Origin of the sequence: Lysinibacillus sp. NPDC059133 (assembly GCF_042755925.1) — a bacterium.
Classification (GTDB): Bacteria; Bacillota; Bacilli; order Bacillales_A; family Planococcaceae; genus Lysinibacillus.
Window position 1 is genome coordinate 48,969 of sequence record NZ_JBHZDH010000001.1, and the last position, 81,582, is coordinate 130,550.

Consider the following 81,582-nt stretch of genomic DNA (forward strand, 5'->3'; position numbering starts at 1 on the left):
GATCCATCTTTGGATACAGCGGTGGTTCAACAAATTGTTGATCAAGTATTAAAACAAATCACATTACAAAATAAATAATTTGGAGGAATGACAAATGAGTACAGCATTAGGAATGGTAGAAACAAAAGGATTAGTAGGAGCAATTGAAGCAGCAGATGCAATGGTGAAGGCTGCTAGCGTTAACTTAGTAGGAAAAGTACATGTTGGTGGCGGTATTGTCACTGTATTAGTTCGTGGTGATGTAGGAGCCGTAAAAGCAGCTACTGATGCAGGTGCAGCAGCGGCCCAACGTGTTGGAGAACTTTTATCTGTTCATGTAATCCCACGCCCACACCATGAATTAGAATTAATTTTACCAAAAGCAGAGGCTTAATTTTATCTCCAGCAAATAAAGGCGACGGATAGAAAAGTCAAAGTGACGGAAAGAAATGCCGAAGCGACGGAAAGAGCCATCGAAGCGACGGAAAGAATCGCCGAAGCGACGGATAGAGTACGAAGCGACGGATAGAGTACGAAGCGACGAAAAGAATAGTCGAAGTGACAGATAGAGAAGTCGAATCGGCGGATAGAAGAGCTGAAGTACGGATGGAAGTCAAAGCGACGGAAAGAGGTCCGAAACGACGGAAAGAGGTCCGAAACGACGGAAAGAAGAGCCGAAACGACGGAAAGAATCCCCGGAGTGACGGATGGAAGTCAAAGCGACGGAAAGAGGGTCCGAGGCGACGGAAGGAATCACTGGAGCGACGGAAGGAATCTCCGAAGTGACGGATAGAAGTCAAAGCGACGGAAAGAGGGTCCGAGGTGACGGAAAGAAGAGCCGAAGTGACGGAAAGAATCCCTGGAGCGACGGAAGGAATCTCCGAAGTGACGGATAGAAGTCAACGCGACGGAAAGAGGGTCCGAACCGACGGAAAGAAGAGCCGAAGTGACGGAAAGAATCCCTGGAGCGACGGAAGGAATCTCCGAAGTGACGGATAGTAGTCAAAGCGACGGAAAGAGGGTCCGAACCGACGGAAAGAAGAGCCGAAGTGACGGAAAGAATCACTGGAGCGACAGAAGGAATCTCCGAAGTGACGGATGGAAGTCAAAGCGACTAGCTAAAAGATATAGAGGTGGCTAACTTGAATACAGCGACAAAAACATTTCCTGTGGCCATTTCAGCTCGTCATATACATGTCAGTGAAGAGGATTTACAGGCACTTTTTGGTCCGAATGCAGCACTAACGAAGGATTTTGATCTTTCGCAGCCAGGACAGTTTGCAGCCAAGGAGCGTGTCTCTATTGAGGGACCAAAAGGTGTTCTTCACAATGTACGTGTATTAGGTCCTGTAAGAGCGGCAACACAGGTGGAAATTAGTCGAACAGATGCAATGAAATTAGGATTAACCCCTCCTTTGAGACAATCGGGTGATATCGAAAGTTCAGCTGGCATCAAATTAAATAATCAAGAAAAAGAAATAATCATTAAGCAGGGAGTCATTATTGCACAGGCACATATTCATATGACGGAAGAAGATGCGATGGCATTGGACGTTCAAAATAATGAATTAGTATCTGTTGAAGTAGATAGTGAACGACCTGTGACATTTCGTGGGGTAGTAGTTCGTGTATCGAATGATTTTAGTTTAGAGATGCATATCGATACTGATGAAGCGAATGCAGGCTTTATTGAACAGCAAGCTCAAGGGAAAATGATCAGATCATTGACATAAGGAGGAGGTTAGATGCAGGAAAATTTAGTTCAAAAAATCGTCGAAGAAGTATTGCAACAAGTTTTAAAAAATCAGCCTACCTCTCAACATGACGGTAAAATCCCTGTTGGTGTATCAGCACGACATGTCCATCTGGCTCAAGCGGAAGTAGAGCAGCTTTTTGGTGAGAACTATCAATTAACACCTAAGTTTGAGCTTTCACAGCCAGGACAGTTTGCTGCTGAGGAAACTGTTGTTATTGCTGGTCCAAAGGGTTCCATTGAGCGGGTACGCATTTTAGGCCCAGCACGTTCATTATCCCAAGTGGAAATTAGCTGGACAGACGCGATGAAATTAGGGGTTAAACCACCACTAAGAATTTCAGGAGATATAAAAGGCTCTAGCCCCGTTACACTTATTGGTCCAAAGGGCAGTGTGGTGCTAAATGAGGGACTCATTATTGCACAAGCACATATTCATATGTCACCAGCTGACAGTGCTCGGTTCCAAGTAGTGGACGGACAATCGGTACAAATTAAAGTAGAAGGTTTAAGACCGATTATTTTATCAAATGTAACGATTCGCGTTTCAGAGCGTTATCGATTGGAGATGCATATCGATACAGATGAGGCAAATGCCGGTTTAATCCAGCAAGGTGCATTTGCGGAAATTGTCAATGCTCAAGCTAAGGGACAAATGAATGTTCAAGAACTTTCGCCAGTCGTAAGTCAGGCTGAAAAATCATTAAGCTATCAATTTGATAAGAAACTACTTTCGCAAGTAGAAGTGCTTGAAATAGAGGCGCAGGAAATTGTTGTTCCTAAAAAAACAATCGTGACAGCATTGGCTTATGACAAAATACGAGAGTTGAATAAGACGTTAACAATTCGCTCTGAGTAATTATAGTCCATATGGGATAAAGAGGGTGAAGTTCATGCAGATGGGAAGAGTGATAGGTAGTGTATGGGCAACACGTAAAGAAGAAGGGTTGAATGGCTTAAAATTATTAATTATTCAACCAATTGATTCCAATCAACAGCCGATTCGTACAGAAATTGTAGCAGCTGACCGTATCGGGGCAGGAATTGGAGATGATGTGCTCATTACAAGTGGTGGATCATCCCGCTATATTATGAAAGAAAATCCGTTGCCTATCGATGCGGTCATTATTGGTATTATTGATTCTACGGAAGTGATGCGAGGTGAGGATAATGAGTAGTGCAATTGGAATGATTGAGACGAAAGGATTAGTTGGTTCTTATGAGGCAGCAGACGCGATGATAAAGGCGGCAGATGTGACCATCGTAAAACAAGAATTTGTTGATGGTGGCATCGTTACTGTAGTAGTTAAAGGCGATGTTGGTTCAGTTCAAGCAGCTGTAGATGCTGGAAAAGAGGCGGCTAAGCGCGTTGGAGAACTATTAGGCGCTCACGTAATTCCGCGGCCTGATGAAGATGTTTTTCAAATGATTAAAGGACCAGAAGCACCGAAGAAAAAGCCAACAGCAACATCAACGCGTGCTAAAAAAACGACGGAAACAGCAGCTACAGAAAATCGAGGTGAGGCATAATGGCATTTCGAAAAAGTAAAATTGCTGTAATCGGTGCTGGTCATACTGGCGCAACTTTAAGCTTATTTTTGGCACAAAAAGAGCTTGGAGATGTTGTGCTGTTAGATATTCCAGAAGCGGAGAATCCAACAAAAGGAAAGGCGCTGGATTTATTACAAACAGGACCAATCGAAAGGTTTAATGTTTCTATAAAAGGAACGAGTAATTATGAGGATATAGCAGGAGCAAATATTGTCATTATCACAGCAGGTATTCCTCGTAAACCGGGCATGAGTCGGGATGACTTAGTGGCGACGAACGCAAAAATTATTCAACAAGTATCTAGACAAATAAAACATTATGCGCCAAACAGCATAGTCCTAGTACTAAGCAATCCAGTTGATGCCATGACTTATGTTTGCTATAAGGAAACAGGATTTCCGAAAAATCGAATCATTGGTCAATCTGGTGTGTTAGATACAGCACGTTTTAATACATTTGTAGCACAAGAGCTTCAAATTGCAACGGAGGATGTGTCAGGATTTGTCTTAGGTGGGCATGGCGACGAAATGGTCCCTTTAATTCGATATTCCTATGCTGGAGGGATCCCATTAGAGAAACTGATTCCTCAAGACAGACTGCAGCAAATTGTAGAACGTACACGTAAAGGTGGCGGAGAAATTGTTGGTTTGTTAGGTAATGGGAGTGCTTATTATGCGCCAGCTGCTGCATGTGCACAGATGGTCGAAATCATCATGAAAGATCAACGCAAAATAATTCCTTCTATTGCCCTATTAGAAGGAGAGTACGGTTACCACGAATTATTTTTAGGGGTGCCGACAATATTAGGCGGCAATGGAATTGAATCAGTTATCGAATTGCACCTTACAAATGAAGAAAAAACGGCACTTGATCAATCGGCAGAAGCCGTTAAACAAGTATTAACAATTTGTCAAAACATTGGGTAATCAGACTCTATACAACAATAAGATATGTAGGATCCCCAACTATATATCTGTTGTTATAACCTTTAGCTCTTAAAAATGTTTGATTGGAAACCGAACATTGCACTTGAAAGCTAGTCAAAATTCCCCCGAATTTAGAATACGAAGCTCTCTTGATCGTGAAAACGATGAGGAGAGCTTCTTTAGCAGGTGTGTGATTAACAATTTTTATCCATAACAATTTATTTGTAGGCTCTGATTTCCACTACGGGCTACTCGCTTTGTAGCTGCCGCTTTGCTTTCGCTACAGAAAACATTTGTCGCTGACGCTTCGCTTTCGCGCAGAGCAAGGCTTCCTGCGGGCGAGCGTCGAGCCGCTTCCTCCGCTGCGCTTCGTGCAGGGTCTCGTCTGTCTCGCTTTCCCGCGGGAGTCGAGTAGCCCTACGCTATAATCAGTTAAAATGGGTATTCATTAGCAAAATATCAAGAAAAAATCCTTTTATCAGCTAATGATAATACCTATATTTTCCCAATCAACACGACTGTTTCTTTAGTTTCTTATTCAAAATGCAATGGCCCCTATTTAAGATGGATTGGGGTATTCAGACAAGAAGCTACGCATTTTATCCATAGAAAAAGAAGAGACGGATAGAACATCATAAAGGGAGTAGCAGTCGCCGAAAAACGTTTGAGGGAGAAGCGCCCCAAACCAACTTTTGAAGTATCTAAATAGAAACATTAAAATTCCTTCCTTTTATATAAATATGGGAATAATGATAGTAACCCTAGGGTAGCTAAACAAACGCCAATCCACAGAGGTGATATATAGCCATAGCCTTTACTAATACCTAGACCGCCTAGTGATGAACCAATAACAATACCAAGCGTAATAAAAGAACTATGAATGGTATTGATCATCGTACCATTATTAGCTGTTTTCATCACCCTCGCCACCATAGCTGGATTCAGTGCTACACCAGTAAAGCCTATAAAAATAGTAGTAATAACTGCAATATATTTATTTTCAGCTCCTACAGCAAATAAAGACAATGCTACGATTAAAATAATCAATCCACTCAACAGTGTTTCCATTGTATATTTATCAGCAAACTTGCCAATCACTATATTCCCAATGACTGTTGCACTACCATAGAGAGCAAGTAAATATGGAATACTTGCGCTTGAAAAGCCTGTGATATTTGTAAAGATAGGCGTGAAATAACTAAATGCTGCAAACGTACCACCTATAATAAACATACTTGTTATGTACGCTGCCCAAAGATGAATATTTTTAAAGCGCATGAGCTCGTCTTTCCAGTTTAATAGTTCTTTGTTTGGCGATGATGGTAGTAACAATTGAATCATAATCCCGGAAACTAGTACGAGAATAGAAACAAACCAAAAACTAATACGCCAGCCAAAGTTTTGCGAGATAATCGTTGTGATAGGTAAGCCTATGACTGTTGCGATCATTAAACCTGCAAGAACAATAGATGCAGCTTTTCCCCTTGAATTAGGGGGAACCAATGTTGCAGAAAAGGATATGGCAACACCAAATGCTGAAGATGAAGCAATACCAGTAATAATGCGTGAAACCATCATACTATCATAGTTCCAAGCGATAGCTCCGAGCGACTGGCCGATTAAAAATACAAACATTAAAAATAATAATGCTTGTTTACTACGTATTCTTAAGAGAATTGCAGTTAAAATGGGACCTCCTATCACCATTGCTCCAGCATAAGCTGTAATTAAATACCCGATTGAAGATACAGAAACCTGAAATGCAAGAGCAAGCTCGTTCATCATACCTGCAACCATAAATTCAGATGTAGTCATACAAAAAATCGCTAAAGCTAGTAAATAAATAATCGATGGCATAAAAACACTCCTTAAACTTATTATTGTAACGTTCGGTACAAAAATGGTGCTAAAAAAGAGCGCACTAAGCGCCAAAAATAGTTTCTAATGTTCCGTTCATAATCTGTTCAGACAACATCCGATTTTGCATCGAAACATTAAGAACACGAAACCCGTAATAACTGCTTAAAAATAAACTAGCTAATTCCTCGGCTGTTTGATTTTTTGAAATTTCGCCAGTTTGCAATCCTTCCTCCATTACTTTTTCAATTGCTTGTTTAAGAAGCTCGACATGCCGTGAGAAAATTTCTTGAACCATTACGTCATTCTTAGCTCTTTCCACACTGGCATTAATTAACAAACAACCCTTTTGATCAATATTCTCAAAATCTTCCTTTAATGCCCATTCGAAAAAATTACTTAACCGTTCTTTCAATGCAATTGGAGTATTTAACAATTCCTGCTGTTCCTTAATTCCAAACTCATGATAGCGTTCTAATACTTGTTGATATAGTTCATGTTTACTACCAAAAGTATTGTATAAGCTGCCTTTCCCAAGTCCAGTATCATTGCATAAATCCTGTGTAGAACACCCCTCATACCCTCTTATCCAAAAAGTTTTCATGGCGACATCTACAATTGAGGAATAATCAAACTCTCGGGGTCTGCCTCGTTTATTCAAATTGATCCTCCTCTCATTTACATTACTAGAATATCTTTTTTTTGTACTAAACGGTCAATAAAATTTTTCAGTCAAGGAAAGTAAAAGATAAAGAGATAAAAATATAAGTCTTGATTGACTTTGTCCTTAGGGAAAGGTGTATAAATGAATTGTAGCAAGTAACAAATAAATGAGTGAGGTGGTTTTGTGCTATCAATAGGAGAATTCTCAAAAATATGTGGTGTCTCTACAAAAACACTTCGATATTACGATGAAATCGGATTAATTAACCCCGATGAGATTAATGCTGAAAGCGGTTATAGGTATTATTCCATCGAACAACTAAAAAGGATGCTCTATATCAATCGGTTAAAATCGTATCATTTTTCTCTTGAAGAAATTAAAATGATGCTGGAATTAGAAGAGGATCAATCCGAAGACAAGCTTTGTTCAGCTCTTAATCATAAGAGAAAGGAGATTCAAGAAAAACTTAAGGCATTTGAATTCCTTGTAAAACAACTAAGTCATGATATTTCAAACCTAGAAAAAGGGGTACCAATCATGTCGTACCTTGACGATATCGAAGTACAACTGGTTGAGACAAAGCCAAAGAATATCCTTTATAAGCGATTGATATTGAGCAGTGATGATTATGCATCGGGATATGGTCATTATTTTAGCAAGCTGTATGAAAAGATTGCGAAGGAGCAGCTCACTTTACTTGGTAAGCCTATGACGATTTACCATAGCCCTGAATTTAATCCTGCTGGCAATGATACCGAGTTTGCTATTCAGATAGCTGAGTCTGTCAAAAGAACGAGAGATTTGCCAGGTAGCCTCTGTGCTAAATCTGTTTTAAAGGGGGCTTATCCCGAATTGACATCTGTCTATGTTAATTTGATGAAGTGGATTGAAAACGAGGGTTATGAACTGATATCGCCACCATATGAAATATATGTAACAGATCCAAATCAAGCAAATGCCCCTGAGGAGTATGTTACTGAGGTATATTTTCCTGTAAAGAAAAGATGACAAAAATCAATTATGCCTCGGCATAATTGCGTCCGGAATCGGCTTTGTGTTTGCACAAAGAGCTCCTTTCCGATTCCGTGACATCCGCCGGAGGCTTTAACTTCTTTCAGCGGATGCTTGGACACCTGCTGGAAAGTGACTTAAAACTGCATCCATCTCACTACTAGAGGTGGGAGACTTCTGTACCTGTCGCTACGCTTTCGGTACATAAAACATTTGCTGAAAGAAGTTAAAATTAGGAGGTTCTTATGCAAACAACAATAAATTGGCAATCGGTAAAGCCTGAAAACATATATATGAATAATGAAAAGCTTTCCAAGCTAGAGCAGGTGATAAAAAGTGATTATAACAATATAAATGGCATTGTTATCATTAGAAATGGTCATTTAGCTTATGAAAAATATTTTAATGGCAAAGGTCGTGATGATTGTCACCATGTAGCATCTGTAACAAAAAGTGTACTATCTGCACTTATAGGCATAGCTATTGATAAAGGATATATTAAAAGTGTTGAACAGAAGGTATTAGATTTTTTTCCTGAATATATGTCTGATGCTGATCAGCAAAAACAACAGATTACGATACGACATCTTCTCACGATGACAGTACCTTATCCATTTGAGGATTGGCATGAGCCACTAGATATGCTATGTCAACAGAAGGATTGGATAAAGTATACACTTGAATTAATGGGTGAAAATGGGAATGTAGGTACTTTTAAATATTCTACAGCTGGAGCACATGTGTTGTCAGCTATTCTTACGCAAAGTACAGGCAAGAGTGCACGAGCGTTCGCCAATGAACATTTGTTTACACCGCTAGGTATGAAAGAAATTCCGAACTATCAAATGAATGCCTATGGGTTTGATGATTTATTCGGGAAAAACGTCAAGGGGTGGGTTCATGATCCGAAAGGTCATTCGACAGGTGGATGGGGACTAACATTAACTACCCGTGATATGGCCCGATTTGGCTACCTCTATTTAAACAATGGCATTTGGGATCATAATAGGATTCTCTCAGAGACCTGGATTCGTGAATCAACAGAAATAAACCAAAACAATTACGGTTATTTATGGTGGCTACGACAAGAAGATGGACTTTCTACATATTTAGCCATAGGGGATGGAGGTAATATGATTTGTTGTATACCGAAAATGAATATGGTTGTGGCAATTAGTTCAGAATTCATCATGAATCCACGAGATAGATGGCCATTAATTAAAGAATATATAATCTCAGCGGTAATAAATAATCAATAATTTTATATATAAAGAGAGGGGTATAAAATATAAGGCTAATTTCCTTTCCAACTGGGTTGGTGCACGCTTGCTTCAAGTTTCATCTGTAACTATCCCCAACGTATCGCTCCTAATCAACTTATGACATACGTTTTAAACCCCAAACTTTGTTGATGAACCAAAAGTAATATTAAATACTTATACCAATCATATTAATCCCATTGCTCAAGATAAAATTTTGATCCCATCAGATTAGACAATAGGCTATAATAAATAGTCTATTGTATTTTTTTGATGAAGTTTTCTCTAGGAAGAAACGTATTGAAAGGCCCCTTCCTGAAGGTCGCTCTCACTACATCTTCAGTTTGAGGTTAAATTATACTTTTAAAATAAAGTGAGGGAAAGAAATGGTTAGCTACTTGGTCGTCTTAATTGTCATTGTACTTATAATGTTAAGGGAGAAACAAGTTAGACCAGCTCGATTGTGGGTCATACCGGTTTTGTTAATTGGTGTAGTGTTTTCTACTATTTCAAGTATTAAATTAACGCCTTTAAGTATTATGATATATATCAGTTGTTTAATGTTTGGATTGGGTATAGGAGTATGGAAAGGAAAACTAGAAAAAATTCGTATGAATCATACTAGAGGAATCGTAACTACACAAAGCTCTATTGCTGGTATTATTTTATTTTTCGGGATTCTTCTTGTGAGGATACTGGTAGGTCATTGGAGTAGAGAGCATGCATTGATTTCATTAACAAATGCTCTTATGTTCATACCACTTGGTAGTATTTGTTCTCGTCGCTATATTATCTTTTTGAGATACAAACAACTTATGGGTGAATGAAGAATTATATATATAGAAGTTTTTTAAATAAGTCATAGTGATTTTTATTCTGTATTTAGCTTTTCTAACGTCATCTAGCATATGTAGTGGTAACAAAACAATTTTTTATAAGAATAGTGCTTGTAGTTGAACAGAATAATTTAATTCTGTTTTGGATAGATGCAGCCTTCGATTGTCCATACTTGGCCAATGTAGGCAAAGCTGTAATTCTCTTTGTCTACTTCTCAATAAGTATTTCCTATTTAGTTTGTCCGCCAGATACATAACCACTTAATGATGTAACTTCACCACTCATGTAGTATGCAGCAGTATAGCATAATAATCCTCGTTTTGATTAAATGATCTCCTGAACTCGTTATAGAAAATCCAATATTAGGATCGAAATCCCTATACATTCTTTTCGACATAGCTTTAAATTTTTGTAGAATCCATATTTAGCTGTAGGAGTAGAAGAAGGAAAATACTAAAAGTCCATAATATACAAAATTTTCGAAAATATGATAAACTAGTAGCGTGAAAAGGAGGATGAAGTATGACTGTTCAACAATTTACTGATTATGTGAAAAAGATGCAGCACTACGGAGAAGCATTAGGTGTGATTTATTGGGATATGCGTACCGGTGCACCTAAGAAAGGGTTAGCTCAGCGTTCAGAGGTAGTTGGAACATTATCTGCCTCCTTATTTGACATGCAAACTAGCGAAGAATTAGGGGAATTACTAACGGATCTAGAGGGGCAAAAGGCAGATCTCGATTATGTTACGCTGCGTTTAGTAGAGAAAGTACGTAAAGAGTACGATCAAAACAAAAAAATTCCAGCTGATGAATATAAGAAATTCGTCATTCTACAATCTAAAGCAGAAACAGTATGGGAAGAAGCAAAGGCAACGAATAATTTTGCATTATTCCTCCCTTATTTAGAAGAAATTATAAGCTTGCAGAAGAAATTCATTCAATATTGGGGTATTAAAAACGGTTCTCCGTACAATACATTACTAGATTTATATGAACCGGATATGACGACTGATGTTTTAGATCAAGTTTTTGGTGAATTACGTGAAACAATCGTTTCTCTTGTACAAAAAATTGCAGATTCACCAAATAAACCAGATACAAGCATATTATTTAAGCATTTCCCGCGTGAATCTCAACGTGCATTATCATTAGAAATGTTAGCACAACTTGGCTATGATTTTGATGCAGGTCGCTTAGACGATAGTGTGCATCCATTTATGATTGGCTTAAACCATGGAGATAATCGTATTACAACAAAATATGATGAGAATGATTTCCGCTCAGCGATTTTTGGAACAATCCATGAGTGTGGGCATGCCATGTATGAACAAAATATCGATGCGAAGCTTGATGGTTTACCGTTAGCATCGGGTACGTCGATGGGAATACATGAATCTCAATCTTTATTTTATGAAAATTTTGTTGGCAGAAACGAAAAGTTCTGGGAGCAGAACTACGAACGATTGCAAAAATATTCACCTGCACAATTTGGTGATGTAGCATTAGCTGATTTCCTACGAGCGATTAATATGGTGGAACCTTCGTTTATTCGCATTGAAGCAGATGAGTTAACATATCCACTACATATTATGATTCGCTATGAAATTGAACGTGACCTATTCAATGGCGATCTTCAAGCGAAGGATCTTCCACAAGTATGGAATGATAAATACGAAGAATATTTAGGCATTCGTCCTGAGACAGATGCAAAAGGGGTACTACAAGATATGCACTGGTCAGGGGGCATGTTTGGCTATTTCCCATCCTATGCTTTAGGAATGATTTATGCTGCACAATGGAAGCATGCAATGGATAAAGATATTCCAAACTTTGATGAGCTATTAGAAAAGGGAGAGCTTCTTCCAATTCGAGAGTGGTTAACAGACAAAGTCCATCAATACGGTGCACTGAAGAAGCCGTTCGAATTGCTCCATGAGGCGACAGGGGAAGGCTTAAACGCTAAATATTTAGCAAATTATTTACAAGAAAAATATACGAAGCTGTATCAGCTCTAAAGCTCAAAGCGATTTCTCGTAACAGAGAAATCGCTTTTTAAAAAGCAAAATGGTCAAGAAAATTACTATGAATGTTGTGTCGCTTTCAATGAATGTGATTTTTGTTCCAGGCTACTCGCTTTCGCTCAGGCAAAACCCTGTTCCTGCAAAATTTTAGCTATTAAGTGTGGGTCTTATGCAAGTGAATTGTTTACACTTGGGACGTGGACAGAGGCACTTTAGCGTTTTGTTCTTCTTTAGTAGCGTTGCATAAATGTCGATATCATAAGTTGTAGTAGTTATCTGGGAATTATCACGTCTGGGCAATGGCTTAAACGGAAGGATCACCACGTAGGCAGTTTGTGTCCATTTAGTATTTCCATCTATATCAAGTTCGGCGTTCCGGTAATCGAATAAGTAAACGAGGGCGCATTTAATGATATTCCAGTCCTTAATTATAGGAAGAATAGGGGTAATTCAATTTAATTTATAGTATAATGATTATTTCAATAATGCGATGGAAAAGAGGGAACGGATGCCTACTATACTGGTTGCTGACGACGACGCGAACATTCGCGAACTCGTCTGTTTATTTCTACGCAACGACGGATTCGCAACAGTCGAAGCCGCGGACGGCAAGGAAGCACTGGCCATCTACACATCAACGCAAGTCGATCTTGTCGTGCTCGACATTATGATGCCGATTATGGATGGTTGGACGTTATGCAAGGAGCTCCGAAGGGCCAATCCTGATCTTCCGTTACTTATGCTGACTGCAAGGGGCGAAACATGGGAAAAAGTGAAAGGATTTGAACTTGGAGCGGATGATTATTTGACTAAACCATTCGACCCGTTGGAGTTGTCGGTTCGTGTTAAGGCACTATTGAAACGATTCCGAATTGGCTCCACGCAAAAAATCCAGTTCGGCAACGTCATCCTTGATCGACAGACTTATAAGGTGATGAGGGGGACGGAGTCGCTCACGTTACCGCTCAAGGAGTTCGAATTACTTTATAAGCTCGCCGGAACACCCGGGCAAGTCTATACGCGAGTGCAGTTGATCGATCAAATTTGGGGGATTGATTACGCTGGAGATGATCGAACGATAGACGTACATATTAAACGTTTGCGCGAACGATTCGCGACTACAGCCGATTTTCGTATCGAAACGGTACGTGGGCTTGGTTACCGCCTTGAGGTGGACTAATGATCAAATCTTTATATACACGCGTAGTCCTGATATTTCTAGTCTCCGTAATCGGGGGCACGATCATTGCTTTTTTTGTAGCAACTTGGGTATTTGAAGATAAATTGAACGAGAACCTGCAAATCCCCTTACTTAATTTTGGTCAGGACATCGCCCGTATTTATGAGACATTACCGTTAAGTGAAGCGAACACATTCGTAAGTGGAATGAATCAGCTCAAATCCTATCATATTCGAATTTATGAAGAAACGGGTCAGTTCCAGTCTTATGGAGCGCTTAGCGGAGACAAACCTGCCACTGTGACGATGAAACAGGTGACAAAAGTACTGGGTGGGGAAATTGTTCAAGTCAATCCGAGTGGTGTTTCTACTGTTCTCTTAGGGATGCCGTTGACAACTGAAATGGGAACGAAAGCGATGTTTGTAGAACCGATTTCCCTCCCTTCCACCTCTTTTGTAATAAAGTGGATTTTGAACTTTTCAACCTATTCGTTGATAGCAGGAAGCCTATTGATTCTGGTTGCTGCCATGTTCCTAGTCAAACCAATCAAAAAGCTGACAAAAGCGACTAGACATATAGCAGGTGGAGATTTTAACGTTAAGCTGAATATTAAGCAAAAGGGTGAGCTAGGTACTTTAGCTCGCAGCTTCGAAGAAATGATGCACGATCTACAGCAACTTGAGCAGATGCGTAGGGATTTCGTATCGAATGTGTCGCATGAAGTTCAGTCGCCGCTTACCTCGATATCCGGTTATGCTTTAGCGCTCAAGCAAGTAAACCTCGCAGATAACGAGCGGAGCCGTTATCTCGATATTATAATTGCTGAAGCAGATCGGATGTCCAAGATGAGCGATAGCCTGCTAAAGCTGAGTTTGCTTGAATCGCAGTCACAGCAACTGCGGCTGGTCACGTTCAGCCTTGATGAACAGATCAGACGAGTCATCGTCGCTATCCAGCCGCAATGGTCGGCTCGCAACATCCGTTTCGAGCTCAATTTGAACGCTGTTCGCCTAATGGCTGATCATGATCAATTAAACCAGGTATGGACGAACATAATCGGCAATAGTATCAAATTTTCCAAAGATGGCGGAGTTATTAACATTAGCATCAAACAAGATATCAAAAATGTGACAGTCCGAGTATCCGACACGGGCATTGGTATTTCCTTAGAGGATCAGAAGCGTATATTCGAGCGGTTTTTTAAGGCTGATCGTTCCCATAGTCGTAAGTATGATGGCAGTGGTATGGGACTCGCCATCGTTAAACAGATCGTATCGCTTCATCAAGGCGACATTCGAGTGGAAAGCGAGCCTGGCCGAGGAACGACTGTCATTGTCACTTTGCCAATCACAACACCAACAGAGTAATTAGATTCATGTTGTACATTCGAATTATTTAAACGTCCTCGTATTTCCCAAGTTACGGCGTCATATGCAAACTTTCTTGCATGTGACGCCGTAACTTTTTTTGTTTGTTCATATTCCGTTCATATTGTTGTCATAGGGAGTACATCTTCGTCCTATAAGCTATCCTTAATGGCCCATATAAGATGTCTAGTAAATAGATAAAAAAAGGAGAAGATGAGAGTGAAACTAAAAGAAGAGGTAATGAAAATGAGGATGGGTAAACCACTTATCTTTATACTTAAAGCAATAGGAGTTATAGCTATTGCAATAGTACTTTTTCTGGTCATTATTTTTATTGTTAATATTGTCTGTAACAAATCGGAGCAAGAAAAAATAGAAACTTATGGTCAGTCTGTAACAGTAGACGGAAAAAATATGAATGTGTTAATTCAAGGAGAAGGCGAAGAAACCATCGTGCTCCTACCTGGCTATGGAACAGCGGCACCAGCACTTGATTTTAAGCTGCTCATCGATGAATTATCTCCATTTTACAAAGTTGTCGCGATTGAGCCTTTCGGATATGGATTAAGTGATGAAACCGATAAAAAACGAAGCACTGAGAATATTGTCAGTGAAATGCATGAAGCTTTACAGCAGCTTAATATTGACCATTTTACGCTAATGGGCCACTCCATTGCAGGTATCTACGGCCTTGATTATGTCAACAAATATCCAAACGAAGTGAGTGCATTTGTAGGCATTGATACTAGTGTTTCTACACAAGGCGGTATGGATGTCAAATTTCCATTAAAAACATTCGCGTTTCTCGAAAAATCAGGTCTTTTGAGATTAATCAAGAAAGTAGGTACAGACCCCTATGCTGAACTAGTATTTGATGATCAAGCCAAAGAGCAAATGAAAATGATTTCAAATAAAAACTCATATAAAGCCACTACCTTGAATGAGATGGAACATATTTCTTCTAATTTTAAAAAGGCTCAAAATTTAACATTCCCTAAAGATCTTCCGCTTCTTTTATTTGTACAAGCAAATAATACGGACAGGGAAAATTGGGTATCACTGCATGAAGAGCAAGCTAAAGAGTCAATGCTTGGAAAAGTAATAACATTGGATGGATCACATTATTTACACCATAGCAAATTCAAAGAAATCGCTGAAAACTTTAGAGAATTTATGAAAGAATTAAAGTGAATGTGAGAAAGGTCCCTGATATTATCCCGCATTAACGGTCAGTAAGACGCCTGCCTCAAGTGGAAAGATGTGAACGAGTCAATTAGGTGGGCGATCAACTGAGCGTAAAAGCCCGATTGGTTCAACTAACAATCAATGGAGGATGAAGAAAACCCCCACTGATAGGAGTTTCACTTTTATTTATTAAAGCGAACCCGTTCGAGATTCATATTGCATACCGTAGCATTTTTTTACTTGTTCATACTCCGTTCATATTGTTGTCATAGGGGGTATATCTTCGTTGTATAAGCTGTTCTTAACGGTTTGTGAAGGTAGCCGGAATACACTGATGTGGATAGAAGATACGAATAGAGAATGAAAGGGAGGGGAGGCACGAGTACAGGTAGAAAACGAGCTACAATTGCCGTTCTACACCACTCGTGCAAAAATAATGAAAAAAGCGTTTAACATTATAGTTAAATTATTAGGAGTTTTAGCTATAGCAATAGTACTTTTTCTAGCTATTGTTTTTATAGTGAATAAGGTTAGTAACAAATCGGAGCAAAGAAAAATAGAATCTTATGGTCAGTCTGTAACAGTAGACGGAAAAAATATGAATGTGTTAATTCAAGGAGAAGGCGAAGAAACCGTCGTGCTCCTACCTGGTTATGGAACAGCGGCTCCAGCACTTGATTTTGAGCCGTTAGTGAAAGAGTTGTCTCCTTATTACAAGGTCATCGTGATCGAGCCTTTTGGTTATGGACTTAGTGATGTAACGGAAAAGGAACGAATCCTGGAGAATATGGTAAATGAAATTCATGAAGCATTGCAGAGTCTAAACATTGACCGATATATTCTAATGGGCCACTCCATTTCAGGCATTTACGGTCTGGATTATGTGAACAAATATGAAAACGAAGTAAGTGCATTTGTTGGGATCGATAGCAGTGTTCCAACGCAGGGTGATACAGATGATCCATTCCCATCAGGAACATATAAACTGCTCAAAAACTCAGGTTTCTTCCGATTGTTAATGAAACTGAGCCCTGACCAATTGGTTGCACCAACCGTAGATGATGAAACAAGAGAACAAATCAGAATCCTCACGCTCAAAAACATGTTTAATCCGAACATCCTAAGTGAAGGCGAACATTTTAGCCCTAATTTTAAAGCTGCTGAAAACTTGACCTTCCCCAAGAATCTTCCTGTTATTTTCTATTTACAAGCGAATGATACCGAAACGGAAGGATGGATACCATTGCATGAAGAGCAAGTCAAAGATTCTGTACATGGAAAAGTGATAACATTTGAAGGAGGACATTATTTACACCATACCAGATCAAAGGGAATCGTTGAAAACTTCAGAGAATTTATGAAAGAAGTAAAGTGAATGTACTGAGTAAGGTCTCTCCATGATTTTATCCCGCATTAACGGTCAGTAAAACGCCCACCTCAAGTGGAAAGATGAGAACGAGTCAACGAGGTCTAAGAAGCCCACGCCCCCAGGAAAGCGCCCAGCCGGAACGGAAATCAACCCCTCGTTTTGCCGAAAAGCTATACTTTATTATGACACCTTAATTGCATTTTTTTTCAGCAAAGTAAAAAGCGATTTCTCAGCTAGAGAAATCGCTTTTTTATGAAGATGCAAAACAGTGTTACCAAAGCTTATAGCCTTTAGAGCCAGGAGGAGAATTAGAAATAATATCGATAATTGGAATAGTATAAGCAAATAAAATTAATGCTACTAAAATAACTAGCCATACTTTAAAGTTTTCTAAGATAGCTGGTGTCGTACCACTATTTTCATGTGCTTCACCAACTGGGAATTCCTCTTCGCCTTTTGGTGCAAACCATGCTAATTTCACCACAATATAAAGAATGAGTAAGATAGCGATGAACAGAATTGTGCCACCGACTGCTTGAGCGATTTGATAAGGAATCCAATCATAAGCTTGTTGAGCACCGCCATACTCAGAATAATCAGATCGACGAGGTGCACCGAGCAGACCAGCGATATGCATTGCGGAAGACATAATCGTCATCCCAGCAGCCCATAAAATAGCGGCAAAATTACCAAGATTATTTAAAGACTTTGTCAGTGTACGACCTGTTAAATATGGAATTAACCAAAATGCAGCACCAAAATAAGTTAATACGGCTGTTGTTGCAATCGTTAAATGGAAGTGCCCTGTAACCCAAATAGTATTATGGATTAATTGGTTCATTTGGTAAGAAGCATTGATGATACCGCCTGCACCACCAGGAATAAATGCTAACATACCGATAAATGGCACGAAGAAACGAGCATCTTTCCATGGTAATTTTTTAAGCCAGCCGAAAAGCCCTTTCCCACCTAATTCACGACCGCGTAATTCAAACATTGCAAACATCGAGAAGGCCGTCATTAAGGATGGTACGATTACCGCAAATGTTAAAACAACTTGTATGAATTTCCATGTACTATCAATACCTGGCTCTGTTAATTGGTGATGGATCCCAACGGGTACAGAAAAAATTAAGAACAGCATAAATGACAGTCTTGCTAAAGAATCAGAGAAAATTTTTCCTCCAATAACCTTAGGAATAATGACATACCAAACCATGTATGCTGGTAATAACCAGAAGTACACAAGAGCATGACCGAAATACCAGAACAATGTGCGGGATAGTGCTACATCAACACGTTCGATAAAGCCTAAGGACCATGGAAGTAACTGGAATAGAACAGAAACAGCTACACCTAGAGTTGCTACGAACCACATTAAATTATTGACAACAACCATAAATGACAATAATGGGCTTCGTTGTCCGCTACCTTTGTTTTCTTTACGCCACTGTGCATATCGTAAAATTTGACCTGCGCCGCCAACCCAAGAACCAACAACGACTAATGTAAGGCCTAAATAGAATATCCAGTGAGCTTTCAGTGGAGCATAGAACGTATATAAAACAGATGCTTCGTTCAGTAGAACCATTACTGCAGCTGCTGCTGTACCAATAGTCATTAACCAGAAGCCAATCCAGCCAAGGCGACGTTGACCATCTGAAAAAGTCCCTGACGTACGACTAACACTGGCAATTTGGAAACCGTAAATAAAGAACGTTGTTAAAATAAGACCGAGTAAAACACCATGTACAGTTAAAACTTGATAGTAACCAATGCCTGCTGGTAATGTAAATTGACCAGAACGAACGAAAACCTGTAATAAACCTGCAAGACCCCCTAATAATAATGCGATGAATGCCACGTAAATATGTGCCATTGCTAGCTTCGCATCACGACGATCCACTTTTGTCAAATTATTATTGAGACTCATTTGGATCCACCACCTTTAGCATAGAGTGCATCATCGTATGTCCTGTACCACAGTATTCGTTACATACGATTAAAAACTCTCCTACTTTATTTACTTCAGTCACATATTCAGAAATGTAACCAGGTTCTAGCATCATATTAATATTTGTACCTGCAACTTCAAAACCGTGCATAACATCCGCACTTGTTGCGATAAATTTCACCTTAGCTCCTAGAGGAACTTCAATTTCTGGCGGATTGTAATTAAATGCTGATGCTAAAACAACCACTTCATAGTCCCAATCCTTACCTTCTACTTTGTGAACACCAGGATTATCGAAGGGAGGAAATTCATTTACTTTCTCATAATCTAGTGTTTTTTTACCATTGTTCGGATGTGAGCCTTGATGAAATGCACCAATGCCGAGAATGATAAGGAATGCTACTAAAGTAGTAACTCCGAATACAAGCCAATACTTCTCATACTTATGTAAGTGCATATGTCTCTGTCCTTTCTTAGTAGAATCAATTATGCCTCGGCATAATTGCGTCCGGAATCGGCTTTGTGCTTAGGCCTGCACGAGGGCCGACACGATGTCGGTCATTTCGGTAATGCCACAGGACGTGGCGTTTTTACCGATGCAGGTCAGTTAGCCGTTATCGCATGGATGCGATGATTTTAGGCTAACATCCTCTAAGAACTCCTTTCCGATTCCTTGTCATCCGCCGGAGGCTTTAATTTCTTTCAGTGGAAACCCGCTGAAAGAAGTTAAAAACGATTGATGAACAAATCGAAGCAGTACGCCCAAAGCAAGATAATAATGATTCCTACTCCAAATACTGCATAGAGTGAACCTTTTAAATTTTCATCTGACTTTTTTTTATTTGCCATTTTTGCTCCTCCTTCGCTTTTATTGTGTCTTTCTTATTGCCATGATATATAAATAAATTTCTTTTTGATGTGAAAAAAATCACACATCTTGGCGGATTATGTGAAAAAAATGTGAAAGATTGAGGAGGTGATAAAAAAAAGCCACCTCAATAGTCATTGAGATGGCCGCGTTTGGGTTGAAAATGAAGTGATTTTTATTGAAATCTATTATTTTTCAAGAAATTTTACTATTTGAAATTTAGACTGAGCCTTATGGGTTATCCTCCGTTTATTAAAGAGAATGAAAAAGCGTGATCATAAATATTTATGTATGGGCATAGGATGTATCAGTTGAATTGTCCAAAATTCTAGAACTCTATTCTTCTTCAATTGTTAAAAGAACTGTCAGTGGACCAACGTCTGGAATTGTGACAGGGAGTATAAAGGCCTTATCAAAGCCATATAATTTTGTGTTACCAACCATCACTGTAGGCGGTGTGATATCAATCTCCAAGCTTTCTTGTCCTACGGTAGTACATAGATTTCCTGCGATCATATTTCCAAATTCCCCTGTAAAGGATTCCAACATTTCTCCTTCGAGAGGCATACCAAACATCGTATTGCCGATGCCACTAAATGTCTCAGGAGAAGAATCAATAATTACTCGGCCCTTTAAATCTCCTATTAAACCAATTAAAACGCCCATTTGCTGTTGTTGAAATGGTTCAGAAATAATACTCGGCGTTTTCACTTCTATATCCATAGGTAGAATAGACTTTAAAGCGTGAATTGTCCCGTTTAAAATAGTTTGAAAGTACTTCGAATTACTCATCTTTACCGCATCCTTTTTCCGACTTTTCTACATCTTACCATGTTAAATGGGTAAGATGAAAGTATGTCTTGACGAATTAATGGGAAATTTATATTATATTAATGAGAATGATTTTCAAAATCAATAAATTAACGATTAAGTCTTTTTGAACATAAATTTTTATATAAAAAGGAGCGGTCAGCGATGACATTTGTATTTATTGGAGCAGCGGTGGTTATCTATCTTGGGGTTGGAAAACACGTCATGAAACAGGCGACTGCACATTTAAAATAAGAGAACAATCAATAACGACAATTTTCATACAAGTAGAGCATGGTCTAAGCAATTTTGAGATCATGCTTTTTTTATACGAAAATATTTGTCTTTCATACTTTCGTGGCAATCAAGAGAAAAAGAATAGTTTGTTTTTTCTGAAATATGTTGAAAATGAGAATTGTTTTTTTGTAGTATGGTTACGAGGCGATCAGTATCTGTCCAGTAAATAACAAATAAAAATGGATGGGCAATCAAGCAGCGTCCTATAGAAATTTAGGTGAAGAAAATGACAAAAATATTATTAACAGGGTTTGTACCATTTCTTGAGTATAAAATAAATCCAACAATGCAAATTGTAGAAAATTTAAATGGGGAAAAGATGGGTGGCTATGAAATTGTAGGACGCATTTTGTCTGTAGATTTTCAGCAATCTGCTCAGCAGCTGAAACAATATATTGCTGAGATAAAGCCACAAATCATTATTTCATTAGGCTTAGCTGGAGGACGTTTTAAAATAACGCCTGAGCGAATTGCGATTAATATTAAGGATGGGGAAGCAGATAATAATGGCTATTCACCAGTAGATGAGCGCATTTATGATGATGGTGTAGATGCCTATATCACGAATTTACCTATTAGAAATATGGTGAATCGATTATGCAAAGAAGGGTATCCAGCGGAAATTTCAAATACGGCGGGTACCTATTTATGCAACAATATTATGTATGAAGGGCTAGTTTACGCGAAGCAACATAAAGAGGTCCGTGCTGGATTTATTCATATTCCTGCGTCATTTGATTTGGCGATTCAGCATGGAAAAATACCGGGATGGAATATCCAAGATTTAATAACTTCCATTAAGCTTTGTATAGAGGAGACAATTCGTGCAACAAATGATTGATTTTCCTATTAGTGAGTCGATTACAATCAGATGCATTGATTCAAACAGAGGAAGAAATGCTTGTACATGTCAAAAGTATTCTAACATCAAATGAAGTGATGTCAGTACAGCAAAAGAAAATTAAAATTTCTGCGCAAACACTATGTATACACGGAGACGGTCAGCATGCACTGGATTATGCAAAAAAAAATTTCTGAGCTTAAATGTCAAAAGGATAATTAGAAATGTAGAATGGATGCCCTAAAATTTTTAAGGCATCCATTATTTTAATTATATGAAGTTTATTCTTTTATAATATATTTTTGTATAGATTCGTATAACAACATATATTTCTCTATCCGATTTCGCCAAGGTGATTAAAGTGTAGTCACTAATTCAACAGCCTCAACAATAATTGGTGTTCCTGCTGATAAAGTGCCTGTAACAGTATGGAATGTTAATTCTGTTGCAGAAACTGAGTAAGAACCACCTTCCTGAAGCACCCCATTTATATATAAATTATAGTACCCGTTTGTTGCGATTAGGAAAGTAGTTGCAGCAGAACCGCTATCATTTAAAAAGGTAGTAGCGGCAACCGTTGTACCATCAGAGATCGTTAAGGGTGCAGCTAAAACATTGAAAAATCTAGTCGAAGTACCTGTAACATTGACATGAATATTAATAATAGAAAGTGCCACTATTTTCACCTCCTTTCAGGTTTGTTACTTACATTGTAGAAAAACCTAATGATTCTATGATGATTGGAGTACCTCTATAAATTGTTGAATTATCTGGACTTAAGGTTAACGAGGTTGGAGCTATGTTGTAAATTCCACCTTCCTGCATTACGGCATTGATATAAAGATTTACGTAGCCATTCGGATTAAAAATCTTAAATTCAGTTGCTGGGTTCCCATCATCATCCCAAAATTGGCTAGCAGGTAGAGTCACCCCATTCGTTAAATTAATATCCGATGTAGCAATATAGAAATATCTATTTATAGTAGGAATAATATTTCCAGTAGGTTCAATTACTGGGGGAGGGTCTACCGAAGGAATGGTACTAGCTTTTATACGAGGCCAAATAAACCGATCTTCACATCCACATTCTTGCTCGATTTTTTGGTGATTCCTAAAGTTCACCATATTTTTATCACTCCATTTAATTATTATTTCCTTCAGTTATCTTTGTATTTTTCACTATTATTAGTATTGCAATCACACATCAAACTTTTTTAAACTTTATTTTCCTTACTTTAAAATATGAAGAAAATTATTATTTACTTAGTTGTACATCCATTTTGAAATAGAATTTAGTAGTTTTTAGAAAAATAATGACCATAATGGAAATCAACTAAGATACATGGCATAGGGTTTAACAAACAACATACCCTGAATGTAATTAGCCTGAATAGTGCTTTATTTTTTTTGATTAAACAGGACGATTTGGATGAATATGGCGTCTGAAACCCCGATATCTATGCTTTTCAAAGTAAATTAGTGTTATACTTTGCGTGTCGAATAAGGTAGAATATTAATTATGACTATCTTCATTCAGAAAAACTACCACCTCTGAAGTGGTAAGATGAATTCGGATATAGTTCCTTTCCAAACAAGACTGAAATAGAGGAACTCAGTCTAAAAACGCCACGTCCTGTGGCAACGACTGAGTGACCAACATCGTGTTGCTGTCGCTACGTTAGCACTGCGCTTTCGCACAAAAAACATCTGTTGACCTAAAGTCTCCGGCGGATGTCACGGATTTTTAAAGGAGTGAATTGTGCTCGCACAATTCAAAATCCGGACGCATTGTTTATCTGTGCGAAAGCGGCAGCAACAAATACGCCAAGGCAAAATTGATTAATATGAATAAAGGGGTTACTGGTTTTATGAAGGATTTTGAACAACAGTTGGAGGCGCTATTAAAGCAAGCCTCATTACAATACATAATTTATCAGCATAATGGTGATACAGAGCGTATGGATAAGACATCACTTTTTGCACGTAAAATACAGCAAAAAGAATATGTTATTGGCTTTGCGGGCCATTTCTCTGCTGGTAAATCGAGTATGATTAACGCTCTATCTGGTGAAGATTTACTTGCAGCAAGCCCTATTCCAACGAGTGCTAATATCGTGAAAGTCCATAAATCAGAAGAAGACTTTGCGGTAGTCTACATGCATAATGAAAAGCCTGTGAAATTTGAAGCAGGCTATGATTTTAAAACAGTGAAAGAGCTTAGTAAAAATGGGGACCTAGTGTCACAAATTGAAATTGGTCATAGTACATCGACATTACCACTAGGTGTCACTGTTATGGATACGCCAGGTGTCGACTCGACAGATGATGCACACCGGATGTCAACAGAGTCAGCTCTTCATATTGCTGATATGGTATTTTATACAATGGACTACAATCACGTGCAATCGGAATTGAATTTTCAATTTACAAAGCAATTAATGAAGTACAATCCAAACGTTTATTTAATCGTTAACATGATTGATAAGCATAATGAAAATGAATTAAGCTTTGAGGAATTTAAAGCAACAGTTCACAATTCCTTTGAGGCTTGGGGTGTAGTACCGAAGGGCGTATTTTTCACTTCGTTAAGAGAGCCTGAGCACCCTTATAACGATTTTGAGGTCGTAAAGAAAATCGTTATGGATAGTATGAATGATTGGCAGGATCAACTTGTACAGACTGCATCAAATACGCTACGTTTATTACAAAGTGAACATGACAATTATTTAACGGAAGAAAGACAAGACCGTTTAGACATCGATGAAGATGTATTAAGTGCCGATGACTGGGCAAACCATAAAGATATTTTAGAGCAGTATAATAAGCTAAATCGTCAAGTTGAATTGTTCTCAGTTGAGGCATGGAATGAAACATTCGAAGAGCAACGTAAAGAGTTACTTGCGAATGCAGCCATTATGCCAGCAGATTTACGCGATAAATTACGTCTGTATTTAGAAAGTCAGCAGGACGGCTTCAAAGTAGGGGGCTTATTTACTGCTAAGAAAAAAACAGAGGAAGAGCGTAACCGCCGCAAAGAGGATCTTTATAGCGCCTATCAAAATGTTGTGCATGCACAGATAACTGGACATTTAAAAGGCCTAATGAAAAAGGTGATAAAGGATGTTGGTGCGTTAAATGAAGAACGTGCTACAGCTATTGATGCCTACGTCTTTGATTTACCATTCTCGCTTATTGAACAGCAAGTACAAGTTGGCGCACTTTTAACGGGAGATGCTGTGCTGAATTTTGCTAACCGTGTGGCAGAAGCGACTAAGCGCTACTATATCCAAGAAACAGATAATTGGAAGGATGCACAGGCAACTACTTTAGAAGCGGTGGCTACAGAAACAGCTGCTCCATCTAAATTAAAAATGGCTGGGATGCAAGCGAAAGTTGATGCCATTCAAGCAGTGCTTGAAATCGAGGGTTATCAGCAATATAGTGCAAGTATAATGCACCAGGCAAGTAATGAAATACGTAAAATAGCAAATCAACAGCTGACTAATTGGGATCATGCCTTTAAGCAAGATTTAGCAGATATTCGATTATTTGATGAATCGATGTTAAAGCCAAAAGAGGAAGCGTTACTACAGGAAGAGGCACAGCAAGTAGTTAGTGCAACAAGTCTTCCTATTGAAGGTGTAGTGAAGCGTGCACTTCACACGGCAACTGCTGTAAAAGATGTACAAGGCTTTGCGGAAGTAGCAACTTACTTAGAAAATAAAGTAGAACGATTACAGAAAAAGGATTTCACAATCGCGCTTTTCGGTGCATTTAGTGCAGGGAAATCCTCGTTCTCTAATGCGTTAATGGGTGCCAAGGTTTTACCTGTATCACCAAACCCTACAACAGCGGCTATTAATAAAATTCGTCCTGTGACACCAGAGCATCCGCATGAAACAGCAGATGTACTGTTAAAAACAGCTGACCAAATGCTAGAGGATATTCAAGCTTCATACGCAGCAGTTGGTTTATCAGTTTCTTCTTTAGAAGAAGCATTTAGTCGTGCAGATGAGGGACTTGCGGTACAGCTATCGGACGAACGCTTAAATGTGCATAAATCATTTATTCGTGCATATAAAGAAGGATTCCCAACATTTAAGTCTGAGCTTGGAAAAGTATTACGAGTTAACCGTGAAGAATTCGAAAAATTTGTTGCGCAGGAAAATAAATCATGCTTTGTCGATAATATTGATTTCTATTATGATAGTCCGTTAACACGCATGGGTGTGACACTTGTTGACACACCGGGAGCAGATTCTATTAATGCGCGTCATACAGGTGTAGCATTCGAATATATTCGTAATGCTGATGCAATCTTGTTTATTACTTATTATAATCATGCTTTTGCTAAAGCGGACCGTGAGTTTTTAATCCAGCTTGGTCGTGTAAAGGATGCCTTTGAACTTGATAAGATGTTCTTTATCGTCAATGCGATTGATTTAGCGACAACAGAAGAAGAACAGGAAGATGTAAAAGGCTATGTACGTTCAGAGCTACAACGCTTTGGCATTCGCTTCCCTCGACTTTACGGTGTGTCAAGCTTATTGGCATTAAAAGAAAAAGTAGAGGGTGCTGATTTAACATCAGGTATGCCACCTTTCGAAGATGCTTTCTACACATTCTTAAATGATGAGCTAAGTGCATTGGCTGTCCAGGCACTTGCAGAGGAAGTCGATAAAACGGAGCAACGTTTAGGTGACTTAATCGCGCAAACAGAAGAGAACTTAAAGCGTAAGGATGAGCGTTTAGAGGAATTAACAACTCTTGAACAGCATGTGAAATCGAAGTTCAATTCGCTGAATACAAGTATGGTAGAAAGTGAAACGAAGCAAGAGCTTGATGAATTACTGTATTATGTTCTTCAGCGTGTGTACTATCGTTACCCAGAGTTCTTTAAGGAAGGCTACAATCCGTCAACATTTGCAGCAATGCCGGTCCAGCAAGCATTAGAGCATGCTTTAAAGGAAGTAATGCAAAGTTTACGATTTGACTTTACACAAGAAATGCGTGTAACAAACTTCCGTTTATCACAGTTTATTAGTAAGAAAATGCAACTGCGCTTTAAAGATGAAGTACGTGAGCTGAAAGAATTAAATCGCAGCTTCTCGTTCTTAGCGTTTGAATCTTCTGAGCCGGATTTACTTAATTTTGAAGGACCATTTACAGATATCACTAAATATTCAGGTGTGAAATCACACTTCCGCAATCAAAAGGCATTCTTTGAGAAGAATGAAAAAGTGAAGCTAAGTGAGGCGTTAGAAGTATTAACAAAACCAGATGCGCAAAATTATTTAGATTCACAGAAAGTATCTATCATGGCATGGGCGATTACTTATATTGCTGAGGAAGCAGAGAAATTACGTCTGCATATTTTCCATCAGGCACTTGAACAAATTGCAACAGAAAGACTTGCACTTCAGGAAGAAAGTCGTTTAGCTTCTTGGAAAGCTATTTACGCTCAATTACAATACGCATGAGGTGATTCATTTGGGAAAAGTATTCAAATCAGTTGAGGAAATTCAGTTTGATGAAGTCCGTTTCGTAGATGCTCGCTTTGATTTACAAAACAAAGAGGCGGGGAATAAACTATTTGAAGAGGGACACGCACCAGGAGCGATTTATATCGATCTAGAGCAGGATCTATCAGATATGGGGTCTAGCGATGGCCGCCATCCTATGCCAAGTAAGGAAAAGCTATCGGCAGTATTTCAAGGATTAGGATTAAATTATGAAGATCAAATTGTCGTTTACGATCAAGGGGCTGCACCATTTGCACCACGAGCTTGGTGGATGCTGACATATGCAGGCTTTCCAAATGTAGTGATTGTGAATGGTGGTGCACCTGCGCTCGAGGAAAAAATATCTTTCACAAAAGACATTATAAAATATCCACCGACTACGATTGAATTTGTTTGGCGAGATGAACTATATGCTCCACGTGAAGCAGTTAAAGCTATTGTAGATGGAGAAGTCAATGCGACGTTGCTAGATGCACGTGCCGCAGCTCGCTACCGTGGTGACGTGGAGCCTCTTGATATGGTAGCTGGGCATATTCCAACAGCAAAAAACTTTGACTGGGAGCAATTAAAGTCAGATGGCCGCTTGCAAGCCAATGCTGCATTACGCAGCAAGGTTGCTCAAGACGAGCATGTTGTTGTGTACTGCGGCAGCGGTGTTACAGCATCACCATTGTATGCAGTGCTAGCAGATGAAGGTTACGAAAATATTCAACTGTATGTAGGCAGCTTTAGTGACTGGATTACACAATATGATGTAGAAAAAGGGACAAATGAATAAGTGATTCAAGAAGAAACGCTCACTTTGGTGGGCGTTTTTTTGCTTTTATTGGAGTGGAAAGGGTAGCGTTGTTGAAGCGACGGAAAGTATGGTCAGAGCGACGGATAGAGCAGACAGAACGACGGATAGAATAGTCGAAGCGATGGAAAGCGGACGAAGTGACGGATAGAGTGGCAGAAGCGACGGAAAGAATGGTCAGAGCGACGGAAAGCGGACGAAGTGACGGATAGAGTGGCAGAAGCGACGGAAAGAATGGTCAGGGCGACGGATAGAGCAGTCGAAGCGGCGGAAAGAATGGTCAGAACGAAGGAAAGCGGACGAAGTGACGGATAGAGTGGCAGAAGCGACGGAAAGAATGGTCAGGGCGACGGATAGAGCTGTCGAAGCGACGGAAAGAATCGTCAGAACGACGGAAAGCGGACGAAGTGACGGATAGAGTGGCAGAAGCGACGGAAAGAATGGTCAGGGCGACGGATAGAGCTGTCAAAGCGACGGAAAGAATAGTCAGAACGACGGAAGGTGGTTGAAGTGACGGATAGAGTGGCAGAAGCGACGGAAAGAATGGTCAGGGCGACGGATAGAGCAGTCAAAGCGACGGAAAGAATAGTCAGAACGACGGAAGGTGGTTGAAGTGACGGATAGAGTGGCAGAAGCGACGGAAAGCATGGTCAGGGCGACGGAAAGAATAGTCGAAGCGACGGAAAGCAGAGCCCAGGTGACGGATAGAGAAGCCAAAGTCGTGGATAGCCCCGCCAAAATCGTGGATAGCCCCGTCAAAATGATGGATAGCCCCGTCAAAATGATGGATAGCCCCGCCAAAGTCGTGGATAGCCCCGCCCAAATCGTGGATAGAACCGTCAAAATGATGGATAGCCCCACCAAAATCCGCCAGAGCGAAGAATTATGAAACAATATATGTGGATTGTGCTCTCTTTTACAACAAGCTGGACTTTTCTAATGAATATAGAATACGATGCAATGGTCTCTCTATTAATAGTAGGAGCTATTTTAATAGCAATCTTCAATTTACATTTATTTTCCATATCATCATTTGACCAAGGATATTATATCAACGATCCGAGTTGTGATGTATCCACAAAATGACTGAATATTCATTTTATGATACACTCTTTTTACAAAGGGGGGAAAGTATGTTTAAACGAGAGAAAAGTATAGAAATTCAACAGAATCGTGATGTGCAATGCGCTCACGGGAAAGTGGCAGTTCAGGGTATTGGCATGAGTGTTTATAGCTTTTTTGTGGATGGGTTATTAATTGATACAGGTTCATACTCACTTTCGCAGGAGTTCCAATCCTTTTTTAACGAATTACCGATTGAACAATTGGCGCTCACTCATTCTCATGAGGATCATTCAGGAAATGCAGCATGGATTCAGCAGCATAAGGGTGTACCTATTTATGTTCATCGTGATTCGGTGAGCCTTTGTGCACAGGATGGAGAGTATCCTTTCTATCGCCAGGCATTATGGGGTGAGCGACCGGCGTTTATTGCTCAACCATTTGGCGATACATTGCAAACGAAATCAGCTACATGGGACATTATCGAAACACCAGGGCATACGACAGATCATGTATCATTTTATAATCGAGAAACAGGTGCTATGTTTACAGGTGATTTGTATATACAGACGAAAACTAAGGTTGTCCTTGATGAAGAAAATATCGTACATACCTTGGCGTCTTTGAAAAAAATAGTAAACTATGATTTCGAGGAAGTGTATTGCTGTCATGCAGGCTTAATTGCAGATGGTCGAGCGAAAATACAAGAAAAAATTGCTTATTTAGAAGAGATGGAGGGGAATATAAGGCAATTATTTGATAAAGGTTATTCAGCAGAAGAAATAACAAAATCAATCTTTTCTCGAGATTACCCGATTACAAAAGTATCAGGGGAACAGTGGTCCTCCAAGCATATTATCACTGCTTTTATAAACCAATTTACACAAGAGTCCTTGAAATAAGGGCTTTTTTTTGTTGATTAACGTAGCACTGCTAAGAAATCAAGGAAAGTAGAGAAAAAAGAATACTTTAGGTAATATAATAAAAAACTTTGTGAAAAAATGTGGAGAAAATGTGACGGATTCAGATGGAGTAATGGATGCGCTTACAATAGTTTGTGAAAAATTTCTCATTTACATAAGAAAAATACTATGTGAAAAGCTGAACAGGTTTAATGCCGGTAATTGTACATTTATTGAAAGACTAATAGATGTAAAAATTATATTTAAAAAATTGATTGTGAAGCTAATAACAAGAAGTAAAAGTGATATATACGATAATAAACGGCGTTATTTCGAAGGAAAAATAAAATTGACAGAAAATTCGTTGACTTTACTTTCACAAAGTATTATGATTCTGGAATATATAATAATTCAAAAGAAAAGGATGGGATTGAATGGATATTATGAAAAAGGCTTTAGACATGCACGAGTATTATAGCGGGAAATTAGAGGTGATTTCTAAAGTACCTGTGCAAGATTCCTATGATTTAAGTCTGGCATATTCGCCAGGGGTAGCTGCGCCTTGTATAGAGATTGAAAGAAATCCATCACTTGTTTACGACTATACAATGAAAGGGAATATGGTAGCGATTGTTTCAGATGGTACGGCGGTATTAGGGTTAGGGGATATTGGTCCGAAGGCAGCATTACCGGTAATGGAGGGGAAGGCTATTTTATTAAAGCGTTTTGCCAATGTTGATGCTTTTCCTATTTGCTTAGATACGAAGAGTACGGATGAAATCGTCAGCATTGTGAAGGCGCTTGCTCCCACTTTTGGTGCTGTAAATTTAGAAGATATTTCAGCGCCAAGATGCTTTGAAATTGAAGATCGTCTGCGCCAAGAATGTGATATTCCTGTATTCCATGATGATCAGCATGGAACGGCGATTGTAGTAGGTGCAGGGATGATTAATGCCAATCGTATTGTGAAGAAAGACGTGGCAACAATGAAGGTCGTAATTAATGGTGCAGGAGCAGCCGGTATTGCTATTTTGCGTATTCTTGTGCAAATGGGCTATAAAAATATTTATATGTGCGATACAAAAGGTCTCATTTATGAAGGTCGCGCAGAAGGTATGAATCCAATTAAAGAAACGGTTGCCCATTTAACAAATCCAGAAAAAATACATGGAACATTGGAGGATGCCATTAAAGGGGCTGACGTCTTTATCGGCGTATCTGTTGCCAATTTACTAACAGAAGCACATATTGCTTCAATGAATGAAGATCCAGTCGTGTTTGCACTAGCAAATCCAAATCCTGAAATTACGTATGAAAATGCCAAAGCATGGGGTGTACGTATTATGGGGACAGGGCGCTCCGATTATCCAAACCAAATTAACAATGTGCTTGCTTTCCCTGGTATTTTCCGTGGGGCATTGGATGTACGAGCAACAGATATTAATGAGGCGATGAAGATAGCCGCAGTGGAAGCGATAGCCGCTCTTGTAAGTGATGAGGAATTAACCGAGGAATATATTGTACCTAAATCATTAGATGAGCGGGTTGTTGAAATTGTTTCGCAAGCTGTAAGTGGTGCAGCTGTTGAGTCAGGTGTGTCGGAGCTATTCCAACAAAATACAGTGCTTTCAGTTTAACATTAATAATCTACTATACCCTAGATTATTCACCAACCAACACAAAATCCCACGGGAAAGCTAACTTGTCGGCTTTTCCATGGGACTCTCTTTTTCACTTAAAAGATGAAAAAAGAATCCATTTCTAATTATATCAAACTATCAAATAAGATGATGAGCAATCGTTAAGATCATCTGTAGCTCTAGTGAAAACTATTCATTCAAATCTAGTGAAGGAGACAAATGTCTCCTTCACTTGGAATATACCGCTGAAGAACCTCCTACATAAGGAAAAGCAACTATTTTCATTTCGCCCGTATCCCCTTTTTATAGTTACGCTGTAGCAGTGAGTCTATGATTGTTCTTCCCAATACTTAACGTTATCCAAATAATCCAAATACTCATCGTTATCTAAATACACCGTGCGTTGAAGGACGCTCCACCATCTAAGCGCGGTCTGAATATGTTTGATTTCAATAGGTTCGACCAGACGATTACTTCTCGCATTATGTGCTTCGAATCGCAGGACAACCTGCTTACTGCCAGAACTACTCGTTTCGATATCGAAAAGATAAGCGAATATATCATAATCATCCTCGACTGTAGGAAATAACGATATATTCTTCCTCCCTTTACATATCCCGATACGAGGAGTGACTTCTCCTTCAGGTATGCGGAATTTATAATATAGATCGCCGTGCCAATAACCTTGTTTATCTGAATCATCAAAGTCATTGTATTCCTCAGTTACCATCGGCAATGCTAGGATGCGTTCGATCTCCTCCACAGTCACCCGTTCACGAAATTGGTCTTGCCAATAGGCTATCGTGTCCGCAGTAAGAAGTTCCCTATACGTGATTTCCTCCAATAATTCGGGCCAATAATGATTTAGAAGTTGCAAGTAGAGGGAAGGTGAAGTAACTTCCAATGTATGCCACTCTTCATCTTCATTGTGCTGGTAAACGATACTCGTCAGCTTGTGCCTCTTAAACCACTTTCTATATTCGTGTACATATATAAATACGGCGTAAGTATCATCTTGCACCATATAGATGCTGCCTCCAACTACTTTCCCATTATCGTCCAGATGTGGACGATTCATCGATATATTAACATCGTCGATATACAATTCGTAAGCGTCGTCCCCCTTGATTAAAGGCGAAGCCAGCATGCGCTCTACATTGCTCACGCTTAATTCATTATCTTCAAATATTTGTGGAGGCGGAGGCGCATCGAGTGCCCTTGCTTTAAGAAGAGGCTGCTTGGCCCGCAACTGTGCGAGCATCCCTTCTCTATCGAGTATCAATTGCCCATCTCCATCAACAAATAAGCAACGTTCTTCTACGATCTCATCATCAGTATCAGCATCGCTCCGCCAATGAAGCTTGCAATCAAGCTGTCCTCTGATATCGACATCATAATCGTCGGTTTCCACGAACAGCGGAACGGTTACATTGCCACATACGGTAAGCCTTCCATGATTATAGTCACCCCAAAACAAATCCTCTAGATCAAGCTTGCCCTGAATATAGATCTCCTGACCACCGACAATCATATTGCCAGCTTGTACATCGCCTAACACAAATAAGCCTGTAGAACCATCTGTATTCTCATTATAGATATATTGATGAACCGTTAGATTCCCTTTAATCAAAATGCAATATATCGTTTGCTGTTCAAGCCATGTCAAGTAGTTCGCTCTTCTATTGCCATCATTCACTCCTAATGGATGATCAAGATCAAGCTGATCAAGCGTTAAATCGTCGTCATATACAAGTACAAGCTCATCTTTAAAGCGCTGTCGTTGTCCGTACATCCAACTATCTACAGGCAACAAGTGCTCAATCTCAGCAAAAGTATGCTTGGTGTAAGCAGGTATGCTTGTATCCACCACTACATCCGTTGGACGAGGAGCATTGAATGTAAGATCATAATCGGACTTTACGATTAGGTTAATCGCGCGTTCAAGCCCGTAATCATCATGCTCGTTATGTGTTTTTGTCCATAAGAAATCTCGCAACTCAATCCGACTATCCATGTCGCCATCCCAATACACATTAAAGCCAAACCCTTCGAAGAAGGATACAATGACCTCCGCGACCTTGATAGAATGCTCTGGATTGTCTCTGAATGTACCAAATGTAATAGGCAGTATATGACTATCAATCGCCCGCTCAATATCCTGCTCGTGATAGAAGCAATAGCCAGCAGGCAACTTGCCCCGCTCTGTGCATTCATCATAACACTCACGCACATCAGACATTCCATCGCTAATTGTCATACCCGCATGATGCATTGCAATGATACCGCCATCGCAGATCATGTCAAACACCTTAACCAAGCGCTCAAAGTCCGTTGGGTGTTCCCACTCCTTGGCAGCCTCCTCATGGCTAGTGTACACGCGAGAAATGGCTGTCCGTAGCTCTTCTTCCTCTATAGATGAATCATCCTCTTCCTCGATTATCATCTCAAGGATGTCCTCCACACTATAGAATCCTGTCTTAACAAGCCGTTCGATTTGTTCCATCATCATTGCCACTCCTTCCAAATGTTGACTCACTTCAACAATTATCTCATATTTACGAACATTCTCCTATATAACCCCAAAACCAAACACCAACCGAGACTTCGATTGGTGTTCGAGTGTGACATCATTTAATTATATTGCTCGAGAAAAAGCTTGATCTTCGCTCTGGTAACCTGAGAGCTCAAGTTCCCTGGATTATAATCGAATCAATGATCGACATCATTGTACCTAAATCATTAGATGAGCGGGTTGTTGAAATTGTATCGCAAGCTGTAAGTGGTGCAGCTGTTGAGTCAGGAGTTTCGGAGTTATTCCAACAAAATACAGTGCTTTCAGTTTAAAATGAAAAATCGACCATACAGTGAATCTAAAAAAATCTCCCGCTCTCATAGAGAGAGGGGAGATTTTTTACATCATAAAAATACCCAAAACGACAAAGAGAACAATAATCAAAATAATGATTAAGATAAAGAAAATAATGCTTGGAATTAAGATTGTAAAGAAGGCCATCCAATTGGATATTTGATGTGCCTCTGCAACAACCCCTATAGTAATGACGATTGACCAGATACCAATCACAAGTGTTACTAAAATGGCTAGCCAAAAAATCCAAGGCATCGATCCAGCAAAGTCAGGGTCCATTAAAGACTCAGGTGATGTAAATAACCAAATTAAATAAAAAGGAATAAGTACTATAAATGGAATAGCAGTTAAACTTAGCCCTTTAAATAAGTGTGAGTACGTACCTGTTCCTTTAAAAAGTTTACCGAACAGCCAAGCGATTAGTGCAACAAAAGCCGTACCGATTATTCCTGAAATCGGTGATAGAATAACACAAATTAGTACGATAAGCCAAGGAGACCAGTCTATAAAAGATATTTTATCAATAAGGTCTGAAAGTGTAACACCAATATAACCAATTGACAAAAGAAGAATCGCAAAGCCTAATGATTTTTCTTCTATCATGTAACGGGTTGTTTGCTTTGGATGCAACCAAATAGACAAAAATGGATTAACCTTTAGCCTTTCTCGTGATGTTTCATTAAAGTTATCCATTAAATTACCTCCAAAATAATAGTATAAATGCGTTAAGCGTATAAATAGTATACGAATGATCAAATGAAAAGTTTCGAAAGAAAGAAAAAATGATCTTACTAACAAAAAAAGAGCCGCAACTAAGCGACTCTTCTTGATTATTTGTATCTAGTCAGACATAGCATATTAATAGAAAGGATTTTTTTATTCAGCTAACATAATTTTTTCAAGCTCTAATGGTTCTATGTATTGTTCGCCTTTGTAAGCGCGCATATTACCACCTGAAATTTCATCTATTAATAAAATTTCATTGGTTTGAGCATCTCGGCCAAATTCTAATTTAATATCGTAAAGGGTTAACCCTTTTTTGGCAAGTTCTACAGCAACAAATTTAGCAATTTCAATTGTACGTTGTTTTAAAATTGCATATTCTTCGTGTGTTAACAGGTCTAACATTGCTAAAGCATCTTCAGAAATAGGAGGATCTAGTCGATCATCATCTTTGATGGTAACTTCTACGAAAGAATCTAAGTCTTGTCCTTCTTTCACGTAAGCACCATAGCGACGTAGGAAAGATCCTACTGCCTTGAAGCGGCAAATGACCTCTAAACCTTTACCGAAAACAGTTGCAGGTTTTACCGTCATTGTTGCATCGTTGAAGTTTGCATCAACATAGTGAGTAGGAACACCTTGTTCGTTTAGTTTTGAGTAGAAATAAGAAGTTAAGCGAAGACCAGCCAAACCAGCACCGTCGATTGTTAATCCAACAGTATTAGCGCCTGGGTCGAATACACCGTTTTCACCAGTTACATCATCTTTAAATTTTAATAAGTAATGACCATCTTCTAACTTGAACACATTTTTCGTTTTACCTGTATACAATAATTCCACAAAAAACCCTCCAATATGTCGTAGTACTTCATTATTATAACACGAATGTTTTAATTGTTTAATAGTAAAATCGTTCGTTTTAATGTAATTTTTATGTGTGTTTTAACTCTTTTTTTATTAAAAAATAAGATGATAACGAATATTCGTTATCATCTTAGGGTGAATTAAAGTTGTTAATATACGCCTTCAGCTAGCATACCATCAGCAACTTTTACGAAGCCAGCGATGTTCGCGCCAACTACAAGGTTCCCAGGGTAACCATATTTTTCAGCAGCCGCTTTACTAGCTGCGTAAATATTTTTCATAATTTCGTGTAATTTAGCATCTACTTTTTCAAATGACCAGAATACGCGACTAGAATCTTGCGCCATTTCAAGAGCAGATACAGCAACACCACCGGCATTAGCCGCTTTAGCAGGACCGAATAATACGCCCGCATTTAAGAATTCGTTAATTGCTTCAAGATCTGATGGCATGTTTGCACCTTCACCAATAGCTTTTACGCCGTTTTCAATTAAAGTACGGGCTGAACCGCCATTAATTTCATTTTGAGTAGCACAAGGAAGCGCGATGTCACAAGGGATAGTCCAAATACCCGTGCAACCTTCTGTAAATGTAGCATTTGGACGATAGTTTAAGTAAGTGGAGATACGATCGCCTTTTACTTCTTTAATTTCTTTAATTGCATCAAGTTCTAAACCTTCTGGGTCGTAAATATAGCCTGAAGAGTCAGAACAAGCAACAACTTTTGCACCATAGGCTTGTGCTTTTTCAATTGCATATGTTGAAACGTTACCAGAACCAGAAACTACAACTGTTTTACCCTCGAATGAATCGTTGGCATCTTTTAGCATTTCATTTACAAAATAAACAGTACCATAACCAGTTGCCTCTTTACGGGCTAAAGAACCACCATAGCCAGGAGTTTTACCAGTTAATACACCAGATTCGTTTGCTTTTGTTAAACGCTTATATTGGCCCCATAAATAGCCTACTTCACGAGCTCCAACACCGATATCACCTGCTGGAACATCGACATCTGGACCAATATGGCGGTATAATTCAGTCATGAATGCTTGACAGAAACGCATGATTTCTGAATCTGATTTACCTTTAGGATCGAAGTTTGAACCACCTTTACCACCACCGATTGGTTGGCCAGTTAAAGCATTTTTAAAGATTTGTTCAAAGCCTAAGAATTTGATAATTGATTCATTCACGGAAGGGTGGAAGCGAAGACCGCCTTTGTATGGTCCCATTACGTTGCTGTATTGAACACGGTAGCCACGGTTTACTTGAACTTGATTGTTATCATCTTGCCAAGCAACACGGAAGGAAATGATTCGATCTGGCTCAACGATACGAGATAAGATATTGGCTTTTATATATTCAGGGTGTTGTGCAAATACAGGCACTAATGAAATGAAAATTTCTTCAGCTGCTTGTAAGAACTCCGCTTGATAACTGTTTTGTTGTTTTAGTTGCTCAAATACGCCATCAACGTATTCTTTTGCTAATTGTTCGTTGCTTACAGTTGTAGTTGTCATAGTAAAAAAACCTCCAGATATTTGATATTTGTATCGTATATCTATTTTTCGCACTATTCAATAAAATACTTTTTTTAACAATCTTAAGTTTGTGAAAAATTGAACAAATGGAGTTGGGAATTTGTTATATCGAAATAATAATGGTGTGATTGATCTATCTAATTATGAGAAAGGAATGATGCTTTATTGTGAAAGTTTTAATTGATGCTGATGCTTGTCCAGTCGTGGATTTAGCACTATCTATATCATCTGAGTTTGAGATTGAAACAATCTTATTTTGCGATACATCCCACCGTATCGAACGTGATAATGTAATAACAATTATGGTTCCGAAAGGTCCAGATTCGGTTGATTTCACGCTAGTGAATGCGCTTTCAAAGCATGATATTGTCATTACACAGGATTACGGGTTAGCAGCTATGGTTTTGGCAAGAGGAGGTTATCCCATCGATCAAAATGGAAGAGAGATGTCCAATGAAAATATCGAACGTTTGCTCGATATGCGCCATGTTGGACAAAAAATTAGACGTGCTGGTGGACGTACGAGAGGACCAAAAAAACGAACACAAGAAAACAATATTTCGTTCGAATTGAAATTTCGACAAATTTGTGAACGAGCGATTTTAGCACAAAAAAATGGAGGAATCTAAAGGTGAAAGGTGAACTAAAACACGAACTATTTAATCGATTTCCGAGATTAGAAGAGCTAGCAAATCATGATACTGTGCTTTGGGAAAATACAAATCGAAAAAAAAGGGGGGAAACCAATCTTTTTTCAATGGAAGAGGTTGAGGAGGCAGAAGAAACACTAAAACGCTTTTCTTCCTATTTGACTTTAGCATTTCCTGAGCTTTTGGAAAGTAAAGGACTTATTGAATCATCTATACAAGATATATCTTTGATAAAGAAAGCTCTTGAAAAGGAATTTGATGTTTTAATACCAGGTCAATTGATCTTAAAATGCGATCATGCCTTGCCAATTTCAGGCTCTATTAAAGCTCGTGGCGGTATTTTTGAAGTACTAAGGCATGCAGAGCGGCTTGCAATCGCTAGTGGCAAACTAACAAAAGAGGACAATTATGCACGGTTGGCAACAGAGGATTTTCAATCATTCTTCCAGCAATACACAATTGCCGTAGGTTCTACAGGTAATTTAGGATTAAGTATCGGCATTATGGGCAAAAAACTCGGCTTTAATGTCGTTGTACATATGTCGAGTGATGCAAAAGAGTGGAAAAAGGCCATGCTGCGTGAAAAAGGTGCGACAGTTATTGAATATGAAGCTGATTATAGCGTTGCTGTAGAACAAGGGCGACGAGAAGCTGAACTAGACCCTATGTGCCATTTCATTGATGACGAGAATTCGAAGGACTTATTTGCTGGCTATGCAGTGGCGGCGAAGCGTTTAAAAGCACAGTTTGAAAAGACGAATATTACTGTGGATGCAGCCCATCCATTGTTCGTGTATTTGCCGTGTGGTGTAGGTGGTGGACCAGGTGGCGTTGCATACGGTATACGTGAAATTTTTGGAGAATATGCCCATATCTTCTTCGCTGAGCCCATAGCATCCCCTTGTATGACAATTGGCTTAATGACAGGTTTACATGACGCCATCAGTGTAGAGGACATTGGTCTTGATAATAAAACGGAAGCAGATGGCCTTGCTGTTGGGCGTGCGTCAAAGTTTGTAGGTAAAGTGATGGAAACATATATTAGTGGCTGTTACACAGTGAAAGATGAGGAATTATTTAAATCGCTTGCAATAGCTATGGAAGTTGAAGAATTATTTTTAGAGCCATCTGCAAATGCTGGGATGTTCGGACCAATTCAGTTAATGAAAAATGGACAAAGTTATTTAGAAAAGCATGATTTAATTGATAAGATGGAGCAAGCTACCCATCTTGTATGGGCAACAGGTGGAAGTATGGTGCCGGTGGAAATGCGTGAGGAATACATGGCAAAGGCAGTGCAAGTAGCAAGAATTAATGATTAAGGTAGTTAGTTAATGAAAAAACGCAAGAATGCTATCGTAATCAACATTCTTGCGTTTTTTACTTTTAAAAATTTGATCGCAAATTTATGCAAAACATCACATCGTGTTTTTATTTCAAATATCTATTCATTAGAAGCTGTATAGTATTTGGCGCTTACAAATGTTGTGAAAAAGGCTTGGGAAAGTAAAACGGCAATTGCCAATCAAGAAACCCAATCTATTCATCAGACAGAAACGCTCCTTTCGTGGATGGTTGTGTGAGAGCTTTCATTTTAACCAAAAGAGTGGATTCTGTCTTTTTATTTTGTTTAATGGTAATTATTAGAAGTGTTTTTGCTCATTTAGCGTTATTTATATAAATAGTCCAACGCTTGATAATCTTGCTGATAGCGTCCGCCGTCCGCTACTTCAGCGTGATATAGAGCTTTTAAAGCGTAATTTTTTTGCAAATCCATTTCGGACATTAACTCTTTTAGGCGATCATGTAATTCACGGTTTTCTTTCACAAGTTGCTGCATTTGTGGTTTAAAATATTTCATACTGTCTAACTCCTCAATTTATAACGTGCTTATTAGTATAACACTTTTAGCTTTTGAAAATGCACTTATATTCATAATTCTGGCTGTAAAAGATTATTCAGTCAATCATGCCGTGAAGTATTGGCCTAAATTGCAATTTTACTTCAGATTTCCTAAGTCCTTGTTTTGGGTATGTCGGCTTGGCAACAATTCAACACCGCCAAAATTTCTTCACGCAAGGAGGAAAGGGTGGAGATTTGTATAAATTCCTCCTGTTAAATAATGATATCTTAAAGAAATGGATGTCCTTCTCGTGCCATTTCCTTCTCCCATTTGGCAACTTCCTCACGTACAAGAGGAGCAACTTTTGTTCCGAGCAATTCTATAGCTTGCATAACTTGATCATGCGGCATTGTACTTAATGGTACGTACAGCATAAAACGTGTAATCCCTACGTGTTTACGAAGATGGATGATTTTTTCAGCAACTGTATCTGGATCACCTACATATAAAGCCCCTTCCAAACTTCGTGAGCATCATAGCTAGAGCGATCATAATATCGCCAACCCCGTTCTTTACCCAATTTATTCATGCCCGCCTTTGTTGATGGGAAAAACGTATTCGCTGCCCACTCAGTATTCGGGCCAACAAAACCTATTGAATGAGATCCCACCTGAAGTTTTGATAAATCATGCCCTGCTTGAGCAGCTGCCTTTTTATAGAGCTGTACTATAGGTGCAAACTGCATTGGGTTGCCACCAATGATTGCTAGCATAAGTGGTAATCCTAAAAGTCCTGCACGGATGGCAGATTGCTGATTTCCTCCACTACCAACCCATATTGGTAAGGAGTTTTGAATAGGTCTTGGATACACACCTAAATTATTGATTGCTGGTCGATGTCTACCTTCCCATACTACTTTTTCTGACTCTCGAATTTTGAGAAGTAAGTCCAAATGTTCCTCAAATAGTTCATCATAATCATTTAAATTGTAGCCAAACAAGGGGAAGGATTCGATAAAGGAACCACGACCTGCCATAATCTCAGCACGCCCATTTGATAGTCCATCTAATGTGGAAAAATCCTGAAAGACACGTACAGGATCAGCTGAAGATAGAACTGTTACTGCACTTGTAAGCCGAATCTTTTTTGTTTGTGGAGCTGCAGCAGATAGTACCATTGCTGGAGAGGATGCAGCATAATCTTCTCGATGGTGCTCGCCAACACCAAACACATCCAGCCCCACTTGATCTGCAAGAATGATTTCTTCAACCACTTCACGCAAACGTTGTGCATGACTAATCACTTCACCGCTATGAACATCTGGTTTTGTTTCTACAAAAGAGGTAATTCCTATTTCCATTTGTTATCTCTCCTAATCAAATCTAATATTTTGTAAACCGTTTAGTCGTAACCCAAAAAATAAGAGCAAGTGCACTGATTAAAGCTCCGAGGAAACAAACCCCTTCCCAACCAAAGTGTGCATACATCTGTGTAGAAGCAATTGAGCCGCCAGCACTGCCGATGGAATAAAACATCATATATCCAGCAGTAAGTCGACTCCGTGCCTCTGTACGTAATGGAAGAATCATCGTCTGATTAGTGACATGTACTGCCTGTACGGCCAAATCAAGCAACACAATACCTACAATTAATGCCAATAACGACAGTTCTAGATAGTTGATAAACAACCATGAAATGAGTAATAGAACTAAAGCAATACCTGTCGTTCTTTGTCCGTAACCTCGATCGGCCAGTTTCCCGGCCTGTGCTGCAGCTAGTGCACCAGCCACTCCAACGAGACCAAATGCGCCAATTACACTATGTGAAAGAGCTAATGGTGGCGCACTAAGTGGCAGAACAAGCGAAGTCCACAAAATACTGAAATCAGCAAAAATTAGCATGGCTAGAACTGAGCGGATGCGTAATGTTCTTTCTTGTATAAACAGAGTGAACACGGATTTAATTAGCTGATGATAGGGGAGTGATTTTACTTCACGCTCCACCTTTGGTAACACCTTCAGAAACATACAAACCATTACAAGCATGAGGGCGGCAGAGACTAGATAGACGGAACGCCATCCTGCAAGGTCTGTTAATAGACCAGCGAAGGTTCGAGCAAGCAGAATGCCGATGACGATCCCGCTTGTAACAATACCAACAACACGTCCACGTTCTGTAGGGGAAGCCATAGTTGCTGCAAACGCCACAAGTGTCTGCGTCACAACTGCAAGTAGACCTACTAAGGCCATACCTGTAAAAAGCACCACGCTAAAAGAAGCAGTACTAACTATAAACAAAGCCGTTGTGGATAATAGCATCTGTCCGATAATCAAGCGTCGTTGGTTTAGTAAATCTCCAAGAGGCACCAGAAGTAATAAGCCCAACCCATAAAAGATCTGCGTGATGGTAATTACAACACCTATTGTCGAGTGATCAATATTAAATTCATTAGACAATTGATCAAGCAACGGCTGTGCGAAATAAATATTGGCGACAGACATTCCACAGGCTGTTGCGAATAATAAAGTTACAGTTCTAGACATAGAAGGTTGTAGATTCATCACAGATGCATCCACTTCTTGCCTCAGATCATTGTCCACACCATATCCTCCATTCGTTATTGGATTTTAATTATAACATACCGTTCGGTACAATATAATTATTGGTAAATATATCTTAGTGTTGTTTATAATGTCAAGGGTTTATTTGAAATTATTTTACTCCGCATTTACCTAATACAATGAAAATTGACAATAAAAGCAGCTGATTATACAATGTTTACATACTGTTTGGTATTTAAAATTTTAAAGTGACGAACTCAATAACTCTTAAACAATGGAGGTGGATTTTTTATGGCAAGAACCCGTGAATTTGATGAGGAAAAAGTTTTAGAGGCTGCCATGCAGTTATTTTGGGAGAAGGGCTATGAAGCTACTTCTTTAAGTGATCTCACTGCTAGAATGGGGATTCAACGTCCGAGTATTTATTCAACCTTTGGTGATAAGAAGGAACTATTCGAAGCAGCACTTCGTAGATATACGACATCTCGTGCAGCTGATATACGAGCTAGACTTCAAGGTCATACCTCTGTAAAACAGGCATTTGCTATTTTTTTTGAAGAAGTGATTGCTACTGAATATACGAAAGAACTTAGTAATGGCTGTTTTTGCATCAATACAATGGTTGAAGTAGCTCCTCATGATGAGAGATTTGAAATCTTAACGAGAGAACATCAACTTTATCTAGCCGTCATTTTTCAGGAGACAATTGAACGAGGAATCCAATCGGGTGAGTTAGAGGAAGAAACGGATGCAAAGTCTTTAGCACAGGCTCTAATTGTGGCGTTAATTGGATTAACGGTCATGATGAAGTCTCAACCACAAAAATCATTTATTGACAATGCAATCGCAACAACTCTCACATTACTCAAATAAATTTTGTAAACTATTAAACGAATAAAATTAAATAGTACATGTAGAGGCTGAGACAAAACAAATTTCTGAAATAGCGATGAATATTCAAAAATATGCGACAAGATGGTAAAGTCTTGTCTGCATCTAATCGACCACACAATTTCACTTTTTTCACTTCTTCTCGAGACTATTTATGTCCCAGTCTCAATATAAAAAGCCATAACGAAAAGTTTATTTCGGACCCCTTGATACTAAAGGGATTAAATTAATGAAATTAACTCAAATAAATAAACCTCCAAATCCATACATAGATTTGGAGGTTTAAATCTTTATCCCACATTAATAGGCAGTAAGAGAGAAAATAAACCAGCTAAATGGGAGATTAACTGCTCGTATAAGCCCAATTGGTGAAGACTAACCGTTGGGGATGCAGAAGACCTCACTGATTAAAGTTTCACTTTATCATGGCATTGTTTTCGCTGAGCGGTTAAAAATACTTCCTGTGCTGCCCGTACGCCTGCACCTGGCTCGAAGTCATATTCAAAGTCTTGAAGTGCTGCTTCCATTAAAGAAACGGCTTGTAAAATATCACTTGGGAAGCAATAGCCCATATGGCCAAATCTGAAAATTTTCCCCTGCAAATGGCCGAGTCCTCCAGCGAAATCTAAATGATATTGTTGCTTTAAATGTGACAAGAAGTCACCGAGTGCAATCCCTTTTGGTGCCATAATCGATGTAATGGTCGGAGAAGCATGCTCATCAGAAGTAAGAAGTTCAATATTAAGGGCATTCATTGCATGACGGACCATGTTTTTCATTAGCTCATGGCGGGCAACAGTCTTTTCTAAGCCTCCTTCTTCCTCTATAAGTTTACAAACCTCGTGGAGTCCATAAATAAGTGTTACAGTAGGCGTGTTTGGCGTCATCCCTTTTTCCGCCCAGTTACGATAGCTTAATAAGTTTAAATAATAGGATGGTGTATTATTTTCTTCAATAACGTGCCAAGCTCTATCACTAACGCTGACAAGAGAAAGACCTGGAGGTAGCATCATCGATTTTTGAGATCCAGTAACAAGAATATCGATTCCCCAGGCATCCATTTCAGCAGGAGCCCCACCTATGCAACTTACACCATCGACAATACATAATGCGTCCGTTTCCTCACGTACAACTTGTGCTAATTCAGCAATTGGGTTTAAGATACCAGTCGAAGTTTCATTGTATGTGACAAAAACAGCTTTAATATCTTTCAACGGCTGCAAGAATTCTCGTAACTCCTTAGCTGTGCAAGCTTGTCCCCATTCTTTTTCAAGCTTATGTACATGAAAGCCGTATTTCTCACAAATCGAAACGAAATAGTCTCCAAATGCTCCAACAGTGATCACAACAACATTTTCACCAGCAGAAACAGTGTTAACCGCCGCAGCCTCTAAAGCGGCTGTACCACCTGATGGAAGGAGTAAAATATCCTGCTTTGTCCCGAAAACAGGTTTTACTAATTCAATTGTTTCACGGTAAAGCTCTACAAATTCATTGCTTCGATGACTAATAATATCGCGATTCATCGCAAGCTGGACCTTTTTCGGAATTGGCGTAGGTCCTGGATGTCTTAAAATATTTTCATACACAATCATCAAACCCCTTTGTAATTAAAAATTAGAAATTCTAAATTTTCTAACTATAATATAGCATATTTTTTCTGCTATCTAACTTCTTTTTCAAAGAGAGTAGAAAATATAACGAATAGTTCCTAATTTTTATATGATAAAATTTTTATATAAAGGGAGGCTGAGCTATGGAATCGAAAGTAAATTATCCATTTATTTATTTTTTGTTGGAATCAAACATGGTTTTTGTCTATAGAATTAAAACACTTAATTATCTAAACGCATCGGATTTGATAGATAGTAATGAATGGGAGGCATATGAATTACAGCATCATACTCTATTTGAAACATTCAACCATGAAGATAGTAAATCAATTGAGGATTTGGGGTTCTGGCTAGAACACGATAAATTAAACGACATAGTAGAAATTATAAATGACTGCATTCAGAAACAGCGTTCTGTAGACCGACGATTAACAACGCAGGCAGTTCATATTGTGAGCTCTGAATCTGCTGCTGGTTCAGTGAGAGTAGCGCTTGCACCACCTAAACATGTGATTGGATTTCCTGATTGTTTCTCAATTGGACCATTATGGAAGTTGGAGATAAAAAGAGGACAAGCCTTCCGCAATGATTGGTTATTTGAAAATATTAACGATGGACAGGAAGATGTTTATCAAAATAAGTTTACAAATACTTTGCGTGAAATAGAAGATATTTCAAATCATGTTCCTATCTATATTTGGTATGGTAATAATGCCGATGAACAATGTGGGCTGCGTTTTTTCCTCTATTTATTGCGAAATAAATCAAATGAGATTTTTCTTATTAAAACAACAGAACATAGTAAGACTAATTGTGCGACAAGTCAGCTAAATTCACAGCAATTAGCGCAGCTATTTGTGGACATAAAAGAAAAAAAGCCAATAACTATCCAAGACCGTCTTATTTACCAAAATGAATGGGAAACTTTATCGCAAACTAACGATGTTCTGCGCCTATGGATTAATAATGAAATAAAAGAGGTATCAGAAAAATATTTTGATTCACTTATTATAGTGACGATAGAAAGGCTACATAATGAACAAGCAACAAAAGATTTTATAAAGACGGGAACAGTGATTGCGGAACTCTTACCTTTAATGGACGAGCTTCCAAGTGTCTTCTTTTTAGAATGTAGAATAAGATTTTTAGTCTATAGTGGGGTGCTTGCATTAAAAGGTATTCCTAAGTCCATGAGACACTATAGTGTGAAATTACGTGAATAAGTAAAAAAACCACTTTACCCTTTAAAAGGTGTAAAGTGGTTTCTATTTTGCATATATAATTATGCAACGAAAGGTTTATTCATCTTCATTAAGCCGTAGATAAAATAGAAAAGTCCGAATGTAATGAACGATAAAATAATATACAGTACTGCTCTCCCAGGCTCACCAGACCAACGATAAAAGAGGCGATATGTGAAATACAAAACATAAATACAAACACCTAATGATGAAAGTATACCGATAAATGGAATAAATGCAACCAGTAAAAATCCAGCATAAATTAGAACATTCTTTTTCGCTTCGGCACGAACTGTTACGTCATCATCACCTTTTGCAGTTAATAGGAAAAGGCTATAAACGTTTATAACAGGAATCCAAGCAACATAGGCAAGATCATCAAAGCCATTTGCTTTAGATGCCTGATAATAAATAAGTGAACTAATAATATAGCCTATAATACCCATTACAAGAAAAATCAACATAATGATGAGAAAAAAACCGGCGAAAAAGGCATCAGTATCACTATAATAATAAGAATCGTACATTGGAAAACCTCCTTTCAAAAAAATACTTCCTAATAATAACAATACTTAAATGTTAAATCTATAGTAGGAAATATTAGGAATTTGATGATAATCGTACATATATACTATTTTAAGGTAAGGTGTATCTTATTTCCGTGATGAATTTTTGATAAAAGATTGATCAAATTGTAAAAATGAATTTGGAATTATTAGAAGCCTAGTGGTGAAGAATCATTTTATGCATATTTTTAAATCCATCGAAGAAAAAGAAAGTCTCTAATAATAGAATAGTTAGAGGTTGATTATTGATTATATCTATAGAAATGTTGAACTTCGGTAAGGAACAGCATAAATGTGTTTTTCTATGAAGGTGAAAAAGTGATTGAAATATAGCTTAATCTTTTTTCAAATAGGGTTTTTATAGTTATTTAATAACAACCCTTTTAACCTTTTGTCTAAAAAAAAGTAAAATTACTTACTTTTTGTAAAAATATAAGACAATCTATTTTTAGTAAAATAAATGAATAGACGAACATAGTCTCTTTTCTCTGATTATTCAAAATATGCAACAAGGGGGATTTAGATGCAAGCGAACATTGCTTTTTTTAATGGGGAAGTAATTACTGTAGATGGACAAGATTCTATCCGAGAGGCTCTAGCGATTTCTGATAACAAAATAGTAGCAGTTGGTTCGAAAGAGGAGATAAAAGAATTAATTGGTGACTCTACACAAGTAATTGACCTGGAAGGAAAGTCAATTCTACCAGGAATTATTGATGCTCACTTACATCTGGTCATGTATGGTACTTTTCAACTCAGTATCAGCTGTAAAGAGCCCGGGTTGGATTCCGTAGATGCAATTTTGACTGCTTTAAAAGATAAAGCTGCTACTACACCAAAGGGTCAGTGGATTCGTGCTTGGGGTTTCAATGAACAAACTGTTAAGGAAAAACGATATCCTACTCTTGAAGAATTGGACAATATTACGATAGACCACCCAATCGCCATTACCCGTACTTGCGGTCACATCGGAATTGTAAATTCAGTTGCTTTACGTCTATCAGAAATTGACGAAACAACACCTGATCCCCAAGGTGGTTTTATTGAAAGAGATGCAAAAGGTCAACTAACTGGACGATTGATTGAAAATGCTTATATGCAATTTAGTAGGTTTGCGACTTTTTCAAATGAAGAAGTTTATCAAGCTATTCAAATCGCGCAGCAACATTTCTTAAAAGTTGGCATTACAAGCGTTCATGAAGCTGGAACGTTTACAAAGGAAGATTACCGAATGTTACAATTAGCCTCCCAAAAAGGAGATTTGAAAATTCGTATCTATGCGATGATTGCTAGTATAAATGACTGTAAACAGTTCACATTAAATATGATGGAATCTGGGGTGTTAACTGGAACTGGAAATGAATTCTTTAAAGTGGGTCCTGCTAAATTGTTCACAGATGGTAGTAGTACAGGTCCGACTATTGCGACCCGTGAAGGTTATACAAGCAATCCCGACGACTATGGAATCTTATATTACTCCGAGGATGAAATATATGAAGTGCTTGGTAAAGCACATGAATTAGGCTATCAAATTACTGTACATGCACAAGGTGACCAAGCAATTGAAACGTATTTGAACGTTGTAGAACGGGCTTTAAAAGAAAATCCTCGTGAAAATCATCGACATCGCATTGAACATGCTGGAATTTCAAGCCCCGATTTACAGCAACGAATGAAAGAGTTAAAGATGATTCCAATACCTAATCCACCATTTCCGTATGAATTTGGTGAAAGTTATTTAACGAATTACGGTGAACGTACGGACTTTATGTACCCTGCGCGAGACTTTATTGACCAAGGAATTATTACTGCTGCTGGGTCAGACTCACCAGTTACAACCTACAATCCGTTTATTGGAATTCACGAAGCGGTCAATCGACTCACTGCCAATGGAATTTCATTTGGCGGAAAACAAAAAATAGATGTTCTTGAAGCCATTCGTCTATATACCTATAACGGTGCATATGCAAGTTTTGACGAGGATATAAAGGGTAGTTTAGAACCCGGTAAATTAGCAGATATGATTGTACTTGATCGAAGTATTTTGAAAGCCCTTCCACAAGAATTAAAAGATATTCAAGTCGAATTAACAATACTAGATGGCGATATTCTTTTCGAACGCTCTAACGAAAACATACTGATGAGGATGGGGGACTCTTATGACAATAAAAATTTCAAGCTGTCAATTTGAATTGCAAAAAGTTGATAATTTCTCTACCTTTAAAGACCGAATTTTACATGCATTCAATGATGTGCCACTTACAAGTGATTATGTGCTCTTACCAGAGTTATTTACGATGTCTTTACTAACAACTTATAACAATTACAATCAATTCACAGAAAAAGATAATGAGAAATTAGGTTCCTTTTTAGATGACTACCTTGAATTTTTTAATAATCTTTCAAAGAAAAGAAAACAGATTATTATTGCAGGTTCAACAATTGAGCCCACCTATGAAGGAAATTATAATACGACCTATATCTTTGATGGAGAGGGCAATGTATTAAAACATAGGAAGACACATATTTTTCCTGCTGAATCTGGTTGGAACACTATTGAGGGAAATGAATTAGAAGTTTTCAAAATTGGACCAGTAACATTTGGTATTGCAATTTGCTATGAAATAGAGATTCCAGAAATTGCACATATATACAGTCGAAAAGGTGCCGATATTATCTTTTGCCCTTCCTATACGTTCTCTGAATATGGTTTCTGGAGAGTTCGTCATTGTGCTCATGCACGAAGTATTGAAAACCAACTCTATGTCGTTCATTGCCCTACGATTGGCGAAATCCAAGGACCCATTCAAAATGGACTTGGGACAACCGCTATTATTGGCCCTGCTGACTTACCTTGGACAAAAAATGGCGTAATTGCAGAAACCACAAGTAAATCAAGTACAGTTGTTACAGCTGAACTATCTCTTGAAGATCTTTACGAAAATCGTAAAAATGGGGCTGCAACAACTTATAAAGATCGTATCCGTAGAAAAGACATTTATACATTATGAATCCGTGTTTTGAATTCCAAATTTCCATGCTTATTCTCGTTAAACTAAGGGTTACACTACTTTTTTGTACGATAAAATAGAAATTCAAAGGAGGCTTATATGAAAAACATTAAACTGTTATTGTTGATACCGTTTATTGGAATGTGCTTATGTTTGCCCTTTGCAAATAAAATAGAGCCTTATATCTTTGGCTTACCGTTTCTCCTGTTCTGGATTATCCTCTGGATGATTTTATCGTCATTAGTGTTAGCGATTGTGTATAAATTGGATCCTGAAAACCAAGGAGGAGATGAATAATGAATATTGCTTTACTGATTATCTTTGCATTTGCATTGATTGCTCTTTTCCTTGGTATTCGAGCAACACATGGGAAAAAAATGAATGTCGATGAATTTGCTGTTGGTAATAAGGGTTTTGGTACATTATTCATTTTCCTACTAATTGCAGGAGAAGTTTATACTACTTTTACATTCCTCGGTGGTAGCGGTTGGGCTTATTCGAATGGAGCCGCTGCTTTTTATGTACCTGCATATATTTGTTTAGCATATGTTTTATCGTATTGGATTGCACCGAAGATTTGGAACTATTCTAAAGATCACCATATTATTTCTCAACCAGAATATTTTGCTTCCCACTATAAAAGTCCGATATTAGGATTAGTTGTATCATTTTTGGGTGCTGTCGCATTGATCCCATATATAGTTATACAATTAAAAGGGTTAGGTATTATTGTTTCGGAGGCTTCCTATGGAGGAATTAGCCCAATTAGGGCTAGTACTATTGGTGCCATAATTATTACAATTTATGTTACCATTTCAGGTATCCACGGCTCTGCTTGGACAGCTGTATTAAAGGATATCATGATATTAGGAGTCATTGTATTTTTAGGAATTTATATTCCATACCATTATTTTGGAGGGGTACAACCTCTATTTGAAGCTGTAGAAAAAATAAAACCAGAAAGTCTAACTCTCGCTAGTTCTGGATTAAGTATTTCTTGGTTTGTCTCAACCATTATATTAAATGCGTTTGGATTCTATTTATTACCAAACTCCTTTTCCGTATTATTATCATCTAAGAGTGCAAAAGCGTTGAAGAAAAATGCCATTACCTTACCTTTATACACTCTATTACTCTTATTTGCATTTTTCATTGGTTTTGCAGCCATTGTAGAGATTCCAGGATTACAAGGGGCTGAAGGAGATTTATCTTTACTTCGATTAACGATTCAAACATTTGATCCTTGGATAGTAGGCGTTGTCGGTGCTGCTGGTTTATTAACTGCTTTAGTACCTGCATCTGTTATGTTAATGTCTGCTTCAATAGGATTAATGACTGGATTTTACAAGCTTGTGAAACCAAAGGCAACAGATCGCCAGCAGTTATTTGCTTCAAAAATGTTTGTGTTTGCTATAATATTGGTTGCATTCATCTTCACGATTACTGGAGGGGATGCACTAGCAATCTTAAACATTATGTCATATAGCTTAATAACACAACTTGTTCCGGCGCTCCTATTTAGTTTCTATAAAAATCGCATTCTTAACAAAATCGGTACAATGGCAGGAATTTTAATTGGTGTAGGAATCGTATTTTATGGTGCCATAACATCACATAAACTAATTGACTTTTTCCCGAACATCCCACACGTAATTAATGACATCAGTACAGGAATGATTGCTGTTATTATTAACTTTGCAGTAGCTATTGTAGTAAGTCTTGCAACCAATCATTTAGTTGCGAAAGAGAAGGTCGATATTGATACACTTGTAGCATAAAAATGACTTGATCATTTAACTTATTATATAAAATTAGACGTTTATTCTAATGTGAATAAACGTCTTTTTTCTAATTTGAGAGTTAATACAAGAATGTAAAAAATATACATGGTAAAATTGGTATAATAATATTGGGAATTATTGTTTTTTATGGAGTAAAAAAATAATGAGATAGGGGAGTTTGTGTTGCTAATTATTTTCTTTGTATTAATAGTTTTAAGCTTTTACCTCATGGAAAAAAATTATCGGAAAAGTGTCTATTATAAACTGACAAAAAATAATTTTTTTGCAGTTAAATTTAATAAAGGAAGAAATGGTGAGTACTTAACATCGAAAATTATTGAGAAGCATGCCTTACAAAGTCACAGGCAATTATTAAATGTGTATGTTCCAAAGAGAAATTCAGATGAATTAACGGAAATTGACCTTCTATTTATTGATCGAACGGGACTATATGTGATTGAGTCAAAAAACTATAGTGGTTGGATCTTTGGCAATGAAACGCAACAGCAATGGACACAAACGATGCCGAATAAGAAAAAATATAAATTTTTCAATCCGATCCGGCAAAATGCTACGCATATCCGTGCAATTCAAGATTTTTTAGACCTTCCGAAAGAAGCAATTCATTCAGTCATTGTCTTTAGCGAACGCTGTACATTGAAAAAAGTGGCAGTAACTTCCCAAAATGTACATGTTATAAAACGAGAGAATTTAAGGCGTTTTATCCAAACACAAAAGCAGACTGCAAGACAGCTTTTCTCTCAAGACGATATTCAAGCAATTTACAATAAGCTTGTGCCTCAAATGCAAGTATCCAATGAAGTCAAAAAACAACATATTCAAACGATTCAGCAGAAATATGGAAAATAATCGTATGATAAAAGGAGTTAGTAGACATGCCAATATACAACAAATTAGTACGTGATTTAATTCCACAAGTAATTGAAGCAGGGGGTAAAACATGTAACGTAAGAATATTAGAACAAAGTGAACATTTAGAAGAAATAAAAGTGAAAATGCAAGAAGAAGCATTAGAATTTCTAGAGGCAGCCTCTCCAAAAGAGGCTATTGAGGAACTTGCGGATATTTTAGAACTAGTACATACAGCTATACAAATGTACGACGTGTCCTACGAACAATTAGAACAAATACGTACTCAGAAGAAGAGGCAACACGGAGGATTTTCGAAAGGTATATATTTAGTTGAGGTGAAGGAGTAGGGGAAGTAGTATGTCGCATGATTTAAAGGTCGGTGAAATACGTGAACAATATGTAACTGAACATCAGATTTGGCAACATCTGAATAATTTTTACTATCGTTCATCAGTCGCAACTTCTTATAAGTATGTGTTTTTTAAAGCATTGCTTGAAAATTTATACAATGTAGACGAGAAGTTAGTACTCAGTTATGATCAAATATTTTATTCTTTCACAAATATATATTGGAATTTAGTAATCCATCACAAGTTAGCACAATCACCGAATAAAAATAAACCCGCTCGTGCCCAATCCATTTTGCAGAAATATGCTAATGACGATGCTATCCCTCCAGAATGGCAATTCGATCAGCTTTTAGATTCTTTGCAACTAAAAATCGTCAATGAGGTGAAGCGTGATTGTAAGCAGAACGTTATCGGCGCATTTTATGGAGATACAGCAGGGGTATTCTATGAATTTGACATCAAACATGCACATTTTCGTTTTAACAATCCTGTCTATCAATTCATGAAAAAATACCAGCGTATTTTAACGAATCTAACAAATTATCATTTAGTCAAATATCTCGAAAAAGTGAATGAAGCCACAAGTATGGCTTTGCTCTCTAAAATAGAAGTAATTTCAAAGCGTAGTTCTTTAGAGACGTTTTATAAAGTTCTTACACAATTTGAAAAAAATAGATGCTTCTATTGTAACTGTGATTTATCAACCAATCGCCGAAAAACACACGTCGACCACTTCATTCCTTGGAGCTTTGTTCAAAGTGATAATTTATGGAATTTGGTGTTGGCGTGTAATGATTGTAACTTACATAAAAGTGACAAAATCACAACTAGATTTTATTTAGAGTCCATGCTCGAAAGAAACCATAATTTAGTGTTAATTGTTAGAGAACCAACTTATTTTTATACATATGAAAATAGCAAACTTGTGGATTTATATGATTACTCAATAATGAACGGATATACGACGTTATGGGAGCCGGGGAAGGTACACATGTTGAAGAATTAATTTGATTTTATTACAGAAGAACATAGAATAACTTTGACGGGTTATACGTTTCTTTAAAAGTGGAATTATTTCATGCGTTGTCACGTTTGATAATCTTATTATTTCAAGATATAGTTTTTGTCAGAGATACATGAAGGAGGAATTCATATGGCAGAAATTAAATACAAAATTATTGAAACGATTGCGGTATTATCGGAGGGCAATAAAGGCTGGAAAAAAGAATTGAATTTAATTAGTTGGAATGATCGTGAACCGAAATACGATATTAGAGATTGGTCGGAGGATCATACAAAGATGGGGAAGGGTGTTACGTTATCAATGCCTGAACTACAGCTTTTGAAAGAGTCGTTAGCTAAATTGTCAGAATAACAAAGGTATTCTTTTTTAGGTAACAACGTCAGTCGGGAGTCATGCTCATGAAGCGGCAAATGTAGAGTATAGCCATTCACCTGAGACAGGTGGAAAAACATAAATCTTCTGAGGATTTTCCGTAGAATAAATTTCTAAAAATTGTTAGACTAGCAGTAGCAACAATTCATAATGCAGGTGGCGGCTGAACTCCCTTTTGAAAGGGGGTGAGGCGGATGACAGTATTTGAAGCATTCAGTTTGATTGTACAATTTAGCCTTTTGCTAATTGCAGTACTTACACTGATGCTAAGCATTATTGTCTCTCAAAATAAAAAGAAATAGCCACCCTGCCGGCTAAGTAAGGTGGCGATTTCTACAACTTTAACTTGGTCAGCCGCTATGGTTGCGGCATGATTGTTGCTTTTGGCTGGATGTTGACGCATCCAGTCCTTTTTATTCTATAGTTAGTGTATCATATTTATTCTAAAAAGAACATTTTGTCTAGTCTTAAATGAATTTTGCAATGTCATTTAGCGTTAAACGAGATGAGCCGTAAGCTGATGCTGCTGCTTTTCCGATAGCGATTAAGACGATTGGTACTAGATTATCTGTTAATTCAAAGCGCTCCGCAAAAGCCTCTTTATTGAAGCCACCCATTGTAACCGTATCATAGCCCATATCTTTTGCTAAAAGCATGATCTGCATAGAAATTAAGCCCGCATCAAATGTAGCAATATTTTTTAGAATTTCTTTAGGAAGGTTTGGATAAAGCTTTAATGAATTTTCAATCATCATATTTTTTGTTGCTTCATCCATATAGCCAAGCTCGAAGTTTTTTGTATAGACTTCCTCTACATTATTGTACATTGCAGTATCGCCTAGTACCGCAATGATGGCAGAAGCAGTTTCTACTTGTTCCTGGTTATTAGCAATCAAACGCAGTTCTTTTTTTACTGCTTCATCTTGTATTACTAAAAAGCGCCAAGGTTGTAAATTGCTTGATGATGGAGCGGTTGTTGCCTCAACGAGCAATTCCTCTAATTCAGATTGTGGAATTTTAAAATTTGCCTCATATTTACGAACAGATTTACGATCGTGCATTACTTTATTTAAATAACTTTTAGTTGTAGTCATCGTTAAAAAAATCTCCTTTGTATTTATGATATTTTACTATACGATATACTTTTTAAAATTCCAAGTAAATCGCTCGAATTAGATTGGTTTGCATTTTTACTTAAATTTAAATGCTTCGAAGTTAATGCTTATATCTTTATTGCGGGATTTCAATTGCTTGGCAAAATGTTTTAGCATTTTTTCAGGGCCACACATAAAAATACTCGTATGCGCTGGCACTGAAAAATTTTTAAATGAAAGCCTGTCCATTTGGGCAGTATCAATAAAGTTCACTCTAAATTGTTGATTAGTTTGTGCATACTCCTGTAAAAATTCTTTATAGATAGCATTGTCTTCACCATGATAAGTGTAAAATAACTCGATAATACGATCGACGGGCTGTGATTGCAAATAAGATAAAAATGGGGTAATACCTATGCCACCTGCTATCCAAACTTGTCGTTGTGACTCATTTTCAAAATTAAAATGACCATAAGGACCATCAAGTGTGACTGGTGTATTCAGTTGAACGGAATCATATACTTTTTTTGTGAAATCACCAAGTACCTTAATAGAGATAAATACTTTTTTTCCATCGCCACCTGAAATAGAAAATGGATGAGGCGCCTTTTCTATGCCATCTTGCAAAATCTTGATAAAAATAAATTGTCCATGTCGATACGGTATTGTTTTATCAAGTGTTAGCTCCAGTTCAATAACATTGGGCCCTAATTTTTTGATCCCCGTTATGTTGCCATTATATTTAAAAAACATATCCTGATACATCGTCAACATATATAATGCTGACATAAATCCAATAGTCGCCGTAATTGCGGTAAAAATGCCTAAAGGTGTAGGCTGTAACAAATCGTATCTGCTTGAAAAATAGGCATGATAAATTCCAAATGCATAAGGGATCAGCAATAACCGATGAAAGATCCGCCAGTGCTCATATTTTAAAAATTTAGCCAAAAGCGCAATTAAAATTAACGCTATGAAACCATATTGACCAAGTGACCCCAGTTCTTTCGCAAATTCGCTGAATGAAGTTCTTTCTACTTTATCCAAGCGGGGGACTAGACCTTGTAATTGCCCATGGATAATCACCAATACTAGTGAAAATATTGCTATATATTTATGATAAAAATAAACATTCTCTAGCCCATGGAACCAACGCTCAAAAGTTTTCATTCTTGTTGCTAACAAAAAGACAAGAAAGAAGCCCGTAATGGCCATGCCTCCAATGATGTGACTAAGCCTGTTAACAGCATGGATAGGCTCTATAGGTGTAGCAAAATACCACAGTAAAGCACCGCTAGTCATTATTAGTATGATAAACAAAATTCCTTTGATAGATTTCATAAATAACCTCCAGTACTCATTTTTATCTCTAATCATCCTATATATACAATAAGAACCTGAAATGTTTCTGATTTTTTATGAGAGTATTTTCTCGATTAGACATAAAAAAGGGATTGTTTGTTCGGAATATATGTTCCTTTTTGGGATGGGGTGTGATAAATTAAGAAAGGTCAAAATATAGAGACATAAGGAGTGGAAGTAAATATGCAAGGGAATACACATATTATTGGGGGCATCACGGCAAGCCTTGCCTTTGCACAAATTTCTAATGATAATCCGCTTGTTTTAGTAGGAGCAGGCGTTATCGGTGCATTACTTCCAGATATTTGCCATGGTGGAAGCAAAATTGGAAGGAAGTTTCCTATCATTTCAAAAATGGTCAATACTTTGTTTGGACATCGTTCCTTTACACATAGTTTGCTTTTTTTATTTCTGGTTTGGATGTTACTACATACGTTTATACCTTACGAATCCATTTCACTAGGTATTTTATTAGGGATGGCAAGTCATGTTTTCCTTGATATGTGTACGAAGAAGGGTGTAAAGCTGTTTTTCCCAGTATCTATTTCAGTACGTATGCCAATTACTACAAAAACGGGTAGTAAAGTTGAAAAGGTAGTGTTTATGTTGTTAACGATGCTTTCAGTCTTTTTTAGCTATGAAATAATTTTTAAACTAATTCAGACAGTATAAAAAAGGAGCCCAGTACGAAAGTTTTTTCATACTAGGGCTCTTTTTAAAGGTGAAGGTTTTAGTCAGCTTGTACCTCTTCAACCGTTTGTTCTACTTCTGCTCGTGTCATTTTTTCACGACCTTCTTGCATCGCCTTCAATGTTTTATGGGCTAAGGCAAGGGGTAATCGACAGAATAATAATACCGTTCTTTTATTAATATCTTTCATATAAAGATCCGCTTTTGCAAGATTTTCCTCCGCGTATGCAAATAAATCATCGCGTGTCCAGCCATCAGGAACGAAACTTACTCCACGCTCATCCAGATCCTCATGCTGATTGCGTAAAATATTGACTGCTTGGAGACCACGGCCATAGCCAATCGCTAAATCGCGATCTGTTTGAATGTCTGCACCCCACGCCCAAAGCTCGGACAGCATTGTCCCAACAAGCCCTGCTACGTAGTATGTATAATCATCTAGATCCTCTCGCGTATGCACCTGCCAGTTTGCTTTTGCCCATTTTGCCATCCCAAATGCCATTTCACTTGTTGAAGCTTGGACAATTTTACGTGAGCCTTCAGGACAAAATGTTAGCCAATCTGCTAAACGAAGAGATACTTCAGGTAGCTGATCTGCATATGGCGCTAATAATGCTTCATAAGCTTCAGCATTAAATGATTCCTTTAATAACTCGCTTGTTGCATTAAGTAAATCGAATTTCACATCATTAGAAAGGTTTTCATGATCCTCAATTTCATCTATAGCACGCATTGCTAAATATGCGGCTGCCACTGACAATTTTAAATCATTTTTTAAAAAAGTAATCGGTATATAAAAAGTGCGACTAGTTTCCTTTAAAACTTGCATCGCTTCTTTATAAAGTTTCTTTTGATCTTTCACTTGTATTCCTCCGTTCAAATGGTAACACCTCTATAGTATATCGTATCGTAAAAGTGATGAAAGATAAAACAGATTGTTCAATTTATAATCAACTATTTTCAAATGGTATAGATTAAGACAAAGAGAGTGTAGATAACGCGGTTGCAATTTTTATAGGTAGGGATGGACACAGCAATGGCAAAATTGATTTCGATAAGCGAACTAGTAAATGTTGGTGGATATCAGCTAGAATTGCAAAAGAAGTGATAATGTATCGAGTGTCATTGCATTTTCACTTCTTTTGTTTTTATAGTAGAATAATGTTAAAGTTATAAAAATGCGACGAAAATCGTGTGATTAATAGAAAATAATTGATATTTTTCGTCTTTTTTTTCATGAAAGTTTGCTAAGTTATTGCACATTTATTTCAACAGCGTTAAAGTTTAGGAAGGACAAAGATACAACTTCACTTTTCGAGTAATTGTTGCTGCCGCTTCGCTTTCGCACAGAAAACATTTGCTGCTGCCGCTTCGCTTTCGCACAGAAAACATTTGCTGCTGACGCTTCGCTTTCGCGCAGTAAACAATTGTAGCTGTAGATTTGCTTTCGGTACTGAAATACAATTCATCGGATTTTGGCACAATAACTCCTTGCAAAATCCGTGATCTGTGAAGGCATGAACGTTATTCAACTGGCTTCAAAATGCCTTTTGAATAAAAGTAAAATCTAGTATATATCTCACCTTCTGAAATAGAGATTGTACGTTAATTCAAAGGAGAATGGTATGCCAAAGGCTATAGGTATTGATGCAGGTGGAACATTGACAAAAGTTGCTTATTTAGATGAGCATAATGAGCTTGTTTTAATAACTTTCCCGTCAAATGATTTGCTAGCTGTGAAGAATTGGATAATTAACCATCCAGATATTGAGGATATTGGTGTTACGGGAGGGCGTACAGAACAATTACTTGATGTCATTAAAACCATGAAATCGATTCATTATATAGTAGAGTTTGAAGCCACATTGAAGGGCGTTCGATTTTTGTTGCAAAAAGAGGGCTACTTTTTCGAGCGAAGCATGATTACAAATATTGGTACGGGTACTTCGATTCATTATATGGAAGATAATACGCATATTCGTGTTGGTGGGACAGGTGTTGGCGGAGGAACATTGATCGGATTGTCAGCGCTTACAACTGGAATCACGGATTATAATGAAATAAGAGAATTGGCCTCTAAAGGTAATCGAGAAGAAATTGATTTACTTGTAAAGGATATTTACCAAGGGATGGACACACCTATTGATGGGCATTTGACAGCTAGTAATTTTGGGAAAGTTGGTATTACAGAGTCAGTCAAACATCCAACAGAAGATATTATTGCAACTGTACAGGGGCTTGTTGGTGAGGTTATTACAACACTTAGTATTCAATATGCTGAAGAGAAAAATGCACAGCATATCGTTTATATCGGTTCAACTTTAAGTAATAACGATCATCTTGCACGTGTTATTGCCAATTACACACGTACGAAAAAACATACACCAATTTTTATTAATGATCATGGTTTTTCAGGTGCAGTCGGTGCATTATTAAATATAACTGAATATACGATTGTCTAAATACAAATGTACATTACTAATTAATATTGGTGATGTACATTTTTTTATACTGTAAATGTCTGTAGTAATACCCAAAGCATAAAACCTTTTATCCTGAGCACATTACATGTAGGAGGTGAATATCCGTGGGCAATAGAAACACCAATAAGAACAACAAAAATAACAATAAAACAATGAATGTTAGAACGCATAATCCTTTTGATACCTACAAAAAAATAGACCTCGATCAATCAAATAGCAATAACAATAACCCGAATGACAATCTAAATGAAGAATTCTCTGCAGAATTTGATGCGAAAGCCAAAAATAAAGATAATAAAACGAACCATAAGAAAAATCAACAATCCAACAAAAACAAATAACCGAAATATGGGAGGCTTAAATAATGGCAAAGAAGGGTAAAACAAGCTTCAAAAAGAAAAAGAAAGAAGATACACATAAAAGAAATGATCATGAGGAATATTCAGCAGAATTTAATCAAGTAATTCATAACAATCCTCAACAACCAAAACAATCCAGCAAAAAATAATAAAAACTGCTCCTTAAGTAAATTGAAAAAATACTTAGGGAGCACTTATTTTATGCTGTTTTGGCGACTTTATGCCAAAAAAATATGAGAGGTTGATTCACTTGCGAAAATTTTTTGTAATGCTAGGATTCTCTCTTGTATTGTTTGCCGTATCGACCTACCTCCCAACAAGTGTCTATGCTCAGCAAGAAATACCAGCCCATGCTCAATGGGGAAAAGTAGCGATAAAAGAAACGCAGGCAAAATACCCTCAAGCTAAAATCCTCGATTATTTGCATGAGGGAAGCGAGGTTAAAGGAGACACCACGATTGAGAAATTTAAGCTTTGGATAAAACTAAGTGACAAGGAATTCGGTGTACAAGTTCGAATCAAATATGTAACCAATACAAATAAATTGGTAAAAGTTGAATTCCAAGAAATCACTTCATAAAATAAGAGGATGCCTAACTTCAGGCATCCTCCTTCTATTAGTTTTCTAGCTTATGAATAAATTCTCGCATTAATCCAGGTAAATCTGGCCATGCATGACCACTAATCAAATTGCCGTCTGTATGAAGATTAGCATCGATATACGTTCCTCCTGCTACTTGAACCTCTGGCTTGCAGGCAATATAAGCAGTTAGCTCACGTCCTTGCAGAATTTTTGGAATGGTCGCGAAAATTTGTGCTGCGTGACATACAGCAGCGATTGGTTTATTTGCTTCAAAGAAATGGGTCACTAGTGCTGGAACATGCTCATTTAAACGAATGTATTCTGGCGCTCGTCCACCAGGAATGATAAGTCCGTCAAATTGTTCTGGAGCTACCTCTGCAAAAGATGCGTGTGCTTCTAAGCCATATGCTGTACGCTCGATGTATGTATCGACTCCATCGACAAAATCGTGCAATACAGTTTGTAATTTCTTTGCGGATGGTGCTGCAATCGTCACATCATAGCCAGCCTCTAGACAACGGTAATAAGGATAAAAAATTTCTAAAGCTTCAACTGCGTCTCCTGCAAGTATCAATACCTTTTTGCTCATGTTTCCATCTCCTTTTATTGTAATCTAGTAGCTTAATTCGACACTTTCAAAAAATTCCCTTCTGATATTTTAGAAAAGCTGAAAGAAGTTAAAGCCTTCGGACGCAATTATTGCCGAGGCATAATGGATACAATGCGCTTTACAACGAAAAAAATGAAGCGTATAGTATTTATTTAGCTAGGTAAATAAATTCAGGAGGTTAACATGAATCCTATATTTCATGCTTTATTCCAAAAAAGCCGTTATATAACGAATTGTTTAAATGAAGTACTGAAACAACACAATTTGTATAGCTCACAATGGACTATTTTATATTGCTTACATAATCATGGGCCTATGACGTTAACGCAAATATGGAAGTATTTAAACGTTGAGGCGCCAAGTATAACTAGGGCAATTACGCGACTCGAGACTTTAGGTTGGGTACTAAGAGTAGATGGTGAAGATAAACGGGAAAAAATCGTTACTTTAACATCGTATGCAGAGGAACATTTGCCTGTTATTACTGAAACCATTTTAGCTTTTGAGGCAGAAATGGTGGGGGCATTGACGGTCGATGAGCAGCAACAATTTATGATTTTACTGGAAAAAATGAAAGGTTGATTGACATGCAGCAAGAAGGGAATACACAAATATGGACGAAGCGGTTTATTAGTCTCTTTTTAACAAATATTTCAGTGTTTTTTGTTTTCTATGGATTGGTAACGACTTTGCCGCTTTATGCGATTGGTGAGCTTCACCAGACTGACAAGGAAGCGGGATTGTTACTGTCAGGATTTTTATTATCTGCCATTATCGTTCGTCCCTTTTCAGGTAAACTATTAGATGTTTTTGGGAAGAAAAAGCTTTTAGTTATTTCAATAATTGGCTATTTTTTATGTACAGTTTTATATTTATTCATTCATCCTTTTGGACTATTACTAGGATTACGTTTTATTCAAGGGATCTTCTTTAGTATTATTACAACGGCAGCAGGTTCATTAGCAGCGGACATTGTGCCAGCTAATCGGAAAGGTGCAGGTCTAGGTTATTTCACAATGTCTAGTAACTTAGCGGTAGTTATTGGGCCATTTATCGGTTTACTGCTGATTCAATATAGTAGCTTCAATGTACTATTTATTGTTATGAGTATTTGTATATTAGCAGGGGGCATCCTAGCTGTAACGATCAATACAGATGATTTACCCAAGCCTGAACATCAAGGTAAATTGACATTTAAATTTGATGATTTATTTGAACGTCGTGCACTCCCGGTAGCGGCTATTGCTAGTTTAGTAGCTTTTTCATATGCGAGTGTTTTATCGTTTTTATCAGTGTACGCACAGCAAAAAGATTTAATGGATGTAGCGAGTCTTTTTTATGCAGTTTTTGCAGCGGCAATGCTTATAACAAGGCCATATACAGGTAAGCTGTATGATACAAAAGGACCGCAATTTGTTATTCTTCCGGGTATTATATTCTTTGCACTCGGCCTTGTTATGCTCGCATTTGTCTCAGGACCAGCATTATTTTTATTTGCAGCCATCTTTATTGGTTTTGGCTACGGGGCGGTGAATACAAGCTTACAAGCAATAGCTGTACAGTCTGCGTCACACACACGTAGTGGTTATGCAACCGCAACGTACTTTACGATGTTTGACATTGGCATTGCGCTTGGTTCCTATATTTTGGGAATGGTGGCCGTGCAAGCAGGCTATAGTTCTGTTTATCTAATCGGAGCAGGTATACTGGTCGTCGTCTTTATCATTTATTTAGCGCGTATAGCAAAAATTAAATCGAAAAAGGTAGCGCATATATAAGTGCAAAATAAAACAGTTGGGACATCCCAACTGTTTTTCTTTTGCACTATAAACGACCATATCCAGCAAAATGTTTTTTCCAATAAGTGCTATTGATGTTAGCAACAGAAACACCACCGTCACTTGCGCTAATCATTTGGTTACTTCCAATATAAATGCCTACATGTGAGATGCCAGCTTTATACGTATTAGCGAAAAATACTAAATCACCTACTTGGGGTGAGCTTACTTTTTTAGCTGTACTGTAAAAACCTGCTGCTGACTTACGAGCAGTCGAAATACCAGCATTATTAAAAACGTAAGTAATATAGCCTGAGCAATCAAAACCTGTACTCGGTTTACTTCCGCCAAATGTGTATCTTACGCCTAATTGTTGTTTAGCAATTTGTACTAGGCTAGCTGATGGTTTAGGTGTAGTTATTGGTTTTGGTTTAACTGTTGATGTTGATGTAGTATTAAGGTTTAACTTTTGTCCAACGCGAATTGTTGAAGAAGATAAGTTATTCCATTTCATTAAAGTTTGATAAGAAACACCGTACTGATTGGCAATCTTCCATAAAGAATCACCAGATTTTACTGTATAAGTTGCCGCCGATGCTGTGTCAATTGTTGAAAAAAGTACAGATGAACTTAAAGCCAATGTAGCTAATTTCATTCCCCATCTATACTTTTTATTCTTTTTCATAATATGTACCCTCCTGGAATTTTAAAAGATTACTATATAAATGATATTAACATTGTAATATTACAATAGTATGTCAATAAAATAACATTAAGGATACAAATTTTACTAATAATATTTAGAAAATATTCCACTTTATGGATCATTATCGAAAGTCAAGGATGAGTAAAACGTATGTCATATGGAAGTCGAGTGGATGGGGATTGAAATTATAGGGACAGTTTTATATAAGCGTTTTTTTAAAAAACGAAGATGATAAAAATGAAGTATTGGGGGATATTAAGTATCTAAATAAAGTGAAGGTGGATGAGGGAGACCGGCTCTTGGTTCAAGACAAGGGACAGTCTCCAGAGTTTAATTTTTTTCTTTTTGAATTGCTTTACGTGCAAGTGCATCTGCCGCTTTATTTTGCGTATCTGGAACCCACTTAATAAAAAATAAATCGAAGCTACTTACAAGTGTAAGTGCCTGCTCAAGATAAGGTTTAAATTCTTCATTTTTCACATATTCTTTTTCCATAGAGGCTACAACAATTTTTGAATCTGAGCGGACTGATACTAGGTTTGAACTAAGCTTTAGTGCTTCCTCAAGGCCACGTACTAAGGCAGTAAACTCGGCAATGTGGTTATTGGTCTGTCCTATATACTCACTTATTTGTATATGGTGACCCTCTCCTTTAATAAATATTCCAATACCGCTAGGGCCAGGATTTCCTGCACTAGCAGCATCAATGTAAACTTCTAACATAAAATCCCCACTTTTTGATTTAGATTTTATATTAATTGTACATCAATATATCTTAGTTGTTGCTAAATATGGATAAACAAAATAGTTGCTTGTTTAAAATGTTCACTTCATAATAGTAAGAAGCGAAATTTGGACGTGAAAGGAGCGAGAGTTCAAATTGGATAAAGTGACGGTTATGAAAGATATTGATGAACTACATGATACGTATTGTGCTGATTGCTTAGTGATCAAGCAATTACGAAAAGAGCGTGGAAAACCTGAAGCTCATCGCTTCTGTATTGAAGCCTGCACAATAGGGGAGCGACTACAATTTCTTGGAGAAGAGCTCTTGAAGGTCTATAGTAAATAATATTTTACTAAGAAATGTCTTAAAAGTAATCATAGTACTAAATTGACTATGTTTAAATAAAGTAAGCTACTCAATTCGATGCAAAATAACAATATGTTCGGAAAAATAGTAATGGTTGGTTCCCATAGAATAAGCTACTTTGTTGTTGGCTCACTGCCGATAACAAATGTAGCTTTTTTCTATGGGAACGAAAATGCGCCACACACTCTAAATTCTGCATAGAGTGTGTAGCGCAAAATATTTTTAAGCATTATTTAGTTGCAACATAGCTACTTAAGTCTTGGTAGTATTTTGTGAGAGAAGAAGCTGAAATATCGAACGTCGCTGCAATTTCTTTTACTGTCATAGATAGCGGCTCGAACAGCTCTTTTTCTTGACCATATCGAATCGCGCCAGCAGCAATCGCAGCTTCTTTACGCGCAGATGGTTGTCCTTCAATTAAATAGTCCTCTAAAAGCTCTAACATAGGAGCTGTTTCACGTTCATTTTGCTCAAGGAAATCTTTCACTTGTGTAATTACATTGCTCTCAAAGTTTGTGAATTCTTCGCCTTTATAACCATTTGACACTAGTAACTCCCAGAAGGATAAATGTTCTTCTTTTAGGAATGCTCCAATCTTCTTCTCAGAAGCCTCGAAATTTTTCTTAAATTGCTCAAATACCTTTGCATGATCTTCCGGGAAGAAGATAAGCGTTGAAACAGCTAAATAATGCTCTGATTTTTTTGTGCCATCTGGTAAGATAAATGCAAAGACATGCATACCTTCAGGGATTGGTTTGTCATTTTCACGACGAATATAAATTTCTTCATTTGATAACACATGTGTAGCCTTGAAATATTTTTCTTCTACAACTGACACAGAACCAATAAATAGATGAGGTTGTGACCAGCCTTCTAACACTTTTACTGTAGAAGGTCTAACCGTTTTTTTCTTTGTTTTCTTTAAGTAACCTTTCCAAATAGATGGCTCTTGATGGAAGAAGAAGTCGTCTAACGCGATCGCTTCAATTAACTCTCTTTGTAGTACGCTCTCTAATTTAGGCTGCCATGTACCTACATGCTCGATATAAGCACGAACATCTTTGCGTTCTGGATATTCTAAGTAAAATGTTTGTAGTACACGCTCTAATTCTTCGATTGCTACAGTTTCTACTGTAACCTGCTGTTTACCTTCACAACATTTTTTGTATTTTTTGCCGCTACCGCAAGGGCATGGATCATTACGTTTTACCATAATTAGAAACACTTCCTTTGAAAATTGTTAGTCGAATTTTGCTGAATAAATTGCATACACTTAATAATAACGGTACATTTGTACGAAGAAAAATGATTGTCTATTTAGAAATATCAAAAAATGGACGCCCTGATTCTATTATATGTTCATATTTTCCAACTTAGAACTAAAAAAAGAAAACCATCTACGCTTTAGAAATAGCATAGATGGTTATCACTTTGTTTAGCTTTTGATAGCTTCCATTTCTGACGTTAATCGTTCAAGCTCATCAATAAGGTGACCAATGTAAGCAATCGTATCTCGGAGCGGCTGGTCTGTTGTAACATCGACACCCGCCATTTGAGCTAGTTCTACAGGTGATTTTGTACCTCCAGCTTGAAGGACTGCTAACCACTCATCTACAGCAGGCTTACCTTCTTTTAAGATACGCTTGGATACTTGTGTAGAAATTGTTAAGCCAGCGCTATATGTGTATGGATATAGGCCCATATAATAGTGTGGTTGACGCATCCAAGTAAGTTCTGCGCCTTCAGAAATATCGATAGTATCGCCCCAGAAATCTTCAAGGACAGAACGTTTTAATTGGTTTAAAACTGAAGCATTAACAGCTTCACCAGCGTCAATTAATTCATACACTTTTCGTTGATATGCTGCCTCTAGTAAGTGTGTGACGAAATTATGATAATATGTTTTGGACACAATATTTGAAATAACCCAACGTTTGAAGCGAGGATCTTCGTTATGGGTTAATAAATAATTGGCTAGAAGCATTTCATTCATTGTTGATGGTGCCTCGATAAAGTATAACGAAGGTCGACTATTAAAATAAGATTGGTGAGCATGTGCATTCACAAAGTGACCTGCGTGTCCTAACTCATGAATTAGCGTAAATACCTCATTCATACGCTCATTCCAAGACATTAAAATATAAGGATGACTACCATATGGACTTGAACAGAATGCCCCAGTAGATTTTCCTTTGTTTGTTGCATAATCAATCCAGCGCTCGTTAAATGCCTTTTCAATCATGTTCTTGTAATCATCACCCATAACTGATAATGCTTTTTCAACATATTCCTTTGCTTCCGACATTGTTAATTTTGGATCATACTCTGGATCTAGCGCTATTTTTAAGTCTGCAAATGTCATGTTCTCGATGTTGTTCGCTTGTTGAATAAGCTTTGCGTAACGGCGCATATGAGGCGCAAGCTCTTTTGTAATAAGATCTATTTGACGATTATAAAGTGATCGATCCACATCCTGATCAAACAGTAAATAATCAATGATAGAGTCAAATCCGCGTAAATCCGCCATTGTTTTTTCCTGTTGAATATGTGTGTTATAAATTTTTGCAGTTGTGTGCTGATAATCTCGTAACTTACTAGAAAATGCTTCAAATGCAGCATGGCGTACGTTTGTATCAGCCTCAAACTCCCAGTTGTTTTCATATAATACAAAGCTTAATGGATGCTTTTCACCATTTGCCTCAAACTGTCCAAAATGCATATCAACAAGCTTTGTCGTATTATATGTTTCATAAGGTGCCTTAAAAGTTGAGCTAAATGCAGCTAATGCTTTTTCAACTTCAGGCTGTAGCTGATAAGGCTTTTGCTTTAACAATTCCTCTAAGTAAACTTTGTAAATAGGACTCAACTCAGTAGCTTCTTGTAAAATTGCCTCGTCTAGTACCAGTAATTCACTGCGTACGAAAGAAAATGCGCTACTTATTTTACCCACCGCAGTACTGTATTTTGCAGAACGCATTTGAGCTACATCATCTGTACGATCTGCTTGTATATTTAAATTTGCATAAGTGCCAATAGGGACAATGCTTTTTTGTAATTCTTCAAATGCTGTTAAAACTTCAATTACTTTTTGTGCATTCGTAATTGTACCTTGGTACTTGCGTTCAAAGCCTAGCGCATCCTCTATAAGCTGAGCTAAGACAGGCTCAAAATCCGCATCATTTTTAAATAAATCTTTTAAATTCCACGTTTCTTCTACGGGTACATCTTTTCGTAACGGTAATACTTCCATCAATCAACACCCCTTATGTGTAAGTGTCTCAATTATAACGAAACTATTTCGGAAAGTGAAATAATTATAGAGAATAGTTTTAATATTTTTAAAAATAGAATAACGATATGGAAACTTATGTTCTTGCTGGGTATAATGGATTTAAAGGAAGGAGGTAATGAAGTTATAATGCAGCTAGTTTTGGAGAAACCAGATGTGTATAAGCTTAGTCAAGTAAATCAAGATAATTTATGGAAGAAGTTAATTGCGGATTTGTTTGAAGATTTTTTGTTGTTCTTTTTGCCAGAGTTACACGCAGAAGTGGATTTTTCAAAGCAAGTAGAGTTTTTGCAACAGGAGCTTTTCAAAGAAATTATTGAGCATCGTCAAGGGCGCAAAGTAGCTGACCAAATTGCGAAAGTTCATCTTAAAGGGGGAGAGGAGCAATGGATCCTTATTCATACGGAAGTACAAGCTGTAGATGAAGAGCATTTTGCGAAGCGTATGTTTGAGTACTTCTATCGAATCAGTGATCGATATGGTAAGAAGGTTGTATCTATTGCTATTTTCACGAATAAGAGTACAAAAAGCACGAATCGGTATTATGAAAAGTATTATGGTACAGAAATTATGTACACTTTTAATAAGTTTGTTGTGTCAGACTTTGATGAAGAAGAATTGAAGAAATCACCGAAGCTACTTAGTAAAGCGTTACTAGCTTCAATTTATATGAATCGAACTAATAAAGAAATGAGCCTTCGTAGTGCATATAAAAGAGCTCTCTTAAGAGAAGTGTGGTCATTAAATAATGTTGAACGAACAGAAATAAATGCGCTACTTTACTTTATTGATTACTTATTGAAACTACCAAAATCTATATCAGAGCAGCTTGTAAAGGGCGTAAAAGCTGAGCTTAAAGGGGAGGAAGAAATGTTGCATCTAAATAAAGAAGATTTACCACCGACACTTGCTGGAGTATTGGAATTAGAGAGGCAGGAAGGAATCGAACAAGGCATGAAACAAATAATTATTGGGTTGATTGAAAAGGGCGCTGAAGACGAATGGATTGCAGAGGTTTCGAAGCTTCCAGTGACAAAGATAAAGGAAATCCGTAAGGAACATAAATAATTAAAAAGTATTTAGATATAGACACTGATGCACTAATGTTGAAATTATTTATTGAAGCTACCAAGAGTGATGTCTGAGCAGCTTATAAGAGATGTGAAAGAGGAAATTAGAGGGGAGGAAGAAATGTTGCATTTATATAAAGAAGATTTACCACCGACACTTGCTGGAGTATTGGAATTAGAAAGGCAGGAGGGCATTGAGCAAGGAATCGAGCAAGGAATCGAACGTGGTATGAAACAAATAATTGTTGGTTTGTTTGAAAAGGGTGCTGAAGACGAATGGATTGCTGAAGTTGCAAAGCTTCCAGTAGAAAAAATAAGGGAAATGCGTAAGAAATCGAAGTAGTCTAATTGTGTAGAGAGGTAAAAAAGACAATCCCAAATTAGTTTTTTTATAGTGTCCAATTGATAAAATCCATCTGTGTGAATTTTCTTAGGAACTGCATTTGTAGCGAGGGCTGCTCAAGTGCACCCGTCGTAGAGCAAAATTTCACGCGGAAAAGTGAGTAGCCTAAAGTAGAAAGAATTTAGTTTTGTATTACAAATTAGTGTCAATGGGAAAAATGGCGTATAGCTAATACACTTTGCAACGCATACTAATGGCTAGAACAACGGGCACATTGGAGGAGAAATAATGACACAAAACTTAAACAAACAATTGAATAAACTTGTCGCTACATGGTCTGTACTTTATACGAAATTGCACAATTATCATTGGTATGTTACGGGAAATGCCTTCTTTACACTACATGCAAAATTTGAAGAATTATATAATGAAACAACGTTAAATCTAGATGAAATTGCAGAACGTATTCTTTCGAAGGATGGCAAACCAGTTGCTACGTTAAAAGAACATCTTGAACTGTCCTGTATAGCGGAAGCGACAGGGAATGAGACGACAGAGGAAATGGTGGCTACAACCATTGCCGATTTCCAAAAACTTATGAAAGCTTTAAATTCAACAATGGAGCTTGCGGCAGAAGAAGGGGACGATCGAACAGAGGATATACTAAATGCTATGTACCAGTCCCTTGAAAAGCATACATGGATGTTGAAGGCCTTCCTCGGTCACTAAAAACCAACTAAAAATGATAGGTAATGGGATTTTTTTTAAAACTTCCGTTGCCTATTTTTTGAAGTTTCATAAAAGTAACATATATCACGAAGATATAACATATATTACAGTTCGGAGAAGAATGGGCAAAATATGTTTATTCTTGAATAGGAAGGGTAGATACCTAGTAAGCCATATAAGTTAGGAGGAATTGAGCATGATAAATGAACAAAACCCACAAATTGAAGTGGCCCATACAAGGGAAGAAATGCTTCATATTTTAGAAAGTATGCGATTAGAAGCATATCAAATAGAGGACATTCATGTTATTGCAAAGGATCCAAACAAATTTGAAGGTGTAGAATGGGATGCTAATGTTAAAACACATGAGGTAGGGAATTGGGTGGATCAATTTAAGTCTTGGTTTACCGGTGAATCGGCTGTGAAGGAAGGATTAAAGCGATTTGATCTTACAGAGGGACAAACAGCTTACTATGCTCATCTCGTAGAACAAGGTGTCATCGTAGTATTTGCTGAGCCATCAATTGAACCTATGACGACATAATATATATAAGGATGATTTCTATTCTCCCTGATTCACTGTAACAGGGAGAGTTTCTTCTTGAACACACGGAGCGTTACTAAATATAAATATAAAACAAACAGAGTGAGTGCACATGCATCACTCTGTTTGTTTGTATAGGGCGAATTTAAACATAATTAATGTATAGCTTTTTCGTGATCATGTTTTTTAATAAAGCGTAATACATGAAGATGCTCTAATTGCGCAACAAGGTTACCAATTAGAATAAAGCTTCCACCTATTAATACTTTTATCGTTATTCCTTCACCAATAAACATCATGGCAAACATCGCTGCAAAAATTGGTTCTAAGGAAAATATTAGTCCTGTATGTGTAGCAGAAGTAAACTGTTGTGCAACAGTTTGACCTACGAAGCAAAAAGCACTACAAATGACACCGAGTCCTATAATAGCAATCCAAGAAGTCGTTGTATTTGGAAGCGTTGGTGTTTCGAAAATGAATGATAACACGAGTGCATAAACTCCGGCAAAACCGAGCTGGTAAATGCCATATGAAATTGATTCAACGTTACGTGTAAATGTACTGTTTAACAGTAAATAAATCGAATAACATAGTGCGGCGATGGCTATTAAAATATCCCCTTTTTGAAAGGTAAATGAGCCATGAGTAGTTAAAACAGTAATCCCAATCATTGTGCAAACAATCGCAAAGCTAACGGCTCTTGAAGGTAATTTTTTGTCAATAAAACTGCTGAAAATAGGTACTAAAATAACTGTTAGACTTAAAATAAATCCAGCATTTGATACCGAAGTTGTTTCTAGTCCCAATAAGCTTAGAACAAACACAATGAATAATAGAAACCCTTGAATAGCCGCATATTTTAAAGTTTTAGCATCGGCCTTAATTATGCGTTTATAAAAGATGATACCTGCTACGAAAAATGCGATGATACAACGCAATGCCACCACATTATAAACAGCCATTGTTTCAAGCCCCATTACCATAAAGGTATAAGATAATCCCCAAAACATTGTTACTATAACCATTAATAAATTTGCTTTTCCTTGGATACTCATTATGCTCACCCACAATCTGTGTACTAAAACAGTTTTCAACCTAAAATTTACTATATCTTTTGTATTGTGATTAGTAAAACGAATGTTTATAATAATCAGTATTAAAAAAATTCATGTATATCGAGGACAAGATAATGAGTTTAGTCAAATATGAGATTTTGAATAAAGTGGCTGAGGTAGCTAGCTTTACAAAAGCAGCAGAGGCATTAGGATTAACCCAATCTGCTGTAAGTCATGCTGTTTCAAGCTTAGAAAAGGATTTCGGCTTTGCACTCATTCACAGAAGTCGAGCGGGTGTCACGTTAACAAGTGAAGGAGATACAATGTTAAGGGCAATGAGGCATGTCCTCGATGCACAGGAACTGTTACAGCAAGAAGCAGCACATATACTCGGCGTTACGCGTGGGAATGTACGAATTGGTGTGATTTCAAGTATTTCTTCAAACTGGATGCCAGAAATTGTTCATATTATGGACAATCAATTTCCTGGTATACAAGTTGAATTACGTGAGGGAGATTATTATGAAATAGAACAATGGCTATTGAGTGGAGAGGTGGATGCAGGATTTTTAAATGGTCAAAAGTCAAAGCAATTTCGGTATACTGAACTACAGCAAGATCCATTGCTGTGTATTGTCTCCGATAAAAGTCCACTCTATGATAAAGCAGAAATTGATATTGTTGAACTAGAAGATTTGCCATTTATCATGACTTCATATAAAGGGACAAATGATGTAAAAGTATTGTTAGAGCAATATCACGTGAAGCCAAATATTCGCTTTGAATTATCGGAAGAGGTAGGGATTATTTCGATGATTTCTCATCAGCTTGGAATTAGTATTTTACCGAAATTAGTGATAAATAACTTACCACCTACGATAAAAGCCATACCTTTAAAACAAGGAGGCTATCGCACAATTGGATTAGCTATGAATCACCAAGCATCACCAGTAACGAAGAAATTTGCGGAGATATTAAGTTCCTGGTTAAAAGAGCAAAATATGAAATAATTTTTAGTGGAGAGCAACAAGCTCTATAAAAACAACATTGAAGCATCACATAGCATTACGTTAAAATAGTATTTGTATATTTATCTTCATTCAGCAAATGTTTTTTGTAGCGAAAGCAAAGCGGCAGCTACAATTACGCCAAGGCGAAATTGATTAGAAAAAAGGTGAGTGTATGGGGACATTACGAGGTAAGACCGTACTCATTACAAGTGGGGGAACACTTGAAAAATGGGATCGTGTGCGTGGACATACGAATTTATCGAAAGGGTCGATGGGCTGTTATTTAGCTGAAGCGGCACTAGTGGCTGGGGCAAACGTATTGTATATGCATGGTTATTTCGCACAGCTTCCAACGAATAAAGATAAAATGCGTACCATTGGATTTGAAGGCATTGAAGATTTAGGCGAGAAAGTTCGACATGCTGTTCAGGAAGAACAGATAGACATCGTTATTATGGCGGCTGCAGGTTCTGATTGGCTCATTGACAAAGTGTATGACCAATCTGGGAATTTACTTGAGGAAACCGGTAAAATGCCATCTGACGAGCCACCTATCATCCACTTTAAAAAGGCACCTAAAGTATTAGGTCAAATAAAGGGGTGGCAACCGAAAGTTACTCTAGTAGGCTTTAAACTTGAGGCAACGGATGATGAGGAATTTTTACTGTCCCGGGCACGTCTACGGATGGAATCGGCCAATGCTCAATTTATGGTAGCTAATAGCTCACAGTCTTTATATGGTGGAGATGAGCCACATTGGATCGTACCAGCTGAAGGACAACCCATTAAGGTGATGGGCAAAGAACAAACAGCCAAAGCATTAATGGAATGCTTACAAAAACATTAAATCTCTCTTATGCGAGTGCGATGTCTATCAGCGATGAAGTCATCCCTATCAGCGATGAAGTCATCCCTATCAGCGATGAAAAAAATCATTCAATTTATGCTAGCAAAAAAACTGTGCAGACGGAAAGTGCGTCTACACAGTTTTTTTTATGGACCTCAGGTATTTAAGAAAACCCAATTAAGTTATTTAACTTCTTTCAGCAGAAGTGTGAGATGAATGCGGATTTAAATAGGCCCTCATAAGTCTTGCGCCCATTTCACTGACAAAATGAACCATTTTGCTTAATTTCATAGTATTCGTCTAGGTTTTGTAATATTTATATTGACAATAGGTTTTCAGAATTATAGAATTATTTCCAAGAAACGTAATACCTTATCAGGAGAGGCGGAGGGACTTGGCCCAATGAAGCCTCGGCAACCGATATGAATCGGTGCCAAATCCAGCAGAGTTTTCTGACAGATAAGGGGGGCCATCGAATCATCATGATGCGTTGACCTCTTTTGTACAAAAAAGTATGAGAAGGGGTGTATCGGAATGTCTCAAACAGCAAAGATTGATGACAAGAAATTAGAAGTGATTGCCAATGCTATTCAAAATCTACAATTTGGCGAGGTGCATATATCACCATTCAAGATGGTGTTATTGTGCAAATTAATCGACTTGAAAAGCAAAGATTTCCACAAAAAAAACCGAATAATCGCAGCTGACTAGAAATCTGGAGGCCACATCATAAGCAGGAATCTTTCCTACGCTTATATGTGGTTTTTTTTGACCCCGATTTTACGGCAGTAAGAAGGGCACTGAACGGACCGTAACAGCCCGATTGGTTCAACGTAGGATCCGTAGGTATGAAGAATACCCATCTGATTGAAGTTTTTCTTAATTAGTAGCGATTTAAAAAGGAGTGAGCAATTTGAGATTAAGATATTTCATGAATATTGGTGTACTGAGTAGTATATCAATTGTATTGATGTTATTTAATTTTCCGTTACCACCGTTTCCTAGTTTCTTACAGGTAGATTTTAGTGATGTGCCGGCCCTATTAGCAGCAATGACGATGGGACCAGTTGCAGGGATTTTAGTGGAGCTATTAAAAAATATATTGGATTGGTTATTGTCAGGAAGCATGACTGGTGTACCGGTAGGGCATATGGCCAACTTTACAACAGGCGTGTTATTTATCATCCCAGTGTATTTCTTCTATTCAAAAATACAAAGTGGGAAGGGGCTTGTCATTGGTTTGCTTGCAGGTACAGTTTCGATGGCAGTTGGTATGAGCCTTCTGAATTATGTGCTTTTCCTACCAATGTACACTTTATTTTTAGGAATGGAACCTGTGAAGGGGGATGCTTTAACAGATATGATTGTATTAGGGATTCTACCATTCAATCTAGTGAAAGGTGTCATAGTCATGATTGTAACAATGATAGTATTCCGAAATATTCGAGCTTGGATGGCACAGCAATGCTTGAAATATAATCGTACATATTAAAAACAGGAGGTATAATAATGACGACAAATACAGTTAAAAAGATTGAAGAAATTGCAACTTCGCTTGCGCAAAGATTTAAGGAAACAGCCGTCACGCGAGATCAAGCAGGGGGGAATGCTAAAAATGAGCGAGATTTAATACGGGAAAGTGGACTTTTAAAACTCTTAATTCCGACTGAATATGGTGGTTTAGGAGGTGATTGGCTTGATGTCCTACAGGTTGTGCGTATTTTTGCTAGAGTAGATAGCTCGCTAGCACATGTTTTTGGTTATCATTTTGTCAATTTAACGACGCCACATTTATGTGGAAATGAAGAGCAAAAAGTGCGTTATTATACGGAAACCGTACAACGAAATTTATTTTGGGGCAATGCCTTTAACCCTATTGATATTAAGTTAACGGCAACGAAGCATGACAAACATTACATTTTTGAAGGTAAGAAAACATTTTGCTCAGGTAGTGTAGATTCTGATTATTTGTTAGCATCAGCGCTGTTAGAAGGTCGGGAAGAGCCTTTGTTGGCTATAATACCTACTAAACGAATAGGTATAGAAGTGAAAGAGGATTGGGATAATTTTGGTCAACGTCAGACAGATAGTGGGACAGTCGAATTTCATGCGGTACGTGTGGAACTTAATGAAGTACTGGAGAATGGCTTTAATCGCGATGAGTTTTCTCGCCTTCGTTTAAATATTTCAAGCTTTATCTTAAATCATCTGTATTTAGGTATTGTAGAAGGCGCATTTGAAGCAGCAAGAATTTACACACAAACTGAAACGAGAGCGCGTTCACCGCTCTACACTTCAGCAACAGAGGATCCAATTATTCAAAAACATTTTGGTGAATTTTTTGCTCAGGTAGAGGCGGCCAAATTAGTGGTGGAACGTTCAGATGAATTGTTCCAAAAGCTTTGGCTAAAAGGAAGTAACATAACGCTAGCAGAACGTGAAGCGTTAGACGATGCCGCGAATGTTGCGAAAATTGTGACGACGAAAATAGGGCTAGACATCACTTCTCGTATGTTCGAGGTGATGGGAAGTCGTGCTACAGCTAATCGCTACGGCTTTGATCGCTACTGGCGTAATTTACGGACGATGACGCTACATGTGCCAGTAGATATGACCATACAAGAATTAGGAAGACGTGTCTTACAACATTAGAAGGGGTGAATATCATGGTGCTATTAGAGCGTGTAGAAGAGCATGACAATAATGACTTGGAGAAGACGAATGAGGCGCTTGCGCCAGCAACAAAAAATAAAATAGAGGCGAAAAACATTCATTTCGGTTATCAAAATGTTCGAATTTTAAACAACATTTCGATCAATGTGCAGGAAGGTGAATTTCTCGTTCTAATGGGCCCGAGTGGTTGTGGAAAAAGTACCTTTCTTCGTTTGCTTGCAGGACTCGAGCAACCAAACGCCGGAGACATTACGATTGATGATGTGTCGCTTCAAACACAGGCGCCAGATTGCGGTGTAGTATTCCAAGATTATTCTCTGTTTCCTTGGTTAACGGCACGTAGCAATATTGTACTTGCATTAAAACAAAAGCTAGGGAAAACGAAAAAGAAACAAGCATTACAACAGCTTGCAGAGGATTATTTAAAGCTTGTCAATCTAGGCCACGCCATTACAAAATATCCTGGACAAATGTCTGGAGGGATGAAGCAACGTGCAGCCATAGCCCGTGCATTGGCTTACGGATCAGATTTACTACTAATGGATGAACCGTTCGGAGCACTTGATCCGATTACTCGCATTCAACTACAAGATTTAATGCTCCAAATTAGTCGGGAACAAAAACGCACCATTGTTTTTGTGACACATGATGCTGATGAAGCAATCTATTTGGCAGACCGCATTATCATGTTTGGTCTTGGCAAAGAAGGGGCTGTGACAACTAGTTTAGAGGTACCGTTTAAACGGAAAACGACAAATCGTAAAAAACTATTTGAAAGTGAGGAGTTTTTAACTTTCCGAGACAACGTATATGAAGTAATGAATAAAGAGATACTCAATCGAATTGAAGAGACATCACTTGTGACAGCGGATGGCGCAGGAATTTAAGGAGGAACTGGTTTGCAAAAGCGTAAATGGAAAAAATCAATTTATACATTTTTAGGAGGTGTCAGTTTACTTGCTCTAACAGCATGTGGTGCGGATAAAAAAGTAAGTGAGCCAGCTTCAGCAGAGGATTTGTCGGAAAAAACGTATGACATTAAGGTCGGATATAGTCAATCCAGCGGTGCGCCATTATTAGATGTTGCGCTGCAAGAAGGCTATTTTGAGGATGTCGGCGTCAATATCGAACGTATCGGTTTTGCGAACTCTGCTGACGGATTAAATGCGCTGCAAGCAGGGAAAATTGATGTCGGTCTGTCATTCGGCACAGCCGGTCCACTGACATTCATTTCAAATGGTTCTGATTTCAAAATTATCGGTGGTCATTTAGAAGGTGGACATCCGATTTTAACGAAAGCAGAAAATACTAACCAATACAAAACTTTAGCAGATTACAAAGGTAAGAAAGTTGGTACAATTCGTATCTTCACGTCGGATATCGTCTTTCGTTCAGCATTAGCAGAGGAAGGAATAGATTGGGAGAAAGATTTAGAAATTATCGAGTTTAAAACGGGCAGTACGTTATTAGAAGCAGTTGCTTCCGGAAAAGTAGATGTGGCAGTTTCCGCAAACTCATTCTATGCGCAAGCACTTGAAATGGGCTTGGAGGCAGTAAGTTGGAGCAACGATTTACAGCCGTCCCATGTGTGCTGTCGTGTCGTGACAAAAGAAGAGTTGTTAAAAGAAGATGATGGCGAAGGCTATAAACGCTTCTTGAAGGCATTAATTTTGGCAGAGCGTACGAAGAATGAGCATCCAGAAAAAGCGGTGGAAGCCGCACGTGAACATTTGAAGGTAGATGATGAAGTGATTAACGCCATTGTCAACGAGGGTCATTCTAATTATTCGGCCGATCCAAACAAAGACAGCGTTATCGCCATGTGGAACCAAATGCAAGAAATAGGTTATGTCGAGGATGTTGAGGATATTGATATTAATGAATATATCAATATTGAATTATATGAAAGTGCACTGAATGAGTTAATTGAAGAACATCCATCTGATGATTATTTTAAACAATTACTAGAAAAATTTAATGCACAAAATGCCTAAGTAGAGGAGGGACACCCTATGCGCCTATTTTTTAAGCAATATAGCATCACGATTTTGATAGGGCTATTTGTACTTGTAGCCTGGGCGCTGTTCACGAAATACGCGAGCTGGATTAACCCTGTGATTTTCCCAGAGCCCATTGTTGTGTGGACGTCCCTACAAGAAAAAGCCCAAGAGTTATTTAGCGGCTTTATTAGTTCCATGCAGCTATTATTGCCAGCCTATCTGGGTGCAATAATCATTGGTATCGCAGGCGGTGTATTTTTCGGCTTACATCATCAATCACGCAAAATTTTAATGCCGTATTTTCATGCATTCAGTCCAATTCCACCGACATTATTTATACCCTATGTCATTGCGTTAATGCCAACGTTTCAGTCGGCATCAACGTCACTCATTTTTATTGGTGCGTTTTGGCCAATCTTTTTAGGGACCATTCAAGGGGTATTATTCATTGAGCAACACTATTTAGACAATGCGAAAACACTTGGGTTGAAAGGCTTCGACTTTTTAGCAAAAGTCATACTGCCGGCAAGTTCCCCGCATATTTTAGCAGGTGCTGGCACGTCGCTAGGGATGTCCTTTTTAATCTTAACGATTGCAGAAATGTTTGGGGCATCATCCGGGATGGGTTACTTCATTCAATACTATGCAGATTTCTCACAATACCATTTCGTACTAGCAGGTATTATTTTCAACAGCGTGATTATTCTGATATTCATGATTGGATTCGATAAACTAAAAAAACGTCTGCTTTTTTGGACGAATATGAAGGTTGAATCGAAATGACGGGTAAGCGATTGATGCAAGTGTTTGCGATGGTGCTCATTTTAATCGCACTTAGCTATAGTGTTTACGTGAATGGCTTTACAAAAGAAAAAACAAAGCTTCTTGCGGCAAAACAAATAGCGCCTACTTTTACGCTGACAAATACAGCAGGACAAAAAGTTCGATTAGAGGATACCAAGGGACAAGTGCTAATTTTAAATTTTTGGGCCACGTACTGCCCACCTTGTAAAAAAGAAATGCCATTATTGGATGCCCAATCAAAGAATATGGCAGTTATCACGGTCAATGTAGGAGAACCTACACGTCTGGTGAATCAATTTTTACAAAAACAGCAGTTAACGCTGCCCACATTATTAGACCGTGATCAGAAAGTGTATACCCTCTATCAAGTGACGAATCTACCGATCACATTTTTTGTGAATGCAAAGGGTGAGATCGTTGACAAAGTAGTAGGGGAATTAAACGAACAACTATTAAAAGACAAGATTGCACAAATACAACCATAGTAAAGGGAGAGATTTTTTATGACGAATGAATTCAAACAAGACACAATCGCATTACACGGTGGGCAAACAGTGGACTCTATTACACGTTCTCGTGCTGTGCCACTTTACCAAACGACATCCTATGTATTTGATGATACGGAACATGCAGCGGCCCTCTTTAAGTTACAAGGTAGCGGCTACTTATATTCACGTAATGCCAATCCGACAAATGATGTGTTAGAAAAACGTCTTGCAGCGCTTGAGGGTGGTGTGGGTGCATTTGCGGTCGCTTCTGGGCAAGCGGCTGTGCTATTAGCAGTATTAACTGTGGCACAAGTCGGCGATGAAATTGTCGCAACTAATGCGTTATATGGAGGCACTTATACATTATTTGAACGGACACTACCACGCTTTGGTATTACAGTGCGCTTTGTTGATGGAGCAGATTTGGCAGCGATTGAAACAGCTATTAATGATAAAACAAAAGCGGTATTCACAGAAACAATCGGCAACCCAAGTTTGCAAATTGCTGATATCGAGGGCATTAGTGAAGTGGCTCATCGTCATGGCGTGCCGGTAATTGTCGATAACACATTCGCCACACCTTATTTAGCGAAGCCATTTGAGCATGGCGCCGATATTATCGTCCACTCAACGACGAAATTTATCGGTGGGCACGGGACATCTATCGGTGGAGCCATCATCGATAGTGGGAACTTTGAATGGAATGCGCAACGTTTCCCAGCATTTGTTGACAGCAACCCATTGATCGACAATCGTTCTTTTGTTGAAGCGGCAGGAAAAGCAGCGTTTGTAACGAAAGCACGCTTTGAACTGGGGCATGATTTAGGGGCAACATTATCGCCATTTAATGCTTGGTTATTTATTCAAGGTTTAGAGTCACTATCTGTTCGTATTCGTCAGCATGTATCGAATGCCAAGGCGGTTGCTACGTTTTTAGAACAACATGATTTAGTGGAATGGGTGAATTATCCGACACTAGCGGGAAATGCACAGCAGGATATTGCCGCAAAATATTTACCAAAAGGCGCGGGCTCGATTTTCAGCTTTGGCATTAAAGGTGGTTTAGAGGCAGCCAAAACGTTCATTAATGGGGTAGAGCTTTTATCCCATGTTGCGAATGTTGGTGATTCAAAATCACTTGTCATTCACCCAGCAAGTACATCCCATTCTCGTTTAACTCCAGCCCAACAAATTAGTAGTGGTGTCACACCCGGTTTAATTCGTCTATCGATTGGCTTAGAAGATATTGACGATATTTTAGCAGACTTAGAGCAAGCACTACAAAAAGCAGGCGTGCAAGCTTTAGTGACAGCGAAGGAGGAGCAATAATATGACAATTGCAGTTGTAGTCAATGATGCAGGCATTATCACAACCATCACAGAAGGCAGCGTGTTACGCATTCTAGCGCAAGATGGTAGTACGGAGAATTTCCGTAATCCTGCATTAGATTTAACAGAAGGTCGCCGTGGTGCAGCACTACGTTTAGCCATTGAAAAGGGCGCAACGACATTTGTTGCACCACCCGAAACGTTTTGTGAACGTT

Annotated in this window: 83 protein-coding genes, 2 pseudogenes and 1 riboswitch; of the genes and pseudogenes, 59 read left to right on the forward strand and 26 right to left on the reverse strand. The window is 37.9% G+C overall.

Annotation, left to right across the window (positions count from 1 at the left end):
- Positions 1-94 precede the first annotated feature (94 nt).
- From ACFXN8_RS00215 to mdh, 6 genes are all read left to right on the forward strand, one after another.
- Entirely contained in the window at positions 95-373 is a 279-nt protein-coding gene (locus ACFXN8_RS00215) for a BMC domain-containing protein (RefSeq protein ID WP_053482447.1), read from the forward strand.
- Between the two features lie 748 nt (positions 374-1,121).
- Entirely contained in the window at positions 1,122-1,712 is a 591-nt protein-coding gene (locus tag ACFXN8_RS00220) for a phosphate propanoyltransferase (protein WP_376073324.1), read from the forward strand.
- A 12-nt stretch (positions 1,713-1,724) separates the two neighbouring features.
- Complete coding sequence (locus ACFXN8_RS00225) at positions 1,725-2,591, forward strand: phosphate propanoyltransferase (RefSeq protein WP_386841820.1); 867 nt, start codon at positions 1,725-1,727, stop codon at positions 2,589-2,591.
- A 34-nt stretch (positions 2,592-2,625) separates the two neighbouring features.
- Positions 2,626-2,910, forward strand: coding sequence for a EutN/CcmL family microcompartment protein (locus tag ACFXN8_RS00230; protein ID WP_054611001.1), 285 nt, complete (start codon positions 2,626-2,628; stop codon positions 2,908-2,910).
- Entirely contained in the window at positions 2,903-3,262 is a 360-nt protein-coding gene (locus ACFXN8_RS00235; protein ID WP_386841821.1) for a BMC domain-containing protein, read from the forward strand. The genes ACFXN8_RS00230 and ACFXN8_RS00235 overlap by 8 nt, the downstream gene beginning before the upstream one ends.
- The gene (gene mdh / locus ACFXN8_RS00240) at positions 3,262-4,209 is read left to right on the forward strand and encodes a malate dehydrogenase (protein ID WP_386841822.1); all 948 of its coding nucleotides are present in this window, start codon (positions 3,262-3,264) and stop codon (positions 4,207-4,209) included. The genes ACFXN8_RS00235 and mdh overlap by 1 nt, the downstream gene beginning before the upstream one ends.
- 714 nt (positions 4,210-4,923) lie before the next feature.
- Here mdh and ACFXN8_RS00245 read toward each other — a convergent pair.
- Entirely contained in the window at positions 4,924-6,066 is a 1,143-nt protein-coding gene (locus ACFXN8_RS00245) for an MFS transporter (RefSeq protein WP_386841823.1), read from the reverse strand.
- A gap of 64 nt (positions 6,067-6,130) precedes the next feature.
- Positions 6,131-6,727, reverse strand: a complete 597-nt coding sequence (locus ACFXN8_RS00250) for a TetR/AcrR family transcriptional regulator (protein ID WP_376073305.1) — start codon at positions 6,725-6,727, stop codon at positions 6,131-6,133.
- A 186-nt stretch (positions 6,728-6,913) separates the two neighbouring features.
- On the opposite strand from ACFXN8_RS00250, the gene ACFXN8_RS00255 reads away from it, so the two are divergent.
- From ACFXN8_RS00255 to ACFXN8_RS00290, 8 genes are all read left to right on the forward strand, one after another.
- Positions 6,914-7,738, forward strand: coding sequence for a MerR family transcriptional regulator (locus ACFXN8_RS00255; RefSeq protein ID WP_386841825.1), 825 nt, complete (start codon positions 6,914-6,916; stop codon positions 7,736-7,738).
- Between the two features lie 248 nt (positions 7,739-7,986).
- Positions 7,987-9,000, forward strand: coding sequence for a serine hydrolase domain-containing protein (locus tag ACFXN8_RS00260; protein ID WP_386841827.1), 1,014 nt, complete (start codon positions 7,987-7,989; stop codon positions 8,998-9,000).
- Between the two features lie 386 nt (positions 9,001-9,386).
- Positions 9,387-9,827 (forward strand): hypothetical protein, encoded by a 441-nt coding sequence (locus ACFXN8_RS00265; RefSeq protein ID WP_376073298.1) that lies wholly within the window; start codon positions 9,387-9,389, stop codon positions 9,825-9,827.
- Between the two features lie 532 nt (positions 9,828-10,359).
- On the forward strand, positions 10,360-11,856 hold the full coding sequence (locus ACFXN8_RS00270) for a carboxypeptidase M32 (RefSeq protein ID WP_386841829.1): 1,497 nt from the start codon (positions 10,360-10,362) through the stop codon (positions 11,854-11,856).
- A gap of 514 nt (positions 11,857-12,370) precedes the next feature.
- Complete coding sequence (locus tag ACFXN8_RS00275; RefSeq protein ID WP_386841831.1) at positions 12,371-13,042, forward strand: response regulator transcription factor; 672 nt, start codon at positions 12,371-12,373, stop codon at positions 13,040-13,042.
- Entirely contained in the window at positions 13,042-14,409 is a 1,368-nt protein-coding gene (locus ACFXN8_RS00280) for a sensor histidine kinase (protein ID WP_386841833.1), read from the forward strand. The genes ACFXN8_RS00275 and ACFXN8_RS00280 overlap by 1 nt, the downstream gene beginning before the upstream one ends.
- A gap of 240 nt (positions 14,410-14,649) precedes the next feature.
- The gene (locus ACFXN8_RS00285; RefSeq protein ID WP_386842149.1) at positions 14,650-15,600 is read left to right on the forward strand and encodes an alpha/beta hydrolase; all 951 of its coding nucleotides are present in this window, start codon (positions 14,650-14,652) and stop codon (positions 15,598-15,600) included.
- 430 nt (positions 15,601-16,030) lie between these two features.
- Complete coding sequence (locus tag ACFXN8_RS00290; protein ID WP_386841835.1) at positions 16,031-16,969, forward strand: alpha/beta hydrolase; 939 nt, start codon at positions 16,031-16,033, stop codon at positions 16,967-16,969.
- Between the two features lie 265 nt (positions 16,970-17,234).
- On the opposite strand, the gene ACFXN8_RS00295 is transcribed toward ACFXN8_RS00290, so the two are convergent.
- The 4 genes from ACFXN8_RS00295 to ACFXN8_RS00310 form a co-directional block, all read right to left on the reverse strand.
- Complete coding sequence (locus ACFXN8_RS00295) at positions 17,235-18,896, reverse strand: b(o/a)3-type cytochrome-c oxidase subunit 1 (protein ID WP_386841837.1); 1,662 nt, start codon at positions 18,894-18,896, stop codon at positions 17,235-17,237.
- The gene (locus ACFXN8_RS00300; RefSeq protein WP_197141285.1) at positions 18,883-19,374 is read right to left on the reverse strand and encodes a cupredoxin domain-containing protein; all 492 of its coding nucleotides are present in this window, start codon (positions 19,372-19,374) and stop codon (positions 18,883-18,885) included. Before ACFXN8_RS00300 ends, ACFXN8_RS00295 begins: the two co-directional genes overlap by 14 nt.
- A gap of 269 nt (positions 19,375-19,643) precedes the next feature.
- A complete protein-coding gene (locus tag ACFXN8_RS00305; protein ID WP_255349996.1) occupies positions 19,644-19,766 on the reverse strand; it encodes a hypothetical protein in 123 nt (40 codons plus the stop codon).
- Positions 19,767-20,121: 355 nt separating this feature from the next.
- Positions 20,122-20,577 carry a chemotaxis protein CheX gene (locus tag ACFXN8_RS00310; protein WP_386841840.1) on the reverse strand — a complete coding sequence of 152 codons (456 nt, stop codon included), beginning with the start codon at positions 20,575-20,577 and terminating at the stop codon, positions 20,122-20,124.
- A 541-nt stretch (positions 20,578-21,118) separates the two neighbouring features.
- Here ACFXN8_RS00310 and ACFXN8_RS00315 point away from each other — a divergent pair.
- Both ACFXN8_RS00315 and ACFXN8_RS00320 read left to right on the forward strand, forming a co-directional pair.
- Positions 21,119-21,733 (forward strand): pyroglutamyl-peptidase I, encoded by a 615-nt coding sequence (locus ACFXN8_RS00315; protein WP_386841842.1) that lies wholly within the window; start codon positions 21,119-21,121, stop codon positions 21,731-21,733.
- 11 nt (positions 21,734-21,744) lie between these two features.
- The gene (locus ACFXN8_RS00320; protein WP_386841844.1) at positions 21,745-21,930 is read left to right on the forward strand and encodes a LamB/YcsF family protein; all 186 of its coding nucleotides are present in this window, start codon (positions 21,745-21,747) and stop codon (positions 21,928-21,930) included.
- Between the two features lie 159 nt (positions 21,931-22,089).
- Here the strand turns inward: ACFXN8_RS00320 and ACFXN8_RS00325 are convergent, their stop codons facing one another.
- Positions 22,090-22,410 (reverse strand): DUF4183 domain-containing protein, encoded by a 321-nt coding sequence (locus ACFXN8_RS00325; protein WP_386841846.1) that lies wholly within the window; start codon positions 22,408-22,410, stop codon positions 22,090-22,092.
- Between the two features lie 28 nt (positions 22,411-22,438).
- Positions 22,439-22,858: a DUF4183 domain-containing protein gene (locus ACFXN8_RS00330; protein ID WP_386841848.1), complete on the reverse strand. Its 420-nt coding sequence runs from the start codon at positions 22,856-22,858 to the stop codon at positions 22,439-22,441.
- A gap of 743 nt (positions 22,859-23,601) precedes the next feature.
- Between ACFXN8_RS00330 and ACFXN8_RS00335 the strand changes: the two genes are divergently transcribed.
- The 6 genes from ACFXN8_RS00335 (at position 23,602) to ACFXN8_RS00360 (ending at position 31,652) form a co-directional block, all read left to right on the forward strand.
- Entirely contained in the window at positions 23,602-27,213 is a 3,612-nt protein-coding gene (locus ACFXN8_RS00335) for a dynamin family protein (RefSeq protein ID WP_386841850.1), read from the forward strand.
- Between the two features lie 10 nt (positions 27,214-27,223).
- The gene (locus ACFXN8_RS00340; protein ID WP_386841852.1) at positions 27,224-28,033 is read left to right on the forward strand and encodes a sulfurtransferase; all 810 of its coding nucleotides are present in this window, start codon (positions 27,224-27,226) and stop codon (positions 28,031-28,033) included.
- Positions 28,034-28,664: 631 nt separating this feature from the next.
- Positions 28,665-28,940, forward strand: coding sequence for a hypothetical protein (locus ACFXN8_RS00345; protein ID WP_386841854.1), 276 nt, complete (start codon positions 28,665-28,667; stop codon positions 28,938-28,940).
- A gap of 244 nt (positions 28,941-29,184) precedes the next feature.
- Positions 29,185-30,015, forward strand: a complete 831-nt coding sequence (locus ACFXN8_RS00350) for an MBL fold metallo-hydrolase (protein ID WP_376073254.1) — start codon at positions 29,185-29,187, stop codon at positions 30,013-30,015.
- Positions 30,016-30,127: 112 nt separating this feature from the next.
- The gene (locus tag ACFXN8_RS00355; protein ID WP_386841857.1) at positions 30,128-30,493 is read left to right on the forward strand and encodes a hypothetical protein; all 366 of its coding nucleotides are present in this window, start codon (positions 30,128-30,130) and stop codon (positions 30,491-30,493) included.
- Complete coding sequence (locus tag ACFXN8_RS00360; protein ID WP_386841859.1) at positions 30,450-31,652, forward strand: NAD(P)-dependent malic enzyme; 1,203 nt, start codon at positions 30,450-30,452, stop codon at positions 31,650-31,652. Before ACFXN8_RS00355 ends, ACFXN8_RS00360 begins: the two co-directional genes overlap by 44 nt.
- Before the next feature lie 331 nt (positions 31,653-31,983).
- On the opposite strand, the gene ACFXN8_RS00365 is transcribed toward ACFXN8_RS00360, so the two are convergent.
- Positions 31,984-34,164: a DUF6891 domain-containing protein gene (locus ACFXN8_RS00365; protein WP_386841861.1), complete on the reverse strand. Its 2,181-nt coding sequence runs from the start codon at positions 34,162-34,164 to the stop codon at positions 31,984-31,986.
- Between the two features lie 203 nt (positions 34,165-34,367).
- Between ACFXN8_RS00365 and ACFXN8_RS00370 the strand changes: the two genes are divergently transcribed.
- Complete coding sequence (locus ACFXN8_RS00370; protein ID WP_386841863.1) at positions 34,368-34,499, forward strand: hypothetical protein; 132 nt, start codon at positions 34,368-34,370, stop codon at positions 34,497-34,499.
- Between the two features lie 67 nt (positions 34,500-34,566).
- On the opposite strand, the gene ACFXN8_RS00375 is transcribed toward ACFXN8_RS00370, so the two are convergent.
- The 3 genes from ACFXN8_RS00375 to gdhA all read right to left on the reverse strand — a co-directional run bounded on the left by ACFXN8_RS00375 (position 34,567) and on the right by gdhA (position 37,631).
- A complete protein-coding gene (locus ACFXN8_RS00375; RefSeq protein WP_386841865.1) occupies positions 34,567-35,214 on the reverse strand; it encodes a YIP1 family protein in 648 nt (215 codons plus the stop codon).
- A 183-nt stretch (positions 35,215-35,397) separates the two neighbouring features.
- A complete protein-coding gene (locus ACFXN8_RS00380) occupies positions 35,398-36,084 on the reverse strand; it encodes a phosphoribosylaminoimidazolesuccinocarboxamide synthase (RefSeq protein ID WP_376073243.1) in 687 nt (228 codons plus the stop codon).
- A gap of 173 nt (positions 36,085-36,257) precedes the next feature.
- On the reverse strand, positions 36,258-37,631 hold the full coding sequence (gene gdhA / locus ACFXN8_RS00385; protein WP_386841867.1) for an NADP-specific glutamate dehydrogenase: 1,374 nt from the start codon (positions 37,629-37,631) through the stop codon (positions 36,258-36,260).
- Between the two features lie 188 nt (positions 37,632-37,819).
- Here gdhA and ACFXN8_RS00390 point away from each other — a divergent pair, with 188 nt between their 5' ends.
- Together ACFXN8_RS00390 and ACFXN8_RS00395 are read left to right on the forward strand one after the other, a co-directional pair.
- The gene (locus ACFXN8_RS00390) at positions 37,820-38,281 is read left to right on the forward strand and encodes a YaiI/YqxD family protein (RefSeq protein WP_386841869.1); all 462 of its coding nucleotides are present in this window, start codon (positions 37,820-37,822) and stop codon (positions 38,279-38,281) included.
- 2 nt (positions 38,282-38,283) lie between these two features.
- Complete coding sequence (locus tag ACFXN8_RS00395; protein WP_386841871.1) at positions 38,284-39,624, forward strand: D-serine ammonia-lyase; 1,341 nt, start codon at positions 38,284-38,286, stop codon at positions 39,622-39,624.
- Positions 39,625-39,971: 347 nt separating this feature from the next.
- Here ACFXN8_RS00395 and ACFXN8_RS00400 read toward each other — a convergent pair whose 3' ends face one another.
- The 3 genes and pseudogenes from ACFXN8_RS00400 to ACFXN8_RS00410 form a co-directional block, all read right to left on the reverse strand.
- Entirely contained in the window at positions 39,972-40,163 is a 192-nt protein-coding gene (locus ACFXN8_RS00400) for a hypothetical protein (protein ID WP_049666523.1), read from the reverse strand.
- Between the two features lie 269 nt (positions 40,164-40,432).
- Positions 40,433-41,505: pseudogene (locus tag ACFXN8_RS00405) on the reverse strand (LLM class flavin-dependent oxidoreductase).
- A 22-nt stretch (positions 41,506-41,527) separates the two neighbouring features.
- The gene (locus ACFXN8_RS00410; protein ID WP_386842151.1) at positions 41,528-42,706 is read right to left on the reverse strand and encodes an MFS transporter; all 1,179 of its coding nucleotides are present in this window, start codon (positions 42,704-42,706) and stop codon (positions 41,528-41,530) included.
- A 291-nt stretch (positions 42,707-42,997) separates the two neighbouring features.
- On the opposite strand from ACFXN8_RS00410, the gene ACFXN8_RS00415 reads away from it, so the two are divergent.
- A complete protein-coding gene (locus tag ACFXN8_RS00415) occupies positions 42,998-43,579 on the forward strand; it encodes a TetR/AcrR family transcriptional regulator (protein ID WP_386841874.1) in 582 nt (193 codons plus the stop codon).
- Positions 43,580-44,004: 425 nt separating this feature from the next.
- Here the strand turns inward: ACFXN8_RS00415 and ACFXN8_RS00420 are convergent, their stop codons facing one another.
- Positions 44,005-45,186, reverse strand: a complete 1,182-nt coding sequence (locus tag ACFXN8_RS00420; protein WP_386841876.1) for a pyridoxal-phosphate-dependent aminotransferase family protein — start codon at positions 45,184-45,186, stop codon at positions 44,005-44,007.
- Between the two features lie 167 nt (positions 45,187-45,353).
- Between ACFXN8_RS00420 and ACFXN8_RS00425 the strand changes: the two genes are divergently transcribed.
- Positions 45,354-46,433, forward strand: a complete 1,080-nt coding sequence (locus ACFXN8_RS00425) for a DUF1835 domain-containing protein (RefSeq protein WP_386841878.1) — start codon at positions 45,354-45,356, stop codon at positions 46,431-46,433.
- Positions 46,434-46,492: 59 nt separating this feature from the next.
- Here the strand turns inward: ACFXN8_RS00425 and ACFXN8_RS00430 are convergent, their stop codons facing one another.
- The gene (locus ACFXN8_RS00430; protein ID WP_386841880.1) at positions 46,493-46,978 is read right to left on the reverse strand and encodes a hypothetical protein; all 486 of its coding nucleotides are present in this window, start codon (positions 46,976-46,978) and stop codon (positions 46,493-46,495) included.
- 562 nt (positions 46,979-47,540) lie between these two features.
- On the opposite strand from ACFXN8_RS00430, the gene ACFXN8_RS00435 reads away from it, so the two are divergent.
- From ACFXN8_RS00435 to ACFXN8_RS00475, 9 genes are all read left to right on the forward strand, one after another.
- A complete protein-coding gene (locus ACFXN8_RS00435; RefSeq protein WP_386841882.1) occupies positions 47,541-49,208 on the forward strand; it encodes an amidohydrolase in 1,668 nt (555 codons plus the stop codon).
- Complete coding sequence (locus ACFXN8_RS00440) at positions 49,177-50,028, forward strand: nitrilase-related carbon-nitrogen hydrolase (RefSeq protein WP_386841884.1); 852 nt, start codon at positions 49,177-49,179, stop codon at positions 50,026-50,028. The genes ACFXN8_RS00435 and ACFXN8_RS00440 overlap by 32 nt, the downstream gene beginning before the upstream one ends.
- A 99-nt stretch (positions 50,029-50,127) precedes the next feature.
- A complete protein-coding gene (locus ACFXN8_RS00445) occupies positions 50,128-50,325 on the forward strand; it encodes a DUF3311 domain-containing protein (RefSeq protein WP_386841886.1) in 198 nt (65 codons plus the stop codon).
- The gene (locus tag ACFXN8_RS00450) at positions 50,325-51,806 is read left to right on the forward strand and encodes a sodium:solute symporter family protein (protein WP_386841888.1); all 1,482 of its coding nucleotides are present in this window, start codon (positions 50,325-50,327) and stop codon (positions 51,804-51,806) included. The genes ACFXN8_RS00445 and ACFXN8_RS00450 overlap by 1 nt, the downstream gene beginning before the upstream one ends.
- 186 nt (positions 51,807-51,992) lie before the next feature.
- On the forward strand, positions 51,993-52,679 hold the full coding sequence (locus ACFXN8_RS00455) for an NERD domain-containing protein (RefSeq protein ID WP_386841890.1): 687 nt from the start codon (positions 51,993-51,995) through the stop codon (positions 52,677-52,679).
- Positions 52,680-52,705: 26 nt separating this feature from the next.
- Entirely contained in the window at positions 52,706-53,029 is a 324-nt protein-coding gene (locus tag ACFXN8_RS00460) for a pyrophosphohydrolase domain-containing protein (RefSeq protein ID WP_386841892.1), read from the forward strand.
- Between the two features lie 10 nt (positions 53,030-53,039).
- A complete protein-coding gene (locus ACFXN8_RS00465; protein ID WP_386841894.1) occupies positions 53,040-54,038 on the forward strand; it encodes an HNH endonuclease in 999 nt (332 codons plus the stop codon).
- Positions 54,039-54,185: 147 nt separating this feature from the next.
- Complete coding sequence (locus ACFXN8_RS00470; RefSeq protein ID WP_386841896.1) at positions 54,186-54,407, forward strand: YdbC family protein; 222 nt, start codon at positions 54,186-54,188, stop codon at positions 54,405-54,407.
- A 215-nt stretch (positions 54,408-54,622) separates the two neighbouring features.
- A complete protein-coding gene (locus tag ACFXN8_RS00475; RefSeq protein WP_376071682.1) occupies positions 54,623-54,730 on the forward strand; it encodes a putative holin-like toxin in 108 nt (35 codons plus the stop codon).
- A gap of 165 nt (positions 54,731-54,895) precedes the next feature.
- On the opposite strand, the gene ACFXN8_RS00480 is transcribed toward ACFXN8_RS00475, so the two are convergent.
- A complete protein-coding gene (locus tag ACFXN8_RS00480; protein WP_386841898.1) occupies positions 54,896-55,522 on the reverse strand; it encodes a nitroreductase family protein in 627 nt (208 codons plus the stop codon).
- 96 nt (positions 55,523-55,618) lie between these two features.
- Entirely contained in the window at positions 55,619-56,863 is a 1,245-nt protein-coding gene (locus ACFXN8_RS00485; RefSeq protein ID WP_386841900.1) for a ferredoxin reductase family protein, read from the reverse strand.
- Between the two features lie 204 nt (positions 56,864-57,067).
- On the opposite strand from ACFXN8_RS00485, the gene ACFXN8_RS00490 reads away from it, so the two are divergent.
- Complete coding sequence (locus ACFXN8_RS00490) at positions 57,068-57,556, forward strand: metal-dependent hydrolase (protein ID WP_376071690.1); 489 nt, start codon at positions 57,068-57,070, stop codon at positions 57,554-57,556.
- Between the two features lie 58 nt (positions 57,557-57,614).
- Here the strand turns inward: ACFXN8_RS00490 and ACFXN8_RS00495 are convergent, their stop codons facing one another.
- A complete protein-coding gene (locus tag ACFXN8_RS00495; protein ID WP_376071693.1) occupies positions 57,615-58,436 on the reverse strand; it encodes a squalene/phytoene synthase family protein in 822 nt (273 codons plus the stop codon).
- A 763-nt stretch (positions 58,437-59,199) separates the two neighbouring features.
- Here ACFXN8_RS00495 and coaW point away from each other — a divergent pair.
- The 4 genes from coaW (at position 59,200) to ACFXN8_RS00515 (ending at position 60,996) form a co-directional block, all read left to right on the forward strand.
- Positions 59,200-60,036: a type II pantothenate kinase gene (coaW, locus tag ACFXN8_RS00500; protein ID WP_376071698.1), complete on the forward strand. Its 837-nt coding sequence runs from the start codon at positions 59,200-59,202 to the stop codon at positions 60,034-60,036.
- Positions 60,037-60,161: 125 nt separating this feature from the next.
- Complete coding sequence (locus ACFXN8_RS00505; RefSeq protein ID WP_386841903.1) at positions 60,162-60,398, forward strand: hypothetical protein; 237 nt, start codon at positions 60,162-60,164, stop codon at positions 60,396-60,398.
- Positions 60,399-60,421: 23 nt separating this feature from the next.
- The gene (locus ACFXN8_RS00510) at positions 60,422-60,565 is read left to right on the forward strand and encodes a hypothetical protein (RefSeq protein ID WP_376071703.1); all 144 of its coding nucleotides are present in this window, start codon (positions 60,422-60,424) and stop codon (positions 60,563-60,565) included.
- Positions 60,566-60,666: 101 nt separating this feature from the next.
- On the forward strand, positions 60,667-60,996 hold the full coding sequence (locus ACFXN8_RS00515; protein WP_349658808.1) for a DUF3889 domain-containing protein: 330 nt from the start codon (positions 60,667-60,669) through the stop codon (positions 60,994-60,996).
- Positions 60,997-61,033: 37 nt separating this feature from the next.
- Here the strand turns inward: ACFXN8_RS00515 and ACFXN8_RS00520 are convergent, their stop codons facing one another.
- Complete coding sequence (locus tag ACFXN8_RS00520) at positions 61,034-61,588, reverse strand: DJ-1/PfpI family protein (protein WP_376071708.1); 555 nt, start codon at positions 61,586-61,588, stop codon at positions 61,034-61,036.
- Positions 61,589-61,792: 204 nt separating this feature from the next.
- On the opposite strand from ACFXN8_RS00520, the gene ACFXN8_RS00525 reads away from it, so the two are divergent.
- Together ACFXN8_RS00525 and ACFXN8_RS00530 are read left to right on the forward strand one after the other, a co-directional pair.
- Complete coding sequence (locus ACFXN8_RS00525) at positions 61,793-62,191, forward strand: MarR family winged helix-turn-helix transcriptional regulator (protein ID WP_386841906.1); 399 nt, start codon at positions 61,793-61,795, stop codon at positions 62,189-62,191.
- A 5-nt stretch (positions 62,192-62,196) separates the two neighbouring features.
- A complete protein-coding gene (locus ACFXN8_RS00530) occupies positions 62,197-63,387 on the forward strand; it encodes an MFS transporter (protein WP_386841908.1) in 1,191 nt (396 codons plus the stop codon).
- Positions 63,388-63,433: 46 nt separating this feature from the next.
- On the opposite strand, the gene ACFXN8_RS00535 is transcribed toward ACFXN8_RS00530, so the two are convergent.
- Together ACFXN8_RS00535 and ACFXN8_RS00540 are read right to left on the reverse strand one after the other, a co-directional pair.
- Positions 63,434-64,072 (reverse strand): C40 family peptidase, encoded by a 639-nt coding sequence (locus ACFXN8_RS00535; protein WP_376071714.1) that lies wholly within the window; start codon positions 64,070-64,072, stop codon positions 63,434-63,436.
- A 351-nt stretch (positions 64,073-64,423) separates the two neighbouring features.
- Positions 64,424-64,816: a ribonuclease HI family protein gene (locus ACFXN8_RS00540; protein WP_376071717.1), complete on the reverse strand. Its 393-nt coding sequence runs from the start codon at positions 64,814-64,816 to the stop codon at positions 64,424-64,426.
- 157 nt (positions 64,817-64,973) lie between these two features.
- Here ACFXN8_RS00540 and ACFXN8_RS00545 point away from each other — a divergent pair, with 157 nt between their 5' ends.
- Complete coding sequence (locus ACFXN8_RS00545; protein ID WP_376071720.1) at positions 64,974-65,165, forward strand: zinc-finger domain-containing protein; 192 nt, start codon at positions 64,974-64,976, stop codon at positions 65,163-65,165.
- Positions 65,166-65,415: 250 nt separating this feature from the next.
- On the opposite strand, the gene ACFXN8_RS00550 is transcribed toward ACFXN8_RS00545, so the two are convergent.
- Together ACFXN8_RS00550 and pepF are read right to left on the reverse strand one after the other, a co-directional pair.
- Positions 65,416-66,399: an SEC-C domain-containing protein gene (locus ACFXN8_RS00550; protein WP_376071722.1), complete on the reverse strand. Its 984-nt coding sequence runs from the start codon at positions 66,397-66,399 to the stop codon at positions 65,416-65,418.
- Between the two features lie 222 nt (positions 66,400-66,621).
- Complete coding sequence (gene pepF / locus ACFXN8_RS00555) at positions 66,622-68,436, reverse strand: oligoendopeptidase F (RefSeq protein ID WP_386841911.1); 1,815 nt, start codon at positions 68,434-68,436, stop codon at positions 66,622-66,624.
- 168 nt (positions 68,437-68,604) lie between these two features.
- Between pepF and ACFXN8_RS00560 the strand changes: the two genes are divergently transcribed.
- The 4 genes from ACFXN8_RS00560 (at position 68,605) to ACFXN8_RS00575 (ending at position 71,161) form a co-directional block, all read left to right on the forward strand.
- Positions 68,605-69,543: an RpnC/YadD family protein gene (locus ACFXN8_RS00560; RefSeq protein WP_386841913.1), complete on the forward strand. Its 939-nt coding sequence runs from the start codon at positions 68,605-68,607 to the stop codon at positions 69,541-69,543.
- A gap of 123 nt (positions 69,544-69,666) precedes the next feature.
- Positions 69,667-69,888: a hypothetical protein gene (locus ACFXN8_RS00565; RefSeq protein ID WP_386841915.1), complete on the forward strand. Its 222-nt coding sequence runs from the start codon at positions 69,667-69,669 to the stop codon at positions 69,886-69,888.
- 288 nt (positions 69,889-70,176) lie between these two features.
- Positions 70,177-70,617, forward strand: a complete 441-nt coding sequence (locus ACFXN8_RS00570; RefSeq protein ID WP_376071733.1) for a Dps family protein — start codon at positions 70,177-70,179, stop codon at positions 70,615-70,617.
- Between the two features lie 196 nt (positions 70,618-70,813).
- Positions 70,814-71,161 carry a general stress protein gene (locus tag ACFXN8_RS00575; protein ID WP_376071736.1) on the forward strand — a complete coding sequence of 116 codons (348 nt, stop codon included), beginning with the start codon at positions 70,814-70,816 and terminating at the stop codon, positions 71,159-71,161.
- Between the two features lie 155 nt (positions 71,162-71,316).
- Here the strand turns inward: ACFXN8_RS00575 and ACFXN8_RS00580 are convergent, their stop codons facing one another.
- Positions 71,317-72,216: a DMT family transporter gene (locus ACFXN8_RS00580; protein ID WP_386841918.1), complete on the reverse strand. Its 900-nt coding sequence runs from the start codon at positions 72,214-72,216 to the stop codon at positions 71,317-71,319.
- A gap of 134 nt (positions 72,217-72,350) precedes the next feature.
- Between ACFXN8_RS00580 and ACFXN8_RS00585 the strand changes: the two genes are divergently transcribed.
- The 11 genes and pseudogenes from ACFXN8_RS00585 to ACFXN8_RS00635 all read left to right on the forward strand — a co-directional run.
- Positions 72,351-73,226: a LysR family transcriptional regulator gene (locus ACFXN8_RS00585; protein WP_386841920.1), complete on the forward strand. Its 876-nt coding sequence runs from the start codon at positions 72,351-72,353 to the stop codon at positions 73,224-73,226.
- Between the two features lie 172 nt (positions 73,227-73,398).
- The gene (locus tag ACFXN8_RS00590; protein WP_386841922.1) at positions 73,399-74,073 is read left to right on the forward strand and encodes a phosphopantothenoylcysteine decarboxylase domain-containing protein; all 675 of its coding nucleotides are present in this window, start codon (positions 73,399-73,401) and stop codon (positions 74,071-74,073) included.
- 369 nt (positions 74,074-74,442) lie between these two features.
- Positions 74,443-74,539, forward strand: a riboswitch (SAM riboswitch).
- 68 nt (positions 74,540-74,607) lie between these two features.
- Complete coding sequence (locus ACFXN8_RS26495; protein WP_483869446.1) at positions 74,608-74,784, forward strand: hypothetical protein; 177 nt, start codon at positions 74,608-74,610, stop codon at positions 74,782-74,784.
- Between the two features lie 193 nt (positions 74,785-74,977).
- Positions 74,978-75,565, forward strand: coding sequence for an ECF transporter S component (locus ACFXN8_RS00600; RefSeq protein ID WP_386841924.1), 588 nt, complete (start codon positions 74,978-74,980; stop codon positions 75,563-75,565).
- A gap of 17 nt (positions 75,566-75,582) precedes the next feature.
- Entirely contained in the window at positions 75,583-76,725 is a 1,143-nt protein-coding gene (locus ACFXN8_RS00605; protein WP_386841927.1) for an acyl-CoA dehydrogenase family protein, read from the forward strand.
- Positions 76,726-76,739: 14 nt separating this feature from the next.
- Complete coding sequence (locus ACFXN8_RS00610; RefSeq protein WP_386841929.1) at positions 76,740-77,633, forward strand: ABC transporter ATP-binding protein; 894 nt, start codon at positions 76,740-76,742, stop codon at positions 77,631-77,633.
- Between the two features lie 12 nt (positions 77,634-77,645).
- Positions 77,646-78,740 carry an ABC transporter substrate-binding protein gene (locus ACFXN8_RS00615; protein ID WP_386841931.1) on the forward strand — a complete coding sequence of 365 codons (1,095 nt, stop codon included), beginning with the start codon at positions 77,646-77,648 and terminating at the stop codon, positions 78,738-78,740.
- An 18-nt stretch (positions 78,741-78,758) separates the two neighbouring features.
- Positions 78,759-79,529, forward strand: coding sequence for an ABC transporter permease (locus tag ACFXN8_RS00620; protein ID WP_386841933.1), 771 nt, complete (start codon positions 78,759-78,761; stop codon positions 79,527-79,529).
- Positions 79,526-80,035, forward strand: coding sequence for a redoxin domain-containing protein (locus ACFXN8_RS00625; RefSeq protein ID WP_386841935.1), 510 nt, complete (start codon positions 79,526-79,528; stop codon positions 80,033-80,035). The genes ACFXN8_RS00620 and ACFXN8_RS00625 overlap by 4 nt, the downstream gene beginning before the upstream one ends.
- 18 nt (positions 80,036-80,053) lie before the next feature.
- On the forward strand, positions 80,054-81,367 hold the full coding sequence (locus ACFXN8_RS00630; RefSeq protein ID WP_386841938.1) for an O-acetylhomoserine aminocarboxypropyltransferase/cysteine synthase family protein: 1,314 nt from the start codon (positions 80,054-80,056) through the stop codon (positions 81,365-81,367).
- Between the two features lies 1 nt (position 81,368).
- Positions 81,369-81,582, forward strand: a pseudogene (locus tag ACFXN8_RS00635) (chemotaxis protein CheY); the annotation flags it as partial.

Excerpts from the sequence above, each read along its gene's own strand:
- ACFXN8_RS00215 (WP_053482447.1), top strand. The coding sequence starts at position 95 with ATGAGTACAGCATTAGGAATGGTAGAAACAAAAGGATTAGTAGGAGCA.
- ACFXN8_RS00225 (WP_386841820.1), top strand. The coding sequence starts at position 1,725 with ATGCAGGAAAATTTAGTTCAAAAAATCGTCGAAGAAGTATTGCAACAA.
- ACFXN8_RS00230 (WP_054611001.1), top strand. The coding sequence starts at position 2,626 with ATGCAGATGGGAAGAGTGATAGGTAGTGTATGGGCAACACGTAAAGAA.
- ACFXN8_RS00235 (WP_386841821.1), top strand. The coding sequence starts at position 2,903 with ATGAGTAGTGCAATTGGAATGATTGAGACGAAAGGATTAGTTGGTTCT.
- mdh (WP_386841822.1), top strand. The coding sequence starts at position 3,262 with ATGGCATTTCGAAAAAGTAAAATTGCTGTAATCGGTGCTGGTCATACT.
- ACFXN8_RS00245 (WP_386841823.1), bottom strand. The coding sequence starts at position 6,066 with ATGCCATCGATTATTTATTTACTAGCTTTAGCGATTTTTTGTATGACT.
- ACFXN8_RS00260 (WP_386841827.1), top strand. The coding sequence starts at position 7,987 with ATGCAAACAACAATAAATTGGCAATCGGTAAAGCCTGAAAACATATAT.
- ACFXN8_RS00265 (WP_376073298.1), top strand. The coding sequence starts at position 9,387 with ATGGTTAGCTACTTGGTCGTCTTAATTGTCATTGTACTTATAATGTTA.
- ACFXN8_RS00270 (WP_386841829.1), top strand. The coding sequence starts at position 10,360 with ATGACTGTTCAACAATTTACTGATTATGTGAAAAAGATGCAGCACTAC.
- ACFXN8_RS00275 (WP_386841831.1), top strand. The coding sequence starts at position 12,371 with ATGCCTACTATACTGGTTGCTGACGACGACGCGAACATTCGCGAACTC.
- ACFXN8_RS00280 (WP_386841833.1), top strand. The coding sequence starts at position 13,042 with ATGATCAAATCTTTATATACACGCGTAGTCCTGATATTTCTAGTCTCC.
- ACFXN8_RS00285 (WP_386842149.1), top strand. The coding sequence starts at position 14,650 with ATGAAAATGAGGATGGGTAAACCACTTATCTTTATACTTAAAGCAATA.
- ACFXN8_RS00290 (WP_386841835.1), top strand. The coding sequence starts at position 16,031 with ATGAAAAAAGCGTTTAACATTATAGTTAAATTATTAGGAGTTTTAGCT.
- ACFXN8_RS00295 (WP_386841837.1), bottom strand. The coding sequence starts at position 18,896 with ATGAGTCTCAATAATAATTTGACAAAAGTGGATCGTCGTGATGCGAAG.
- ACFXN8_RS00300 (WP_197141285.1), bottom strand. The coding sequence starts at position 19,374 with ATGCACTTACATAAGTATGAGAAGTATTGGCTTGTATTCGGAGTTACT.
- ACFXN8_RS00305 (WP_255349996.1), bottom strand. The coding sequence starts at position 19,766 with ATGGCAAATAAAAAAAAGTCAGATGAAAATTTAAAAGGTTCACTCTAT.
- ACFXN8_RS00310 (WP_386841840.1), bottom strand. The coding sequence starts at position 20,577 with ATGAGTAATTCGAAGTACTTTCAAACTATTTTAAACGGGACAATTCAC.
- ACFXN8_RS00315 (WP_386841842.1), top strand. The coding sequence starts at position 21,119 with ATGACAAAAATATTATTAACAGGGTTTGTACCATTTCTTGAGTATAAA.
- ACFXN8_RS00330 (WP_386841848.1), bottom strand. The coding sequence starts at position 22,858 with ATGGTGAACTTTAGGAATCACCAAAAAATCGAGCAAGAATGTGGATGT.
- ACFXN8_RS00335 (WP_386841850.1), top strand. The coding sequence starts at position 23,602 with ATGAAGGATTTTGAACAACAGTTGGAGGCGCTATTAAAGCAAGCCTCA.
- ACFXN8_RS00350 (WP_376073254.1), top strand. The coding sequence starts at position 29,185 with ATGTTTAAACGAGAGAAAAGTATAGAAATTCAACAGAATCGTGATGTG.
- ACFXN8_RS00360 (WP_386841859.1), top strand. The coding sequence starts at position 30,450 with ATGGATATTATGAAAAAGGCTTTAGACATGCACGAGTATTATAGCGGG.
- ACFXN8_RS00365 (WP_386841861.1), bottom strand. The coding sequence starts at position 34,164 with ATGATGATGGAACAAATCGAACGGCTTGTTAAGACAGGATTCTATAGT.
- ACFXN8_RS00370 (WP_386841863.1), top strand. The coding sequence starts at position 34,368 with ATGATCGACATCATTGTACCTAAATCATTAGATGAGCGGGTTGTTGAA.
- ACFXN8_RS00375 (WP_386841865.1), bottom strand. The coding sequence starts at position 35,214 with ATGGATAACTTTAATGAAACATCACGAGAAAGGCTAAAGGTTAATCCA.
- gdhA (WP_386841867.1), bottom strand. The coding sequence starts at position 37,631 with ATGACAACTACAACTGTAAGCAACGAACAATTAGCAAAAGAATACGTT.
- ACFXN8_RS00400 (WP_049666523.1), bottom strand. The coding sequence starts at position 40,163 with ATGAAATATTTTAAACCACAAATGCAGCAACTTGTGAAAGAAAACCGT.
- ACFXN8_RS00410 (WP_386842151.1), bottom strand. The coding sequence starts at position 42,706 with ATGAATCTACAACCTTCTATGTCTAGAACTGTAACTTTATTATTCGCA.
- ACFXN8_RS00415 (WP_386841874.1), top strand. The coding sequence starts at position 42,998 with ATGGCAAGAACCCGTGAATTTGATGAGGAAAAAGTTTTAGAGGCTGCC.
- ACFXN8_RS00425 (WP_386841878.1), top strand. The coding sequence starts at position 45,354 with ATGGAATCGAAAGTAAATTATCCATTTATTTATTTTTTGTTGGAATCA.
- ACFXN8_RS00430 (WP_386841880.1), bottom strand. The coding sequence starts at position 46,978 with ATGTACGATTCTTATTATTATAGTGATACTGATGCCTTTTTCGCCGGT.
- ACFXN8_RS00435 (WP_386841882.1), top strand. The coding sequence starts at position 47,541 with ATGCAAGCGAACATTGCTTTTTTTAATGGGGAAGTAATTACTGTAGAT.
- ACFXN8_RS00440 (WP_386841884.1), top strand. The coding sequence starts at position 49,177 with ATGACAATAAAAATTTCAAGCTGTCAATTTGAATTGCAAAAAGTTGAT.
- ACFXN8_RS00445 (WP_386841886.1), top strand. The coding sequence starts at position 50,128 with ATGAAAAACATTAAACTGTTATTGTTGATACCGTTTATTGGAATGTGC.
- ACFXN8_RS00450 (WP_386841888.1), top strand. The coding sequence starts at position 50,325 with ATGAATATTGCTTTACTGATTATCTTTGCATTTGCATTGATTGCTCTT.
- ACFXN8_RS00460 (WP_386841892.1), top strand. The coding sequence starts at position 52,706 with ATGCCAATATACAACAAATTAGTACGTGATTTAATTCCACAAGTAATT.
- ACFXN8_RS00465 (WP_386841894.1), top strand. The coding sequence starts at position 53,040 with ATGTCGCATGATTTAAAGGTCGGTGAAATACGTGAACAATATGTAACT.
- ACFXN8_RS00470 (WP_386841896.1), top strand. The coding sequence starts at position 54,186 with ATGGCAGAAATTAAATACAAAATTATTGAAACGATTGCGGTATTATCG.
- ACFXN8_RS00475 (WP_376071682.1), top strand. The coding sequence starts at position 54,623 with ATGACAGTATTTGAAGCATTCAGTTTGATTGTACAATTTAGCCTTTTG.
- ACFXN8_RS00480 (WP_386841898.1), bottom strand. The coding sequence starts at position 55,522 with ATGACTACAACTAAAAGTTATTTAAATAAAGTAATGCACGATCGTAAA.
- ACFXN8_RS00485 (WP_386841900.1), bottom strand. The coding sequence starts at position 56,863 with ATGAAATCTATCAAAGGAATTTTGTTTATCATACTAATAATGACTAGC.
- ACFXN8_RS00490 (WP_376071690.1), top strand. The coding sequence starts at position 57,068 with ATGCAAGGGAATACACATATTATTGGGGGCATCACGGCAAGCCTTGCC.
- coaW (WP_376071698.1), top strand. The coding sequence starts at position 59,200 with ATGCCAAAGGCTATAGGTATTGATGCAGGTGGAACATTGACAAAAGTT.
- ACFXN8_RS00510 (WP_376071703.1), top strand. The coding sequence starts at position 60,422 with ATGGCAAAGAAGGGTAAAACAAGCTTCAAAAAGAAAAAGAAAGAAGAT.
- ACFXN8_RS00520 (WP_376071708.1), bottom strand. The coding sequence starts at position 61,588 with ATGAGCAAAAAGGTATTGATACTTGCAGGAGACGCAGTTGAAGCTTTA.
- ACFXN8_RS00525 (WP_386841906.1), top strand. The coding sequence starts at position 61,793 with ATGAATCCTATATTTCATGCTTTATTCCAAAAAAGCCGTTATATAACG.
- ACFXN8_RS00530 (WP_386841908.1), top strand. The coding sequence starts at position 62,197 with ATGCAGCAAGAAGGGAATACACAAATATGGACGAAGCGGTTTATTAGT.
- ACFXN8_RS00535 (WP_376071714.1), bottom strand. The coding sequence starts at position 64,072 with ATGAAAAAGAATAAAAAGTATAGATGGGGAATGAAATTAGCTACATTG.
- ACFXN8_RS00540 (WP_376071717.1), bottom strand. The coding sequence starts at position 64,816 with ATGTTAGAAGTTTACATTGATGCTGCTAGTGCAGGAAATCCTGGCCCT.
- ACFXN8_RS00550 (WP_376071722.1), bottom strand. The coding sequence starts at position 66,399 with ATGGTAAAACGTAATGATCCATGCCCTTGCGGTAGCGGCAAAAAATAC.
- pepF (WP_386841911.1), bottom strand. The coding sequence starts at position 68,436 with ATGGAAGTATTACCGTTACGAAAAGATGTACCCGTAGAAGAAACGTGG.
- ACFXN8_RS00560 (WP_386841913.1), top strand. The coding sequence starts at position 68,605 with ATGCAGCTAGTTTTGGAGAAACCAGATGTGTATAAGCTTAGTCAAGTA.
- ACFXN8_RS00565 (WP_386841915.1), top strand. The coding sequence starts at position 69,667 with ATGTTGCATTTATATAAAGAAGATTTACCACCGACACTTGCTGGAGTA.
- ACFXN8_RS00570 (WP_376071733.1), top strand. The coding sequence starts at position 70,177 with ATGACACAAAACTTAAACAAACAATTGAATAAACTTGTCGCTACATGG.
- ACFXN8_RS00575 (WP_376071736.1), top strand. The coding sequence starts at position 70,814 with ATGATAAATGAACAAAACCCACAAATTGAAGTGGCCCATACAAGGGAA.
- ACFXN8_RS00580 (WP_386841918.1), bottom strand. The coding sequence starts at position 72,216 with ATGAGTATCCAAGGAAAAGCAAATTTATTAATGGTTATAGTAACAATG.
- ACFXN8_RS00585 (WP_386841920.1), top strand. The coding sequence starts at position 72,351 with ATGAGTTTAGTCAAATATGAGATTTTGAATAAAGTGGCTGAGGTAGCT.
- ACFXN8_RS00590 (WP_386841922.1), top strand. The coding sequence starts at position 73,399 with ATGGGGACATTACGAGGTAAGACCGTACTCATTACAAGTGGGGGAACA.
- ACFXN8_RS26495 (WP_483869446.1), top strand. The coding sequence starts at position 74,608 with ATGTCTCAAACAGCAAAGATTGATGACAAGAAATTAGAAGTGATTGCC.
- ACFXN8_RS00605 (WP_386841927.1), top strand. The coding sequence starts at position 75,583 with ATGACGACAAATACAGTTAAAAAGATTGAAGAAATTGCAACTTCGCTT.
- ACFXN8_RS00610 (WP_386841929.1), top strand. The coding sequence starts at position 76,740 with ATGGTGCTATTAGAGCGTGTAGAAGAGCATGACAATAATGACTTGGAG.
- ACFXN8_RS00620 (WP_386841933.1), top strand. The coding sequence starts at position 78,759 with ATGCGCCTATTTTTTAAGCAATATAGCATCACGATTTTGATAGGGCTA.
- ACFXN8_RS00625 (WP_386841935.1), top strand. The coding sequence starts at position 79,526 with ATGACGGGTAAGCGATTGATGCAAGTGTTTGCGATGGTGCTCATTTTA.
- ACFXN8_RS00630 (WP_386841938.1), top strand. The coding sequence starts at position 80,054 with ATGACGAATGAATTCAAACAAGACACAATCGCATTACACGGTGGGCAA.